Source organism: Gammaproteobacteria bacterium, assembly GCA_029881255.1.
Classification (GTDB): Bacteria; Pseudomonadota; Gammaproteobacteria; order S012-40; family S012-40; genus JAOUMY01.
In genome coordinates this window covers 1-111351 of record JAOUMY010000014.1, presented here as the reverse complement: position 1 = coordinate 111351, position 111351 = coordinate 1, and the positions used below count along the sequence as shown (strand labels likewise).

103 protein-coding genes and 1 pseudogene are annotated in these 111351 nt (G+C 48.4%); 31 read left to right on the top strand and 73 right to left on the bottom strand.

Annotated elements, in window-relative coordinates; genetic code table 11:
• Positions 1-113: transposase (locus OEZ43_19640; protein ID MDH5547797.1), on the top strand; the 113-nt coding region annotated here is incomplete at its 5' end.
• A 14-nt stretch (positions 114-127) separates the two neighbouring features.
• Positions 128-274, top strand: a pseudogene (locus OEZ43_19635) (IS256 family transposase).
• Between the two features lie 526 nt (positions 275-800).
• On the opposite strand, the gene OEZ43_19630 reads toward OEZ43_19635, so the two are convergent.
• From OEZ43_19630 to OEZ43_19610, 5 genes are all read right to left on the bottom strand, one after another.
• Entirely contained in the window at positions 801-2426 is a 1626-nt protein-coding gene (locus tag OEZ43_19630; GenBank protein MDH5547796.1) for a GPI inositol-deacylase, read from the bottom strand.
• 425 nt (positions 2427-2851) lie between these two features.
• Positions 2852-3565, bottom strand: a complete 714-nt coding sequence (locus OEZ43_19625; protein ID MDH5547795.1) for a hypothetical protein — start codon at positions 3563-3565, stop codon at positions 2852-2854.
• 917 nt (positions 3566-4482) lie between these two features.
• Positions 4483-4863 (bottom strand): hypothetical protein, encoded by a 381-nt coding sequence (locus OEZ43_19620; GenBank protein ID MDH5547794.1) that lies wholly within the window; start codon positions 4861-4863, stop codon positions 4483-4485.
• A 249-nt stretch (positions 4864-5112) separates the two neighbouring features.
• Positions 5113-5436: a hypothetical protein gene (locus tag OEZ43_19615; protein MDH5547793.1), complete on the bottom strand. Its 324-nt coding sequence runs from the start codon at positions 5434-5436 to the stop codon at positions 5113-5115.
• A 90-nt stretch (positions 5437-5526) separates the two neighbouring features.
• Complete coding sequence (locus OEZ43_19610) at positions 5527-5910, bottom strand: hypothetical protein (protein MDH5547792.1); 384 nt, start codon at positions 5908-5910, stop codon at positions 5527-5529.
• Positions 5911-6373: 463 nt separating this feature from the next.
• Here OEZ43_19610 and OEZ43_19605 point away from each other — a divergent pair, with 463 nt between their 5' ends.
• Positions 6374-7372 (top strand): integron integrase, encoded by a 999-nt coding sequence (locus tag OEZ43_19605; GenBank protein ID MDH5547791.1) that lies wholly within the window; start codon positions 6374-6376, stop codon positions 7370-7372.
• A 593-nt stretch (positions 7373-7965) separates the two neighbouring features.
• On the opposite strand, the gene OEZ43_19600 is transcribed toward OEZ43_19605, so the two are convergent.
• Both OEZ43_19600 and OEZ43_19595 read right to left on the bottom strand, forming a co-directional pair.
• Complete coding sequence (locus tag OEZ43_19600; GenBank protein ID MDH5547790.1) at positions 7966-9240, bottom strand: type II toxin-antitoxin system HipA family toxin; 1275 nt, start codon at positions 9238-9240, stop codon at positions 7966-7968.
• Positions 9233-9739 carry a hypothetical protein gene (locus tag OEZ43_19595; GenBank protein ID MDH5547789.1) on the bottom strand — a complete coding sequence of 169 codons (507 nt, stop codon included), beginning with the start codon at positions 9737-9739 and terminating at the stop codon, positions 9233-9235. The genes OEZ43_19600 and OEZ43_19595 overlap by 8 nt, the downstream gene beginning before the upstream one ends.
• Before the next feature lie 277 nt (positions 9740-10016).
• Between OEZ43_19595 and OEZ43_19590 the strand changes: the two genes are divergently transcribed.
• Together OEZ43_19590 and OEZ43_19585 are read left to right on the top strand one after the other, a co-directional pair.
• Positions 10017-10487 carry a cytochrome c gene (locus tag OEZ43_19590; GenBank protein ID MDH5547788.1) on the top strand — a complete coding sequence of 157 codons (471 nt, stop codon included), beginning with the start codon at positions 10017-10019 and terminating at the stop codon, positions 10485-10487.
• A gap of 15 nt (positions 10488-10502) precedes the next feature.
• Positions 10503-11096 (top strand): cytochrome b/b6 domain-containing protein, encoded by a 594-nt coding sequence (locus OEZ43_19585; GenBank protein ID MDH5547787.1) that lies wholly within the window; start codon positions 10503-10505, stop codon positions 11094-11096.
• Positions 11097-11273: 177 nt separating this feature from the next.
• On the opposite strand, the gene OEZ43_19580 is transcribed toward OEZ43_19585, so the two are convergent.
• Genes OEZ43_19580 through OEZ43_19570 form a run of 3 tightly spaced genes read right to left on the bottom strand, consistent with a single transcriptional unit; the run spans position 11274 to position 13415 of the window.
• Positions 11274-11618, bottom strand: coding sequence for an RnfH family protein (locus tag OEZ43_19580; protein ID MDH5547786.1), 345 nt, complete (start codon positions 11616-11618; stop codon positions 11274-11276).
• Entirely contained in the window at positions 11605-12042 is a 438-nt protein-coding gene (locus OEZ43_19575; GenBank protein ID MDH5547785.1) for a type II toxin-antitoxin system RatA family toxin, read from the bottom strand. Before OEZ43_19575 ends, OEZ43_19580 begins: the two co-directional genes overlap by 14 nt.
• 2 nt (positions 12043-12044) lie before the next feature.
• Entirely contained in the window at positions 12045-13415 is a 1371-nt protein-coding gene (locus OEZ43_19570; GenBank protein MDH5547784.1) for a sodium-dependent transporter, read from the bottom strand.
• 122 nt (positions 13416-13537) lie between these two features.
• Here OEZ43_19570 and smpB point away from each other — a divergent pair, with 122 nt between their 5' ends.
• The 4 genes from smpB to OEZ43_19550 all read left to right on the top strand — a co-directional run bounded on the left by smpB (position 13538) and on the right by OEZ43_19550 (position 15214).
• Entirely contained in the window at positions 13538-14017 is a 480-nt protein-coding gene (gene smpB / locus OEZ43_19565; protein ID MDH5547783.1) for an SsrA-binding protein SmpB, read from the top strand.
• A gap of 104 nt (positions 14018-14121) precedes the next feature.
• Positions 14122-14577, top strand: a complete 456-nt coding sequence (locus OEZ43_19560; GenBank protein ID MDH5547782.1) for a hypothetical protein — start codon at positions 14122-14124, stop codon at positions 14575-14577.
• Positions 14574-14888, top strand: a complete 315-nt coding sequence (locus OEZ43_19555; protein ID MDH5547781.1) for a hypothetical protein — start codon at positions 14574-14576, stop codon at positions 14886-14888. The genes OEZ43_19560 and OEZ43_19555 overlap by 4 nt, the downstream gene beginning before the upstream one ends.
• Complete coding sequence (locus OEZ43_19550; GenBank protein ID MDH5547780.1) at positions 14885-15214, top strand: hypothetical protein; 330 nt, start codon at positions 14885-14887, stop codon at positions 15212-15214. The genes OEZ43_19555 and OEZ43_19550 overlap by 4 nt, the downstream gene beginning before the upstream one ends.
• 126 nt (positions 15215-15340) lie before the next feature.
• Here OEZ43_19550 and rluB read toward each other — a convergent pair whose 3' ends face one another.
• The 11 genes from rluB to OEZ43_19495 all read right to left on the bottom strand — a co-directional run bounded on the left by rluB (position 15341) and on the right by OEZ43_19495 (position 24098).
• On the bottom strand, positions 15341-16141 hold the full coding sequence (gene rluB / locus OEZ43_19545) for a 23S rRNA pseudouridine(2605) synthase RluB (protein MDH5547779.1): 801 nt from the start codon (positions 16139-16141) through the stop codon (positions 15341-15343).
• Positions 16138-17070 carry an SMC-Scp complex subunit ScpB gene (gene scpB / locus OEZ43_19540; GenBank protein ID MDH5547778.1) on the bottom strand — a complete coding sequence of 311 codons (933 nt, stop codon included), beginning with the start codon at positions 17068-17070 and terminating at the stop codon, positions 16138-16140. Before scpB ends, rluB begins: the two co-directional genes overlap by 4 nt.
• Entirely contained in the window at positions 17071-17874 is an 804-nt protein-coding gene (locus tag OEZ43_19535) for a segregation/condensation protein A (protein ID MDH5547777.1), read from the bottom strand. It lies immediately after the preceding gene.
• A 24-nt stretch (positions 17875-17898) separates the two neighbouring features.
• Positions 17899-19116 (bottom strand): tryptophan--tRNA ligase, encoded by a 1218-nt coding sequence (locus OEZ43_19530; protein MDH5547776.1) that lies wholly within the window; start codon positions 19114-19116, stop codon positions 17899-17901.
• A 9-nt stretch (positions 19117-19125) separates the two neighbouring features.
• The gene (locus tag OEZ43_19525) at positions 19126-19782 is read right to left on the bottom strand and encodes a site-2 protease family protein (protein MDH5547775.1); all 657 of its coding nucleotides are present in this window, start codon (positions 19780-19782) and stop codon (positions 19126-19128) included.
• A gap of 21 nt (positions 19783-19803) precedes the next feature.
• On the bottom strand, positions 19804-20427 hold the full coding sequence (locus OEZ43_19520) for an L-threonylcarbamoyladenylate synthase (GenBank protein MDH5547774.1): 624 nt from the start codon (positions 20425-20427) through the stop codon (positions 19804-19806).
• A gap of 24 nt (positions 20428-20451) precedes the next feature.
• Positions 20452-21315 carry a PHP domain-containing protein gene (locus OEZ43_19515; protein MDH5547773.1) on the bottom strand — a complete coding sequence of 288 codons (864 nt, stop codon included), beginning with the start codon at positions 21313-21315 and terminating at the stop codon, positions 20452-20454.
• Between the two features lie 18 nt (positions 21316-21333).
• On the bottom strand, positions 21334-21720 hold the full coding sequence (gene acpS, locus OEZ43_19510; protein ID MDH5547772.1) for a holo-ACP synthase: 387 nt from the start codon (positions 21718-21720) through the stop codon (positions 21334-21336).
• Complete coding sequence (gene pdxJ / locus OEZ43_19505) at positions 21717-22454, bottom strand: pyridoxine 5'-phosphate synthase (GenBank protein ID MDH5547771.1); 738 nt, start codon at positions 22452-22454, stop codon at positions 21717-21719. The genes acpS and pdxJ overlap by 4 nt, the downstream gene beginning before the upstream one ends.
• Positions 22455-22538: 84 nt before the next feature.
• Complete coding sequence (locus OEZ43_19500; GenBank protein MDH5547770.1) at positions 22539-23066, bottom strand: glycine cleavage system protein R; 528 nt, start codon at positions 23064-23066, stop codon at positions 22539-22541.
• An 87-nt stretch (positions 23067-23153) separates the two neighbouring features.
• Positions 23154-24098 (bottom strand): chemotaxis protein, encoded by a 945-nt coding sequence (locus tag OEZ43_19495; protein MDH5547769.1) that lies wholly within the window; start codon positions 24096-24098, stop codon positions 23154-23156.
• Between the two features lie 225 nt (positions 24099-24323).
• On the opposite strand from OEZ43_19495, the gene mtgA reads away from it, so the two are divergent.
• Positions 24324-25088, top strand: a complete 765-nt coding sequence (mtgA, locus tag OEZ43_19490) for a monofunctional biosynthetic peptidoglycan transglycosylase (protein ID MDH5547768.1) — start codon at positions 24324-24326, stop codon at positions 25086-25088.
• Positions 25089-25095: 7 nt separating this feature from the next.
• Here the strand turns inward: mtgA and OEZ43_19485 are convergent, their stop codons facing one another.
• The 7 genes from OEZ43_19485 to guaB form a co-directional block, all read right to left on the bottom strand.
• The gene (locus OEZ43_19485) at positions 25096-26052 is read right to left on the bottom strand and encodes an MBL fold metallo-hydrolase (GenBank protein ID MDH5547767.1); all 957 of its coding nucleotides are present in this window, start codon (positions 26050-26052) and stop codon (positions 25096-25098) included.
• 201 nt (positions 26053-26253) lie between these two features.
• Complete coding sequence (locus tag OEZ43_19480) at positions 26254-26562, bottom strand: hypothetical protein (protein MDH5547766.1); 309 nt, start codon at positions 26560-26562, stop codon at positions 26254-26256.
• A gap of 46 nt (positions 26563-26608) precedes the next feature.
• On the bottom strand, positions 26609-27244 hold the full coding sequence (locus OEZ43_19475; GenBank protein ID MDH5547765.1) for a DUF480 domain-containing protein: 636 nt from the start codon (positions 27242-27244) through the stop codon (positions 26609-26611).
• A gap of 111 nt (positions 27245-27355) precedes the next feature.
• Positions 27356-27835: a tRNA adenosine(34) deaminase TadA gene (gene tadA / locus OEZ43_19470; GenBank protein ID MDH5547764.1), complete on the bottom strand. Its 480-nt coding sequence runs from the start codon at positions 27833-27835 to the stop codon at positions 27356-27358.
• Between the two features lie 9 nt (positions 27836-27844).
• Entirely contained in the window at positions 27845-29422 is a 1578-nt protein-coding gene (guaA, locus tag OEZ43_19465; GenBank protein MDH5547763.1) for a glutamine-hydrolyzing GMP synthase, read from the bottom strand.
• A 152-nt stretch (positions 29423-29574) separates the two neighbouring features.
• A complete protein-coding gene (locus tag OEZ43_19460; protein MDH5547762.1) occupies positions 29575-30156 on the bottom strand; it encodes a TIGR00645 family protein in 582 nt (193 codons plus the stop codon).
• A gap of 21 nt (positions 30157-30177) precedes the next feature.
• Positions 30178-31650 carry an IMP dehydrogenase gene (gene guaB / locus OEZ43_19455; GenBank protein ID MDH5547761.1) on the bottom strand — a complete coding sequence of 491 codons (1473 nt, stop codon included), beginning with the start codon at positions 31648-31650 and terminating at the stop codon, positions 30178-30180.
• A 167-nt stretch (positions 31651-31817) separates the two neighbouring features.
• On the opposite strand from guaB, the gene OEZ43_19450 reads away from it, so the two are divergent.
• From OEZ43_19450 to OEZ43_19435, 4 genes are all read left to right on the top strand, one after another.
• On the top strand, positions 31818-32111 hold the full coding sequence (locus OEZ43_19450) for a SoxXA-binding protein (protein MDH5547760.1): 294 nt from the start codon (positions 31818-31820) through the stop codon (positions 32109-32111).
• 65 nt (positions 32112-32176) lie between these two features.
• Positions 32177-33526 carry an exodeoxyribonuclease VII large subunit gene (gene xseA / locus OEZ43_19445; GenBank protein MDH5547759.1) on the top strand — a complete coding sequence of 450 codons (1350 nt, stop codon included), beginning with the start codon at positions 32177-32179 and terminating at the stop codon, positions 33524-33526.
• On the top strand, positions 33519-34334 hold the full coding sequence (locus OEZ43_19440; GenBank protein ID MDH5547758.1) for a peptidoglycan DD-metalloendopeptidase family protein: 816 nt from the start codon (positions 33519-33521) through the stop codon (positions 34332-34334). The genes xseA and OEZ43_19440 overlap by 8 nt, the downstream gene beginning before the upstream one ends.
• 19 nt (positions 34335-34353) lie before the next feature.
• A complete protein-coding gene (locus OEZ43_19435) occupies positions 34354-34674 on the top strand; it encodes a hypothetical protein (GenBank protein ID MDH5547757.1) in 321 nt (106 codons plus the stop codon).
• Here OEZ43_19435 and OEZ43_19430 read toward each other — a convergent pair.
• Positions 34654-35307 carry an HAD-IB family hydrolase gene (locus OEZ43_19430; protein ID MDH5547756.1) on the bottom strand — a complete coding sequence of 218 codons (654 nt, stop codon included), beginning with the start codon at positions 35305-35307 and terminating at the stop codon, positions 34654-34656. The genes OEZ43_19435 and OEZ43_19430 overlap by 21 nt on opposite strands.
• 161 nt (positions 35308-35468) lie before the next feature.
• Between OEZ43_19430 and OEZ43_19425 the strand changes: the two genes are divergently transcribed.
• A complete protein-coding gene (locus OEZ43_19425) occupies positions 35469-35972 on the top strand; it encodes an RNA pyrophosphohydrolase (protein ID MDH5547755.1) in 504 nt (167 codons plus the stop codon).
• A gap of 84 nt (positions 35973-36056) precedes the next feature.
• Positions 36057-38327, top strand: a complete 2271-nt coding sequence (gene ptsP / locus OEZ43_19420; protein ID MDH5547754.1) for a phosphoenolpyruvate--protein phosphotransferase — start codon at positions 36057-36059, stop codon at positions 38325-38327.
• Between the two features lie 4 nt (positions 38328-38331).
• On the opposite strand, the gene OEZ43_19415 is transcribed toward ptsP, so the two are convergent.
• Entirely contained in the window at positions 38332-39522 is a 1191-nt protein-coding gene (locus OEZ43_19415) for a PAS domain-containing sensor histidine kinase (protein ID MDH5547753.1), read from the bottom strand.
• 407 nt (positions 39523-39929) lie between these two features.
• On the opposite strand from OEZ43_19415, the gene fabA reads away from it, so the two are divergent.
• The 3 genes from fabA to recJ are packed head-to-tail and all read left to right on the top strand — an operon-like array spanning position 39930 to position 43503.
• On the top strand, positions 39930-40454 hold the full coding sequence (gene fabA, locus OEZ43_19410) for a 3-hydroxyacyl-[acyl-carrier-protein] dehydratase FabA (protein ID MDH5547752.1): 525 nt from the start codon (positions 39930-39932) through the stop codon (positions 40452-40454).
• A complete protein-coding gene (fabB, locus tag OEZ43_19405; GenBank protein MDH5547751.1) occupies positions 40454-41665 on the top strand; it encodes a beta-ketoacyl-ACP synthase I in 1212 nt (403 codons plus the stop codon). The genes fabA and fabB overlap by 1 nt, the downstream gene beginning before the upstream one ends.
• 59 nt (positions 41666-41724) lie before the next feature.
• Positions 41725-43503, top strand: a complete 1779-nt coding sequence (gene recJ / locus OEZ43_19400) for a single-stranded-DNA-specific exonuclease RecJ (protein ID MDH5547750.1) — start codon at positions 41725-41727, stop codon at positions 43501-43503.
• On the opposite strand, the gene OEZ43_19395 is transcribed toward recJ, so the two are convergent.
• The 4 genes from OEZ43_19395 to dusA all read right to left on the bottom strand — a co-directional run bounded on the left by OEZ43_19395 (position 43496) and on the right by dusA (position 47289).
• Positions 43496-44215, bottom strand: coding sequence for a hypothetical protein (locus tag OEZ43_19395; protein MDH5547749.1), 720 nt, complete (start codon positions 44213-44215; stop codon positions 43496-43498). The two genes, recJ and OEZ43_19395, sit on opposite strands and share 8 nt — an antisense overlap.
• Before the next feature lie 14 nt (positions 44216-44229).
• The gene (locus tag OEZ43_19390; protein ID MDH5547748.1) at positions 44230-45033 is read right to left on the bottom strand and encodes a ferritin-like domain-containing protein; all 804 of its coding nucleotides are present in this window, start codon (positions 45031-45033) and stop codon (positions 44230-44232) included.
• A 75-nt stretch (positions 45034-45108) separates the two neighbouring features.
• The gene (locus OEZ43_19385; GenBank protein MDH5547747.1) at positions 45109-45936 is read right to left on the bottom strand and encodes a M15 family metallopeptidase; all 828 of its coding nucleotides are present in this window, start codon (positions 45934-45936) and stop codon (positions 45109-45111) included.
• A 384-nt stretch (positions 45937-46320) separates the two neighbouring features.
• Entirely contained in the window at positions 46321-47289 is a 969-nt protein-coding gene (gene dusA / locus OEZ43_19380) for a tRNA dihydrouridine(20/20a) synthase DusA (protein ID MDH5547746.1), read from the bottom strand.
• A gap of 280 nt (positions 47290-47569) precedes the next feature.
• On the opposite strand from dusA, the gene OEZ43_19375 reads away from it, so the two are divergent.
• The gene (locus OEZ43_19375; GenBank protein ID MDH5547745.1) at positions 47570-48931 is read left to right on the top strand and encodes a hypothetical protein; all 1362 of its coding nucleotides are present in this window, start codon (positions 47570-47572) and stop codon (positions 48929-48931) included.
• Here OEZ43_19375 and recO read toward each other — a convergent pair whose 3' ends face one another.
• From recO to gyrA, 24 genes are all read right to left on the bottom strand, one after another.
• A complete protein-coding gene (gene recO, locus OEZ43_19370; protein MDH5547744.1) occupies positions 48932-49675 on the bottom strand; it encodes a DNA repair protein RecO in 744 nt (247 codons plus the stop codon).
• Entirely contained in the window at positions 49665-50558 is an 894-nt protein-coding gene (era, locus tag OEZ43_19365) for a GTPase Era (protein MDH5547743.1), read from the bottom strand. Before era ends, recO begins: the two co-directional genes overlap by 11 nt.
• Positions 50555-51208 (bottom strand): ribonuclease III, encoded by a 654-nt coding sequence (gene rnc, locus OEZ43_19360; protein MDH5547742.1) that lies wholly within the window; start codon positions 51206-51208, stop codon positions 50555-50557. Before rnc ends, era begins: the two co-directional genes overlap by 4 nt.
• A gap of 48 nt (positions 51209-51256) precedes the next feature.
• Positions 51257-52075: a signal peptidase I gene (gene lepB / locus OEZ43_19355; protein ID MDH5547741.1), complete on the bottom strand. Its 819-nt coding sequence runs from the start codon at positions 52073-52075 to the stop codon at positions 51257-51259.
• Positions 52076-52086: 11 nt separating this feature from the next.
• Positions 52087-53892, bottom strand: a complete 1806-nt coding sequence (lepA, locus tag OEZ43_19350; protein MDH5547740.1) for a translation elongation factor 4 — start codon at positions 53890-53892, stop codon at positions 52087-52089.
• Positions 53893-54043: 151 nt separating this feature from the next.
• The gene (locus tag OEZ43_19345; protein ID MDH5547739.1) at positions 54044-55501 is read right to left on the bottom strand and encodes a mannose-1-phosphate guanylyltransferase/mannose-6-phosphate isomerase; all 1458 of its coding nucleotides are present in this window, start codon (positions 55499-55501) and stop codon (positions 54044-54046) included.
• 13 nt (positions 55502-55514) lie between these two features.
• Positions 55515-56468 (bottom strand): Wzz/FepE/Etk N-terminal domain-containing protein, encoded by a 954-nt coding sequence (locus OEZ43_19340; protein ID MDH5547738.1) that lies wholly within the window; start codon positions 56466-56468, stop codon positions 55515-55517.
• Between the two features lie 12 nt (positions 56469-56480).
• Positions 56481-59288 (bottom strand): SLBB domain-containing protein, encoded by a 2808-nt coding sequence (locus OEZ43_19335; protein MDH5547737.1) that lies wholly within the window; start codon positions 59286-59288, stop codon positions 56481-56483.
• 18 nt (positions 59289-59306) lie between these two features.
• Positions 59307-60692, bottom strand: a complete 1386-nt coding sequence (locus tag OEZ43_19330; GenBank protein MDH5547736.1) for a hypothetical protein — start codon at positions 60690-60692, stop codon at positions 59307-59309.
• 245 nt (positions 60693-60937) lie between these two features.
• Entirely contained in the window at positions 60938-61204 is a 267-nt protein-coding gene (locus OEZ43_19325) for a ComEA family DNA-binding protein (GenBank protein MDH5547735.1), read from the bottom strand.
• Positions 61205-61280: 76 nt separating this feature from the next.
• A complete protein-coding gene (gene pyrF / locus OEZ43_19320; GenBank protein MDH5547734.1) occupies positions 61281-61973 on the bottom strand; it encodes an orotidine-5'-phosphate decarboxylase in 693 nt (230 codons plus the stop codon).
• Between the two features lie 9 nt (positions 61974-61982).
• Entirely contained in the window at positions 61983-63131 is a 1149-nt protein-coding gene (gene lapB / locus OEZ43_19315; protein MDH5547733.1) for a lipopolysaccharide assembly protein LapB, read from the bottom strand.
• 5 nt (positions 63132-63136) lie between these two features.
• Positions 63137-63427 (bottom strand): LapA family protein, encoded by a 291-nt coding sequence (locus OEZ43_19310; protein MDH5547732.1) that lies wholly within the window; start codon positions 63425-63427, stop codon positions 63137-63139.
• Between the two features lie 85 nt (positions 63428-63512).
• Positions 63513-63797 (bottom strand): integration host factor subunit beta, encoded by a 285-nt coding sequence (locus OEZ43_19305; protein MDH5547731.1) that lies wholly within the window; start codon positions 63795-63797, stop codon positions 63513-63515.
• A gap of 200 nt (positions 63798-63997) precedes the next feature.
• A complete protein-coding gene (rpsA, locus tag OEZ43_19300; GenBank protein ID MDH5547730.1) occupies positions 63998-65668 on the bottom strand; it encodes a 30S ribosomal protein S1 in 1671 nt (556 codons plus the stop codon).
• A 119-nt stretch (positions 65669-65787) separates the two neighbouring features.
• On the bottom strand, positions 65788-66483 hold the full coding sequence (gene cmk / locus OEZ43_19295) for a (d)CMP kinase (GenBank protein ID MDH5547729.1): 696 nt from the start codon (positions 66481-66483) through the stop codon (positions 65788-65790).
• Positions 66480-67802, bottom strand: coding sequence for a 3-phosphoshikimate 1-carboxyvinyltransferase (gene aroA, locus OEZ43_19290; GenBank protein ID MDH5547728.1), 1323 nt, complete (start codon positions 67800-67802; stop codon positions 66480-66482). The genes cmk and aroA overlap by 4 nt, the downstream gene beginning before the upstream one ends.
• 2 nt (positions 67803-67804) lie before the next feature.
• Positions 67805-68200 carry a glutaredoxin gene (locus tag OEZ43_19285; GenBank protein ID MDH5547727.1) on the bottom strand — a complete coding sequence of 132 codons (396 nt, stop codon included), beginning with the start codon at positions 68198-68200 and terminating at the stop codon, positions 67805-67807.
• Between the two features lie 12 nt (positions 68201-68212).
• Positions 68213-69082, bottom strand: coding sequence for a prephenate dehydrogenase/arogenate dehydrogenase family protein (locus OEZ43_19280; GenBank protein ID MDH5547726.1), 870 nt, complete (start codon positions 69080-69082; stop codon positions 68213-68215).
• Positions 69082-70191 carry a histidinol-phosphate transaminase gene (hisC, locus tag OEZ43_19275; GenBank protein MDH5547725.1) on the bottom strand — a complete coding sequence of 370 codons (1110 nt, stop codon included), beginning with the start codon at positions 70189-70191 and terminating at the stop codon, positions 69082-69084. The genes OEZ43_19280 and hisC overlap by 1 nt, the downstream gene beginning before the upstream one ends.
• A gap of 2 nt (positions 70192-70193) precedes the next feature.
• Positions 70194-71282: a prephenate dehydratase gene (gene pheA, locus OEZ43_19270; GenBank protein MDH5547724.1), complete on the bottom strand. Its 1089-nt coding sequence runs from the start codon at positions 71280-71282 to the stop codon at positions 70194-70196.
• A 5-nt stretch (positions 71283-71287) separates the two neighbouring features.
• The gene (locus OEZ43_19265) at positions 71288-72454 is read right to left on the bottom strand and encodes a phosphoglycerate dehydrogenase (GenBank protein ID MDH5547723.1); all 1167 of its coding nucleotides are present in this window, start codon (positions 72452-72454) and stop codon (positions 71288-71290) included.
• A 28-nt stretch (positions 72455-72482) separates the two neighbouring features.
• Positions 72483-73565, bottom strand: coding sequence for a 3-phosphoserine/phosphohydroxythreonine transaminase (gene serC / locus OEZ43_19260; protein ID MDH5547722.1), 1083 nt, complete (start codon positions 73563-73565; stop codon positions 72483-72485).
• 34 nt (positions 73566-73599) lie between these two features.
• Positions 73600-76146, bottom strand: a complete 2547-nt coding sequence (gyrA, locus tag OEZ43_19255) for a DNA gyrase subunit A (GenBank protein ID MDH5547721.1) — start codon at positions 76144-76146, stop codon at positions 73600-73602.
• Between the two features lie 349 nt (positions 76147-76495).
• Here gyrA and OEZ43_19250 point away from each other — a divergent pair, with 349 nt between their 5' ends.
• Positions 76496-77653 (top strand): flagellar hook protein FlgE, encoded by a 1158-nt coding sequence (locus OEZ43_19250; protein MDH5547720.1) that lies wholly within the window; start codon positions 76496-76498, stop codon positions 77651-77653.
• Positions 77654-77665: 12 nt separating this feature from the next.
• Here the strand turns inward: OEZ43_19250 and OEZ43_19245 are convergent, their stop codons facing one another.
• Both OEZ43_19245 and mtnA read right to left on the bottom strand, forming a co-directional pair.
• A complete protein-coding gene (locus OEZ43_19245; GenBank protein ID MDH5547719.1) occupies positions 77666-80746 on the bottom strand; it encodes a transporter substrate-binding protein in 3081 nt (1026 codons plus the stop codon).
• Positions 80747-81225: 479 nt separating this feature from the next.
• Complete coding sequence (gene mtnA, locus OEZ43_19240) at positions 81226-82281, bottom strand: S-methyl-5-thioribose-1-phosphate isomerase (protein MDH5547718.1); 1056 nt, start codon at positions 82279-82281, stop codon at positions 81226-81228.
• A gap of 106 nt (positions 82282-82387) precedes the next feature.
• On the opposite strand from mtnA, the gene OEZ43_19235 reads away from it, so the two are divergent.
• The 5 genes from OEZ43_19235 to hpnD all read left to right on the top strand — a co-directional run bounded on the left by OEZ43_19235 (position 82388) and on the right by hpnD (position 87815).
• A complete protein-coding gene (locus OEZ43_19235; GenBank protein MDH5547717.1) occupies positions 82388-83719 on the top strand; it encodes a TRZ/ATZ family hydrolase in 1332 nt (443 codons plus the stop codon).
• On the top strand, positions 83712-84425 hold the full coding sequence (ubiG, locus tag OEZ43_19230; GenBank protein ID MDH5547716.1) for a bifunctional 2-polyprenyl-6-hydroxyphenol methylase/3-demethylubiquinol 3-O-methyltransferase UbiG: 714 nt from the start codon (positions 83712-83714) through the stop codon (positions 84423-84425). The genes OEZ43_19235 and ubiG overlap by 8 nt, the downstream gene beginning before the upstream one ends.
• 2 nt (positions 84426-84427) lie before the next feature.
• Positions 84428-85090: a phosphoglycolate phosphatase gene (gene gph / locus OEZ43_19225; GenBank protein ID MDH5547715.1), complete on the top strand. Its 663-nt coding sequence runs from the start codon at positions 84428-84430 to the stop codon at positions 85088-85090.
• A 505-nt stretch (positions 85091-85595) separates the two neighbouring features.
• A complete protein-coding gene (gene rmuC, locus OEZ43_19220) occupies positions 85596-86870 on the top strand; it encodes a DNA recombination protein RmuC (protein ID MDH5547714.1) in 1275 nt (424 codons plus the stop codon).
• A 72-nt stretch (positions 86871-86942) separates the two neighbouring features.
• Positions 86943-87815 carry a presqualene diphosphate synthase HpnD gene (gene hpnD, locus OEZ43_19215; protein MDH5547713.1) on the top strand — a complete coding sequence of 291 codons (873 nt, stop codon included), beginning with the start codon at positions 86943-86945 and terminating at the stop codon, positions 87813-87815.
• Here the strand turns inward: hpnD and OEZ43_19210 are convergent, their stop codons facing one another.
• Positions 87816-88583 carry a response regulator gene (locus OEZ43_19210; protein MDH5547712.1) on the bottom strand — a complete coding sequence of 256 codons (768 nt, stop codon included), beginning with the start codon at positions 88581-88583 and terminating at the stop codon, positions 87816-87818.
• Positions 88584-88867: 284 nt separating this feature from the next.
• On the opposite strand from OEZ43_19210, the gene OEZ43_19205 reads away from it, so the two are divergent.
• Positions 88868-89632, top strand: coding sequence for a response regulator (locus OEZ43_19205; GenBank protein ID MDH5547711.1), 765 nt, complete (start codon positions 88868-88870; stop codon positions 89630-89632).
• Between the two features lie 136 nt (positions 89633-89768).
• On the opposite strand, the gene ispF is transcribed toward OEZ43_19205, so the two are convergent.
• From ispF to OEZ43_19160, 9 genes are all read right to left on the bottom strand, one after another.
• Entirely contained in the window at positions 89769-90257 is a 489-nt protein-coding gene (gene ispF, locus OEZ43_19200) for a 2-C-methyl-D-erythritol 2,4-cyclodiphosphate synthase (protein ID MDH5547710.1), read from the bottom strand.
• A 3-nt stretch (positions 90258-90260) separates the two neighbouring features.
• Positions 90261-90956, bottom strand: coding sequence for a 2-C-methyl-D-erythritol 4-phosphate cytidylyltransferase (ispD, locus tag OEZ43_19195; GenBank protein MDH5547709.1), 696 nt, complete (start codon positions 90954-90956; stop codon positions 90261-90263).
• Complete coding sequence (ftsB, locus tag OEZ43_19190) at positions 90953-91240, bottom strand: cell division protein FtsB (GenBank protein MDH5547708.1); 288 nt, start codon at positions 91238-91240, stop codon at positions 90953-90955. Before ftsB ends, ispD begins: the two co-directional genes overlap by 4 nt.
• 157 nt (positions 91241-91397) lie before the next feature.
• The gene (gene eno, locus OEZ43_19185; protein ID MDH5547707.1) at positions 91398-92681 is read right to left on the bottom strand and encodes a phosphopyruvate hydratase; all 1284 of its coding nucleotides are present in this window, start codon (positions 92679-92681) and stop codon (positions 91398-91400) included.
• 107 nt (positions 92682-92788) lie between these two features.
• Entirely contained in the window at positions 92789-93628 is an 840-nt protein-coding gene (gene kdsA, locus OEZ43_19180) for a 3-deoxy-8-phosphooctulonate synthase (protein MDH5547706.1), read from the bottom strand.
• A gap of 365 nt (positions 93629-93993) precedes the next feature.
• On the bottom strand, positions 93994-95622 hold the full coding sequence (locus tag OEZ43_19175; GenBank protein MDH5547705.1) for a CTP synthase: 1629 nt from the start codon (positions 95620-95622) through the stop codon (positions 93994-93996).
• Positions 95623-95738: 116 nt separating this feature from the next.
• Positions 95739-97112: a tRNA lysidine(34) synthetase TilS gene (gene tilS / locus OEZ43_19170; GenBank protein MDH5547704.1), complete on the bottom strand. Its 1374-nt coding sequence runs from the start codon at positions 97110-97112 to the stop codon at positions 95739-95741.
• A 10-nt stretch (positions 97113-97122) separates the two neighbouring features.
• Positions 97123-98079 carry an acetyl-CoA carboxylase carboxyl transferase subunit alpha gene (gene accA / locus OEZ43_19165; protein MDH5547703.1) on the bottom strand — a complete coding sequence of 319 codons (957 nt, stop codon included), beginning with the start codon at positions 98077-98079 and terminating at the stop codon, positions 97123-97125.
• Complete coding sequence (locus tag OEZ43_19160; protein MDH5547702.1) at positions 98076-98348, bottom strand: hypothetical protein; 273 nt, start codon at positions 98346-98348, stop codon at positions 98076-98078. The genes accA and OEZ43_19160 overlap by 4 nt, the downstream gene beginning before the upstream one ends.
• 164 nt (positions 98349-98512) lie before the next feature.
• Here OEZ43_19160 and OEZ43_19155 point away from each other — a divergent pair, with 164 nt between their 5' ends.
• Both OEZ43_19155 and OEZ43_19150 read left to right on the top strand, forming a co-directional pair.
• Positions 98513-100045 carry a hypothetical protein gene (locus OEZ43_19155; GenBank protein ID MDH5547701.1) on the top strand — a complete coding sequence of 511 codons (1533 nt, stop codon included), beginning with the start codon at positions 98513-98515 and terminating at the stop codon, positions 100043-100045.
• A gap of 55 nt (positions 100046-100100) precedes the next feature.
• Positions 100101-101510, top strand: coding sequence for a hypothetical protein (locus OEZ43_19150; GenBank protein MDH5547700.1), 1410 nt, complete (start codon positions 100101-100103; stop codon positions 101508-101510).
• A 69-nt stretch (positions 101511-101579) separates the two neighbouring features.
• Here OEZ43_19150 and dnaE read toward each other — a convergent pair whose 3' ends face one another.
• The 3 genes from dnaE to OEZ43_19135 all read right to left on the bottom strand — a co-directional run bounded on the left by dnaE (position 101580) and on the right by OEZ43_19135 (position 110331).
• On the bottom strand, positions 101580-105050 hold the full coding sequence (gene dnaE, locus OEZ43_19145; protein ID MDH5547699.1) for a DNA polymerase III subunit alpha: 3471 nt from the start codon (positions 105048-105050) through the stop codon (positions 101580-101582).
• Between the two features lie 264 nt (positions 105051-105314).
• Complete coding sequence (locus tag OEZ43_19140) at positions 105315-109703, bottom strand: Ig-like domain-containing protein (protein MDH5547698.1); 4389 nt, start codon at positions 109701-109703, stop codon at positions 105315-105317.
• Between the two features lie 499 nt (positions 109704-110202).
• Positions 110203-110331, bottom strand: a complete 129-nt coding sequence (locus OEZ43_19135; protein MDH5547697.1) for a PHP domain-containing protein — start codon at positions 110329-110331, stop codon at positions 110203-110205.
• A 234-nt stretch (positions 110332-110565) separates the two neighbouring features.
• Here OEZ43_19135 and OEZ43_19130 point away from each other — a divergent pair, with 234 nt between their 5' ends.
• Both OEZ43_19130 and OEZ43_19125 read left to right on the top strand, forming a co-directional pair.
• Positions 110566-110766, top strand: a complete 201-nt coding sequence (locus OEZ43_19130; protein ID MDH5547696.1) for a hypothetical protein — start codon at positions 110566-110568, stop codon at positions 110764-110766.
• A gap of 292 nt (positions 110767-111058) precedes the next feature.
• Positions 111059-111349, top strand: a complete 291-nt coding sequence (locus OEZ43_19125) for a nucleotidyltransferase family protein (GenBank protein MDH5547695.1) — start codon at positions 111059-111061, stop codon at positions 111347-111349.
• Positions 111350-111351: the final 2 nt, after the last annotated feature.

The window sequence follows — 111351 nt, the reverse complement described above, 5'->3', positions numbered from 1 at the left end:
GGGCCTGGATGTTGGAATACAACGAGGAACGCGATCACGATTCTCTTCAAGGAATGACACCTGTTGAGGTGTTGAAAAAATACGAACTCTCTACTTTAGGACTGTCAACCTAATGGGGAAGCTTACGGTTGGAGCCTTTCCTGACGGACAATCAGCTTTGATGTTGTGCGCGGCCAGACTCCGTCATATCGCGGGAACCAATTGGGGCAACAAAAAGTACCTCAACATGGATTTGTTAAAGGAGTTAAAGATCGAGCAACGACTCGTCGGTTAATTGTGCTGCCAAATGAAAAAGCGAAAGATTCTTTACACTACCATTTTTCATGCGTGTACGACTCTACAAAACTCAATAAATCACCTTGCTGGATTTCATCAAACATCATAAACTTAATCTCCCATTTTTTACGGCTGTGGCATAGATGACGAACTGTGTGATTCAACATTTTTTTATCTATAATAGACGCTAGCTACGCCGGAAAGCTTTAACTAAATTGTATCATTATACTTTTCGACTACTTTCCTTTTAGGAAGGCACAATTCATCTATAATTTATCCACTATGGTTGATCCAGTCTGCTCTTCTATACTTTCTAATTTTCCCTCTGGACATTATAAGTGGCAACTTTGAGCCTTTTAAAAATACAACATCTGTAACCGTCCAGCAATCTACCCTAGCCAGCAGGTTTCCATTTGTTACGACCTATATATTAAACGGCTTCCCCAATCAATTTATAACTTTTTGGGTGTCACATATATTCAAAAAAGCTCTCTTATGAACAGTAATATTTTCCAAATCCAGATCTAAAACAAAAAAGACCAATTTATAATATTTCGAATCCAACTATTGTCAGAAGTAACTGGGCCAATTAATTCACCGTAATAGACAGTCGCATAGTCAATCGCAAATTCTTTCGCACTAAATTCGCCTTCTATTATTCCGAATGCATCAAAATCAATATATATAAGTTCTGATTTATTTACCGCGAGACCACCGCGCAAACCCCAATAACGAGCACTTGCTTCAATACCGCGTTTTGATATACCGGCAGAAACAGCTACTTGAAGGATAGGGTTTCCGGGAACACCTACTGTTTCTGCGGCGTAAAGTTGATCTCTTTTAATTATGTAGTGAGCTTGATATAAAGAATTCAACCCTCCATATGCAACCTCAACTCCATCGCTCCCAAACTCTACATCTGCATAGTATACGCTAAAACCATCTATTGTAAATTCTCCGCTTGCAAAGCATTGAGAGCCATAACATCCAATATCTGTAAACAAATCGTAGTTGCGCTCATGACGAATATCTAGATAAGACATTCCAAGCGTTCCGTCTGGAGTATACAGAGATACTTCTTTTGAATTCAATATTCTCTCCAACGCGGGTTTCGCACCATTACTACTATCGCCCAACCATGCCCCATGAATTGTTTCGTGCGTGGCGCTAGACATAACAGTCGTCTTGTAGCCCGGAATATCTCTATCACTGGCTTGTGCTCCCAAATCAAAAGTAATTCCCCCGTATGTAACAAGTCGATTACCATCGTATATGACCTCCCCATAAATCTCCGTTGTAGAGTATGTAGGTAAATAGGCAGGATATACATCTCCAAGAGCGAGCGCAGCAGTTGGGTCTAACAAATAGGTATACATTTTGTTAATTTTTGGATTATCTATAATGTATTTAGTCAAACGATGCGTGATGATCCCTCCTCTACTGTGGCCAACGATTACGACATCCCACTTGTACTTTCTCATACTTAGAAAACGGTTTATTTTCTCCGCCAAAGCTTCGACTTGAAGCCGCATTGACTTAATCGTATCCCAACGAACAAAGAAATGCTTGTACTGCGCATCATCATTTGCACTGTAGTAATCCAGCAACAGACCATTGAATGTGTCTTGCCAGGAACTAAATCTTCCTCCATTTATACTGTAGTTTGCTTCTACTAGATCAAAAACATTTACGGGCGTTACCACTTCTTCCGGAATTGGTTGAAATCCCGGTATAGATATAAATAGAGTAGGTCGCTTTGTGTACGTAAAATCATCAGATAATTCGAATTCATCTAATGGCGTTTCTACAAGAGATGCAAATTCATCATCCCCCCATACTGTAGTACCTACATCATTTACGGCAACATACTTCTCGGTATGAAATGGCACTGGAATGCTGATACCATCCAGCATCACAAAAGTATATTTTGGTTTTGAATATTTAATTTCCCAAGTACCCTTTCCAACATCTGTTGAATATGGCTGCTCATCTATAACTGTTTTTTGCAAAGTAATTTTTTTGTCATAATCAACTCCAACCGCTGCATATAGCACTTGACTTAGAAATGCATATAGCACTAAACCAGCTATAAACAAAGTGCTCCATCTATACGTATTGTAAACGTTTCTCACATTCCCTTCCTCTTTCATAGCCAACTATCTCGCTTGCCCAAACAGGTGTCCAACAAAACATGTGACATATATTCATAATTATTTGGTGTAGTTACAAAACAATTCTAAATTTAGTTAGATTATTGATAATTTAATATTTATCGTATAACGAAAATTCTTAAACCGAATAGGCGGCACTCCAAGCATTTGTTATTGCTAATCACTTTAGCTAAACACTTCTGATCATGATTCCTTGTTTGCTACACGCAGCTGGTGGCCAATCAGTCGCATCTTAATTTTTTATATCTAATCCGGACCAGCCAGGATCGGACTCTATTGTTATACCCTTTCCCTTTATTTGAAAATCCTGTGCAGACGGGCTACCCAACATACTTCCACCGAGAGAAAGCCATACTACTAGAATTTGTCTTGAAACCTTCATACATACTTTACCAGCTATATAACTATAATTCTTGAGCTGCTTCAGCAGCTCTCCAAGTAATTGTTAGATTTTTCGGTTCTAATTTCGCTCTGGTACGGAATACGTAGCCGATAATAAGAGCCAACAAAAACAACAGAATGACAGGTGGTTCACTCACTTCCGCTCGATCCTGTATATAGAAATCACCACCGCTCAAGTTTAAATTGATTCGGTCGAAAGTAGCTGGTAGACCAGAATCACCTGCCACGCTTGCTCTATCTCTCAGATTGTTTAGTTCGAAGGTAAAACCAACCAAGCTAAAAAAATCATCTGTGACGTTTATCTCGTTCGAGAAAGTCGAAGATGCACCAATGGCACCTCCACTAGAGCTACTAGTGCCAGACAATTCATCAAATAAATTGTCACCCAACGGATCATGCCATCGAAACACCACATCATACATAATGTTTAGTTGAACTACTGGATCCGCCCAAATAGTAAGCGACGCGTATTCGAAGCTAAGCCCGAGATCACTCCATACGAGTTCTTCATCTCCAAGAAAGTTTACGTTGACATGGACACTATCACCATCTTGAAACGTGGTAGTGGGATCAATATTTATCCCGTAACGCCAAGAATCGCCACTAATTTGATTGGTAGATAGATCGATGTCTATATCGTAGTTTATTAAAACTGCAAATGAAGAACTTGGAAGCATGAATCCAAGGAATAATAGACCCCAGATTATTTTATTCATTATTTTCACGTCCCCTTTTTTTAACGATCAGCTTGAGCCGCGTAGCGGCACTCCAAGCAATTGTTAAATATTTTAATTAAATTCAACATACCCAATCCGGCAATCACCAGATGGAGACTCCAAATTCGTATATATTCGCAAACTGGTTCCTGTGGCCTTCGCTGAAAGCAAGCCAGCCACTATCGCGCTATAGTTTGGATCAGTAGAGTGTAAAAACGCCCAAGTACGAGTTCCGCACAATATTTTAGAGTTTTTTAGCGTAACTCTCGCGCTATAAGTCTCGAAATTTTGCATATGTACCTTGTTTATATATCCGGATACATCGCCATCCCACGCAAAAATACTGACCGGGAACACAGCAAATACCATCGCTACTAAAGTACGTTTCACAACCTGTCACTCCAAAATATTTAACGATAATTCTTGAGCTGCGTTAGCAGCTCTCCAAGTAATTGTTATACGAATATTCACTAATACACATACAAATATGTCGCATCTAAATAGCCATTTGCATTTGTGCAACCGCCCAGGAACTTAACCTTCCTATTTGCTAAATGGGCAGATAAAACCAAAGAGATAAATCTATCTGTTTGTTCTGCGTTACCTCTTAGTTGAACGAATTGAGTGTTATTGCACACACCCCACCCTGTATTTTTTACAGCAAAGTAACTTCCCCATGTTGCATTAAATTGTATTCGATCAATTTCTGTTTGGAGCGACTCTTCAGCGTACGTCGCGAAGGGGAGAAACAACATCAAACCGAAAAGCAGCTTCCTAAATTCCATAATTCAAAACCCTGTTGCTATAACGATAATTCTTGAGCTGCTTCAGCAGCTCTCCAAGTAATTGTTATACATTCTCAGCATACAGCTCAAACTATCACATCATTAAACAGTTTTTTCTAATTCACAGTCCAGCTACTGCGAATTTGCGTTTGACGGGATAACAACGTAGGCAAGCTTGTTATATCCGTATGCGTCTTCACCAACAACTCTAAAATCCACTTTATCGCCTTTAGAATAAGCCATATATAGAGAAGAAAGCAGTGCTTTGTCGCCAGCGTCAAAGTAAAGATAATAGTTCGATTTTGTGCTCAAACCCAACTTCGCTGAACTACCTGCGGCAACACAAGTAGCTTTGTCCAATATTACATATTGAGTTCCCTCGCCGCTATTAATATAGAACCCGTGAATATTGGAAGAAACTGTTGTCACATTCGCTATTGCATCCAGACAACCTGCGAATGCGCTTCCCTGTATGGAAAATAGGATAAGTATCGCAAAACCTAGTTTTTTCATATATTTCTGTGAACCCCGCGTACCTACTTGATATAACGATTTACTTGAGCCGCATCAGCGGCTCTCCAAGTTATTGTTATGCATCACACAATAAATATTAAAGACACTCTGTTCGCAGCGATAAACAGAGGTACAAACAATCGATTTCATTTTTTCCTACTTCGCACTACTTTTAAGTCCGAATATTCACATTGAAACGTCGAAAGCAGAAACGCCTCGATTCATGTTACTGAGACCTAAATCGTTTAACTAGTTATCCTTTAGATAAACGTACTTGATATATGTCTGTCCGTCATCGCTAGCTATATGCACCTTTGAGCCAGATGCTTTAGCTGTAAGCAACGTGGAATAGACAGTTTTCGCAAAGTCCGACATGGTTCCATCGGAGTTTAGACTCAAATAGTAAACTTTCTTTACTCCATCTTTTTCTATTTCAGCTTCGATCTTATATTCGCCTACTCTATTAACGCCAACCCAGTTTACATTTGCTCCTTGCATTGCTTCCAGAGCGAATACGCCTTGAGTGAATAGCGACAGAGCAAGTGCAAAAGGAACAATTCGGTTTATTTTCACTTAAGCTTCCTACTTTTGTTTAGAGCCATAACGATTGGCTTGAGCCGCCTTCAGCGGTTCTCCAAGCAATTGTTAGACTGAATTAGCTAATTACGGCTTTGCAACAATCCCCACAATGCTGCAATGCCACCAACCACCCGAAGTTGTCGTATCGTAAAGAATCTGACCCTTCATACTCTTTGTAGTTGACATTGTGAGAATAAGACTATAGAGCTCTTTAAAATTTCTATCATCTGTGTCTGTTCCCTTCACAAGCCTACCGCCTTTATCGGCACTACAACCTGGCATTGCTCCTTCGTTAAATTCAATATAAAGCCCGTTTCCTGGTTGATAATAAATAAGCGAAGGAACTAGTGGAGATTTTTCCGGACCAGTTTGATAGGAGAATACCAACGTAGGAAAAAACACCAATACAACAGGAATAACGAATTTCATTCTATTTTTAATATTCACCTTACTCACCAGTTCTAACATTTAAATCTACCGTTCCTGCGGCATAACTAAGCCGACGGAGCCCCTAATAAGTTCTTTAGAAGAAGAAAGTTGTTGTAAACCAACGGAGTGGAGAAACGAAAAAACAAGAATTGAACGCTTGATGCGGGTATAAGTATATCGGCCAGCAAAATGCGCTTCCGAAAAAAGACATGACAATACTAATGACAACAAGTCCATTTGTATGCTGCCTCGATGCGGACGACGAGTTGAAAAAACGTCCTAGCTGTTTTTCGTTTTCTTTTCCATGTGTAGCAGCACCTTCCTTATTTTATTTGGTGGAATAATTCTAACCACTACGGAACTTTTGTGTCAAACAACAATTCACATTTATTTTTACGCCTCCTACTAATGTACTAGCGCTACCGCCATACAAATGACACTTGCACGCCGTTGGATAATCGAATACTGTATGTATGCACAGCTTTTAATTGAGAGTATAAAAATGAGTAATAATAAACAACGTATTCTTGCGGCGATTGAGCCTTTACGTGTCGCGATAAAGACCAAGCATTATAGTCCGAAGACGGAGAAGGCCTATACGTTTTGGTTGAAGAGTTTCTTCTTTTTCTACGAGGCGCGTGATCCGTCTTCTTTGCAAGAGGACGATGTTGGTGCTTTTTTGTCCTATCTCGCCGTGCGCAAACATGTCTCCCCCGCTACACAGAATCAGGCATTGAATGCCATCGTATTTTATTTTCGCTACGTGCGTAAGACACCGTTAAAAAGTATTATTCAATTTACCTATGCCAAGCCGTCGCAACGTGTTCCGGTGGTGTTTAGTCGCAGAGAGGTGCGGGTGTTTCTTGAACAGTTGCGTGGGATTACCTGGGTGGTGTGTCAGATACTCTACGGTAGCGGTTTACGTTTGAGCGAATGCCTGAGTCTGCGAATCAAGGATATCGATCTGGATCGCCGTGAAATTCTAGTGCGTGACGGCAAGGGAAGAAAAGATAGACGCACGGTATTACCGGAATGTGTAGTCGTACAGTTAGAGAAGGTGATTCAACGTGCCAAGCATTTACATGAAATGGATTTACTCGATGGATTTGGCGAGGTACAACTACCTTATGCGCTGGCGCGCAAGTATCCCGGCGCGGTCAAGGAGTTTGCCTGGCAATTTGTCTTCGCGTCACCGCAACGTGCCGTCGACCCACAAACAGGGCGCGAGTGGCGTTCGCATATCTCGCCTGACAGTATTCAACGACGTTTCAAGGAGGGAATCAAAAAGGCCGGCATCACCAAAAAGGCCACACCCCATGTATTACGCCACAGCTTCGCCACCCACTTACTCGAAGACAACTACGACATCCGCACCGTGCAAACCCTGCTCGGGCACAAGGATGTCTCGACAACGATGATTTATACGCATGTGCTGAATAAGGGTGGTCAAGCGGTACGGAGTCCGGCGGATGTGGGGGCGGCAGTGCAGAACGCCGTATAAGGCAGAGTGAGGGAAGAGACACTAGTCGTTTGACTAGGTATGGCGCGAGCCGAGGAGTTGACGAGCATTAGGTGGGCTTTAAATTGTCGATTCATTCCTCAAGGCGTAAACTGTGGAAGTCGGAGAAGCGAGGCGACTTTGACGATTCTAAGTCAGCTTTTGAACAATACAGGGTCGTACACAAGCTAGAACCTAAAAGAGAATTACTGGTAGTCCACAGTTCACGTAGTGATATCCGTATGGAAGAACATCGACTAGTAGGAATTCGTGCAAAAATGGAGTCGAACTCCGTTTTTTCACGTTTCGAACGAGGGAACTCATTTCTATCTGCTTTTATAGACATTTTTAGCTTGAATATAGATAAAAACGCATCCGAAATGTCGTAGATGTTAGTACTTCGAGCACTTTATCTGCCACCAGACTGAGAAGTTTTAGTGAATGTCGATTAGGTTTCTGTAAGCCTTGTTCCCATTTTTGTGCCGTGGATTCGCTGGTGTTTAGGTAGGCAACGATGGCACCTTGGCTCGTTATGTTTTTTGTTCATACGCATTTGATCTATACGGCACTAATGTGTTTAATCAATGAAATTGTTGTCACGATTTTTTAAACGCTTTTACCAACAATCTTTGATTCTTATGCAACACCTCTCCCACTTGTTGAAAGGCAGGAAATTCTCCATGTTTCTCTTCAAATCGTTGCCGGGCCCGTTCAAAGGCATCGACTATCCCCGCTGACAATTCCTTAATGGCTGTGTCAAACAATTTAAATGAGGTGTCACACTCGTCCGCGAGTCTTTCCCAATGAGTACGCGTTATTTTATGTATATTTGTTTCACCGCCAATGGACAAAGCCAGTTCATGGTTTATAACATGAGGTGGCCACGCGTGAATAGCGATGATGTCATAGAAAGGGCTTAAGCGCGTTGTATTGTCATGGCCGTATAAGAATGAAAGATTTTTTGCGTGCGCATCAGCATTGCCGACAAGACAATTAAAAATCTGCCACCGGATGAGTCTCGGAATATCTTTCAGTGGTTGCGTTGAGTGTTCGCGTACCAAGTGTAAACATTCCGCAAAGGTAAGACCGCCCTCTTGCTCGTATTTATTCGCGCTTGAACGTCCGCTAGCCTGGCAGAAGTCTTCCTGGTGTAACCGCACCAGACCATCACTCGTTGCAGCTCTATCGTACCGTGCACTGAGCGTGAAAGACTCATCTGCGTAGCTGAAATAATCAATTTTGCAGACATCGAGTTCTAACTCCTCGGCAGTCCACATTGTGATGGTTTCATAGGCGGGAACATTATTAATATCGCGCACGCTATATTTCAGGATGTGTGTTGATATAGCGTTATCCAAAGGGATATAAAATCTTCCTTCTGCATATTTTACCGGTGTTTTATCCTGGGCGCCTGCTAATGAAAGTCTCGGTGGATTATCACCCGGCGCGACAACGGCCGAAGGATTGCGTTGAGTTAATAGTTTTGCCAGGTCGTCATCGTTTAGTTCTCGATATTGATTCGGCGTTTCTTGCGGTGCGTTTGCCAAAATCGATAGCGCGCCAGCACACTCGCCGCCAATGGCACGGAGTAGATCAAAATCATTCTCATAGCTAATTTTTTTCTCTCGGCAGATTCGTCTACGACTATCGGCTTCAGGTAAAAGATTGGCAAAGTAGTTGTGCGCAACACGATTGTTGCTTCCAGGCTCGTAGGCTCTCGATGTTAGAGGCAAGGTCTTTGAAACAGGAAATCGAACTGGGTTTTCTAGCCATTCATGCGAATATTGAAAGCCCATTTCATTGCGCTCATCACGCCACAAATAGCCTACATGATGACTATTGGTCCAAACATTGAGTGTGTCGTCATACATCTAGAAGATCTGCCTTGCTGAGTCGGTAATTTTTAGGGGCTATCGCTACTTCCAGGCCATAGTTTTTTAGTGCTGTAAGCGCTTTTCCGATTTGGCTATTTTTTCCATTTTCAAAATCCGACAAAAAGCGCAGACTCAGGCCTGATATCTCCTTAACCGTATCGAGTGTTGCTTCTTGAGATTTGCGATGCTGGCGTGCTAACGCGCCTATGTCTTTGGTATTGCTAAATGCGCCATAAGGATCTTGTACAGAAAGCGCATTTCTCGGATAGATATGCAAGTTCAGACCGAGTAGCTTGATATAGTTTAACGTCTTATCGAAGAAGGCCGTTTCTTTACCCCGCTCAAGCTCGGAGATGAAACGCTCCCCTAAATCCCCAAAGCCACTCGCAGTATGAATTGTTGCAGCTTGCTTGCGGCGATAGTCGCGAAGATAGCTGCCTAGCTCAACTGGGCTGTGAATATGCCGTACATTGCCTATTTTTTCAGCTGGTGTCATATATTCCCGATATGGATATTCACATCAAAAGTGGCTCTATCAAGCCAATATATTACCGATATGGAAACTGTAGTTGAAATCGTCGATATAGTACAGGAAATATTCCCGATATGGATATTCTAGAATCAAAGCGTCGCTGATACTCCGATTCGCGGCTATGTAAGGTGCTCGACGATGCCTGGAACAATAACAAGAACTTATCTTACTCCAGGGAATAAACTCGACTCACCAAACGTTAACCACGTGGAACTATGTAACCATTGAAGGAGAAAAAACGATGAGATTAGTGACCACCGGCATTTTGTTGGCCGCCATGTTTTCTGTTGCCATGCCTACGTTTGCGGCGAAAGATCCGAAGAAAGGGGCGATCAAGGCGCGCCAGGGTGAAATGCAATTGCGGGCTTTTAATGCCGGCCCTTTGTTTGCCATGGCCAAGGGCGATATGCCATACGACGCTAAAAAGGCGCAGATGTTGGCGGATAATCTCAAATTGATGTTGGGGTTAAAAAATGGCGCGGCGTGGATGGAAGGTACGTCAAACAAGGACTATCCCGATGACACCACTGCGCTACCAAAGATCTGGGAAACCTGGCCGAAGATCGCCGACTATGGCAAAGACTACGGCAAGGCGGTCAATGAGCTGGCTTCAGTCGCTGGTAACGGCCAGTCTGAATTAGGTAAAGCGGTAAAGGGTCTGGGCAAGGCCTGCAAGTCATGTCACGATGAGTTTCGCAAGAAGGACGAGTAAACGCGGAGTTTATTCTTGAGCGAATTAAAGCGCGAAAAGATCTGGGACCCGGTGACCCGTGTGTGGCACTGGGTTCTTGTCTTGTGCGTCGGCGTGAGTTGGGGCTTCGGCAAGTTCATGTCGTTTGATAATGTGACCTGGCATTTCTATCTGGGTTACACCATTCTCGGGCTGTTGGCGTTTCGTGTGGCATGGGGGTTTATTGGACCGCAGCCGATCCGTCTTCTTACACTATGGCCGAGACCAGCAGCCATAATCACATACCTCAGGACCTTCCCCCATCCTGTCCCCAGTGGGACGCGTGGACACAGTCCGTTGGGCTCACTTTGGATACTCGCGATATTGTTTCTGCTCATCGCACAAGGCTTTACCGGCTTGTTCATCGACGCCGACGATTTTTTCGAGGAAGGACCGCTGTATGGCAGCGTGTCAGAAAGTACCGCCAAGCTATTTAATCTTTGGCATTACTATATGTCGAATGTGATCCTTGGAATGGTGGTCTTACACGTTTCCGTCATTATTTTCTATTTCGTTTGGAAAAGAGAAAATCTTGTCAAACCGATGGTGAGCGGTTGGAAATGGGTGCGTCTGAAAAAACAAAAGCCGTAGTTATTTTACATTTTATCCTGGCGCATTTTCATTCCCGACGTGGAAATTCCGGGCACCATTAATGTAACTACACTAGCAATATTCCCGATACGGAAATCTGCGCTTAAAACAGGTGACAATTGATTGGAGCAATCCCGATCTGAGCATTTACAGAAATCGCCTCATCAGGACGTGCAACTAACTCCCCTTCTCCTCCTCACTCAAATCACCCCCACCCTTCTTCATCCGTTTCCCTTCTGCCGCACGCTTACGTCTAACTTCTTTCGGGTCAGCAATAAGCGGACGATAGATTTCTACACGATCGTGTTCGCGCAGTTCGGTGTCTTGTTTGACGATTTTGCCAAAGATGCCGAGTTTGTTGTCACCATCAAGATTGATATCGGGAAATTTTTCGAGCAGGCCAGACAAGTTGATGCATTGTATTGCGGTTGTACCGGGTTCGACCTGCAATTCCATCAATACCTGTTTTTCCGGCAAGGCATAGGCGACTTCGACTTTTATTTTGTTGCTATCGTTTGCCATATAATTCCTGTGCGCGTTTGACGAAAGCCTCGACCAGACTGTTACAGATTTGTCCGAAAATAGGGCCTACTGTTTTGTCGAGTATTTTGTTACTGAATTCAAATTCGATATTCAGACTCACCTTGCATGCCTTGTCATTGAGTTGTTCAAAATTCCACAGGCCCTGCAATTTCTTAAACGGGCCTTCCACCAATTCCATTTCGATGCGTTTGCCTTTTTCATTCGCGTTACGCGTGGTGAAAGATTTGTGCAGACCGGCCTTGGCGATTTCGATACTGGCGGTGACACTTTCCTCGACGCGCTCTATTACGTTTGTCGATTTACACCAGGGTAAGAAGCCGGGGTAACTGACAATGTCATCGACCAGGTCGAACATTTGTTCTGCACGGAATGGAACTAAGGCGCTACGTGTTATTGTTTGCATAATTAAAACTTGATAAAACCGATTGCTGACAGAAACACAATGACGACGGCGACCGGTGTGATGAAACGGACTACCGTGCGCCACCATTGATAATGCGTTCCATTGCGTAAATTTAATTCATCCTTGGACATAATTGCCGGTAACATCCAACCGGCGAACACCGCAATAGCGAGACCGCCGAGCGGCAACATGATATTGGACGTTAAGTAATCCAGGATATCAAAAAAGGTTTTGCCAGGAACAAGGTGTACATCGCTCCAGTGATTGAATGACAACACGCTCAACAGGCCCAATGCCCAGGCAATACCACCAGTGACGACACAGGCTTTAATGCGTGACATGTTTTTGTTTTCCACCAGCCATGTCGCGGCGGGTTCGATCAAGGATATCGACGAACTCCACGCGGCGAAGGCGAGTAAAACAAAAAACAAACTTGCAAACAAAACCCCGCCTGGCATTTGCCCAAAGGCAATAGGCAGGGTCACAAAAATCAATCCCGGCCCGGCACCTGGTTCTAATCCGTTAGAAAACACGATCGGAAAAATCGCCAGACCTGCAAGTAGTGCGACCGCCGTATCCGCTGCCGCAATGATTACGCTCGAGCGCGCAATTGACGCATTAGAAGGCAGATAAGCGCCATAAATCATGATCGCGCCCATGCCCAGACTCAAGGTAAAAAACGCATGGCCCATCGCGACTAAGACGCTGTTCGCCGTCAGTTTGCTGAAATCCGGCTCAAACAGGAAACTCACCGCGCGCGCGAATTCCCCCATGCTCATGGCATATCCCACCATCACCAATAACAGGATAAACAAGGCCGGCATGAGAAAACGCACCGCGCTTTCGAGGCCACGCTCTACGCCACGCGCGACCACGATCATGGTCATCAACATAAACACGGTATGCCACGCGAGCAATTCCCACGGGGAAGCGAGCAAGGCGTCGAAGATACCACCGACGGCAACGGCCTCGGCGCCAACAAATGCGCCGTCAGCACTCTTGAAGATATACGATAAGGCCCAACCGGCAATAACACTGTAATACGACAAAATCAGGAATCCGGCGACCATGCCAGACCAGCCAATTATCTGCCACAATCCGTGGGCATTGGCCTCGGTCGTCAGATGGCGCATGGAATTGATCGGTGTGCTGCGCCCGCGTCGCCCGAGCATGATCTCGGCCATCATGATCGGCACGCCGATAATCGCGATACACAACAGGTATACCAGCACAAACGCCCCACCGCCGTTCTCGCCGGTGATGTATGGAAACTTCCAGATATTCCCCAAACCGACAGCAGATCCGGTCGCCGCCAGGATGAATGCCCAGCGCCCTGACCATTCGCCATGTATGGACTTCCTCTGGTCAGCCATATGCATCCCTTTTGCAGTCAATTTAGGCGCATTTTCGGCCAAAACAGCTTGTAACTCAAGCCGCAAGGTATTACTCAGGATACCTACCTGTTTTTGAGAGATATCGTTATACTTACGCCCCTATGTCAAAAGCGAACAAAAAGTCCAAATCCTCTTCCAGCACGATAGTCGTCAATAAAAAGTCACGTCACGATTTTTTTATTGAGGAGACCATCGAAGCGGGCATCGCCCTGGAAGGCTGGGAAGTAAAGAGTCTACGCGCCGGTCGTGTACAGTTGCGCGACAGCTATGTCTTCGTAAAAAACAATGAAGTGTGGCTGACCAACGCCTTAATCACGCCTTTGCCGACGGCCTCCACCCACATCAAGCCAGACCAGAATCGTCTTAAAAAGTTGTTGCTCAATCGACATGAGATCGACCAGCTTATCGGGGCCGTTGATCGTAAGGGATATACGATCGTAGCTCTCGACCTGCACTGGTCCAAAGGGAACGTCAAAGTGAATATCGGCCTGGCCAAGGGCAAGCAGGCCCACGATAAACGCGCGACAGAAAAAGACCGGGACTGGCAGCGAGAGAAGCAGCGTATTCTTCGCGGGCGTTAATCCTGGCAAATTGCTTGGGTATGAAGTATTGTAAAAAACTTTCTTTGAACACCGCTTTTGTTTAGGTGTAAAGTAAAAACAGATCTTGCAAAAGGAATTGTGCAGTGAAAAAAAGAATATTACTCATACATTCACGTTTTCTTATCCTGTTTATCGTAACCCAGCTCCTGTCTGCATGCGCCATCGCCCACCATGTGCAAATAGGCGACATAGACAACCGTCACCCCGATCAACGATTTGAAATCACCGTGAATGAATACGGTGCCAATATTCGTGAGGCTGCACATGTTGCGCAGTCACTTGGTCGACATAACCAAATGGCAAAAGAATTCGAATCTATTGCAAATATAGTTGCTCTGTTTCAGATGGGGCCTACCACCGGCAAACGTGTATATAACGATGTCTATGCCAAAGACATACTAGAGCGCATTTTACTTGCCTGCCCCAGTGGCGACGTTACCGGCTTAACAGCGGTACGGGCATCGCGCTATTTTTCATTTGCCAGTGGAGAATTTGTACAGATAATTGGTTATTGCCGAGATAAAGGCCAGGAATTATGAATAAGAAGTTAATTATCTATTTAGGGATGCTACTAATCGTTATATTGCTCTCCAGTGCGTGCGCAACGCTCAATAGCGTATCCTTAACGCAAATACCAGCGGATCGCAGCAACTTTATAACAGCTTCTGCTCAGCGTTATATCGTACTTGCCCTCAACTTCGATAATAAATATGTGGAGTTCGTCGAAAAACGTCTACGCGATAAATGTCCGGGCGGCGAGATTAAGGGCATACTCACCAAGGACGAAACATTCTTCTTCTTTCTTTTCCAGCTAAAACGCGTGACTGCAAGCGGATACTGTATTAAATGAAACGATTTATCTTCGCATGTCTGATTTTGATTTTTACTAGCGCTTGTACGCACAGCTTACATTTGGTGCATGTCGGTGGAGTCGAGCCGTTTAAGACCAATGCCGGTGAGTATATTTCAGCGACCAGTGAACAGTTTGTTTTTATGGGTCTGGTTGGTGATACATTGTATGTGGAAAGAGCATATGAACAATTTATCGCTCAATGTAAAGGTGGTGAGATTACCGGCGTTACCACTCGCTATTCGACGAGTCATGGCTTCTATTCGTGGACAAATAGAATCTTTCTGCAGGGACGATGCTCCAGAGAAAACACCAGAAAAATCTAAATCAAAACTCTCTACGGATAAACTGTGGTAGGCAAATCTGTTGGACAGTGGTGTTTATAGCCTGCGACAAACCCACAATTTACTGAGAAAAATAGCGCGTCGCGCTCAACCACTAGAGCACCTAAATCATTTTGCCGTGTTTGGAGTAGGTTTCTTTTTTTGCACCAGCTTACGCAATTCACGCAAATCGGTTTCTTCCACATTACACCACTTGCCCGGTTTGAGCGTTCGCGGCAAGGTTATATTGCCGTAGCGTACGCGCATTAAACGGCTGACCTGGATGCCCTGGCTTTCCCACAGTCGACGCACTTCGCGATTACGGCCTTCTTTCAGGACGACATGGTACCAATGGTTTGCGCCGCTGCCACCGGCATCGATAATATCATCGAAGTTGGCTTTGCCATCTTCTAACATCACACCATTACGCAGACTTTCGAGTTGTTCCGCCGACACTTCGCCGAGTACGCGTACGGCATATTCACGTTCTACTTCGTTACTCGGATGCATGAGTTTGTTGGCGAGTTCACCATCGGTTGTCAGCAGTAACAGGCCCGCGGTATTGATATCCAGCCTGCCGACGGTTACCCAACGACCATTGTGTAAGCGCGGCAGGTTATCGAATATGGTTTTGCGTCCTTCCGGATCCTTACGTGTACAAAGTTCACCGAGCGGTTTGTGATACATAATCGTACGCGTATCTTTGCGCGCAAAACGGCGTATGTTAATGAGCTTGCCGTTGATCTTGACCTTGTCGCCATTGTTATAGCGATCACCGAGCTTGGCAGGTTTGCCATTGAGCTCGATACGACCTTCTTCGATCATTTTTTCCAGTTCACGCCGCGAACCATGACCGTTATTGGCGAGAACTTTCTGTAAACGTTCGCCGCTGACTTCGTCGTCTTTCGGACTCGATTTTTTATTTCTCACGAAGATTCGGCCTCAGAAGCTTTATGCTTCTCATCCTCTGATGCGTCGTCTTCGGTGTCTACTTCTTCCAATTGCGCATCGGCATGCGCCACGCGCTCAAGAATATCGGCAACTTCTGTGAACTCATGAACCGCTGCTTCCATTTCCGCTTCGAATTCGCTCGACATGTCCTCGGTCACATGCATGAGATGTTCGAGTTCGTTTGCCTCTTCGACAATTTCCTCGATCTCCACATGTTCGTCAATTACCTCAACTTCCTCTTCCCTGGCTACACCTGCGCGCTCACCCATAATCTCGGCGGCCAGATCGGCGATAGATAGTATACTCTCTTCCTCGTCGACGGCCTCGCTTGTGACTTCTTCCACCATTTCACCTGCCTCGGCAAAGGCAATATCCAACTCATCAAGGTTACGTATCTCGGCCAGTGGCGGAAGCTCTTCAAGACTCTTGAGATCGAAGTAATCAAGAAACTCTTTCGTTGTCGCATACAGCGCAGGCTTACCCGGTACATCACGATGACCGACCACGCGTATCCACTCTCTTTCCTGCAGCGACTTAACAATATTTGTGCTGACACTCACGCCGCGGATGTCTTCGATCTCGCTACGTGTGATCGGTTGACGATAGGCAATCAAGGCAAGTGTTTCTAAAGTCGCACGCGAATACTTCGGCGGTTTTTCTTCCCACATCCGCGCCAGCCATTGCGTAGTCATCGGCACGGCTTGAAAGCGAAAACCGGACGCGACTTCACTCAAGGTGATGCCTCTGTCCTGATAGTCTTCCTGCAGGCGTTCGATCACGGCACGTATGGCCTCTTTGCCTGGCATTTCTTCTTCATCAAACAGTTTTTGGATCTGCTCGATCTTGATGGGTCCGGACGCTGCGAAGATGGCGGCTTCAACAATATGTTTCAGGTCTTGGGGAGTCATTTAAATCGCCTTTACATGTATGGGTCCATAGGGCTCATTCTGTACCAGTTCAATCAGAGAGCCTTTAATCAATTCGAGTACAGCAAGAAACGTCACCACCACGCCTCTCCTGCCTTCTTTCGCATCGAATAACGCAACGAAATCGGTAAACGTATCCGAGTTGAGCTGGCTCAACACCTGTCCCATGCGCTCGCGCACAGACAGGGCTTCCCGTTGAATATGATGATGGGTAAACAACTCGGCGCGTTTCATGACGTCATTCAAGGCTGCCATCATTTCACGCAAATCGACTTCCGGTTGTTTACGGACTATCGCTCTGTCGACAAAAACCGGTTCGGTGACAAAATAGTCGCGACCCAATTGCGGCAATTCGTCGATGTCTTGCGCCGCCTTTTTAAAGCGTTCGTATTCTTGCAATCGACGCACGAGGTCGGCTCGCGGATCGTCTTCTTCCGATTCCTCTACCTGACGCGGCAACAACATGCGTGATTTGATTTCCGCCAGCATCGCCGCCATCACCAGATATTCCGCAGCCAGTTCCAGGTGCAAGTTTTTCATCAGCTCGACATATTCCATGTATTGCTTGGTGATCTCTGCAATCGGAATATTCAAGATATCGAGGTTTTGTTTTTTGATGAGATACAACAACAGGTCGAGCGGACCTTCGAATGTCTCGAGTATGACTTCAAGTGCATCTGGTGGTATGAACAAATCCAGAGGTAATTTTGTAACCGGCACGCCATTGACGAGCGCATAAGTCACTTCTTCCTCTACAGAGGGTTCGACGAGTGTTAAATCGTTCAAAGGAACAGACCTCGGTTGTTGTGCTTAACGATAGTTCAATCCCATACACTGACGCACTTCTTCGATGGTATCCCGCGCCACATCTCTCGCCTTTTCGCAACCCTCGGCGATAATGCTGCGTACGAGTTTGGGATCTCCCATATATTCCTTCGCACGTTCATGTATAGGTTTTTGTTCCTGCAACACCGCATCGATAATGTGTTGCTTGCACTCGATGCAACCGATACCGGCAGTGGTACAGCCCTCTTTCACCCACTCCCTGAGATCTTGAGACGAATACAACAAATGAAACTGCCAGACCGGGCAATTCTGTGGATCACCTGGATCTGTGCGTCTGACCCTGGCCGGATCCGTCGGCATGGTCTTGAGTTTCTTTTCCACCGATTCTGCGTCTTCACGCAATGCGACGGTGTTGCCGTAGGATTTGGACATTTTTTGTCCATCCAGGCCCGGCACCTTGGATTGTGCCGTCAATAGCGGCTGCGGTTCCGGGAGGATGATCTTACCACTGCCTTCCAGATATCCAAACAATCGCTCACGATCACCGATGGAAAGATTGTGCTGATTCTCGAGCAGTGCGCGTCCTGTTTCAAGCGCATCGACATCACCTTGTTCCTGATAACGTTTGCGCTGAGATTCATACAATTTCGCATTCTTGCGCCCCATTTTCACAATGGCAGCCTGGGCCTTTTCCTCGAAGTCAGGCTCACGACCATATAAATGGTTAAAACGTCGCGCCACTTCCCGCGTTAATTCCACGTGCGAAACCTGGTCTTCTCCGACCGGCACCATGCCCGCCTTATACATCAGGATGTCGGCACTCTGTAATAAGGGATAGCCTAAAAACCCATAGGTTGCCAGGTCTTTTTCCTTGAGCTTTTCCTGCTGATCTTTATAGGTAGGAACCCGTTCCAGCCAGCCCAGCGGGGTCATCATCGACAACAATAAATGCAATTCCGCGTGCTCCGGTACGCGTGACTGGATAAACACAGTCGCCGAGTTCGGATTGACACCAGCGGCCAGCCAATCGATGACCATATCCCACACACTTTCCTCGATGACCTGCGGGTTTTCGTAGTGTGTTGTCAGCGCATGCCAGTCGGCGACGAAGAAAAAACATTCGTATTCATGCTGCAAGGTAATCCAGTTCTTGAGTACGCCGTAATAATGACCGAGATGGAGTTTCCCGGTGGGACGCATTCCCGAAAGGATACGTTGGTGGTGACTGGGTACAGGGGTCAATTTTTCCTCCTAAAGAGACGCGATAGCATACATGAAATTCTGCATCAGGTTTACCGGCGTCGCGAGAATAGTACTCAAGAGACCGCTTGCCAATAAAACCATGACGATGATAATGCCATAGGGTTCGATTCGACTCAGTTTCCAGGCCCAGGGCCCAGGCAACAAGGAACTCAACACCCGCCCACCGTCGAGCGGTGGAATTGGCAAAAGGTTTAAAACCATGAGTACGACGTTAATGACGATACCCGCCTGACCCATAAGTAATAGTGGATAGGCAAGAGAGGCACTGTGATTACCACCAAGCGCAATCGCCAGCTTAATCATCAATGCCCAGAATATACCCATTAACAGATTGGCACCCGGACCAGCTGCGGCCACCAGGGCAACATCGCGGCGTTTGTTGCGCAGGTTTTCCCAGGTCACGGGAACCGGTTTGGCCCAGCCGAACAGGAATCCACCCAGGGCAAGTAAAACACCGGGTACTAACAAGGTACCTATCGGATCGATGTGCTTAATGGGATTGAGCGTCAGACGGCCCATCATTTTGGCGGTCGGATCACCGCATATCTTGGCCACCCAGCCGTGGGCGACTTCGTGCACGGTGATAGCGAACAACACCGGCAGCGCCCAGACAGCAAGCGATTGTATTAAACTGAGATTTCCCATTATTTTTGTCGGTTGGGACGATTAGGTAATGATACCAGAGACATCACCCTTACCCTGGCGCAAAACCTCAGGCACACCGTCAAGCAGACTCACGACGGTTGTGGCTTCCAGGCCGCAATTACCACCATCAATGATCAAATCAACCTGGTTCCCAAGCGTGTCGCGCATGTCGTAGGGATCACTCATGGGAAATTCCTCACCAGGTAGTGACAAGGTAGTGCTCATGATTGGCTCCCCAAGGGAATCAAGCAGACTCCTGACAATCGCATTGTCCGGAATACGCACCCCAATAGTTTTACGCTTGGGATTTAGCAAGCGTCGAGGAACTTCGCCCGTCGCAGGTAATATAAATGTATACGGTCCAGGGGTGATATTTTTAATCATACGAAAAGCAACGTTATCCAGGCGCGCATACACACCGACCTCTGCCAGATCACGACACACAAGCGTGAAGTCGTGTTGCGAGTTCACGCCGCGGATACGACGTATTCTATCTACCGCGCCTTTGTCTCCGAGGTGACAGCCCAGGGCGTAACAGGAATCGGTGGGGTAAATCACCACCCCGCCAGAGCGAATGATCGCCACCGCCTGGGCAATCAAGCGTTGCTGAGGATTCTCTGGATGTATCTGAAAAAACTGGCTCATGCACTACCCCAATGTTCACGACGTTTAGTCAAAACGCCAGGTATTCCATATCGGCTCACATCCTGCCGGTAAATCCAGATACTGGCCCAACTCGATTCTCGGATTACCGGGTGTATGAAAGTCTGATCCCACAGATGACAACAAGGCATTTTGTCCAGCGATCTCGGCGATTTTGCGCCGTTCATGCATGGCATGACTGCTGGTTGCCACTTCGATACCACCGCCACCAAAATGCCTGAATTCGTCGATCAAGGCTTTTAGTTTTGTATTCGTCATCTTATAGCGCACCGGGTGGGCGATAACGGCCTGCCCGCCCGCATCGGTAATCCAGCCGACCGCGTTTTCCAGCTCGGTCCACTCACCGCTGACATAGGCTTTGCCCTTGCGCCCTAACCACTTTTTGAAAGCGGCCTGCATATCCCGCGCAGCGCCACATTCGACGAGAAAACGGGCAAAATGCGTGCGTGTTGCCGCCTCTGTACCCGCCATGACGCTGACGGTGTTGAGTGCGTCCGGGATTCCAGCCTTTTCCAGCTTGGCCGCCATCTTTCTTGCGCGTTCCGCGCGCTGTTCACGCAACCCTGCCAGGCCATTTTGCAGGGAAGGATTGGCTGCATCTATCCCAAGCCCGACAACATGTATGGTACGTGCCGACCATGTCACCGAGATCTCGACGCCGTTTATCAAGCGCACACCGTGTTGCTGCGCCGCTGCCGTTGCCTCGGCCAGGCCTTCGGTGCTGTCATGATCCGTCAGCGCCAATACATCAACGCCCTGCTCGGCGGCACGCGCTATCAATTCTGCTGGTCGCAGTGTACCGTCGGAATACGTACTGTGCGTGTGTAAATCGTAAACCGGCAATTTGTCTTCCTCAGATGTTACTGCCAACGGGAAGACAGTTTCCCGCTATACCCTGGCGCTAGTCAGCACCACATAGGCGACGGCATAGTGTCGTTCATCGCTCAGGCTGATGTGCGCCTCGCCAACGCCCAACTTTGCTACCAGATCTTGTGCAGCCCCATGAAAAACCAGTTGAGGCTTACCCAGATCATCATTGACCACTTCGATGTGTTGCAGTGACAGCCCGTCCCGAAATCCCGTGCCTAGCGCCTTGGCAGTAGCCTCTTTGGCGGCAAACCGCTTGGCGAGAAATCCCTGCGGGTTACTGTGTTCGAGATAAGTGGCATACTCACCTGCAGACAAAATGCGTCTGGCGAATCTCTCGCCATGCCGTTCGAGGCCGTCTTTTATTCGTTCAATTTCGACAATATCGGTGCCGATGCCGTGTATCACCTGATTCGTGCCTCACGCATCAGGGTTTTCATTTCGCGAACAGCAGTCTGAAAGCCAACAAATATCGAGCGCGCGACAATGGCGTGACCAATATTCAGTTCGCGCACAGCCGGGATACAAGCAATCTCCTGCACGTTGTGGTAATGCAAACCGTGGCCAGCATTAACATACAAGCCAATACTGTCACCGTATTCTATCGCCGAGGCAATTCTTGCGAGATCCTGCGCTGCTGCCTGCGGCGTTCCAGCATCGGCAAACCGCCCGGTGTGGATTTCGATGACCGGTGCGCCAACGTCTTTCGATGCATCGATCTGACGTGGATCAGCGTCGATAAACATGGATACTCGACTGCCAACAGCAGCCAAACGCTCACAGGCCTCACGCATTTTGGGTAATTGCCCGGCCACGTCCAGTCCACCTTCCGTAGTCAGTTCTTCGCGTCGTTCGGGGACAAGACAGACCTCTTCCGGTCGAATCTTCTCGGCAAAGGCAATCATGTCATCGGTAACTGCCATTTCCAGATTCATCCGCGTTTGCAGGATGTCTTTGAGCATCACGACGTCCCGCTCCTGAATATGACGGCGATCTTCGCGTAGATGCAAAGTGATCGCATCCGCGCCCGCCTGCTCTGCTTCTATAGCAGCCTGAATCGGGTCCGGATATCGTGTCCCCCTTGCCTGACGCAAGGTAGCGACATGGTCGATATTGACCCCTAACAGGATGGCGTGGTTCATGGTCCCGGGTTTCCGTGTGTCGTGAAAGGCGCCGATACTACCATAGTTTTTCCTATTTACCCACGCGCCTTCCGCCTATGAAAATCAGCGTTGCGCCTCGATTTGACCGTCGAGGTTTAGGCTGTCGCAAAAGTCGAGAAATTCGCGTTTAAATTTTCCCACGCTAAGCACAGCGGGCACGCTGATTTGTATATTCACGGCGAACATCGGCGTGCCCGTATGGGCAGCCGCATAGGAGTGGGTTTCCAGCTCTTGTATATTGATATCCCGCGAAGAAAGAAAATCCGTTATGTCGTGCACGATGCCAGGATGATCCATCGATACCACTTCCACCTGGTAATTCAGTGATGCAGCGTCAACTGTACGCGGTCTGGTGCGTTTGGTGTGTATGACAAGACCGAGTTCGTCGCCCCATTTCTGGCTGTGTTGTTCGATTGCGTCTGCGGCGCTCTCAACGCCTTGCACCAGCATGACAATTGTGAACTCTCCACCGAGAACTGCCATTCTGCTTTCAGCGATATTTCCGCCGCAATCGAGGATGCGTTTGGAGAGACCTTTGACTATCCCGCTGCGATCTTCGCCCAATGCAGAAATAACAACATAATGCGACATGGAGAAACTCCCTTATTTAATGGAAGCTCTATTTTGGTAAGAGGAGGAGATTAATTCAAGAAGAAATAGCTGGAAATGTAATTGTGTTCAATCCGGAATCAAGGGCTTTAATGCCGCTGTCAATTCTTTCGGGCTAAACTTGGCAACATAGATATCGGCACCGACGCTCTTACCCATATGCACATTGGCATCGGCGGATAAAGAGGAGTGCATGATGACGGGAATGCCATTGAAGCGCACGTCATTTTTGATTTTTCGCGTTAAGACATAGCCATCCATCTCGGGCATTTCCACGTCGGTGATAATCGCCTGCAGTAACTTATATGTCGGCATGTGTGTGGACTGCGCTCTTTCGGCTATTTCTTCGAGTTTTTCCCAGGCTTCCATACCGTTGCGCGCTGCAACATATTTCACGCCCAGCTGATCCAGCGTCTTTTCGATTTGCTTACGCGCCATAGATGAGTCGTCGGCATAAAGCACATGGACTTCTTTTTCCAGTTCATCCAGTTCCTGGAACTCGTCGATATCATTACCGGCAGCGGCTGTCTCCGCAAGGATACGCTCTACGTCAAGTATCATCACGATACGCTTGTCTTCCAGTTCGGTAACCGCCGTTATTAATCCACCCATTCTGCTAGCCAGCATCGAAGGAGGAACCTTGATGTCATTCCATTCCATGCGCAAAATGTGTTCGACTGAGCTAACGAGCAATCCCTGCGTCTGTTTGTTGTATTCGGTGACGATCAGGATTTTGGGCTCTTCCACTGCGTCCATATTGCAGAACTTGGCCACGTCCAGTACCGGCACCATGGTGCCACGCAGACTGACTAAACCCATTACCGCTGGAGGCATATCCGGTGCCTGAGTAATCTTAGGGGTATGCATGACTTCCCTGACTTTGAATACATTGATGCCGAAGACCTCTTGAACACCGGTCTTACGATCCGTACCCAGGCTAAATAACAATACCTCCAGGCGATTCGCCCCAGCCAGCTTGGTTCTTTCGTCCACTGACTTGATAAAGTTATCCATTCTGCGTGATTCCTCTATGTCTGGTATACGTAAGCACTTGTTTTACGCCCTATATCTGGCTTTACGCCGTTCCCCTTATGATTTTTTCGACCGATTCAAAGCTTTTCTTTACCTTTTGTTGAAGAAAATGAATTTATTACATTGGTTTACGTTACAACCGATCGTGCTGGAAATTCGGGTTTAGGACTCAGGTTTGCTTGTCGAAACAGGTACGGAGAATGTCCTATGGCTAAAAAACGACCTACAAAGCAATCCTGGCAACGAATACGGCAACATTGGCAGAAATTCGTCGCCATGTTTCCGCGTATCGCGCAAGCGATACGCTGGGGCGTGCGTATATTCCTGGTCGTTATTTTGTTGGACATCGGATACCTGATCGGCATTTGGCCTGAGTGGAAGTGGTATGTTTCGGGAGACATACCAAAATCCCGATTCATACACGCGTATGAGCGCGAGTCCTCGCAAAACCCAAACTTACCGCGGCTGCGTTGGCGACCAGTAGGTTTCGACCATATTCCAACCTCTATGCTCCAGGCAGTACTTGCTGCCGAAGATTCGCGGTTTTTTGAGCATAGCGGAATCGACACAGAGGCCTTTCGCAAGGCCATGGAATATAACTGGCAACGCAAAGCGTTCGTCTATGGCGCGAGCACGATTTCGCAACAAACGGTGAAGAATCTTTTTCTCACCGGTTCACGCAACCCTTTTAGAAAGGTGCACGAGTTGTTACTGACGTTTTCGATGGAAAACAATCTGAAGAAAAAACGCATACTGGAGATCTATCTTAACGTAGCGGAATTCGGCACTGGTTTGTATGGTATCGACGCGGCTTCTCGGTTCTATTTTGGCGTACCGGCCTCAATGATGTCACAGATCCAGGCCGTAGAACTTGCCGCCACACTGCCGGCTCCTACGCGCCACAACCCGCGCAAGCGAACGGCGTTTTTTATGAAGCAGCGTGCAAAAATCAAAGGCAATCTTGGCCTGTAACGATGCCTTACTTGCTAAGCGATTTTGCCTCACTGGCAAGAAACACGCGATAGGCGTTACCTCGGTTGGCACGTTCAAACGCCGGGAGTTTATGGAAGCGACGCCAGTCCACCGCGCTATAAGCATCTTCAAAAGACATCAAATCGTCTACCGCTGCGTTCATGGAATCACGTAATAGAATCAGATACGAGCGCGTGAGATCTGCGCCTTGTTCCAGGGAAGTAAAAACACCACCATGTCCGGGAACGATTTGTTTTGCGGGTATCTTGGCCAGGTAATCAATTTTCGCAATCCAGTTTTCGATCTCGTTACCACCCACGAAAGGAATCCGGCCAGTAAAAATCAGATCGCCGCTGAGCAGCACGTCGTCCTGTTTAATGTACAAGGCCAGATCACTATCCGAATGCGCTGAACCAAACTGAATCACATCCATCGTGAGGTCATCGAGTTTGAATTCCTGATCGCCTTCCAATAGCTGATCGGGTTTTACCACACGGGTGTCTTTGTTTATCCAGGGTGAAAGCGATTTGCGGCGCTCATTCAAACGCGCATCCGAAAATTCGGAATTGTAATATCGTTCGGCGCCCTTTGGCGCGTAGATGGTTGCACCCTGCTCCTTCAACACCTGCAAACCATAAATATGGTCTGCATGATAATGACTGATAAAAACAGTGGTTATGGGTTTGGCTGTTAGCTGTCGAATCTGTTCGACGAGCTTTGCGGCCAGGGAAGGAGAACCCAGGGCATCAAACACCAACACACTGTTGGTGGAAATGACAACTGCCGCATTAGAGATAAAGCCCTTATTGTCCGTCGCGATACCGGCTTTGCCTTGAACGTAATAAACATGTTCAGACACTTTTTCCAACGTCATTTGGACATCGATTGCTGGATATACCGTAGCAGCCATCCCCAGACACGGTGAGGCGATGAAAAGAATAAAGGCGAATAGTTGGCGTTTCATGTCAAATTCAATCCGGCAACTCATACAGCGACCCAATCAACGAGACATACTGGACACAAGTATCCTCGGACTAAGTTGGCTAGCGAGTTAGAACAGGGCAACAACAAATGAAAAATCACAATTTACGCCGAGTAATTGAGCATTTTGTATTTTGTTGAGCCCTACTCGCGCACTACATGACTTCAGCAGTGGATACCTGGTTTATTTTGCCGACCAGCTGCCTACGTAGTCGGTCATATCTTCCTGTTTGATGCGCCCCGCGACAAACAGACTGTTCATTTCATCTTGGGTAATTTGATGAGGCTTGCCGCTGGCATCGTGATATTGCCAACACCCTTCAATACACAAGGTCAATAAGGTCACGATAATATCATCGAAACGAATGGCATTGTCTTTGGCGAGGCGGATGAAATCGTCCAGTTTCAAACCACGCCCTAAATGCTGTTGTTCTTCTTTGATCAGGCCTTCAAGGGCGATGTCCCATTTAGGAATATCGATATCGTTACTCATGGTTTCCTGACCTCCGTTAGAAATTAGCGTTAATTGTACAGGCTTTTTATTCTTGCTCAAGCGCCGCCAGACGATCCTCTAACTCAGCCAGTCGTTGTTCCAATGCAAACACGCGCTCTTCAAGATTCATTTCGTGGTCAACACTGGCGTAGGTATTTTTCGATGGCGCGATTTTGTCTCCACTAAACAAATGCGCATAACGACTTTCTCTGCGTCCGGGTTCACGTTCCATGCGCATCACGAAAGGGCCGTCATCGCGACGTATTAACTGGTTGAGCACTTGTTCTACCTGGCTGACGTCGCTAAACGTACACAGGCGATTGGTACGGCTGCGCAATTCACCGGGGGTCTGTGGGCCTCGCAAAAACATAACGGTTAATATACCCAACTCCTGATCGGAGAGACGCAATTCGCCGAATTCGGAATTGGCAAAGCGATGTTTGTATTTTATGACGCGACTGCCCCGTCCGCTCTCCTCGAGGACAAGTCGTCTGGCAATCAAACCATCGAGGATTTGTTGTACCTGTGTTTCGCTAAAATTGACGACGGGTTCGCGATTGCTTTTTTGATTGCAGGCGGTGGTTAAACCATTCAGGGACATGGGGTAGACGTCGGGGGTGGTCTTTTCTTTTTCGATGAGCACTCCGATGACACGGGCTTCTTCGAAACTAAGTGTTTCCATAGGCGGTATCCTGAACGCAATTCGGGCGACTATGATGTAAGAATTTGCGCCCGTTGTCCACGGCGTAAACACCATACCCCTATGATCTTTTGAGATCACATGGCGAAGAGTTCAATTAGAGGGAGAGGATGAATTCCTGCGTACCCGAAAAAAGTCACGCAATAACGACGCGCATTCGGCTTCCAAAACGCCAGATTGAACCTCCATACGGTGATTCAGTTTTTCGTTTGAGGCGATTTGAAACACCGAACCTGCCGCGCCTGTCCGCGGATCAGAAGCACCATACACAAGACGCCCGATACGCGCGTGGACCATCGCACCGGCACACATGGGGCAGGGCTCCAGGCTCACATACAGCGTACTCTCCGCCGGTAAGCGATAATTCTGTATCTGTTGCGCTGCCGAGCGCAGGGCGATAACTTCCGCATGCGCGGTGGGATCATTGAGCGAGATCGATTGGTTCCATCCCTCACCCAGGACCTGATCGTTGGCGACGATGACGGCGCCTACCGGCACTTCACCCTGTTGCTCTGCCCGGCTCGCCAGCTCTAAGGCATATTGCATCCATTTCTGGTCAAGGTCAGCAGACATCGCGACAAATCATTCCCACTCAATCGTCGCCGGCGGTTTACCGGAAATATCATACACCACGCGCGAGATACCCTTGATCTCATTAATAATACGACGCGAACAGTGGTCCAGAAAATCATATGGCAGACGCGCCCAGATCGCCGTCATGAAATCGATGGTTTCGACTGCACGCAAGGCGATTACATAATCGTAACAGCGACCATCACCCATGACGCCAACCGATTTTACTGGCAGAAACACCGCAAAGGCTTGCGAGGTCTTGTCATACAAGTCGTGTTTACGAAGTTCTTCGATAAAGATGTGGTCAGCTAGACGTAATAGATCCGCATATTCCTTTTTAACTTCACCGAGTATGCGCACACCTAAACCTGGGCCAGGAAAGGGATGACGGTAAACCATGTCGTATGGCAAACCGAGTTCAACGCCGAGTTTACGCACCTCGTCTTTAAACAATTCACGCAACGGCTCGACCAGTTTCAGATTCATGTGCTCAGGCAGTCCACCCACGTTGTGGTGTGACTTGATGACGTGTGCTTTGCCGGTCTTGGATCCAGCAGATTCGATGACATCGGGATATATCGTGCCTTGTGCTAGCCACTTGGCATTCGAAAGTTTGTTTGCCTCTTCGTCGAAGATTTCCACGAACAGATTACCGATGATCTTGCGCTTTTTCTCCGGGTCTTCCTCGCCTTTTAATGCGGAAAGAAAACGATCTTCTGCGTCGACACGGATGACTTTGACACCCATGTGCTTGGCGAAGGTGTTCATGACTTGATCACCTTCCTGATACCGAAGTAGACCGTTGTCGACGAATACGCAGGTCAGCTTATCGCCAATAGCACGATGCAATAGCGCAGCAACAACAGATGAATCCACACCACCCGACAGACCGAGTATCACTTCATCGTCACCGACTGACTTGCGCACGTTTTCGATGCTATCGTCGATAATATTGTCTGCCGTCCATAACGTTTCACACGCGCAGATGCCGACAACGAAACGTTCCAGTATGCGACCGCCCTGACGGGTATGTGTAACTTCGGGATGGAACTGAACTGCGTAGTAATCACGTGACTCATCGGCCATAGCGGCAATCGGTGCACTCTCGGTACTGGCCATGAGTTTGAAACCGTCGGGCAACTGGGTAACCTTGTCGCCATGACTCATCCACACATCGAGCATGCCATAGCCTTCCTCGGTGGTGTGGTCTTCAATGTCTTTTAATAGCTTGGTGTGACCGCGCGCGCGTACCTGCGCGTAGCCAAATTCACGTTCATCCGAGGCTTCAACTTTTCCGCCGAGTTGTGCGGCCATGGTCTGCATGCCATAACAAATCCCGAGCACCGGCACGCCGCTATCGAATACCGCTTGCGGTGCCTTGGGTGCAAAATCGCCGTGTACTGATTCAGGGCCACCGGAAAGGATAATCCCTTTTGCACCGAAAGATGCGACATCGGCGTCATCTACGTCGTAGGGATAGATTTCGCAATACACACCGATTTCGCGGACACGACGTGCGATCAACTGGGTATATTGAGAACCGAAGTCCAGGATCAAAATTTTGTGGGCATGAATATCAGCGTGCATAAACTTCACTCTTAGAAAAAAACTGCTATCTCGCCCGTCACGTGGAGTAGGCGACAAGGCCTATGAAACCGTAGGCGACAGGGATGTATTCACAGCGAGTTTCATAGGCCTTGTCGCCTACTCCACGTGACACACCACTGCACTATATTCTGTTAATGCTTTTCCTTTTCACCCGAGTTGTGATCATGATTGAGTATAGACTCGGCTTCACATTCCAACTTTTTCGTTGTCGCTGCAACCTTTTCCATATAGGTAAACAACAAGCCTGAAACGACAAAGGTCAAATGAATACCGACTAACCACCCGACATACTCATAGTTATCCTGTTTTTCCATAAGCATAAATGCTTTAAGCAGTTCGATTCCAGAAATGGCGACGATAGAACCGAATAGCTTAATCTTCAGTTCCGAGAAATCGACCTTGCCCATCCATTTCGGCCTGTCTTCATGACCGGCAGTGTCGATTTTCGACACAAAAATTTCGTAACCGCTAAACACGATAATCAATAATAGGTTCGATACCAGAGTTAGATCGACTAACACCAGAATCTTTAAAATAACGGTACGAAAATCCGCTTCGAGTAATTGCGGAATGAACGTGATGAATTCCTGGAAAAACTTGACCAGAAGCATACCGATGGTGACGACCAGCACGCCATAAAAAGGCGCCAGTATCCAGCGACTTCTGAACAGAAGATCCTCGAGAACCCGCTCCAGACTACCTGCTTTTTTCAAGACCGAATTCTCCAGATTATTTTAGTCGACGCGATAGTTAGGCGCTTCCTTGGTAATCGCGACGTCATGCACATGGCTTTCACGCATACCGGCATTGCTGACACGAACAAATTGCGGTTTGGTGCGCATCTCATCGATAGTCGCGCAACCAGTATAACCCATCGATGCTCGAATACCGCCCATCAATTGAAGAACAATGGCTGACATGCTGCCTTTGTAAGGTACGCGCCCTTCGATGCCTTCGGGAACCAGTTTTTCAACGCCCTGGTTACTGTCCTGAAAGTAGCGATCGCTGGAGCCCTGAGCCTGCGCCATCGCTCCTAGAGAACCCATGCCACGATAAGATTTATATGAACGCCCCTGATAGAGTTCGACTTCGCCTGGTGCCTCTTCCGTACCGGCCAACATGCTACCTACCATCACTGAATACGCGCCGGCAACCAAGGCCTTGGCAAGGTCACCGGAAAAACGCACACCGCCATCGGCAATGAGTGGAATACCCGTACCGTGCAAAGCTGCTGCGACATTCGCTACCGCTGAAATTTGTGGTACACCAACGCCAGTCACAATACGCGTCGTACAGATGGAGCCAGGACCAATACCGACTTTTACCGCGTCAGCACCTGCATCGGCCAAAGCCTTGGCCGCCGCCGCTGTGGCAATATTGCCACCTATCACCTGCAATTGAGGGAAATTCTTCTTCGTCCAGGCAACGCGATCAAGTACGCCCTGAGAATGACCATGCGCCGTGTCTACTACAACGACATCGACACCAGCCTCGACAAGAGCGGCGATACGTTCCTCAGTCCCAGCACCGGTTCCAACCGCAGCGCCAACACGTAAACGACCCTGATCATCTTTACATGCATTGGGAAAGTCGGAGGATTTCTGGATATCTTTGACCGTAATCATGCCACTCAGTTGAAAACTGCGATTTACCACCAGTACCTTTTCAATTCGATGTTTGTGTAGCAGCCCGAGTACTTCGTCTGTTGATGCCCCTTGTTGGACCGTGACCAGCCTGTCTTTGGGCGTCATGATGCTCGACACCGGATTGACCATATTGGTTTCAAAGCGTAAATCACGACTGGTGACGATACCGACCAGATTATTGCCCTGATCAACGACCGGCACGCCGGAAATATTATGAACACGTGTAATGTCTATCACTTCCTGGATACTGGTATCGGGAGTTACCGTAATCGGTTCTTTGATTACCCCGCTCTCATATTTTTTTACCATGCGCACCTGTGCGGCCTGTTGTTCCCCAGTCATATTCTTGTGGATGATGCCAATGCCACCTTCCTGTGCCATGGCTATTGCCAGTCTCGCTTCAGTGACGGTATCCATCGCTGCAGAGACCAGTGGGATATTCAGCTCGATTTCGCGAGTTAACCGGGTCTTTAAATTGACTTCCTTGGGCAGGACTGTCGAATGAGCCGGAATCAGTAAAACATCGTCGAATGTAAGGGCTTCTTGCTCGATACGCAGCATGAGGAGGATCTCTGGTTAAAAAATAAGCGCGGGATTATACCGTTTGACCTGACTGCGGTAAACCGGTAGCCTATGGGAATTTAGTACTATCGTATTAAACAATAAAGACAATTTGATAATTTATAAGTAATTCCAATTAGATTAATAATCGCTAGCAGGAGTGGACTATGAAGAAACTATCGTTGTTGTTTGCTGTTTTATTGGCTACAGGATGTGCTATCACCGGTGGTGGACCGGAATTCGATGCGCTGGAAGCAGACGCTGCAGCCGCCGTAAAGGCTGCAAAGAAGTCGGGGCATGAATGGCGTGATAGCGACAAATTCCTGAAGAAAGCTGCGCAAGCAAAGGAAGATGGCGATTACGCACAAGCAACAAAATTGCTGAAGAAGGCAAAATCTGAAGGTGAACTTGGCCAAAAGCAGGCTGCCGACCAGCAAAACGCCGGACCTTGGTTGTTCTAAACCAATACGGTATCTAATTTAAAAACGCCGCCATCTGGGCGGCGTTTTCATTTCCAGTGAGTGATATGCAAAGCGACACATCCCAGAACCGCACTATATATTCCGTCTCAGATCTGAACAGAGATGTAAGATCCATGCTGGCCAAGGCCTTCCCACTCATGTGGATACAGGGTGAAATCTCCAACCTTGCCATCCCAAGTTCGGGGCATTGGTATTTCACGCTCAAGGACGATAAGGCGCAGGTGCGCGCAGCGATGTTCAAACCGCGCAATCGCCACTTGAGTTTGCGCCCCCAGAACGGAATGGAAGTGATGGTTCGTGCGCAGGTAAGTCTGTATGAGCCGCGTGGGGACTACCAACTCATCGTCGAAGATATGGAAGAAGCCGGCGCCGGTGCGCTACAGCGGGAATTCGAACGTCTCAAAGCACGTCTACAGGCGGAAGGTTTATTTGAGCTTTCTGCAAAACAAGCACTACCCGCTCATCCACAGACAATAGGTGTCATCACTTCGCCCACTGGCGCAGCGATACGCGATATCTTGAGCGTACTACAACGTAGAGCCCCACATGTGTCCGTCGTTATCTATCCGGTCCCGGTACAGGGCGAAGGTGCCGCGCAAAAAATTGCCAGCATGCTAGCCAAGGCAAATAGTCGCGGAGAATGTGACGTCTTAATACTGACACGTGGCGGCGGTTCCTTGGAAGATTTGTGGCCATTTAACGAGGAGATCGTCGCACGCGCCGTATACTCGTCGGCGATTCCTGTTATCAGTGGCGTTGGGCACGAGATCGATTTCACGATTGCCGACTTTGTCGCCGACCAGCGCGCACCGACGCCATCTGCCGCTGCAGAACTTGCTGTTCCAGAGCAACAAGCATTACGTCAACTTGTCGAGCAGTTGGATAGAAGAAACCGAATGCTGACCCATAACCGAATTGGGCAGCTGACGAAGGAACTCAAGTGGCTTAGCGCCCGATTGAAACATCCATCACAAACGCTGGAAGAAAAGGCGCAAAAAACCGACGAACTGGAGCTTCGCCTGGCCCAGGCCTTACAACGTAGTCTCAAACAAAAGGGCTTGATCGTACTATCCAGGCAGGCGCAATTGCAGCAGCACAACCCACGCGCGCAGTTCATGCGCCATAGCCAGCGATTTGAGACCTCAGCAGAACAGCTGCGCCGCACAATGAAACAGATCTTGCATAACCAGCACACGGCTCTCGGTAAATTGGCGCATAGTCTCGATACCATCAGCCCATTGGCCACGCTACAACGGGGTTATGCCATCATTACCCGCGACGATAACCAGCAACTCGTACAACATATTGACACCGCGCCGACCGGAACGCGGATAAAAGCGCGCCTGGGCCACGGAACTCTCATTGCAAAAGTGGAGGAAACGCAACTTGAATAGAATTGTATTGGCTCTGTCCCTACTCCTGACGCTTCAACCTGTATTTGCCCGTCTCCCCCAATCCAGCCCAGTCCCCGGTGGCATCGCCATCATCACCTTGCCGAACAACGCGGCCTCCAGCCCACGAGCCTATTACGAAGAAAAACCGGTGATGGTGTTGAAATCGCAAAACCAGTGGTACGCCATCGTCGGCATCCCTCTGACCGCCGAGCCAGGAGAGCATACGCTCCGTATCGAGACTGGGGGGTTAAAGGCCCAGGCCAACTTCCGGGTTGCAGCCAAGAAATACAAGGAGCAACACCTCACCGTTAAGAACAAACGAATGGTCAATCCAAACGCCCAAGACCTTGAACGCATTGAGAAAGAACGTTCCTTCATCAACGAGGCGTTAAAGTTCTGGCGCGACACTGACGATGTAGAAACAGGTTTGACACTGCCTGTGCAAGGCCGCATTAGCAGCCCGTTTGGCCTGCGCCGATTCTTCAATAAACAAGCGCGCAAGCCGCACAGTGGTCTGGATATCGCTGCGCCGAAAGGCACACCGATTAAAGCACCCGCCAAGGGAACAGTGATTGAAACCGGCAATTACTTTTTTAATGGGAATACCGTTTTTATCGATCATGGCCAGGGATTGGTCACGATGTACTGCCACATGGACAATATCAAAGTCACCAAAGGCCAGCAGTTAAAAACGGGAGAGATAATTGGCAGCGTCGGAATGACTGGCCGTGTTACTGGTCCCCATTTGCACTGGGGGGTCAGCCTCAATGATGCCCGAGTCGATCCGAATCTGCTGTTGGTGAAATAGTTCTTTCGCGAGAATAGCTATGCGTCAAATAGTATCGAAATTCTTCAATGGCATAAAAACCCATCATGGCGACGAAAACCGCCTTGGTCAAAACGGCAATATCATCCGCAGCACGGGCGTTATGGTTTATCACATCGAACGCAGAGGTTACTTTAGCATCGAGGCGGAAGACGGCACCCAGTATTATCCGTTCAACAGTAAGAAGTTTCCCAAGCTACTAAAGGATCGATTGCGTGTCAGATTCACGCTGGAATTCCTTCCTGGCGTTTCCAATTACTATCGCAATGGCAAAACAGTTCGCATTATCAATATGGAACCACTACCGCAAACTGATCGATAGCCAGTTCCGCGTTTTTGCCTGCTCGAGTAAAATGTCATCGGCATCGACTACGACAGGATGATCGACCAATTCGAGCAAGGGCAAATCGTTATGAGAATCGCTGTAGAACCAGGTTTCTCCTTTTGTTTGCGCTTGTTTCTCCTGCCACTGGCGTAAGCGCGTCACCTTGCCCGCCTGGTAACAAGGCGTTCCAAATACGCTGCCGGTATATTTACCATCGACAAATTCTGGTTCGGTAGCGAGCAATTCATCTACCCCAAGTCGTTGTGCGATGGGCTCGGTAACAAAGCGATTGGTAGCCGTAATTATCAATAAATAGTGCCCCTGTTCCCGATGCCGTGACAGAAGCTCAAAGGACTTCGGCAGAAGTAGCAATTCAATCTTGTCGCGCATAAACTCTTCGCGCAGTTCGAGCATTTTTTCTAGGGGGTTGTCCGCCAATGGCCGGAGACTGAATTGAAGAAAGGCCATGATGTCCAGATTTCCCTGCTTATAGGCCTCATAGTATTTGTCGTTCTGCTGTCGATAATAGTCGGCGTTGACCACGCCCTTTTGGATGAGAAATTCGCCCCATAGGTGATCACTATCACCGCCAATGAGCGTGTTATCCAGGTCAAATATTGCGAGACTCACTTTTCACCTCTCAAATGTGCGGTTAAATTCAACAGCCCCCTATAGGAGGCTGAATTCTAACGACAAAACAATACACACTCCAGTCATAGAAAATTTGATGTCTAACATATATTTATGGAAGAATGTCTAACCATGTTTTTTTTGCAGCCGGAATTGACTGAATGATCGATGAAGAGGGCTATCGACAGAATGTAGGCATCGTACTGTGTAACAAACACAGTCAGGTCCTATGGGCCCGGCGTATCGGCCAGGACGCATGGCAATTCCCTCAGGGGGGTATATTGTCGGAAGAATCTCCTGAACAAGCATTGTTTAGAGAGTTATGGGAAGAAATCGGATTGGCGCAAACACATGTGGAAATTTTAGCCTCGACACCTGACTGGCTGCGCTATCGCCTGCCCCGACATTTAATTCGACATGGCAGTAAGCCGCTATGTATAGGACAAAAGCAGATCTGGTTTTTGCTGCGTCTCATAGGCGACGAAACCCATATCAGTCTTGACCAGACCAACAACCCGGAATTTGATGATTGGCGCTGGGTTGACTTCTGGCACCCTTTAAACGAGGTCGTGTCGTTTAAAAGAGATGTTTACGAATCGGCCTTGAGCGAGTTCGCGCCACTATTGGGGCAACACAGGCATCCGCACTCGGCAAAAAATCGCTAGTACAACAATAACCGCTACAAACGTACTGGAAAATCAGAAACGAACGCAATACGCATTGTTTAAACAACCACGTGGGTTATTGATGTGCTGGAAACACTCAGACGAATTGTCCAGGAAGTTAGTGCTGCCGAAGATCTGAATCAGGCGTTAAACACCATTGTTTTGCGCGTCAAACAGGTCATGAATTCGGACGTCTGTTCGGTATACCTCACAGACCACATAACCCAAACCAATATTCTCATGGCCACCGACGGTCTTAATCCCGATTCCGTGTTTCGTGTCAGGCTGAAGCTGACTGAGGGCTTGATTGGTCTGGTGACCCGTCGCGCAGAACCGATTAATCTCGACAATGCGCCAATTCACCCTGATTATAAGTTTCTACAGAATACCGGCGAAGAACACTATCACGGTTTTTGCGGTGTTCCCGTTATTCATCATCGCCAGGTTTTGGGCGTGCTGGTTGTACAGCGCCGTGAACAAAGACAACTGGAAGAAGACGAACTCACGCTATTGGTCACCATGGCTGCCCAACTTGCCGGCGCCATCGCTCACGCTCAAGCCCTCGGCAGCCTCGACGATATGGGCAAGCCCATACAAAATAGCGACAAACCTTTTCGCGGCCTACCTGGCGCGCCTGGCGTAGGCATTGGTACGGTGGTGGTGGTTTATCCACCTGCCGATCTGGCAGCGGTACCGAATCGTTTTACCGATAATGTTGAGGAGGAGGTACGTGTTTTTCGACAGGCCGTTACCACTACCCTAAACGATATTGAACAGCTTAAAAAACGTATCAGCAAACTGCCGTCGGAAAACAGCGCGCTGATCGATGCCTATACAATGATACTGAAGAGTAACAGTCTACTTGGCGTCACCATACAACGTATACGCAAAAATAAAGTCATGGCCTCTACCGCATTGCGTGACACGGTGCATGAACAGGTTCACGCCTTTGATGCTATGGAAGACGCCTATCTCAGGCAACGGTCAGACGATATTCGCGATCTCGGCAATCGCATCCTGGTTCACATCCAGTCCAAAGCCTCAGGCAACCGAACCTATCCTGAGAAAACGATTTTAGTTAGCGAGGAACTGACTGCCTCTGCGGTTATGGAAGTTCCGCCAGAGCGTCTGGCGGGAGTTGTTTCAACCAAAGGATCAGGTTCCTCTCATGCGGCAATTCTGGCGCGTGCGCTTGGTGTTCCGGCTGTTATGGGCGCCAAGGATTTACCCTGCGCGAAGCTGGAAGCGGAGCAAGCCATCGTCGACGGCTATCAGGGATTGGTCTATCGTTCGCCGTCTTCCAATATCATCGACGAATATAAACGGCTAATCCTGGAAGAACAGGAGTTATCCGATGAGTTGCGTGACCTGAAGGATAAGCCCGCTGAAACCCTGGACAGCATCCGCATCCCACTGTATGTCAACTCCGGACTATTATCTGATATCACTTCCGTTGCCGAGCTGGCGGTGGAAGGAATCGGACTCTATCGCACCGAATTTCCTTTCATGATACGTGACCGCTTTCCTGGAGAAGATGAACAAACCGGTATTTACCGGCAAGTACTGGAACAGTTTTCTCCTCGTCCGGTAACGTTGCGTACCCTCGACATTGGTGGTGACAAAAGCCTGTCCTATTTTCCAATAAAAGAAGACAACCCGTTTCTTGGTTGGCGTGGCATACGGATCAGTCTTGATCGGCCAGATATTTTTCTTACGCAGATACGCGCGATGTTAAGAGCAAGCGAGGGCCTGGACAATCTGCATATTCTGTTGCCGATGATTTCGAGCGTAACCGAGGTCGACGAGGCATTGAAATACATTCATCGCGCCCGTACTGAACTTCTGGAGGCAGGACATCGGGACATCAAACCACCCAAAATTGGCGCCATGATAGAAGTCCCTTCAGCGGTATATCAAGCTGACGTTATAGCCAAGCGAGTCGATTATCTCTCTATCGGCACCAATGACCTGGTACAGTATTTACTCGCGGTAGATCGCAATAATTCCAATGTCGCCGACCTTTTCGACTGTTTACACCCGGCGGTTATCCAGGCGGTACAGCACGTCGTTCAATACGCAAATAAAAATCGAGTACATGTTACCGTTTGCGGGGAAATGGCAGGTGATCCGGCTGCGGCTATCCTGCTTGTCGGAATGGGCCTGGACTGCCTAAGTATGAGTATCGTCGCGATCCCAAGAATTAAATGGGTCATCCGCAACATTTCTTTCAAACAGGCGAATGCCTTGCTTAACGATGCCCTGCAAATGAATAGCGCCAGAGATATACGCAATATGCTTACTGAAGAAATCGTGAATATGGGTCTGGGCGGCCTGATTAGACCAGGCAAACTTTAAAAGCTTACATGCTGGCGTTTTCTTCGCCGGTAACGAGCAAGTTTTCATTGCGTCGTTCTACTGACACTATGGGCAACTCAAAATAAAATCGTGTACCAACACCTTCTTGAGAATCAAAACTCAAAAATCCATTGTGCGCCTTGATGATGGCAACTGAAATAGGCAATCCCAAGCCGGTACCGATGATCTGACTATCGTTGTCGATACTGCGACTAAAGGGTTGAAAAATGCTCTCACGCATACTTTCAGGAATGCCTTTTCCCTCATCGGTGATATTCACTCGTATGCGTTCGCCTACCAATTGTGTATTCACATGAACGATAGAACCACGAGGCGAATATTTGATCGCATTGGACAATAGATTGTTTAACACTTGAAGCATACGTTCGGCCTCTGCGCGAACGATGACGGATGACATCGATTCAACATAGGCAATCGTGATATCAAACTGTTTGGCATAAGGGAGTATCGCGGCGATCGATTCACGAATGACAAGTGACAAGTCGGTGTCTTTGAGATTAAGCGTCACATCTTTGTGACGAAACCGTTCCAAGTCCAGAATATCGTTGATCAAATACATCAAACGATCTGAGTTCTTACGCGCCATTTCAATTAAAAACTTAGTCTTTTCGGGCAACTTGTCCAAGTCACGGCTATCCAAAAGACCTAAAGAACCTTTTATCGAAGTTAACGGTGTTCGCAATTCATGACTTACCGTGGAAATTAATTGGTGTTGCAATTTCTCTATGCGTTTTTTCTCGGTAATGTCCTGCATAATCGCTACGAAAAACTGATCATCATCGTCGCCCTGCATTTTTTGCAGAAAAACTTCGAATGCACGCGTACCCCCATTTTTTTCCCTCAAAAGGGTATCGAAATAAAGAAACTCATCGTTGTCGGCCAGCAGTTTTTTAAATTGATTGCGCAGGGTTAACAGGACGCCATCAACCTCCAAAATATCCACGGTATGCCCAATGATATCTGGACGTTCAAACCCGAGTTCCCTCAAGCAAAAAGCATTACAAAAGGTAATCCGTCCGGTTGAAACAGACACAATAAATGCAGAGGATTTGAGTTGATCGAGTGTACGCACAAATAAAGAGGTCAAAGAAATACTGCGATCTTCTTCCTTTCTATGTGTATTGCGATAAATCAGAAATAGCAGCAATGTCGTCGCAACGATAGTTGTAGCCATGAGTACGACATTCCACATGAATAGCTCTCAGTGTAATTTACTGTTAAATAAACTATAAATGTTAAATTACCAAATACAATACTTGGTGAATTAATATGCTCAATTGATACATTTTGTAACAATGTTGACACTTAAATTGATCGAAATTTTTATTCCAATGCAAAAAAACGTATTCGATGTTTCCGGACGATGTAAACATTCCCGCAAATTTCCAACACACGAAAATGTAGAAACGCGTTTTTACTTTTCAAATGTGGGATACAACAAATCCCTACGGTTTAACAAGGAATTGAACCCCTCAAATTTCGCTGAAACAATATCCCCCATTAGTACTATTTGTGTTATGGTATGCGGGGCCGCGAAAACCGTCGCGTCAGAAGTAACAAACGATTGAGATATAAGCATTTATGACCCAACAAAGTAGCTTTACACGAGAGGAACTCATCTCCTGCGGACATAGCCAGTTGTTCGGCCCTGGCAATGCTCAACTTCCACTTCCACCGATGTTGATGTTTGACCGCATCACGCACATCTCCAAAGAAGGAGGTAGATATGGCAAGGGACAAATCGTTGCCGAACTTGATATAAGTCCTGACCTGTGGTTTTTTGAGTGCCATTTTGAGGGGGATCCAGTAATGCCTGGCTGTTTAGGTCTGGACGCCATGTGGCAATTGGTCGGTTTCTATCTGGGCTGGATGGGTGGACCTGGTAAAGGTCGTGCATTGGGATCTGGTGAAGTCAAGTTTACAGGTCAAGTTACCCCTGAAAACAAAATGATCACATACCGAATCGACCTGAAACGCGTTATTATGCGCAAGCTGTTCATGGGCATCGCAGATGCCAGCATGGAAGTCGACGGGCAGGAAATCTATGCTGCCAATAACCTACGTGTCGGCTTGTTTACCAACAATATGAATACTGAGGTGTTATAGTGAGACGGGTTGTTGTTACCGGATTAGGTATTGTTTCCAGTATTGGGAATAACAAGCAGGAGGTTGAAAAATCCCTGCGTGAAGGAAAATCCGGAATCGTCTTTAGTCAAGAGTATGCAGACCTGGGATTTCGCTCCCATGTCCATGGAGCAATCAATATCGATGTCGACGCCCTCATCGACCGCAAAGCAAGACGCTTCATGGGGGATGCTGCGGCGTTCAGTTATATCGCCATGCAACAGGCGATTGAAGACGCCGGCCTCGATGAAAGCCTGGTCTCAAATCCGCGCGCTGGCCTGATCACCGGGTCAGGCGGCGCATCGAATGAAAATCTGATTATTGCCGCCGACACGCTACGCGAAAAAGGACTGAAACGAATTGGTCCTTACATGGTACCTCGTACTATGGGAAGTACAACGTCGGCATGTCTAGCAACCAGCTACAAGATTAAAGGCCTTAGCTACTCCATTAGTTCCGCATGCGCCACGAGTGCTCACTGCGTTGGCAATGCAATGGAACTGATACAGCTTGGTAAACAGGACATCGTGTTTGCCGGCGGCGGTGAGGAAGTACATTGGTCGATGACCATGTTGTTCGACGCAATGGGTGCCCTATCCTCGAAATATAACGCCACGCCAGGAACAGCCTCACGTCCTTATGATGCAACAAGAGATGGTTTTGTCATTTCCGGCGGTGGTGGCATCCTGGTCCTGGAAGAATACGAACATGCAGTAAAACGTGGTGCGAAGATCTACGCCGAAATCACCGGCTATGGCGCGACATCCGATGGTTATGACATGGTTGCCCCATCCGGTGAAGGCGCTATGCGCTGTATGCAAATGGCGCTGGCAACGACATCAAATAAAATTGACTATATCAATGCCCATGGAACCAGTACGCCAGTTGGTGATACCAAAGAACTGGAAGCCATACGTGAGGTTTTCGGTAGCGAAGTTCCTTACATCACTTCAACCAAATCGTTGACCGGCCATGCCTTGGGCGGCGCAGGTGTAAATGAAGCCATTTATTCTCTCATCATGATGGAGAACAATTTCATTGCAGCATCTGCCAACATCGGGCAGTTGGACCCAGCAGCGGAAGACATGCCTGTCGTTCGCGAATACATGACCGATGTCAAACTGAACAATATTCTTTCAAACAGTTTTGGTTTTGGCGGCACCAACGCCAGTCTCATTTTTTCACGCATCTGATTGCATGAACCAAGGATAAACGGGCTCCCCGCTTGGGGCGCCTGTGTACGGGTCACTAGATGATACGAAAACGCATCCTGCGCTATCGTGCTGGAACGGAAAAGCTCGTCAACACCGATCAGGTTCATCCCCTCTTGGCGCGCATTTATCGCAATCGAAAGATTGTATCGGTCGACGAACTCGATAAATCTCTGCAACAACTTGCGCCCTATTCCTTGCTCAAGGGGATAGATACTGCCTGTGATCTACTTGAACACTCGCTGCTTCAGGCACAACGCATTGTCATCATCGGTGACTTTGATGCCGATGGCGCAACCAGCACAGCAGTTGCCGTACGTGCATTAAGAATGATGGGAGCGCAGGAAGTAGAATTTCTTGTTCCAAATCGTTTTGCATTTGGTTACGGTCTCTCACCGGAAATTGTTGATGAGGCGGCTAAGCTCGATCCAACGCTTATCGTCACTGTGGACAATGGCATTGCCAATATTGATGGCGTGAATCGAGCAAGACAACTCGGCATAAAAGTCCTGATAACAGATCACCACCTGGCCGGCGATGAACTACCCGACGCTGATGCTATCGTCAACCCAAACCAGCCGGGTGATGAGTTTCCCGCAAAAGGAACTGCAGGTGTCGGAGTTATCTTTTATGTCATGCTCGCACTACGCGCCCGCCTACGAAACACTGGCTGGTTCGCAAGCTTAGGTATCGAAGAGCCTAATCTTGCACAATTACTGGACATTGTTGCCCTGGGAACTGTTGCCGACGTTGTACCACTGGAAAAGAACAATCGTATATTGGTTGCTCAAGGCTTGAAGCGCATTCGCGCCGGTATGGTTTGCCCCGGCATACGCGCGTTATTGGAAGTTAGTGGGCGCCGTATCGAAAACGTCGTCAGCAGCGATTTTGGTTTTGCCATTGGGCCACGATTAAATGCTGCTGGCAGGCTCGATGACATGAGTATCGGCATTCAATGTCTTTTATCTGACGATTTTCACACTGCTCGGCTTTTTGCAGAACAGTTGCACCAGTTAAACAACGAACGCAAACAGATCGAATCAGCAATGCAGGAACAGGCTCTGGAAATTCTGGAATCACTACGCCTTTCGGCGAACGACGAAATTCCCAAAGGCATCACCCTGTTTAATCCGGAATGGCACCAAGGCGTTATTGGCATTCTCGCGTCGCGCATTAAAGATCGTTATCACCGACCAACGATCGTTTTTGCTCAAGATAATCCAGCTGACGTGAAAGGGTCTGCACGTTCAATTCCGGGTATACACATACGAGACATTCTTGACCGCATCTCGAAACGTCACCCTGGCCTATTGAAAAAATTTGGCGGGCATGCAATGGCGGCAGGGCTTAGTCTTTCACTTGAAAACCTTGATCAATTCTCAAGTGCCTTTGATGAAGAAATCTCAGGCATTAGTGAGAATGAGGAAATCGAAGGAACGATACATTCAGATGGAGAACTTGAACAGGATAGTTTTTCGATTGATATCGCACAAATGCTACGTTCGGCAGAGCCCTGGGGACAAAGTTTTCCCGAACCGCTATTCGATGGCTATTTCATCATTTTGGAGCAACGAGTCGTAGGCGAAAAACACCTAAAGTTGCGGCTACGCCCGCTTGACTCTACTCACGCGCTGGACGCCATTGCTTTTGGCGTCATTGACGCTAGTGCAGATTATGTCCCATTTGAAGCCGGCAATCAGATTCATATCGCTTATCGCCTCGACGTAAACGAATTTCGCGGCCGCCAATCTTTGCAACTAATGATAGAACATATTCAGCAAGCAGACGACGTTAGAATTGAAGTATGTAATGTCAATTAAAACCAAATTTTCGATAGCGATCAGGGATAGAAAATAAATGATTGGGCATTACGATACCTGCACGGTATTGGGTAAGAAAACGCTGATAACCTTTATCGTTCCACTCACGTATAGGAAATCCAAATTTCAAGGTATAAGCAGGCTCGACAATATTTAGCGCCGCGTGACAAACATCCTCACCTGCCTGAAACTCCATCCCTTGCATTTGTTCACTTGCTAACACAATTCTGTAGGCTTTCAACACCTCAAGCGCTTCGGGCAAGAATCCATCTACTGCTATAACTGACATGCAATCCTGATCGTTTATTGTTATCCGATGATGAATTGATTTTTGCGTGCCTTTGTTATCAACCACAACATTACTCGGCTCACTTTTTACACGCCACTCCAGTTTTGGATTCTGTGTTTCAGATAAGGCCTGGTCACCAAAACGAAATGCGGTTTCATCTTCATGAACAATGGAAAAAATCTTGTTTTGTTTTACATCAAACAATAAAAAATCGTCTTCTTCTTTCCCGCTGTCGATGCGTAGATAATTCGCGGTTATCAACATACGAACCTCGCCCGACGGCTCTCCTGGTCGATGCTCGTCGAAGACTAAAACCCAGCCGCTTTCGGTGTCTGTTTGTACATTTTCTTGCGCCTTATTGTGGGCACAGGATGTCCATACCAGTACGATTGTCAACATCACAACAACACGTTTCAGTATCATTTCTTCCTTTTCCTTCAAATGCAGGAGTAGAGATAGTCAATTTCTGCCTGCGTAAAACCCGCTTGCTTGCGTCCTTGAACATTTATCGGCGCACGAATTTTTTCTTGGGCAAACCGTTCAATCAGTTCCTCGAAAGTTTGCTGTGCGTCCAATCCACGTGTTTCGCACAAAACATTAAACCAGCGCGTACCTATTTCCACATGCCCAATCTCGTCGCGGTAAATAATATCTAATATGTCCGCTAATCTGTCTCGTTTATGATGACGTAATTTGTCGATCATGCCCGGTGTTACATCCAGGCCACGAGCTTCGAGCACTCGGGGAACCAACGCCATGCGTTGCATAACGTCATCGGCGGTGAGTATCGCCATTTGCCAAAGCCCGCTATGGGCTTCAAAGTCGCCATAGTCGTAACCGAGTGACACCAGATATTCACGAAGTAGCGAAAAATGATAGGCCTCTTCTGCCGCCACTCGGGCCCAGTCACGATAGAAGTCTTTCGGCATATCGGTGAATCGGCAAACCGCATCCCAGGCGAGATTTACGGCGTTAAATTCAATATGTGCCAGTGCATGCACGAAGGCGGGATGGTTTTGATCGCTGGTCATGGATCGCTTAGGAACCTGGAAAGTTTCCACAAGATCTGGTTTGAGTGGTCGCCCAGCCTCCAAAGGGACTGGATGGCGATTAGCACAGTCAAAACTCACTTGATCTTCGGAAATCGCTTGCCAGGCGTGTTGAGTCAATCGTATTTTTTCATCGACGGTGTCCGATACCAGACAGGAATTAGCCAGGTTAAAAATTGATACGACTGCCATGGGAACACAACCAGAATGCGCCAAATGGCGCATTATAGCGTGTGAGTAAAGGAGAGAAAATCGCTTATCTTGGTATTAAACGACCTTGATATGCCAAGGTTCATAACGCACACCAAATGGGTTGCGCTCGTGATAACGGATGCGAATAAAGCCCAACTCTTCAAGTCGCTTGAACTCGTCAGTATGAGCAAAATCCTCGGTAAAATTACGATATCCATATCCTTTTTTACCAACATCGAAATCGCCAATACCATGGAATGAGTGTCCCGGCGGCGCCAGTGATCGGGATGCCATAGACAGGTTCCCTTTGGACTCATAGGCTTTATCTAAAAACAGCAAGGTCTGTTTTACGATACAACGCACGCCGGAAGTCAACGTAATATTGGTACCAACCATTTTCTTGATCTGGTTATACAGTTTCAGGGACTTCCCGCGATAGATAAAGTGGCCAGTTCGCGGAATCTTGATTAAATCCCTGTTTTGAATTCGTTCAGTAAATTTGAGCGATACTTTCTCGCCGAGAAAGCCGTATTCTTTGGCGTTGGTGTAAAACAAGGATTCCAGAAAATTCTGTTCTTCTGCCGTGAATTCACCGATTCGTGGAACTAACTTCGCGTAATAGAACGCGCTATCTACGCTTAATAGTGAAAAGTTTGCATAGCCTACATAGGATTGTAGTCTTTTCAGTCGGGCAACCACGCTCTTAAGAAGCTCGAACTTTTTCCCGGTTAGGATGATGTCGTCGGCAAAGTGATGATTAAAATTCTCAATCTTACTCAGATAGTCGCGCACCTGTTCCGGGTTTGCGTCGCTCATATCGGCCAGGATAATACCCGATGACGTCGCTGTCGCAGCGCTCGCCGTTCCAATTACACAAGATTTGATAAATGCTCGCCTATCCACGCTTCTGATTTCCGTATTTTAACTTGTTCGGAAGCCTCATCTTTTGCCCAAAAACTTTATTCAACAAAAGACTTCAAATAACGCCACCGCCACATTTTTTCAAATAATTCCGATCTTTACCATATGATTCTGCGCACTGCGCGTGCTCCACTCAAGGTCAAAGTGCAGCAAAAGCCTGGCCAATAAAACCTCAGGTTCGGCAACAATCTTATGTTTCTATTCAGGTATACCCTCTAACTATCTGGTTTATTTCTTTTAAACCTGACCTACTGGCAATACCCTCTATGCTGTATATCGCTCGTTTCGAGGAATTTCTTTACTTCCATACACAGGATCAGCCAAAACTGAGACGCTTTCCTCAGCTTTTCCTACCCGTGCACCGGATCAGTCTGATTCGATAAAGGAAAGAGCAGTTTCAAGAACGGAAACATTAGCCTGTTTCTTATAGGCATTTTCACTTATATAGCGTCTCCAGGCACGCGCACCTGCGACCCCTTGAAACAAACCCAACAAGTGTCTGGAAATGGCATTCAATGGAATACCAAGATCCAACTGTCGCTGCAGATAGGGATAGAAAGAATGTAGGATTTCGGAACGACTAGGAACAGCGGTGTTTACTCCATAAAGTTGCTGATCGACCTCTGCCAAAAGATATGGATTGTGGTATGCCGCCCGACCTAACATCACACCATCTGTCTTCTCCAGATGATGCTTTACCTGCGTAAGATCGGTAATGCCACCGTTGATAATGATCTCCAGATCCTTTCGTTCCTGCTTCAACCGATAAACATCCTCATAGCGCAGCGGTGGAATTTCCCGATTTTCTTTGGGACTCAAGCCCTGCAACCAGGCCTTACGTGCATGGACGATAAATACCTGACAGCCTCCTTCGGCGACTATATCAACAAAATGTCGCATATCGTCATAGCTATCCATGTCATCTATGCCGATCCGGCACTTCACAGTCACCGGGACGCTCACGGCTTTCTTCATGGCATGGACACATTCAGCAACCAAGGACGGATGTGCCATGAGACTTGCTCCAAACTGCCCGGATTTCACCCGGTCACTGGGACAACCGACGTTGAGATTCACCTCGTCATAGCCATAATCTTCGGAAATCCGGGCACATTGCGCCAATTCTGTTGGATCCGAGCCGCCTAATTGTATGGCGATAGGGTGTTCTTCCTTGTTATATCCCAGCAAATAGTCTCGATCGCCATTGAGTATGGCTCTGGTGGTCAGCATCTCGGTATATAACAATGCCTTGCTCGATAATAGGCGCAGAAAATAACGTTCATGACGATCGGTATATTCCATCATCGGGGCAACACAAAAGCGCCTGGAAATCATCGCCTCTTCCTCGATACATAATTAGGCATAAAAAACACAACTATCTGTATTTAATAGATATATAGAATGCTCATCTTAGAATAAGATTCACTCGCTAGTCTCCTCGAAAGGAAAGTGTCGCGTTGAACCACTATGGGTGATGCACTATACTTGACAAAAAAAGTAATTAAAACCAATCCGTTCGTGGGGCGGCTTCAGTGATGATGATTGATTCTCTCTAGAGTTTCTTCCAAACGGCACGTCTTCCGCATAACTAGAAGTGGGGTTGGGAAGGTGACACATGGCGAAGACAGCTAAAAACAATCGCCGGTCAAATCGCGTACGCTGGCGCAAGCCGTACAGTGTTCGTTTTTTTACGCCCCTCGTTTTACTCCTGACGGTAATTTTCCCTACACTCTCCATTCCGGCACCACCTGTTCCATTCGATGGCTGGAGTAATCGCCGAGGTGTAATTACTGCCCCCTGTCCTCGCGGCTACAGCTGTATTACCAATGTCTCGGACACCGGTATTCTGCAACGCTATCTGACAGATCAACGAACAGGTCGCCGTTTTATACAATTGATCGTGTCCGACGGCGTTCTCCGCACAGATGGAGAAATGATACTCGAGAATTTTGTCGAGATGTCATCCGCGCCTGGTAACGTCGACGGTACCGCGCTAAAACAAATCATCACCCAGCGTGGTGAATACAATATGGACTACTCCATCGTACTCAACACTGGCTGGGCGGATGACCCAAACACGCCAACAGTGGATCTTAGTCAGACAATCACTGATACCACGCCCGAGGGCGTTGGTTTCGATTACACCTTCGACTATACCGCTCATCTAGGGCCAAACGACGCTGTCACCGGTTATTTCTTTGGTATTCGGCAGTCCGTCACCAACTCAGGTCGTTTGAACGGGAGTAACGGGGGTGGACAGGACATACACACATTTGTATTGCGCCGCGCATCTGGAAGCTTTGTCCGTTCAGGTTCGGCCAGTCTTCCTGCAGCGGCAGGTGGTATGGGTGGTGCGGTTGGCGGCGGTGCAGGTGGTGGTGCCGGCGGGGGCATGATGGCAGCGGCATCAAACACAACAGGGGGTACATCCAATACCATCGCACCGCGAGGGAATACGGGGTCCACTCTGGTGAGAGTCAATGGCACCAGTACGGGCGCAGGCGATCCTCCATGCGGCTCAGATCCGCCTACAAACATTAGACCGGGGGAACCACCTCGCTGTAGAGCAGACCCCGCGCCGACTAACCCCGGCTCACAAGGCACAGGAACTGGTGCTGGCGCAGCGGCTCCCGGCGGTACACTCACGGTTCCGCCACGGGGAAGTGGCACCATTCCCGTACCACCTCAACCACCTGGTGCAGGTGGAGGTATTCCCATGGGTATGGGTGGAGGAGGCCCCGCGGGTGGTTCTGTTTCATGGACTGCAGGGAACGAAGTTCAGGTCATTTGGATTGGTCAGGTTTGTCCGGGCTGTGTTGCCGCAGCGATGGGTGGCATGGGTGGCGCAAATGGCTCGTTTTCGTATCAGGCCTATGAAAACCTTTCAACCGGTGCCACAGCTGCCACGCGTACGATTTTTGGTTCTGCGCCGTTTACCTGGACGGACCCACCGTTTGGACCACAGCCGGGCTTATAATTAGGCTTCGGTTTCAACCGTCTGTTGTCGTTTCATCGAAAGATAAAGCTCCCGACTTTTCAGTGGTCGATCCCCTATCAGAGGCTTTAAGGCCAGACGTGTAATTCGTTTCGCAGCCGCGAGGGTCGCGGGATCATCGAAATCGTCACGTGCAAAGGCAAGTAAATGCCGTCCGCAAAAGCTTTCGTTTAAACCCGTTGACTGTAGTTTGGCGCGTACCGGCCCATGTTCAGGTAAATAATAGTAATAGGCGTCGTTTTCTATCTCACTTCCGGTATTTGCTTCGCTCAACAAATTTAATTCATAGCCCAGAGCTTCAAGCATAGATTTTTCAAAAACACGCAGGGCAACTTCGAGATTGTCATGAGTGCGCAAAACCTGAAGCAATTGAGTATATGCGTGGTAGAGAGATTCACAAGGATCTAACGTCGGCAAAACCCTTAAGATCAGCTCATTGACATATAAGGCTCCGACGAGTGCAGTGGAGGATAAGACATGGTGGTGAACCGGTTCCACACCGGTCAAGGTCTTCAATTCACCTTTACCCAGCCAAGATGCTTCGACTTGAAAAAAGGTTTGTAACAATCCACGTTGTTTAGATTTGGCGCTGCGTATACCTTTCGCGACAACTGCAACACGACCATAATCACGTGTCAGTAAATCTACGATGGCGCTGGTGTCCCGATAGGGTCTGAGATGTAATACAAAGGATGGTTGCAGGTCGACTCGATGATCAGTCGTCATCGTTATAGCCCAGACTACGCAAGGCCCTGACATCATCGGACCATCCACTTTTCACTCTGACCCAAGTCTCGAGAAAAACTTTAGCTCCAAATAGCTTTTGCATATCCTCTCTGGCAAGCGTGCCGATTTCTTTTAGCTTTTCGCCTTTCTTACCAATGACAATGCGTTTCTGGCTATCTTTCTCAACCCAAATCAGCGCAGCGATATGCAATCCACCCTGCTCTTCAGTAAATTTTTCGATTTCAACCGTGAGCGAGTAAGGTAACTCCTGCCCAAGTTGACGCATGAGTTTTTCGCGGATCAATTCTGCTGCCAGAAAACGTTCACTCTTATCGGTAATCTGGTCCTCGGGGAAATAGCCTGGTCCTTCAGGAAGAAACGTTTCGATGGTTTTTTCCAACTCATCAACGCCCTTACCCGTTTTAGCTGAAACAGGAACGATGTGCGCGTACGCAAAAGATTCGGCGCTTTTTGCAATGAAAGGCAGCAGTTTTTCCTTGTCCTTAATTTTATCCGCTTTATTGATGACAAGTATTACAGGCGCCGTTTGGCGCTTGATTTGCTGCAAAGCCAGTTCATCTTCATCAGTAAAACGCGTTCCTTCCAGCACCAGCACAACTACATCGACATCAACTAGACTACGCGTCGCCGTGCGATTCATTATACGATTCATCTCCTTGCCGCCTTGTCGATGAATTCCAGGCGTATCTAGATAAATCGTCTGAATGTGGTCGTGAGTTTTTATGCCCAATATGCGATGACGGGTCGTTTGCGCACGACGCGAAGTAATACTAATCTTTTGTCCAAGTATTCGATTGAGCAAGGTAGACTTGCCTACATTCGGACGACCGACGATTGCCACAAATCCACAGTGTGTTATCAACTATCTTTTACCTCTAGTTGTTCCAAGGCCAGTTTTGCAGCTGCCTGTTCTGCTTTTCGACGCGTTCGACCTTCTCCAGTGGCACACTTTTGCAACTCTGGTATCCGGCACTCGACCTTGAACAACTGATTGTGCTGAGCTCCGTCAACAGATAACACAATATATTCCGGCAAAGATTTTTTTTCCGACTGCAAATATTCCTGCAAACGGCTTTTAGGGTCTTTGAGATTGACGTTGGGATCGGCTAGCGCGATGCGCGCTTGATAAAGCCTGAGAATTAATTTTTGACTAGCATGAAAACCGCCGTCTAAAAGAACAGCACCGAAAATTGCCTCTATGCCGTCCGCTAGAATCGATCCCCTGCGGAAACCTCCACTCTTGAGTTCGCCTGAGCCCAGGCGCAAATATTCACCAAGGTCTAGCGTACGCGCTACATCAGCCAGTGTTGCTTCCCGAACCAGATTAGCACGTAAGCGACTGAGTTCGCCTTCTGTTGCTGTGGGGAATCGTTCAAACAATGCCTGTGCAATTACGAAATTGAGTACGCTATCGCCAAGAAACTCGAGACGCTCGTTGTGTCGACTGCCGGCACTACGATGCGTTAGCGCACGAACTAAGTGTGCCTCGTCCTCGAATTCATATTCCAGCATGCCAACGAGTTTTCGGTAATCGAGATTCAAACCAGCCTCTCTCTGAACTTATTCAATAGAATTACCGATTCGCGACCACTCTATGCCGCCTTCGTCAAAATTCCAGTTCATCCAGATCATGAATGCCCGACCGACCAGATTTTCTTCTGGAACAGTACCCCAAAAGCGACTGTCATTACTGTTATCGCGGTTATCGCCCATTACGAAATAGTGGCCTTCAGGTACCAATACTGAACCATTAAAAACCGGCTTACCACTCTCGTGCATAATGGTATGCGAAACACCATCAAGAGTTTCGTTCAGCACCGCCAATCCAGGGATAGGTAAACCAGAATTTCCGATGAACGGTCCCATATCTTTGTGTTCGATGCGTTGACCGTTTACGTACAATACCTTGTTACGATATTCGACGCGGTCACCCGGTAAACCGATAACGCGTTTGATGTAATCGACGCTCGGGTCTTTTGGAAAACGAAATACCACAACGTCGCCACGCTGAGGTAAGCCCGTATCGAGAAATTTAGTATTTATCACTGGCAATCTGACGCCATAACTAAACTTGTTCACCAGAATAAAATCACCCACGCGCAAGGTAGGTATCATGGAACCGGACGGAATACGAAAAGGCTCTACCAGAAATGAACGTAGGAGCAACACAATCAAAATAACGGGAAAGAATGACTTTGAATACTCGACCAGTAGAGACTCTTTGGCCGCCTGTTCCAATTCCTCTTCGCTCGCCGAAGATGCTTCCAATCTGGCTACTTCGACTGCACGCTTTGGCGCCCAGTGATAGATGTCTATCAACCAGACAATACCGGTGATAACAACTGCAATCAGCATTAAGCTCGCAAAATCAAAGTTCACTATTGAATCCCCTATTTGTCCTTACCAACTTGCAATACTGCCAGGAATGCCTCTTGAGGAATTTCTACAGAGCCAACCTGTTTCATGCGCTTCTTTCCTTCTTTCTGCTTTTCCAAAAGCTTGCGCTTACGCGTGGCGTCACCACCGTAACACTTGGCTGTAACATTCTTACGTAATGCCTTTACAGTTGAACGAGCAATAATATGTGAACCGATTGCTGCCTGTATCGCCACCTCAAACATCTGGCGAGGAATAATCTCGCGCATTTTTTCAACCAATTCACGTCCGCGATAAAAAGCCTGTTCACGATGTGTAATCAAAGACAATGCGTCTACCTTGTCTCCGTTGATAAGGATATCCAAGCGCACGAGATCAGCCGCCTGAAAACGTAGAAAGTGATAGTCGAGTGATGCATATCCGCGACTGACCGACTTGAGACGGTCAAAAAAATCGAGCACGACTTCACTCAGGGGTAACTCATAATCCAGCGTCACCTGATTGCCCAAATACTGCAGCTTTTTTTGTACGCCTCGTTTTTCTATACATAGATTAATGACATTACCGACATAATCTTTTGGCATCAGTATGCTGGCGTTGATAATTGGTTCACGCAGCTCATTTATCTTATTCGGTTCAGGAAGATCGGCGGGTTTGTCGATCTGTATCGTTTCCCCACCCTTGAGTTCAATTTCGTAGATAACCGTCGGCGCAGTTGTCACCAGCTCCAGATCATATTCGCGTTCGAGTCGTTCCTGGATAATCTCCATGTGCAAAGTACCGAGAAAACCGCATCGAAAGCCCAGACCCAGGGCCGTTGAATTTTCTGGTTCATAAAACAAAGCCGCGTCATTGAGACGCAACTTGGACAGCGCATCGCGTAGATCTTCATAATGCTCGGCAGTGACCGGAAACAATCCGGCGAACACGCGCGGTTGTATCGGCTTAAATCCTGGTAGAGGCTTATCAGCGGGCTTATCTGCATAGGTTAACGTATCGCCAACAGGCGCGCCGTCAACCTCTTTGATTCCGGCAATGACATATCCGACCTCGCCCGCTCGCAGTATCCCTGTTTCGGTTCGCTTAGGCGAAAAAATCCCAATTGAATCTACTGGGTGCACGCGTCCTGTGGACATCACTTTCAGTTTTTTCTTAACCTCCAAGGTGCCGTTCATCACGCGCACCAATGATACTACCCCAAGGTAATTGTCAAACCAGGAGTCGATAATCAGCGCTTGTAAGGGCGCGTCTCTGTCACCAGACGGTGCCGGGATACGCTGAACCAATTGCTCAAGCAAATCGTTGATGCCGATGCCGGTTTTGGCGCTGACTTTGACCGCGTCACTGGCCCCAATGCCGATGATTTCTTCGACTTCATGAACCACCCGCTCCGGATCTGCGGCGGGTAAATCTATTTTGTTCAGAACAGGCAAAACTTCCAGGCCTTGTTCAATTGCCGTATAGCAGTTTGCTACGCTCTGCGCCTCTACCCCTTGTGAAGCATCGACGACCAGGAGCGCACCTTCGCAGGCAGCAAGCGAGCGAGATACTTCATAGGAAAAATCCACATGCCCCGGAGTGTCAATAAAGTTAAGTTGGTAGGTATTGCCGTCCTTGGAGGTATATTCCAGCGTCACGCTCTGGGCCTTGATGGTAATACCTCGTTCCCGTTCCAGATCCATGGAGTCGAGTACTTGTGAGTCCATCTCCCGCTGTGTAAGGCCGCCACAAACCTCGATAAAGCGATCCGCCAGGGTCGATTTACCATGATCAATATGTGCAATAATGGAAAAATTGCGAATTTTTGCTAGATCTGCCACGTGGTACCGCTACTGATAATGTGTTTGCAACAGGCCCCTGAGGGGGTGGATTTTTGGAAGGCCAAGCATACAACAAAGCGTCGATGCCGTCATTAGGGGATTCCAGCCCGGAAACACAATGGGCTCTTTCAAATCAATCGCTTACAAAGAACTACTGCTTGCGACCGTACTGATCCTCAAATCGAACGATATCGTCTTCTCCAAGATAACTGCCCGACTGCACCTCGATGATCTCCAATGGGATAGTCCCGGGGTTTTCCAAACGGTGGGTGACACCTATTGGGATATAGGTAGATTGATTTTCTGAGAGCAGTGTAACCTCATCACCTCTGGTCACGCGCGCGGTGCCTTTGACCACTATCCAGTGCTCCGCGCGGTGGTGATGCATCTGTAAAGACAAGGCAGCGCCTGGTTTGACCACGATGCGTTTGACCTGGAAACGTTCGCCTACATCAATGCCTTGATAACTTCCCCAGGGACGAAATACATTGCGATGAATATCGGCCTCAGTACGCTTGCGCTCTTTGATCTGGTTGACGATATTCTTCACGTTTTGCGCGTTGTTCATATCGGCAACTAATACTGCGTCGGCAGTTTCTACCACTATCATGTTTTTCAGGCCGACGGTCGTCACCAGGCGGTGATCTGCCAGCACCATGCTGTTTTCGGTACTGTCGGCAATAACATCACCTTTGAAAACATTTCCTGATGCCTGTTTATCACTCACATCCCATAGACTATCCCAGGCGCCGATATCAGACCAACCTGCGTCTAGTGCTACCACCGCACCCTTGAATTGATGGGCCGAATCCGTTGCGAGCTTTTCCATGACGGCGTAGTCGATCGAGTCGCTGGGCGAATCACAAAACGCGCTCTTGTTTAGGCGCACAAAATCCATATCGGACTGGGCATTGTCAACAGCGGCCTGGCAGTTTCGGGCAATATCGGGATTGAACTGAGCGATGGCTTGTTGCCATATTGAGGCCTTCATCAGAAACATGCCGCTGTTCCAGTAAAAATTGCCACTATCGAGATATTGCTTTGCCGTATCTAGGTCTGGTTTTTCGACGAAACGTTTGATCGGATAATGCGGATCACCATCCACTCCTTCGCCACGTTCAATATAGCCGTAACCCGTTTCCGGGCGTGTGGCAACTATGCCAAATGTCACAAGCTGATCTTGTATTGCGAGCTCTGCTGCACGACACACCGCCTCATGAAAACGTTGCACATTGGGAATAATATGGTCAGCAGGCATGACTAACATCAAAGCGTCATCCTGCTTGAGTATGATTTGCGCGGCAGCCGTTAATGCCGGCGCGGTGTTTCGACCTGCAGGTTCCAGGACGATTTTCGCTCCGGCGATGCCGATATCCTGAAGTTGCTGTGCGATCAAAAAACGATGTTCTTCATTGCTGACAAACAGCGCCTTAGACGGATCAGCTTTTATCTTGCTCCCACACTGTAGTCCCTTAACACGGTTGATCGTGTTTTGCAGGAGCGTAAACTCATTGGTCAGCGCTAGCAATTGCTTGGGAAACATCTGGCGCGACATGGGCCACAAACGTGTACCAGAACCGCCACAAAGAATTACGGGTATCAACTGCATATTATTTTGCTCTCTACTTGGCTTCCGCTGCCTGTTCTTTTTGATTACGAATAAAGGAAATAAAGAATGCGAGGAAAACGCCCAGCATCACCCCAACCATACCACCAAGCACTACCATGAGTTTGCGCTTGGGTTTGACACGTTCTTCAGGGACTACGGCGGGATCTATGACCTTAAAGGCAAACTCATCACGAACATTGGCCAGCATACGATTCTTGGACTGGGCCTCAATCAATTGAAACAAGGCCTGACGCATCTCGACTACGCTAGTCTCGCGTAATTGATTTTCAAGATAACGAATGCTCTTTTCGGCTTCGTCTATGGCCCTCTTCTTACGGTTTTCGTTGAGTTTTACAATGAGTTTGTTGGCCCACTGTGCTGCCAGCTCAGGGTCTTTCCATTCAATGGCTACGGTAGTCATACCAGTCTTGGCGTCATTGCTAACGGTTCTGACTTTGTCAAAAACTTTATAGGCATCCCAATCGGTCGGAACGTCCTCTTCGTTTTCCACTTTCCATTTTTTTGCCTGTTCGTCCCACGCATCTTCGAATAGCACTGGCATCAATTTATTTTCGTGGATGAACTCCAACGTAAACTGACGCGAACCCAATATCGCAATGGCCTCTTCACTCTTGCCACCGCCACCGCCTATGTTCACACCGGCGAGTGCAGCGAGGCCTCCAAACTGTCCGGCGAGACCAGAAATACCGCCGCCAGATTCTTCATCTGCCGGCGCGATAGTGACCTCTGCCTGATAAATTTCAGTCGCGACTAACGCTGCAACAATTGCAATCACTGTCGTGAAAAAACTAATGCCCACAATTAGCCACTTAAACTGCATTAACACGCGCCAATAGTCGAGAAGATTGATTTCGTCTTCGTCGTTATCAATAGGCGCCTGAACATAGTACACCGGCTGCATGTTTAGCTTGCCCTGTTCTCCGGCATGTTTTTGCTGTTCACTCATATAAAATGCCTGCTAGTCGAGTATGCCGAGCGTTTTCCACGCTGCCAGTGAGGTCGATAAGTTATACAAAATCTGCGACACACTAGACCAAAGTTTAAGATTGTTCAGTTTATCTGCATCCACCGGTACAACGACAGTGTCGCCGGGTTTGACGTCCGCCGATGGCAAGAACCAATTCTGCTTTGCTAGTTCAACGCCGCCGTTTGCACGTATAACATAGGAATTGGAATAATCTGCGCGGTTAGTCATACCGCCACTCATATTGATATAGTCGATGGGGTCCAGACCTTTACGAAAAAGGTGCGAAGTCGGATGATAGACTTGGCCTATAACACTGACCTCCTGCATGCGTGGAGGAATCGTCAGTGTATCGCCGCCACGTAAAACGATATCGTCGCTGGTGCTGATATCTCCCAAGTCCATGCCGCGTTTTATTCGCGGTAAATCAATAACCAGACGCCCTACGGCGCGCGACTTCTTGAGCTTGTCGAGCACTTGCTGGGCCATTTGGACACTTTCCGTTTCAATCGTATTGTCGCGCTTTTGCTGCTCGGTGATTAGCCCGATTTCCGATTCCAGTGACATCGCCAACTCGTCCAATCGTTTTTGTTCGCGCTGGCGCAATTCTTCGCGGGTAAATACCGCGCCTTCCGCGTATGCGAAAAGTGTTAGTCCACCCACACGTTTCAGCAAGTCACTTAGTGTCTCACCGCGCTGTATCGCATAAGTTCCCGGAAATTTTACCTCGCCACGTATCTCGACTTTGTCCTGCTCAGTCCACAGCGGAATTTCTTTGATATTCAGCAGATCAAACGGCTGCATCAGCAGGTCGGCTTTCTCGTCTCCCGCCAATATTGCATTCAAATCCACTCTGACATGATGAATCCGCCGCGTTTCACCATCCGGCGTATTATAGCGTGTCAATTCCGCTTCCAGCGTGTAAGCGGATTCATTCAGTCGACCACCCGCGCGTATCAAATCGCTTATCCGCATTCCCGCTTCCAATGGATATTCACCTGGACCTCTTACCTGCCCATTGATGCGTACCACCTGACTAGGTTCATTTGACTCCGATTGCCGTTGCAATTGCTGTATAACCGGTGCCAATTGCAAAGTACGTTTTTCGCTTAAATCCAATACCAGAATTTCATCGCGAGGCTGCAATGCGACGTTGTGTTTTCCTTCCGGTGATTTCAATGCTAAACGCATATTGAACGAGATCACATCGAACTCGTCGAAGTATGGCGGTTGATGACGTTTGATAATGACGTAGTCCGAATCTGCATTGGGCTTCAATATGTCTATCGACGAAACAATATCGCTAACCCTGATTCCTTTACGCCACTGAAAAACGTCTTCGTGAAATACCTGTCCTAGCAGCGAAATCCCATTATTACGTTCATCTGCAATGCGTCGGACAACCAGAACGTCTGCATTCTTCAGCTTAAAATCGTGATTCCTATCCACGAGGTTGACATCGAATATGCTGCGAACACTACCGTCGTTGAGACGCTCCAAGCGAAGCGACTTGCGATCTGCGCTGGTTAATAAACCTCCGGCCATATCGACTAGATCATCGACAGTTTCACCTGATCGAATTTCATATATTGCCGGGCGACGAATCTCGCCAGATATTGAAACAGTGGCATCAACAGGCGGCACATGGATGACGTCACCTGGTTGCAATCTGACATCTTTGCGCGAATCGCCCTGTAGCAGAAGATCGTACAAATCCAACTCAGTTACTTTCTTGCCATTTCGTTTCAGACTGATTTGGCGCAATGAACCTATTTCCGAAATACCTTCGGCCTTTAACAAGGCATGGGTAATCGATGCAGCGCCGCTGACCAAATAAGATCCCGGCTTTTCCACCTCGCCGAGTACGAATACACGAAAAGAACGTAGCTCGGCCAAGGTAATATAGGCGCTGACACCGATAAACTGTTTGTCGATACGTTTCTTCAAATCATCTTTGAGTTGATCGAACTCCAAGCCAGCAACCGGTATTACACCAACGCCGGGAAAACTTAAGGAACCATCTCGTGAAACCTGGAGCGTATATTCGAAATTGTCCTTGCCGTATAGCTGAATAAAAACAACGTCACCCGGCCCCATCACATAATCTTTCGGGACTGGGATATCAATTTCCGGCATCAACTCGTTTTGAGTGACGGTTTCATCGTCCGGCTTTCTGAATAGCTCATAGCCGAAAGGTTTCAAGGCCTCCTGACCGATGGGTTCAAGTGGAAGCAGTGTTATTTCGATCTGAAAACGCTGGAGTAAAGGTTCAAGATTCAGACGTGAGCTGGCTTCTTCTTCGGTAAGTCCCGCCAAGGCAATACGCCCCACGCCGGGCATATCCAGCACACCATATTTATCCAGCTTATACAGCATGCGATCAGATTCCGGTTCATACTGGACGGAGGCCTTTTTCTTTACCTCTGCCTGCATGGTTTCCAGCAAGGCCTGAAGGTCTGATTCTTCGCGTTGTTTAAAATTAACCAGCAGCGTATCACCGGGCTTTACACGCAGCGCTTCGTCGACAGCTGGGTCCGTAGCACTAGTCTTATTTGTACTACTCTGGGCTTGTTTTTTATCAACGGCGGCACCTTTCTTAGTCAAAGACGCGCCGCCTTGAGAGACGCCGAATCCGCCACCCAAGGCATTCAATAACTGCTGCCTGTCCCCTTCCGAAAGCGATTGCAACATGCCAAGCTGCGCAGCCGTTATCGCCAGACTAGCCTGCGAAACCAATATTAAAAAAAGAAACAGACCGAAACTCGCGGCCAATCGTGTGGAAGGAAAAAATGTATGCCTCAAAAAATACCTCACTCCCGGTTATTTCTTTCCATGGGGAACAGAAAATTCATAACCTATTGCTAAATCCATAATCGCGGCATCCAATGCCCCGCTATAGGCATGGATATATCCCGCGCTGAGTTCTACACTCCAGGTCTGTTTAATGCGATATCCCAAGCCGAGCATCGGTTGCACTATCATCCCGCCACCCACTGCGATCCCGCCGCCCCCGGCTGCACCGACGAGCAATTCTGCCGAGGTATAGATCGCCGGTGTAAGTGACAAACGCAACCCGCTGCCAACCAAACCTACGGCGTAGCCACCAGCACCACCATCGTATGCCGCCAATGCCTGCCCAGACACAAACCATGACTCTGTGGCGAATGCATCAATTTTCAGATGAACCTGGTCTACGGGGACCGGCGCCAAACCACTGTCTTTACGCCCATTGCCATACCAGTACCGGGCATAGCGCTGCATACCTGCGCGAAGTCTAAAATCGGCCCATTGTAACTGATTTGCTTCGAAATTCTTAGCGGATTTGTTGTTGCTGGGACGCAGCACATCATAGTCGTATGCCAACGCCCCGGTTAGCGCCCATGCGCGAAACTCCCCATCGACGGCAACTATTCGCCCCGCTTCCAGAATGAATTGCCATTGCGAGGACAAGGCGGTTACACCAGCAAGATTGAATCTTGCCAACATGCCGCCCCCGGTATGCACATCTCCACCTCCCGCCGCGCCAAGCTGCAATCCAGTCAGAAATGAAACGGTTTTCAAAAGTGGCCACTCATAGGCACTGCCAATAAAAACCTGCGCAAAGCCGTCGACGCCGCCACCCCAGGCGCCGCCGGTTTCGAAATCGCCCCACCATCGCCCACTCATCGCCTCGCGCCAACGCACACCGACTACGTCCATGCGACTATCTAAGGGTAAGCCGTCCCGGCCTGGCGTGCCACGGTCGGGAAAGTAGGCGTTAATTTGCAGTGCAAACAGCCGGCGATGGCGATTTAGATTTATACCTTCGAGAATTCCCACCGACTGTCGCTGCATACCCGGATAAATAAATGCAGAGAATGATCGCTGGACATGTATCGTTGCCTGATCGCTACGAATCTTGCCATTGGGGAAACGCACGATACTGTACCCAATACCAAGACTCAGATATTTACCCAAATTTAAGCCAAAATCGAGGTGCGGCCTGAACATAAGCCCACCCCCTTGTGGAGCCGCTCCGCCACCGCCACCACCGACAAAGAAACCACTGTCGAAATAGATATGCTCCGTTAGAGGAAAATGCAGCGTTGACTCAAACCCACCAGTAAAAAATCCGCCACGCTCGCCATATACCGCACCATACACGCCCAGGCCAAATCGAAAATTGGGGTGAATACTGACTAGATAATTCCCACCCAGCAATCCCATTCTTTCCTGTTGCGGTAGAAGCAGATGGTCGTACGAAAAAGAATATCTACCATCTATTTGGGTAACAAGAGATTCAGAAGCGTCTTGAGCTGCATAACAGCCAAAGGCGTAGAAAAATAAAAAAAGAGTAGGTAAGAAAAAAGGTTTTTGAATTATCATCCCAGCTACACAATTGTCAGAAAGCAAAAAAGCGCCGTGTGGCGCTTTTTTGCTGAATTGTATAGCTATTTATTTCAATATGCCAACTACTTGTCCGAAGCAAATCGGATTTTCTCCTTGTTGACCTCCAATGTTTTCAGACCAATGCCCTTGACCTTAGCCAGATCCTGAATATCGAAAAACGGTCCGTTATTCTCGCGGTATTGCACAATTGCCGCCGCCTTGCTGGGGCCAACCCCTTTCAGCGTCTTGGCTATGGCATCCGCATTGGCCGTGTTGATATCTATCTGCGACGAAAATGCGACGCCTGAGAACATCAACATCAAGGTCAGTAGTAAAGTCCGAATTTTCATGGTTAATCCCTCCATTTTTATTATTAGTAAATATCAAAGTGAGGTTAAATCTTAGTCTCGATAACTTAGACTAAAATTAACATTCATTAATTTCCAGCAGGACTTTCTCCAGGGCCTGCTGGGGATTATCCGCGCGGGTAATTGGTCTACCGATGACCAGATGACTGGCACCATCCTTTAAGGCTTGCGCCGGGGTAACTATGCGCTTCTGATCATCACTACCTGCCCAGGCAGGTCGAATACCTGGGGTTACTTTCAGAAAATCGTCACCGCATGTCTCACGCAACAGGCTGGCCTCGCGTGCCGAACAAACCACGCCATGCATACCAGACTGTTTCGCGAGTGTCGCGAGACGAGAAACCTGCTCGTCAACGGATTGAGCGATTCCAACTTGCGCTAAATCCTGTGCATCCATACTCGTCAACACAGTTACCGCGATCAGTTGTGTCTTACTTCCAGCCACTGCATTTGCTGCTTCACGCATCATTTTCTCGCCGCCGAGCGCATGAACATTCAGCATCCATACGCCTATATCTGCAGCAACTGCACAGGCTCTAGCAACCGTTGCCGGTATGTCGTGAAACTTAAGATCTAGGAAGATATCAAAGCCAAGGCTTTGAAGCTGTCTTACCACATCAGGTCCGGCCAGAGTAAATAATTCTTTTCCAACTTTCAGACGACATTGTTGCGGATTCATTCGTCTCGCGAAAGAAAGCGCCTCACCAGAACTAGCGAAATCCAAGGCTACTATAATTTTCGAATCGTGCATTTTTTTCACTTAAATAGGTATTACACTTTGCCATTCGCGACAGCTCGGACATTGCCAGTGCAGCGACTTTCCACTAAATCCACAAAGTTCACAGCGATAGCTCCCAAGATGCTCGGTTACTTTATCTAATAACCTCACCACACGGGAAATTATCTGCGCGTTATCACCCTGCGCTTGCTGCCCTATCAAATTCAAGTATCGACTAACCCCGGCCAGACTTATGCCCTCGTCAAGATCAACAAGGCCGTCAGTAGACAATGGCGTCCCAGCTGTTTTCGATTTACGTAATATATCGGCGTGAGTTAGGCGCTTTACGACCTGCAACAAATTATTGCCCGATTTGTGATACCCATCTTGCAACTCTAATTGTTGGTAGCAATCCGCTAATGGCAAAACAATTTCAGAAACGAAACGATCATCCTGACGCGGAATCTTCAACAGTATCTCCACCGCTTTGCCATGATCATTACGGATTGCCGCCGCTCGTGCCAATATTAAATTTGCCCTGACATTTTGACGATTAGTACCTAGGGCATATTTCACGCATCGTTTCACCCCATCCCAGTCCTTGGCTTGAAATGCTTTTTCGGCCAACTCGCAATAATAGTGCGCAAGAGGAATCCGCAGATCAATCTTTGATTTTTTCTGCAACTGCAATCCGACGCTTAACGCCGCGTCCCAATCTCGCTCAAGCTCATAAAGATCCCGCAACAACTCCAACGCTTCTCTATTGAGATGTCGGTCGTGACGAAACTCATTCAAGACTTGCTCAGCGCGATCCAACAATCCGGCTTTTAAATAGTCTTTTCCTAATTCCAATCTGATTTGTGCACGCAAATCGACGTTCAGGTTCGGGCGCGCGAGTAAGTTTTGGTGCAATCGTATAGAACGCTCTACGTCGCCCTGTTGGCGAAACAGGTGACCCAGGGCCAGATGTAATTCAACCGTTTCGCTATTGACTTCCAGCATTTCAATAAAAACATTGAGCGCCTTGTCCGGCTGATCATTTAGTAGAAAGTTAACACCACGATAGTATTGAATGTTGTCGATTGACGAAGATGCGGAATTATTTGCCGACTTGTTAACCGCATGTCGTTGACAGGCTAACCAACCTGATAGAGCTGCGACGGGTAAGAGTAACCAAAACAGGCTCTCCATGAACGTTACGGTTCCTTAACTGGAATAGAACGAAGGTTATTGATTTCTTTTTCATTCACCTTGGCAAGCTTTCGTAAGCGTGCAATCTCAAGTCTCAAGCCAAAAAGTGGGCGCATCATTGCAACGGAGCCCAAAAACGCACCGAAAATCAGGGCACTTATCACCAAAAACGAAAGCGGCAGATTCAATTCGCCGACGTAGTAGTTCAATTGCACAGAATGTGCGTTGATAACAGCAAAACTCAATGCCAATAACAAAACGGCGAAAAGAAAAAGAAGCGTGACGACTTTGTTCATTAGCCTATACCCGCGTTAAACATTTTGGAATCAAACAGCGCGAAACACGGTAATACTAACAAACTTGCTGATATGTGAGTATTTCTTATTTAGTTTCAGTCACGCGTTCGCGCAACTCCTTGCCCGGCTTGAAGTGAGGAACATATTTTCCCGCCAGTGGCACGGGTTCGCCCGTCTTCGGATTTCGTCCCATCCTGGGTGGACGGAAATGCAGTGAAAAACTGCCAAATCCTCTGATTTCAATTCTGTCTCCAGTAGCGAGTGCCTGAGTCATCTGTTCCAGAATTGTCTTTACAGCGAGTTCAACATCCCTGAACGCCAGCTGTGATTGTTTCTTTGCCAGAGCTTCCATCAGCTCTGACTTGGTCATGGTCGTTTCTTGTGCGCTTCCACTATCCATAAACAAGCCACCATCTATTCCGAGTTAAGATTTGTGCCAAACCCTGATTGAGACCCCCAAAAGAATCATCAATCTAATCATACAGTTAGCTTTTAAAAAAAAGCAAGCAAAAAAAAGCGTGTGAGAAAACTCACACGCTTTTTTAGCACAAATCAAGCCAGGATAAGGTGTTAGCTCTTACTTTCCATCTGCTCTTTCAGCAAATCACCCAAAGTGGTTGTTGCTGGGGCGCTGGACTTGTAATCACTGATAGCTTCCGCTTCTTCATGCATGTCTTTCGCCTTGATCGACAGGCTGATAACGCGATTCTTGCGGTCTACACCGATGAATTTCGCTTCAACTTCCTGACCAATAGACAATGCATTGCGTGCGTCTTCGATACGCTCGCGGGAAATTTCAGATGCTCTCAACTGACCCTCAACACCGTCACCCAAGTCGATAGTGGCACCTTTGGCGTCAACATCAGACACCTTACCAGTGATGATGCTGCCCTTAGGATGTGCCGCCATGAAATTGGCGAAAGGATCTTGCTCAAGCTGTTTGATACCTAAAGAGATACGCTCACGTTCCGCGTCGACAACCAGGATGGTAGTTTCAACTTCATCACCCTTCTTATAGCGACGCAAGGCATCTTCTTCTGATTCGTTCCAGGAGATATCAGACGCGTGGACCAGACCATCGATACCACCGTCCAGACCAATGAAGATACCGAAATCAGTAATTGATTTGATCTTGCCAGCGATGCGATCACCCTTGTTGTGCTTGGAAGCAAAATCTTCCCAAGGATTGGCCTGACACTGCTTGATACCAAGAGAAATACGACGACGCTCTTCATCGATGTCGAGTACAACAACTTCAACTTCATCACCCAGCTGTACGACTTTGCTTGGGTGGATATTCTTGTTCGTCCAATCCATTTCAGAAACGTGAACCAGACCTTCAACACCGTCTTCGATTTCAACGAAACAGCCGTAATCAGCGATATTGGTAACCTTACCAGTAAGACGCTTGTCAACCGGGTAACGGCGAGCGATATCCGCCCAAGGATCTTCACCCAGCTGCTTCATGCCTAAGGAAACGCGGTTGCGATCACGATCAAACTTCAGTACGCGTACATCGATTTCATCGCCAACCTTGACGATTTCACCTGGATGCTTAACGCGCTTCCACGCCATGTCAGTGATGTGCAACAGACCGTCAACACCGCCCAGATCAACGAAAGCACCGTAGTCAGTAAGATTCTTAACGATACCCTTGACCACCTGGCCTTCCTGCAGATTCTTGAGCAACTCATCGCGCTCAACACTGCTTTCTGATTCAACCACTGCGCGACGTGATACCACGACGTTGTTACGACGGCGGTCGATCTTGATAACTTTGAATTCGAGTTCTTTGCCTTCCAGATAAGAAGGATCACGTACTGGGCGTACATCTACCAGTGAACCTGGGAGGAACGCGCGTACGTCGGAGATTTCAACAGTAAAACCACCTTTAACCTTGTCGGTGATAATACCTTTGACTGTTTCGTTCGCTTCGCTGGCCTTCTCAAGCATAATCCATGTCTGGGCACGCTTGGCCTTTTCGCGGGAGAGACGCGTCTCACCAAAGCCGTCTTCCAGAGAATCCAGAGCCACGTCGACTTCGTCACCGATCGTAACTTCCAGTTCTCCTCTTTCATTGAAGAACTGCTCTATGGGAATAACGCCTTCGGACTTTAATCCGGCGTTGACGATTACGAAATCGCCTTCGATGCTAACAACCTGACCGCTAATTATAGAGCCAGGAGCCATTTTATCGTTGGTAATACTTTGCGCGAAAAGTTCAGCGAAACTTTCAGTCATTTGATGTTCAACCTATAAACTCTCAACGAGAGTTCGTGTGTTTAAGTGAAAAATACAAATAAGTATAGCAACCTCTTCCCCATAATTCGGAGGAGGCTCCACCACTTATTCAACCTAAGTTAAAGATTAAAGCGCGATTTGACTAGATCCCGGATACGTTCCTCGACTTCGATTACCCCCATTTCGGTAGTATCGACGACGACAGCATCATCCGCTGGAACCAGAGGTGAGGCGCTACGGTTCATATCCCGCTCGTCCCGTGCCTTGATATCGGCCAAAATCTGCGCAAGGTTAGCACCGAGCCCCTTGTTTTTCAACTGCTTCGCCCGTCTTTTGGCCCTTTCTTCGGCACTTGCAGTGAGGTATATCTTTAGCTCAGCATCGGGAAAGACGGTGGTACCCATGTCTCTTCCATCACAGACCAGGCCTGGAGAAATACGGAAATCCCGTTGCCGCTGCAGTAGCGCAGCCCTAACCTTTTGTAATACCGCCACTTTCGAAGCAGCAGCCCCTGCGGCCTCTGTACGCAACTCCGCTCCAACATCCTCATCTTCTAAATAAGTATAGTGGAGGATCTCCTCGCCTACGCGCTTCACGGCAAATTGGGCATCTAGCTCCCGGGCAATCTTTTCCAGAGCCTCTTCGTTATCTAATGACACGTCATGCTTGCTGGCAGCTAAACCAACCAGTCGATAAAGTGCGCCACTATCGAGAAACTCCCAACCTAGCTCATTGGCCAGACGCGCGCCGATGGTGCCTTTTCCAGAACCGCCGGGCCCATCGATGGTGATTACAGGTACGGCTTCCTCTGTCACAAGGAATTCACCTTCAAACTCAAACCTGCCCCATTTACAATTTCGACGAAATTTGGAAATGATGTCGCCACATTTGCACAATTATCAATTACGATCTCTCCAGAAGCTCGCAAAGCGGCCATTGCAAAAGACATCGCAATACGGTGGTCACCATGACTGTCAACTCTGCCGCCATTCAATTGACCGCCATTGATGATCATGCCGTCTGGCGTGGCTTGGGCATCGACACCAAGAGCGATAAGTCCATCGGCCATAACCTGAATACGATCACTTTCCTTAACACGCAACTCTTCCGCACCTGTCAGGACTGTCTTGCCTTCGGCGCAGGCAGCCGCAACAAATAAGGCTGGAAACTCATCAATAGCCAGCGGTACCAGATGTTCAGGAATTTCGATACCATTGAGCTTCGCCGAGCGCACTACGATGTCGGCAACCGGTTCGCCGCCGGCCATACGCTCATTTTCCAGCGTCAGATCAGCACCCATGAGCTTGAGAATGTCAATGACACCAGTGCGCGTCGGGTTAATACCGACATGGGTCAATCGTATTTCTGAATTAGCGGCGATACTTGCGCCCACAAGGAAAAACGCGGTTGAAGAGATATCGGCGGGTACTTCAATAGTCGTGGCTTTCAGCCGTCCGCCACCCTGGACACTGACGTGATTACCTTTCACCTCTACGTTGTATCCAAAAGCGCGCAACATTCGTTCAGTATGATCGCGAGTCACACCGGGTTCTGTTACTGATGTTTCACCCTGTGCATAAAGTCCCGCAAGCAATAAACAGGATTTCACCTGCGCACTCGCCATAGGCATATCGTAATGGATGCCTTTTAAGGTCTGACCACCGTGGACATGTAAAGGAGCACAACCTTTGTCAGTAGTATCAATTTTCGCGCCCATCGTCGCCAACGGGTCAGTTACGCGACGCATGGGTCGACCAGACAAACTGCTATCGCCGACTAATGTGGAATCAAATTTCTGACCCGCAAGTAGACCAGCCATTAAGCGCATCGATGTTCCTGAGTTTCCTAAATCCAACGGCTTATTAGACGGTCTCAAACCGTCGATACCGACACCATGTATGGTGACGCGACCTTTGTCTGGCCCTTGTATTTTCACACCCATGTCACGAAAAGCACGCAAGGTGGCGAGACTATCTTCGCCTTCGAGAAAACCACTGACTTCGGTAACGCCGTCGGCCAGAGAACCGAGCATAATACTGCGATGAGAAATCGATTTGTCACCAGCGACACGAATATCGCCATTTAATGCGCCGCCAGAGGAAACGCGGTACTGAATATTTTTACTTGATGACATATTTAACCAGCCGATGAGCCTTGCACGGCTTCTGTAGAACCAAACCTACTTTGCAAAAACTGCTTGATGTCACTGGATTCGTACATCCACTCCACTTTGTCTGGTCCATGCTCAATACGCAGACAGGGTACCTGGTACTTTCCACCATAGGCGATCAACTCAGCTTTCGCCGCCGCATCACGACGCACATCGCGCGTGCGAATATTTAGACTCTGCTTTTTCATTGCATGTCGAACCATCACACAAAATGGACAGGTATGTAATTGATATAGCGTCATGCCTTGCGTTGCTTCATCCAGCACACGCTGAGCCTCATGGCTGCGCCCTACGCCTCTCGGCGCCATTATCCATTCAATTACAAGAATAATTCGCCCTAATATCCAACGAATCAGTTTCACTTGGCCTCCTGTTTAAACCACCACATTAGTGTCTCTTAATTGTTTTGCGCGCTGCAGTATTGTCTTTACTGCCTCACCGTTTTTACTTCGAATAGCGTCTTCCAGAGTATCCAGTTCTTTTCGGAACAGGTGCAATACATGAATTATGGCGTCACTATTATGCAAACAAATGTCCCGCCACATCTCCGGATCACTGGATGCGATCCGCGTAAAATCACGAAAACCACCTGCTGCAAAGCGAAAAATCTCTTTACGCTCCTGCATACGCCCAAGGGTATCGACCAGGGCAAAGGCCAGTACATGAGGGATATGACTGGTCGCTGCAAGCACCTCATCATGGTGATGGGCATCCATCATCGCAACTTCAGCACCGACACCTTCCCATAATTTGCGAAGCTTGTCGATGGCCCAGGGAGCGCTTTGTGGAACGGGCGTCAATATGGTGCAACGATGCTCAAACAATTCAGCAAACGATGCCTTTACGCCACTTTTTTCCGTGCCTGCAATTGGATGACCTGGGACAAAACCCTCTGGCAATTCGTCCCACACCTGCGCTGCATCGTCTACCACGCTTTGCTTTGAACTACCTACATCAGTAATCAACGCATCTTTGCGCACATGTGGTTTGATCATTAAAAACAGGTCACGCATTGCCCCAACGGGGGCAGCCAATACAATTAGATCCGATTTTTCCACTGCCTGTGCAATGTCAGACTCAAAAGAATCGATTACACCGAGTTCTACCGCCAATCGCAGTTGTTCGATGTCTCGACCATAACCGACTATTTCAGCACACAACTCCTTGGCACGTGCTGCGCGCGCCAAAGATCCGCCAATCAGGCCTACACCAATGACGGTCATGCGCTCAAAAAGCGCTGGCATCAGCCCAGCACCTCTTTCAACGCGTTCACGAAGCGTCCGTTTTCCTGCGGCGCACCTATGGTCACTCGTATAAAATTCTGCATGTCGTAATTGCTGACAGGTCGTACAATCACGCCTTTTTGCAACAGTGCTTCGAACACTTCAATATCAGAACGTCCGACATCCACACATACGAAATTTCCCACCGACGGGATATAGTTCAAACCCATTTTTTTAAATGTGGCGCAAACCGATTTCATACCTTCGGCATTTGTTGAGATAGATTTTTTTAAATGGGATTCGTCTTTAAGGGCAATCGTCGCTGCTTCCATCGCCAGACTGTTTACATTAAAGGGGGGGCGCACGCGGTTTAGCAAATTGGCGAGGTCTGGATGACATGCGCCATAACCAACACGAAACCCGGCCAGACCAAACGCTTTGGAAAAAGTCCGTGTTACCATGAGATTAGGGTAACGGTCCAGCCAATCCATCGCGGTGTCATAGCTTGATTCGCTGACGTACTCAAAATAGGCCTCATCGATGACCACCACCACCTCAGCGGGCACGTTATTGAGAAACGATTCGATATCACTCGCTGCCAACCACGTACCAGTTGGGTTATTGGGATTGGCAATGAAAACAACTTTGGTTTTCTTCGTAATCGCATTCGACATGGCATTAAGATCATGTCCCCAATCCTTGGCTGGGGTAACTACGGCCTTTCCCGCGACCATTTGCGTCAAGATTGGATACATTGCGAAAGAATATTGGGAAAAAACGACTTCATCACCAGGATTAACCAATGCACGAACGACAAATTCGATTGCATCGCTAGAGCCATTTCCCAACACAATCTGTGCTGCATCCAGGCCATACTTCTTTCCCAGCGCATTCTTCAATTTAAAACCATTGCCGTCGGGATAGCGGGAGGCATCTTTTAATAAACTCTGTACCGCGTGTATAACCGCAGGACTTGGTCCGAGTGGGTTTTCATTAGAAGCCAACTTGACCGCATCACGGATTCCGTATTCACGCTCCAGTTCTTCAAGCGGTTTACCCGGTTGATAGGGTTTCAGTCCTTTTACGCCAGGCGTCGCCATGGCCAAAAAACGATTTTCGATGTCTGACATAGTTAGAACACTACCTGAGGGTAAGAACCTAAAATCTTGATCATGGATGTGGCCTTGCGCAAATCTTCAAGCGCGGCCTGAATCTTGGGGTCCTCGCAGTGACCCTCAATATCAACAAAAAAAACATAGTCCCAAATACCGCGTTTTGAAGGACGCGATTCAATACGTGTCATATTGATGCCATGTTTTTTCATTGGTTGCAAAACGGAGTATAACGAACCCGGCTTGTTGCCTGCAGATAGCATCAAAGAAGTTTTATCCCGTCCGCTAGGCCGGGTTTCCTGCTTTCCAATCACCAAAAACCGCGTGGTGTTTTGCGGCTCGTCTTCTATATTCCTGGCCAATATTGATAGTTGATAGAGTTCGGCAGCCGTGTCGCCCGCTATCGCTGCCGTGCCACTTTCTTTTGCCGCCAGCTCTGCCGCTCTGCCATTGCTACTGACAACGCGATGTTCGATACCCGCCATATTGGCATTCAACCATTCACGGCATTGTGCAAACGATTGTTGATGGGAATAAATAACATTGATATCACGAATTTCTGATACACGGCTCAACAACTGATGATGGATACGCAACTCGACTTCGCCACAAATTTTCAACGGCGAACGTACAAACATATCTAGCGTATGATTAACCATACCCTCTGTTGAGTTTTCTATCGGCACCACGCCATAGTTGGCGGCTCCAGACTCTACATCGCGAAAAACTTCGTCAATCGCTGTCGCCGGTCGCGTCTTTACTGCATGTCCAAAATGCTTTACTGCGGCTGTGTGAGTATAAGTCCCTTCAGGCCCCAGATAACTAATTTCGAGCACTTTTTCGAGGGCGAGACAGGCAGAGATAATTTCACGAAACAGACGTGCCATGGTGTTATCTTCCAGGACACCTGCATTACGCTCCTTAATCCGCCCTAGTATCTGGGCTTCGCGTTCAGGGCGATAGAACACGTCACTACCGCTTTCTTCCTTGATTTTTGCTACTTCTTTAGCCTGTAACGCACGCTCAGTGATCAAGCCCTGTATTTGTTCATCGATCGCGTCGATGCGCGTGCGTATGTCATTGAGCTTTTCTTCTTCTGAGCGAGACATAAAGACTAGCCAAGCACTCTCACATTAAGCACACCCTCAATGGAAGACAAAGAAGCCACTACATCATCACTCGGCTTCTGATTCACATCCAATAAGGTATAAGCGATATCACCACGGGATTTGTTCAACAAATCGTTGATGTTGATTCCCGCATTGGCCAGACAAGTGGTGATCTGGCCCACCATATTAGGCACGTTTCGATTGGCCAGCGTCAGGCGTACACCCTCACTGCGCGGCATCACAACTTCCGGGAAGTTAACGGAATTAACAATGTTTCCGTTTTCGAGATAGTCTTTGATCTGATCGGCAACCATTACAGCGCAATTGTCTTCCGCTTCTTCTGTCGATGCACCCAAGTGTGGAAGATTGATCACATTAGGCACGTTTTTGGTCAGGTTACAGGGAAAGTCAGTAACATAGGCCTTAATTTTTCCACGACCCAAGGCGTCAATGACGGCCTGGTCATCTATGATTCCACCACGGGCAAAATTCAGTATGGTGACACCATCGCGCATTAACTTAATACGATCCGCGTTAATCAGATTTTTCGTCGCGTCTACCAATGGAACATGAAAAGTGACAAAGTCCACGCGAGACAATAAATCGTCTACGCTACTCGCCTTTTCCACATTGGCAGACAACTGCCATGCGCCTTCAACAGTGATACCTGGATCAAAACCGATAACATCCATACCAAGCGCAATGCCAGCATTGGCAACCTGGCGACCGATAGCGCCGAGTCCGATAACACCTAGCGTCTTTCCAGCCAGTTCAAAACCTGCATATTCTTTCTTACCTTGCTCCACCAGCTTGTTCAGTGTGGCATCATCACCTTCCAAACGAAGTGTGTAATCCCAGGCGCGGCAGATATTACGTGCTGCCAATAACATTCCCGCAATGACCAATTCCTTTACGGCGTTGGCATTTGCACCTGGAGCATTGAAGACAGGAATACCCTTGCCACTCATTTTTTCGACAGGAATATTGTTGACGCCTGCACCAGCACGACCGACACACTTCAGTGTCGACGGAATATCCATGTCATGCATTTTGAAAGAGCGCAACATAATGGCATCGGGGTGTTGAATTTCAGAGGCCACTTCATAATGACTACGTGGCAAACGCTCCAGCCCCTTTACCGAAATATTATTGAGTGTTAACACTTTGTACATATTCGTCACTCCCCTCTGATTCTGTTTTCTAGCCGTGACGCTTTTCGAAATCCGCCATAAAACCCACCAGCGCATCAACGCCTGACTCAGGCATCGCGTTATAGATACTGGCGCGCATACCGCCTACAGAACGATGGCCTTTAAGCGTTACCAAACCAGCCGCTTTTGCTTCCGACAAGAAAGTTGCATCGAGTTCAGCATCGGCCAGTGTGAACGGTACGTTCATACAGGAACGATAACGCTTTTCAACGGGATTAGCATAAAAATCACTACCATCAATGGCCGCATACAGACGCGCTGCTTTGCGGTCGTTAACCGCAGCCATGGCACTCAATCCACCATTGCGCTTCAACCACTGGAAGACCAGACCTGCAATATACCAGCTATAAGTTGGCGGAGTGTTATACATGGATTCATTTTCCGCGTGAATTTTGTAATCCATCATAACCGGCATGTTCGGCATGGCATTGCCTATCAAATCGTCGCGAACGATGGCTATGGTCAATCCTGCTGGTCCGATATTCTTTTGTGCACCGGCGTAGATAACGCCAAATTTTGAGACATCGATAGGGCGAGACAATATATTGGATGACATGTCCACGACTAAGGGTACATCGCCTGTCTGTGGAACGAAGTCGAACTCAACGCCTTCGATGGTTTCATTTGGCGTGTAGTGCAGATATGCCGCATCTTTGTTCAGTTTCCAGCTGTTGAAATCAGGAACCGTTGAAAATTTCTGTTCCAGACTGCTGGCGACTGTGTTGACTTCGCAGTAACGCTTGGCTTCAGAAATGGCTTTCTTTCCCCAACTGCCCGTGAGTACATAATCAGCAGATTTTTTGCCATTGAGCAAATTGATCGGCACCATGGAAAACTGGGTGCTAGCGCCACCTTGCAGAAACAAGACTTTGTAGTTTGACGGTATAGCCATCAATTCACGCAGATCAGCTTCCGCTTGAGCAGCAATCGCCATAAATTCTTTACCGCGGTGGCTCATCTCCATAACAGACATGCCACTGCCCTGCCAATCGCCTAACTCTTCCCTTGCCTGCTGCAAAACTTCTTCTGGCAGTATTGCCGGACCCGCGCTGAAATTGAATACTCTGCTCACTTCTCTTACTCCAAAAATTGAATTCTTTTCCCTACTATTCTTCCGCGTCTTCTTCATCCAGTTCACAAATGCTGTCGACGCCAACTAGCAATTCCTCACCAGAGAGGTTTATCAGGCGTACACCTTGTGCATTACGACCCATAGCCGAAATTTCGGCGATACGAGTACGCACCAATGTTCCGCCATCAGAAATCAACATAATTTCATCGTCTTCATTAACCAAAACAGCGCTAACGACTTCACCATTTCGCTCACTGGTTTGTATTGCAATAACGCCTTGTCCACCGCGTCCATGCGTCGGAAAATCACTGATTGGCGTACGCTTACCGTACCCGTGTTCGGTCGCCGTCAACACCATGCCTTCGCTGGCAATTATCAGGGAAATAACGCGCTGACCTTCACCAAGTTTCATGCCGCGAACACCGGCCGCCGTTCTACCCATTGGACGCACTGTTGACTCGTTAAACCGGATTGCCTTACCCGCGTTTGATATCAGCATAACGTCGCTTTCACCGTCGGTAATATCCACACCGACGAGTACGCTGTCTTCATGCAATTCGATTGCGATGATGCCGGACGCACGAGGACGAGAAAATTCGAGTAATGGGGTCTTTTTCACGGTACCGTTTGAGGTCGCCATGAAAATAAAATCCCCTTCACCATATTCGCGTATCGGCAACACAGCGTTGATACGTTCGCCCTCTTCCAAAGGCAAAAGATTCACTATCGGACGTCCTCTGGAGGTACGACTGGATACGGGTAATTCGTAAACTTTCTTCCAATACAAACGACCTCGACTGGAGAAACATAGCAATGTGTCGTGGGCATTGGCGATGAATAATTTATCGATGAAATCTTCATCTTTCGTCGCTGCCGCCGCTTTGCCACGGCCACCACGGCGTTGCGCCGAGTAAATACTCAAAGGTTGCGCTTTGACATAACCGGCATGCGACAGTGTCACCACCATGGCCTCGTCTTCGATGAGATCTTCGATCTGTAAATCCTGCTGCGAAGAGATAATCTCGGTACGACGTTCGTCACCGTATTGCTCACGAATATATTCGAGTTCTTCACGGATGACCTGCATCAGGCGCTCAGGATTGCTCAAAATTTCCAGCAAATCTTCGATACGTTGCAGTAGTTCTTTGTACTCGCTGAGGATCTTGTCTTTTTCCAGACCGGTCAGGCGATTTAGACGCATATCGAGTATGGCTTGCGCCTGCGCATCGGAAAGTCGATAACCGGCATCGGTCAATCCAAACTGTTCACCCAACTCTTCAGGACGCGACAATTGTGCTCCAGCACGCCCCAACATTTCCGTCACTGCGCCTGGCTCCCAGGGGTTCTCCATCAAGGCAATCTTGGCCTCGGCAGGAGTTGGCGAGGCCTTTATCCGCGCAATAATCGGATCAATATTCGATAGCGCAACAGCCAAACCTTCGAGGATATGCGCCCGATCCCGCGCCTTACGCAGATCAAAAATTGTACGCCGCGTAACCACTTCACGACGATGGCGAATAAACGCCTCGAGCATGGCCTTGATGTTCAATAATTTCGGCTGACCATCTACTAGCGCGACCATATTGATGCCGAAGACATTCTGCATCTGGGTGTGTTGATAGAGGTTGTTCAACATCACATCCGAGTTCTCGCCACGACGCAGCTCGATAATCATGCGCATGCCGTCTTTATCCGACTCGTCACGCAGCTCGGTAATACCTTCAATTTTCTTTTCTTTAACCAGCTCGGCTATCTTTTCCAACAAGCGTGCTTTGTTAACCTGATAAGGCAACTCGGTCACGACAATGGTTTGCTTGCCGTTGTTTTCATCGGTTTCGATATGGGTGCGCGCACGTACATAAATGCGCCCTTTGCCCGTGGTATAGGCCTCATAAATTCCGCGCGCACCATTGATGATGCCAGCCGTCGGAAAATCAGGCCCAGGAATAAGTTTGAAAATTGCCTGCAAGTCGATTTGAGGATTTTCAATCAACGCGTGTATTGCGTTGATCACTTCTCGCAGATTGTGTGGAGGTATATTGGTCGCGATACCTACCGCGATACCCGATGATCCGTTAATCAATAAATTCGGGACTTTCGAGGGCAAGACCGTCGGTTCACGCTCGGATTCGTCGTAGTTAGGCACAAAATCGACGGTTTCCTTTTCCAGATCAGCCAGCAACTCATGGGCAATCTTGGCCTTACGCACCTCGGTATAACGCATGGCTGCGGGTGAGTCACCGTCGACGGAACCGAAGTTCCCCTGACCATCAACCAGCACATAGCGCATCGAAAATGGCTGTGCCATACGCACAATCGCGTCGTATACCGCGGAATCACCGTGGGGGTGATATTTACCGATAACGTCACCGACCACACGGGCAGATTTTTTATAGGGTTTGTTCCAGTCGTTCCCCAACTCGCTCATCGCGAACAGGACACGTCGGTGCACAGGTTTGAGACCATCTCTGACGTCTGGGAGCGCACGACCTACAATTACGCTCATTGCGTAGTCCATATAGGACTGGCGCATTTCGTCTTCGATACTGATGGGGAGAACTTCTCTGGCGAATGTATCCATCTATAAAATCAATAACATTTCCGTGATTAGCGTGAATAAAAATCCCCTGGACGGGGATCGATTCAAAAGCCACGGGATTGTAGCACAAAAGCGCATCGCGACTGCATTTTTTTGGTTACTTTTCCAAGCCTTATCTGGTCAATTCATGGCCATCTCACGGATTCCTTCCCCTCAGATTTTATGGAATTTCTTTTCACCGAGAATTACCTCCGGAAGCGCCTGATTTTGCTACCTTCTTAAGACCGTGTACGGTTCACATTTCGAGTAAAAAATCGCGTCAAAAGCCTCTTAAATCCTGAAGATAGGCCGATATACGACATAGAGAAGTTATATTCCGAGGTTAGTGAACATGATTTCCCGGATAGCCAGTACCGGACTCAATGCGGCCTACAAGCGCTTGAGTACCACGGCCAACAATATCGCCAACAGTCAAACGACAGGCTTTAAGCAGGCTCGGGCGGAGTACACGACCGTTCCGAATAGCCAGGGCGTCAAAGTATCCGGAATTCGTAATTCCACGTCTAACGGCGTGATACAAAACACCTCGATAGGTACAGATCTCGCTATTAGCGGAAATGGTTATTTTCAGGTCAGCCGCGATGGCAAACAAAGTTTTACCCGTGCTGGTGCCTTTTCCGCTGACCGCGAGGGCTATCTGACTAACAGCCAGGGCCAACGCTTGATGGGCTTTACGCCACAAAGTGCGGGCACGCCGGTGGCGCTGAACGTGAACACCGGCGCACATCAGCCTCAAGCGACAGGCAATATCAATCTCAATCTGAATATCGATGCGACAGGGTCAGTGCCAAGCGGTGCTTTCGATTCAACGGATCCTGCGACGTTTAACAACCAGACATCGACAACCGCGTATGACAGTCTTGGTAGCCAGCATCAGGTAGACTTTTTCTTCCGTAAGACTGCGACACCTAATCAGGTGGAGATGTTTACCCAGGTCGACGGCAATCCTGTCGGCGGTGCGCAGACACTGACGTTTGATACCTCAGGCAATCTGACTTCACCGAGCGGTGGCGTTTCCTTGCCGGGCTATACGCCAAGTAATGGCGCGGCCACAATGAATTTGAACGTGAATGCCGATGATGTCACCCAGACCGGTTCTCCTTTTGCGGTAAATGGTATCAGCCAGGATGGTAACCAGGTTGCTGAGCTTTCCAACCTGAGCGTCGACGGTGAAGGTAATGTCGTCGCAGAGTATGCAGACGGTTCAACAGTGACGGTTGGACGTTTAGCAGTTGCGGGTTTCTCTAACCCTCAGGGCTTGAGCCAGGAGGGCGATGGTTTATTCTCGGCGTCAGCGAGTTCTGGCGATCCTATCTATAACAGCTCGACCACGGGCTCTATTCAATCAGGGGCTCTTGAGGGCTCTAACGTCAATCTTGAAGAACAGGCAGTCAATCTGATCTCTACTGAGCAGCATGCCAAGGCTATGATGAAGATGATTCAGGCTGAGGATGACATGCTTGGGACTTTGTTCAAGGATAAAGCCTAACCTATAATCTCCCTAGGCAACACTACGGTTGGAATACGCGACGCTCTCTGACTTTGGCAACCAAAGTTCAACCGTTGTTCCCTCGCCTTCTTTACTCTGAATAGATATGCCGCCACCGTGCTGTTCCATAATCTGCTTCACTGCTGACATCCCAAGCCCAACACCAAAACCCTTTGTTGAAAACAGTGGCTCGAAAACCTTCTCCAAAATACTCTCCGGTATACCACAGCCATTGTCAGCGATAGAAATCGAAACCTTCTCTTCTAAATTATTGGTACTAATTCTTAATTGTCGGTTTTCCATATGACCTGCTTCCTTTGTTTCGTCAAGTAGAGCATGACAGGCATTTTCTACCACGTTGATAACAGCACGGCGCAATCGATTACTATCAACACTCACTTCCAAGCCTTGCAAGCAAGGTTCGACAGACACAGAGATCTTTGCGGGGATGACCATTTCATTTACTATCTCCTTTAGCCACGCATCAATGTTTGTTGATTGCCGGTCGAGATCAGTGATACGAGTAAAATCGAGCAACTCATCAATGATGTGGTCACATCGCGCTACATTTCTATCGATACGTTGCAGTGCTACGGTCGCACGTTCATCATCGACATCAAAAAATCGCTTTTTTAAATAATACAATGCTGGCCTGATTGCGCCTAATGGGTTTCGCAGTTCATGAGAAACTGTCGCTGTTAACTGTCCCAGCGTAGCGAGCCTTTCGCTACGTACTAATTCATCCTGAGCTTCATGTAACGCCCTAGTCCTTTCCTTCACCATTTCTTCCAAATGATCACGGTGTTTGGCTAGTTCTGCCTGTGCCAGTTTACGGATATTGATATCTTGGACCGTTCCGATAACTTCTTTTACGTTTCCCTGCATGTCCGTAACAACGTCACCTACAGTGTGTACCCACTTTATTTGCTGTTCTTTTCCATAGATGCGATATTCAATATCCCAACCCTTACCCGTTTCCAACGCTGTTGGCAAAAGTACCGCGACTTTCCCTCGATCATCCGGGTGTACCGAATCAAAGAAATGGTCGAGTACCGAAACATTTCGGTCAATACCAAACAATTCATACAAAGTCTCTGAACCACTGACTTCGTTCAGCTCTGGGTCATAACGCCAGTGTCCGAGTTGTGCGATCTGTTGAGCCTTCTCAAGCATTGCTTCGCTTCGAATCAGGGCATTTTCCGTTTCCTTTCTTTCTGTTACATCATCCGCCATAAGCAGCAAGAATAGTTTTTCTTGCATATCAAAAGGAACAATACGAAAATCGAAAAATACTGAATTTCCAAAAGTAGTCGTTACGTTTGCCTCCATGTGTTCGCGCTGGTTATTTGCCAGTGCCCTCTTTACCAAACTGAGCAAACCACTTTCTTTCCACGACTGCACCGTATTATAGTTTTGCGCCAGTACATCCTCGTGACTAGCGCCAACCATACGGGCTATTGCATCATTCGCCGCGACGCACTGACCGCTTTCATCATAAATTGCGATACCAATGGGTGACTCTCCAATGATTTTTTCATTAAGCATCGACGCCTCGCGAAGATCGGCCTCTGCCGTCTTTTTATCGTCAATATCTCGATGAACGGCCATCCACACTTCTCCATATACCGGATGAGTGAACGCACTCACACTCGAGGCACACCAAAACAAATTGCCATCACTACGGGCATTTCTAATATCGCCATGCCATTCTCCCTTGCGTTCCAGTGCGTGAATGATTTCACCGTATATCGAATAACTATCATCACCAAACGGGTCGTTAAACTTTGCCAAATGCAGACCTAGCATTCCACCCTTTTTGTATCCAAACATGCGTTCCGCACCCGCATTTGCATGTATCACGCAACGGTCTTGTGCATCAAATAGTAAGACTGCTTCAGACAACTGCCCTAACATCCGAGCTTGTAATCGGATTTCCTCCTCTAGTGTAATGTCCTGGGTGATACGCTGATGGTTATAGCGTTCAGGAAGTACCGGATCGATAGCACCGAATTTCTCAATAATCTGGAACACACCATCTCGATCACAACGTGAAAGATAAGTATTCACCTTCGCATGGTGATGCTCCGAATTCATGTGTATAAGCCCCTGAGGCGATTCTACAACGCCCCGGCGCAAGGCTTCGACAAGCGCCTCAGATTCGAGCGATCCCGCCTCATTTGCGGCCTTTGCGAATGCCTTCACACAGGCATAAGTCCCTTCGCCGAAATTTGTCAGTATGCCGTTGCCATATGGCCATATACCATCAATGTCTGAAAGTTTGCTCAGTCGCGTTAAGTAATTCTTATTTTCTGGCGTATCGATAGTCATGAAATAGGTATTGCTGGAATAAAACCCCTCGCGCACCTCCGGTGCCAGTTGGCTGGCCATCATTTCGTCATAGTGACCCATAACCACTGCCATCTTTTCTTTTAAGCCACGCTCCGTAAACCGCGTAAGCAGCAAAACTTGATCTGCTCCGGCAAAGTAGGGCACAAACACGTCTGGCGCCTCTTTCTCCACATCGTCTAGCAAGCGTTCTATGGTGTCCTTGCTGACCCCAATCGGGCAATACTCCTCTCCAACCACCGTCCCGCCAGCTATGGCCAGTATTTTTTTCGCCGCATGTATCGAGCCCCGCGGCCATTCATAATTATTTCCCGCGAAAAACATACGAGGACCATATGTATTTTTCATGTAGGGGATCATGTGATCGATTTGTTGATTGGGTAATGCGGCATAGTGGAAGAAATAGCGGCTCAAGATACTGCCTTCATAGAAGGAAAAATTCAGATAGGGAATTTTGTGTGGCTCGGCAACGCGGTAAGCAACGGAGATTCTTGAATTCGAAAGCAGATTGCCGATGATGGCAACGCATTTGTGTTCAACCACCAACTTCTCAGCGGCAAGCACAGCACTATCAGGCAAACTCCCGTCATCTTCGATAATGAGTTCAAGCGGAAGGCCAAGCACACCCCCGTTTTCGTTGATCTCCTGACATGCCACCTGGCCGGCATGGCTAATATCACTACCATAGATACCCACTAACCCACTCAATGGTGGCATCAACCCCAGTTTTACTGTCTTTTCTGCCATTCGGTATCCTTATATCGCGGGAGTAAATTTTAGCGTCGTCCGGTTTAGACTATAACGAACTAAAACCATCAGTTATTAGATTTAGCGGGAATTCTTTTTCTTTTGTTTACAACTGGGGAAACAAGTTCGTTTGCAATGCAAAACCATTTAAAGAATGTGGTAAGCGGTGAACTATTGAAATTTAAGGAAAGAAAATCGAGCGCTTCTTACTCAAAGCGAATAGAGGCTTACTTTAGCGGAACGTCTTATACTTTAGAGCGAAACCCAGTTCAGAAATCTATTCTGCAAAAAGCGGTACGGCTGAAGTTCGTGCCATGCAAAAAAACCATGAAGTATTGACGTAAAAAAACGAACGAACAATGTTATCGGCAAGTGGATGCGAATTCTCCTAGATAACCAACGTCGTCACAGATATCAAAACGCAAGTTAAAAAACATTAGCTCAACGATCAAGTTCAGCAAAATAGAAAAAAACCGAAACTAATCCCCAACAGACATCATCTTCGCCATTTTCTCCGGCGTCGGATTCTCAACGAGCCCCTTCTCCGTCACGATGACATCGATTAACTCCGCAGGTGTCACATCAAAAGCAGGATTCCATGCAGTAGCCCCATCCGGCGCAATACGCTGACCATTCAGACACAGAACCTCCATCTCAGAACGCTCCTCGATGGGGATATCATCGCCACTGGCAATATCCATATCCACCGTTGTCGACGGTGCCACCACCATAAACTTCACACCATGATGACGCGCATTCACCGCAAGACTATAGGTACCGATTTTGTTCGCCACATCACCATTCGCCGCAATGCGATCCGAACCAACCACCACCCACTGTACCTTACCCTGCTTCATCAAGTGTGCCGCCGCACCTTCGGAAATCAACGTGACCGGAATATCATCCTGCACCAACTCCCACGCCGTTAGCCGCGCACCCTGCAACCAAGGACGAGTCTCATCGGCAAAAACGTGTTTCAAATGACCACGACGCCAGGCACTGCGAATCACACCGAGTGCGGTGCCGTAACCACCGGTTGCGAGAGAGCCCGTATTGCAATGGGTTAACACGCCAGTCGCATCTAACATCTTGGCCGAGCCCATCTCACCCATCTTACGATTGGCGGTGATATCTTCATTGTGAATACGACGGGCGGCTTCGAGTAAAGTCACAATAGGCTTGTCTGGATTGCCGGCAATGACTGTGCGCATGGCATCGATAGCCCAGAACAGATTTACCGCTGTCGGACGTGAGGCAGCAAGCACACTCAAATCCTCTTCGATATCCTTACGCCAGGTCTGCGGCGAGACTTCAAATCGATGAGTTGCTGCCAACACCACCGCATAGGCAGCCGTTACGCCGATTGCGGGCGCACCACGTACCACCATATCGCGGATCGCGTCAGCGGTGTCTTTGGCATTGGTATAGGTGTTGTAAACGTATTCGTGAGGCAAGAGGCGCTGATCGAGTAATTTGAGCTTGTTGTCCTCCCAAACCACGGCCCGTATCGTATCGTACTGCTGCTCACCCGCCATATGCATCCCCTCGCTTGAATTGGTGGCTATGATACGGAAAAATCCGGCATACGCCTATGCTTACGTTATACTTGGCCAGCTTATGGAATCCGGAGCAAAACCGCCTATGCAAAAAGTTGAAACCATACTCCACGCCCGCTGGGTCATCCCCGTCGAGCCTGCCCACACCGTGCTGGAAAATCATGCCCTGGTCATCGACGAGGGAAAAATCGTCGCCATTTTGCCTTCCTCCCAGGCCAACGAACAATACAGCGCAAAACACCTGCAAAAACTCGATGATCATATCCTCATACCCGGACTGATCAACACCCACACCCATGCGAGTATGTCACTGATGCGCGGTATCGCCGATGACTTGCCGCTGATGGAATGGTTGCAGAATCACATCTGGCCGGCCGAGGCCAAGTGGGTCAGCGAGGAGTTTGTCTTCGAGGGCACCCAACTGGCCATCGCCGAATCCATCAAAAGCGGTGTCACCTGTTTCAACGAAATGTACTTCTTCCCCGATGCCGCCGCCCGCGCCGCAGAGCAAGCCGGGTTTCGTGCGACGGTTGGTTTAATCGTTATCGACTTTCCCACGGTATGGGCCGCCAATGCCGATGAGTATCTGTCCAAGGCACTAGACGTCCACGACAAATACCGCCACAGCGAATTTATACGCACCGCATTCGCACCCCATGCACCGTATACCGTGTCCGATGAACCGCTGAAACGCATCGCCACCCTGGCGGAAGAACTGGACATGCCTATCCATATACACGTGCATGAAACCGCATTTGAAGTCATGGAAAGCGAGAAAAATCTGGGCAAACGCCCGCTGGAACGTTTGGCAGAGTTGAACCTGTGTAGCCCACGCTTATTAGCCGTACACATGACCCAGCTCACTGAAGACGAAATCGCCCGTTGTGCGGCGGATGGTGTTCACGTCATACACTGCCCGGAATCGAATATGAAACTCGCCAGCGGCATTTGTCCGGTGCCAGCCCTACTCAAAGCGGGTGTAAATGTGGCCTTAGGTACCGACGGTTCGTCCAGCAATAATGACCTCGACATGATCGGCGAGATGCGCAGTGCCGCCCTACTGGCAAAGGTCGGAAGTATGGACGCCTCCGCCCTGTCCGCGGAACAGGCGCTGCAATTGGCCACGATTAATGGCGCACGGGCCCTCGGTATAGACGACATCACCGGGTCTCTCAAGGTGGGTAAGGCCGCGGATGTGGTCGCCGTCGATCTCAGCGATATCGGCACCCAGCCGGTATATCACCCGATCTCGCAACTGGTATACTCTGCCACACGCCACAACGTCAGCGATGTGTGGATAAATGGCCACCAGGTCCTGAAAGACCGCACATTGTTGCATATGGACGAAGACGCCATACGCCGTCGCGCTCAAAGCTGGGCAGAGAAGATTTACAGCACGGATATCCATGATGACTGAAACTACGCAAGCCAATATCGACCCACAGGAAATCGCTAAATTTGACACCATCGCCTATCGCTGGTGGGACCCGGAAAGCGAATTCAAGCCGCTGCACGAGATCAACCCACTAAGATTGGGTTACATCACAAAAAACGCCAACATCAAGGGCATGAAAGTCCTCGACGTTGGTTGCGGCGGCGGCATCCTGAGTGAATCCATGGCCAAGGCCGGAGCACAAGTGACCGGCATCGATATGGGCGTAGGTCCGATCGAAGTCGCCAAGTTGCATTTATACGAGAGCAATCTCGAAATCGAATATATCCAAATCCCTGTCGAGCAATTGGCCGAGGAACGTGCAGGTCAATACGATGTGGTCACGTGCATGGAAATGCTGGAACATGTGCCCGATCCAGGCTCAATTATTGATGCATGTGCAAAACTGGTTAAGCCCGGCGGGGATGTATTTTTCTCGACACTGAATCGCAACCCGAAATCGTATCTGTATTCCATCATCGGCGCGGAATATGTGTTGAAGATGTTACCCAAGGGCACACACGATTACCGCAAGTTTATTAAACCCTCGGAACTGAATCACTGGATGCGTGACGCCGGTTTGTTGCTGAAGAGTCTGCGCGGCATGGAATACAATCCTTTGACCAAACATTACAGTCTGAGTAAAAACATCGACGTCAATTATCTCTGCCACAGTATCCGCGAGGACTAATTGTGGCCAATACCCGCGCCGTTTTGTTCGACCTCGATGGCACATTCGCCGATACCGCACCGGATCTTGCGGATGCATTGAATGCAACCCTAACTGCGCGAGGTAAACCTGCGCTACCCTTTGATGCGATACGCCCCGTGGTGTCCCATGGTGGTAAGGCAATGATCAAACTCGCCTTCAATCTCGATCCGGAAGATGGTTTATACGAAGAGATTCGTCAGCAGTTTCTCGATATTTATTTGGAAAATATCGCAGTCAAGACATCCTTGTTTCCCGGCATCGAAACCTTGATCGATCAGCTGGAAGATTCTGGCATCGCCTGGGGAATCGTTACTAACAAACCATCCTGGTTAACTGATCCGTTGATGCAAGCTCTAAAATTGTTTGACCGCGCGGGATGCATCGTCAGTGGCGATACCGCGAGCAAGGCCAAACCGCACCCGGAACCGATGTACTACGCATGCGAAAAAATTAATGTGCGCCCAGAACAATGCATTTATGTCGGCGATGCCGAACGTGATATTGAAGCGGGACGCGTTGCGGGCATGAAAACGATTGCGGCCTTGTTTGGTTATTTGCTTGAAGACGATAATCCCGATCAATGGGGCGCCGATGCGATGATCGATCATGCGAGTGAAATTTGGGCGTTTGTTGAGAAGTGGTAAGGTTTTGTTGTTCTGACTAGTGTGCTTGCTGAGAGATGGTGCGGGCTTACAAGGGGGAGAACGTTTACAAAACTCGCTGTGAATACTTCCCTGTACGCTCGACGGCGGGTCTGCCCGCCATGGACGGCGGGCATGTGAATGGATTGCCGGGAGCAATCCACACCTTGCCGTCGACGGTTTTGTAAACGTTCTCCCCCTTGTAAGCCCTATAGCTCAGTGGTCATCCGAATTGAAACTGTGCTCCTAACAAATTGTTTACTACGGTGAGTAACGAATCGATTACAAGCTTTTGAACTAAATTAGCGTTTTTTACCAATGCCACTACAATCTCTGAATTCAACTACAATGCTAGCAGTCGTGGAGGCGGTGTTCCTCACGAAACCGTCGGCCGCATGGACGCGGCCGTCGAGCGTACAGGGATGTATTCACAGCGAGTTTCGTGAGGAACACCGCCTCCACGACTGCGAATCGAAGCCACAATTACATAAACAACCAGGAATCTAGTATGACAACTAGTAACATCGTCATCAGCCTCTTAATCTTCGCGATAGCCCTAGCCTTAGGCTATCTAATCGCCACACTCCGTGCTCAAAAACAGTTACGTGAGTTACAAGATAAAAATCTCGCATTACAAACCCAGGTAGACCAGGAACACCGCCTCTACGAACAAAAACAACAAGCGCTGGACGAAAGCAAAAAACACTTTGCCGAGACATTCACCTCGCTCTCCCGTGATGCACTGAACAAAAACAACGAAGCCTTTTTACAACTCGCACAGGAAAAACTTAAACAATTCCAGGTCGAGGCCAAAGGCTCACTCGAGATGAAAGAAAAGGCCATCGAAAATCTGGTCAAGCCGATCAAAGAAGCACTAGAGAAAACCGAAAAGCAAGTACGCCAAATCGAAAACGAGCGCAAAGAAGCCTATGGTGCGCTAAACAAACACCTCGAAAGCCTCGCCGAAACACAGAACAAACTACAAAGCGAAACCCGCAACCTCGTTGCCGCGCTCAAACGCCCCGAAGTACGTGGCCAATGGGGAGAGATGACACTCAAACGCCTGGCCGAACTGGCAGGAATGGTTGAACATTGTGACTTCGACGAACAAACCACCATCAACACCGAGGATGGACGCCTGCGCCCGGACATGGTGATACGCCTGCCCGGTGGGCGCGACATCGTCGTCGATATCAAAACCCCGCTTGATGCCTACATCGCCGCCGTCGAAGCCGATAACGATGAAACTCGACAACAACAACTCACGCGCCACGCGCGCCACGTTCGTGATCGTGTAAAAGAACTTGCGAGCAAGGCCTACTGGCAACAGTTCAAAAACGCCCCCGACTTCGTGGTGCTATTCATCCCCGGTGACCAATTCCTCAGCGCCGCTCTGGATATTGATCGCCAGCTACTTGAAGACGCCATGAAAAACAAGGTCATACTCTCCACACCAACAAGTCTGGTCGCCTTACTACGCGCCATCGCCTACGGCTGGCGCCAGGAAAGTCTGGCAGAAAACGCCGAAGAGATCCGCGCCCTCGGCGACGAGTTATATACACGCATGGCCACCTTCGCCGAACACCTCGGAAAACTGGGACGGTCCCTGGAACAAGGAGTCGGTCACTATAACCAGGCGATAGGATCATTCAACACCCGCGTAATGCCCGGGGCACGCAAATTCAGCGAGTTAGGGGTACAAGGTAAGAAGGAAATTCCAGATCTGGAGCCGGTGGAAAAAGCTGCCAGAGCACTGGAAATAGAGACAACCACCGAAACCTGAGTATGAGGCGCCTCTTTACACTAACCCGGCCCCTCAGTACACTGCCTGCTTGAGCGAAAAGGCCCACGAACCGTGACTCCCGAAGAATACTGTCAAAACAAAGCTGCGCAGAGCGGCTCCAGTTTTTACTACAGTTTTCGTTTCCTGCCACAACCACGGCGGGACGCGATCATCGCGCTTTATGCCTATTGCCGTGAAGTCGATGACGTCGTCGATGAATGTTCTAATATCGACATCGCCAAAACCAAACTCAGTTGGTGGCGCGATGAAGTGGAAAAACTGTATTCCGGTAATCCTACTCACCCTGTAACAAAAGCCCTGGCGCCACACCTGGACCGTTTTAGCCTCAATAAAGAATATTTCCTCGAAATTCTTGATGGCATGGAGATGGACCTGGAATACGATGTCTATCCGACGATCAAGGAATTGTCCTTGTATTGTTATCGCGTCGCCAGTGCCGTTGGGCTGCTGTCCATCGAGATCTTCGGCTATGAAGACAGAAACACCCGCAAATACGCCTATGAACTAGGCATGGCCTTACAACTGACCAATATCATTCGCGACGTACGTGAAGATGCCATACGTGGAAGAGTATATTTGCCACAAGAAGATCTGACGCAGTTTGGGGTTGATATGGATGAATTGGTAAAAGGACAACATTCACAGAAGATTGTTGATCTTTTACGCTTCGAAGCGGAACGCGCCAGAGAACACTATGAAAACGCCTTTCGTCTATTACCCGAAGTGGATCGCTATAACCAGCGTAGTGGATTGATCATGGGTGAAATCTATCTGGCCTTGCTCAATGAAATCGAACACGATGGTTTTCGCGTGCTGGAACATCGCGTCAAACTGACGCCACTACGTAAACTATGGCTGGCATGGAATAGCGCGCGTAGGGAAAAGCAAAGACACAAACGCTATCAAAGACAAAAAGCGGCTTGATTATTTTCCGCGCAGCTTGCGGTAGTTCACCAGACTCTCTTCCAGTTTTCTTATACTCACCGGTTTTACCAGAAAACCATCTGAGTGCAGCTCAATTGATTTTTTCACATTCTCGATGCTGCTTTCAGCGCTAACCATAATGACGTATTGATGTGGCCACTGACGTTTTATTTTCTGCAAAACGTCAAAACCATTTGCCTGCGGCATTTGAATATCGAGATAAACAATATCCGGCAAGGTATCTTCCATAGCGATAAAAAATTGCGGAATGGAAGAAAACTTTCTTACTGAACCACCCATTTTTGTTAAACGGACTTCCAGCATCTCTAGCGCTAGCGGTTCGTCGTCGACCACATAGCAGTTCACCTTAGATGGTGGCTTGTTTTGTTTGGTCTTTACAAAATCGTTTATTACCTCTTGAACCTTTTTACTCGAAAACGGCTTAAGGATATAGTCGTCTGCTCCAGCCTTAAGCGCGGCAGAGACGGTTTCGGCTGAGTTCTCACCCGAGATGATAACAACGCCAATTGCTGGATATTGCTTTTTCAATTCGGGCAATGCATCAAGACCCGAAGGACCGGGCATATTGATATCGAGAAAAACGAGATCAACGACCTTATCGCCAATTACTTGATGCAGATTAATCGCGGAATCCGTTTCCCCGACGACATTGGCGCCGAGCTGGCGTAAATGACTTTTGAGCAGATTGCGAAACTCACTACTATCATCCACAACGAGCGCATTGATCTTTTTCTGTTGGGAATCCATATCACCCGAGTTCTTGCTAGTTTAATAACATTACCTACATCGGCCTAAAACGAAATCTTGTGAGACCATACCTTAGGCACTGAACTTACCAACTGGTCCTATGGTTTTATTGTCAAATCCGTGGCTTACAACGCACAAAAAAATGAGATAAAAGCTGATGTCGATCAAACTGTGATTGAGGTCACATAAAAAACGATAAATTGCCCAGTTTTTTCGACGTTAAACAACCTAGTACCTAGGTGCTAGTTTTGTTTCAAATCTTTTCAACAATACGCAGGTTTAAAATGACAACAAATTCACAAAAAGTCGCCCTAATCATCGACCACAATCAGGGGGCGCGAAAGGCCCTGATGTCTGTCTTGCGCCAGGCCCAACAGTGTGGTGAAACTATCCAAGCCGGTACGACCAATGAAGCGATAAATGCTGCGAATAACAAGAAAGTCATCGACTTGATCTTCTGTGACGCGACCCTGCAGGACAAAGATTGTTTTGAATTGATCCAGGATTTGAAAAACATCTCTTCATGCAAAAAAGCCCACATCGTGTTGATGTCCAGCCACTCTACTACAGACTTGCTGACCAGGGCTGCTAGCTTAGGTATCAAGAACTTCGTGAAAAAGCCATTCACATCACGCACGCTTCTGCTAGCACTCAAGCGCACCGTTGGAAAAAGTGAAGCTCGCTCAGCGGCGCGTCACTCACCTTTCGACGTGTTAAAAGCTACGGCTTCTCTTAATGGCATTACAGTGCAAAGCACTTTGCAGAATTTTTCGCTGGGTGGGTGTTTAATTAACTGCTCACCTACGGCCGTCGCCAATTGGCGCGTATACGATCACCCCTATTTCTCATTTGAAATAAACAAGAAGATCATCAGAATTAAAACTGAGATCGTCCGCATTGAACGTCCACCGGAAAAAGAATCAAGAACAGTAAATATCGCCCTGGAATTTACTAACCTCGGCACGGAAGAACGCGCATTGATTTCCGCGTTTCTGACCACGTTTAACAAGAAAGAACCGATAGAATCTCAGGTTAAAAAGACGGCTTAATCCAGATTACTTTTACCGAATTGTCGCCCTGGTATACTCAGGGCATCCAAAGATTTACAGCGATATGAGTTGGGTGAAAGCCTAAGTAGTTTGCGCAGTTTTTCAACTATGCCATTGGTTAATATCTATCGCTAAATTACTCGGAAGATGCCCGACTCTCCTGTAACAAGACCACAGCCTCGGCGGCGATTCCCTCTTCTCTTCCGGTGAAACCCAGTTTTTCAGTTGTTGTGGCTTTCACGTTCACCGCATCCCTGGACACGCCTAAATCTTCGCAGATATTGTCACGCATCTGTTGTATAAACGACGCCAGCTTAGGTCGTTGGGCGATGATCGTGCAATCAAGATTCGACACGACGAAGGACTTTTCTCGCAACAAATTCACCACATGACGTAACAGTATACGGCTGTCGATGTTTTCGTATTCCGATGCCGTATCCGGAAAGTGTTGCCCTATATCACCCATGGCCGCTGCACCAAGCAGCGCATCGCAAATCGCATGTAATAACACATCGGCATCGGAGTGCCCGGCAAGACCACGATCGTGCGCAATCTCCACACCGCCCAAAATTAATTTGCGATTCTCAGCGAATGCATGGACGTCGTAACCATGTCCTATGCGCATATACTAACTCTCCTGTTGCTGAAGAAACATTTCCGCCAGCATCAAATCCTGCGGACGCGTAATCTTGATATTGTCTGGATGACCTTCCACCATAAGCGGTCGTCCACCGACATGTTCAATTGCTGAGGCCTCATCGGTCACCAAATACAAATCTTCCAGCGACTGACGTATCGCATCGTATAACTCACGCACGCGAAACATCTGTGGTGTTAGTGCTCGCCATAAACCATCACGACTCACCGTCTTCTGTACGACATCGCTGTTGTCACAAAATTTAATCGTATCCGACACTGGCAAGCCAAGTAATCCGCCTTGCTGCGCATCAACAACGCGATTAATCAATTTCGTCACATCTTCCTGACGCACGCACGGCCTGGCGGCATCGTGTACCAGGGCCCAGGCGTTTTCAAAATCTTGCTCCATCAAAAACGTCAAACCATTCAACACGGAGTGACATCGTTCGTCGCCACCATCGACGACATGTAAAGGTTTTTCAATACTGATCGCTAAATCCGGCCAATAGCCATCGCCGGGTGAAATCGCCACCACCACGCCGGTAACAGAAGGATGCGCCGCCATTCGTTCAATGGTGTGTTGCAGCACGGTTTTTTGATGGAGTTGCAAATATTGCTTAGGTCTGTCTGCCTGCATGCGTTTGCCTACGCCAGCGGCAGGAATAACGGCCCAGATGTGATTCATTCGTCCTTCTTGTCTTCTTCAATGATGTGATAAAACGTCTCGCCTTTTTTAATCATGCCCAATTCCGATCGGGCACGTTCTTCAATGGCGTCTTTACCACGTTTGAGATCTAACACTTCCGCTTCCAGTGTTTTGTTGCGCTGTATCAGTTTTGCGTTTTCGGTCTTTTGTTCCTGAACCTGCTCACGCAAGGTCCAGGACTGGGGCAAACTCGACTCACCAAACCACAAGGCATATTGGAGGGCCAGAAACAGGAATACGAGTATCGCCAGCAGAATTTTCATGCCGGACAGTATATCGCCACTCGTTTCATGCGGCCACACACGGCTTGGTGCTGACTGTCTCATTGTCCCCTTGCCTATCGGTATAAAACGGCATTCCCCAAAACCAAACAGGCTGCAAGAATGCAGCCTGTTTGTTGTTTTTATTGCTGATCAACGACTACTTCAAATTGTAGAACGCTGCACGTCCCGCGTACTTCGCCTTTCGACCCAATTCCTCTTCGATGCGTAACAATTGGTTGTACTTGGCCAGACGGTCAGAACGCGACAGTGAACCGGTCTTGATCTGACCAGCAGAAGTCGCCACCGCCAAATCGGCAATCGTGGTGTCTTCGGTTTCGCCGGAACGGTGAGAGATAACCGCCGTATAATTGGCCTTCTTCGCCATCTCAATCGCCGCCAAGGTCTCAGACAAGGTACCAATCTGGTTAACCTTAATCAGAATTGAATTACCGATCTTCTTGTCGATACCTTCCTTCAAGATAGACGTATTGGTCACGAATAAATCGTCACCCACCAACTGTACGCGTTTACCCAAGCGTTCGCTCAACAGCTTCCAACCTTCCCAATCGTCCTCGGCCTGGCCGTCTTCGATCGTGATAATCGGATACTTGTTGACCCAGCCTTCGAGATAATCCACGAACTCGGCGCTTGTCAGTGAACGACCTTCAGAGGACAACTCGTACTTACCGTTCTTATAGAACTCAGAACTGGCCACGTCGATACCAAGCAAAATATCTTCACCAGCCTTGTAACCAGCCTTCTCGATACTCTCCAGAATCACCTGGATAGCCTCTTCGTTAGAAGATAAATCCGGCGCAAAACCGCCCTCATCACCAACTGCGGTATTCAAACCGCGCGCATGCAAAACCTTCTTCAAGGCATGGAAAACTTCCGCACCGTAACGCAGTGCCTCAGAAAAACTCGGCGCGCCAATAGGCAGAATCATGAATTCCTGCACGTCCACACTATTATCCGCGTGGGCACCACCGTTGATGATATTCATCATCGGCACAGGCAAAAGCGACTCATCATCGGTTGCCAAATAGCGATACAAAGGACGCTTAGCATCGGCACTCGCTGCCTGAGCCACCGCCAGAGAAACCGCCAACAAGGCATTCGCACCGAGACGACTTTTATTCGGCGTACCGTCGAGATCAATCATGATTTGGTCGATCAACTGCTGCTGATTCGCATCCTGACCAACAAGCGCATCCTTGATCGCGCCGTTGACATTAGCCACTGCCTTTTTGACACCCTTGCCGCCATAGCGCTTGGGATCATCATCGCGTAGCTCCACCGCCTCACGGGCACCGGTGGACGCACCGGATGGCACCGCTGCGCGGCCCATCACACCATTATCCAAATACACATCCGCTTCGACAGTGGGGTTACCACGTGAATCGATAATCTCGCGGGCTTTAACATCAGAAATTTTAGACATCATAACTCCAGTAAAAAAGACATCGGCCCGCCACTAACACCCCAACAAAGGGGCCAAATCATCTTTCGGACCGTTTTTGTGATTTCAATCGTTTGTTGCGGGGCGCATTATCTTAAAAATTGCGCCTCAGGGAAAGGCCTTGCCTTAACTGCGTGATCAATTTCTCTTAAAGCGGCCAATAAATCCGCCATCATGCCCAAAGGCCAGGCATTTGGCCCATCACTCAAGGCTTTTTCCGGCTCCGGATGGGTCTCCATAAACAACCCCGACACCCCAGCCGCCACCGCCGCCCGCGCCAACACCGGTACAAACTCCCGCTGACCACCAGACTTCGTCCCCTGACCACCCGGTTGTTGTACCGAATGGGTCGCATCAAACACCACCGGACACGCCGTCTCCCGCATCACCGCCAGGCCGCGCATATCCGAAATCAGGGTGTTATAGCCAAAGGAAACACCACGTTCGCACACCATCAATTGGTCATTGCCCGTCGCCCGCGCCTTCTCCACCACATTCTTCATATCCCAAGGCGCCATAAACTGGCCCTTCTTGATATTCACCGGCTTCCCGGTACGCGCCACGTTCTGAATAAAATTCGTCTGCCGACACAAAAATGCGGGGGTCTGTAACACATCGACAACCGATGCCACCTCATCCAGCGGCGTATCCTCATGCACATCGGTCAACACCGACACACCGAGCTGCTTTTTCACCTCAGAGAGTATGCGCAAACCTTCTTCCATGCCTGGCCCACGGTAACTGCTCACTGAAGAACGATTGGCCTTATCGAAAGAGGACTTATAGATAAAGGGAATATCAAGCGCCGCGCACATCTCTTTCAACTGACCGGCAGTATCCATGGCCAACTGTTCACTCTCAATTACACACGGACCCGCAATAAGAAATATGGGTTGATCCAAACCAACATTGAAACCACAAAGGTTCATATTTATTGAAAACTCCAGCTAAAAAGATCAAAGACGCGATGGAAGCAAAACATCCACGCAAATAAAAAGAATAAAGACACTATGCAAGGCAATAATCTCGCCGACCGCCCCACAATAAAATAAAAGCCTGTGTTTGGCGCACAACAACGCGAAAGTCAATTCATGGGGAAAGGCTTTACAAAACCGTCGGCGCCATGGTGAGGATTGCTCCCGGCAATCCTTTCACATTTCCGCCGTCCATGGCGGGCAGACCGGCCGTCGAGCGTACAGGGAAGTATTCACAGCGAGTTTTGTAAAGCCTTTCCCCCTGAATTGACTGACCACCAACCCAAAAGCCAAACATAAACTTTACACAACACCGAACATCAACCCTTAAGATGATGCTCAAGCCCGGCAGCAACAAACGCCGTAAACAATCGATGTCCATCCCGCGGAGTAGACGTAAACTCCGGATGAAACTGACACGCCACAAACCACGGATGCGAAGGAATCTCCACCACCTCAACCAGACGACCATCCATCGAAAAACCAGAAAAACGCATCCCCGCGCCTTCCAACTGCTCGCGATAACCGTTGTTAAACTCATAACGATGGCGATGACGCTCCTCAACCACCTCATCACCATAGGCCGCGCGCACCTTGCTACCTTCCACCAAGCGACACTTCTGCGCCCCCAGGCGCATCGTACCGCCGAGATCAGAATCACTCGAACGACGTTGCACATCACCCTCACCCGTCGTCCACTCTGTAATCAAACCGATAACTGGATGCGGCGACTTCGGATCAAACTCGGTACTATTGGCTTCACCGAGATTCGCCTGATGACGGGCAAACTCCACCACAGCCATCTGCATACCCAAACAAATTCCCAAATACGGAATCTTGTTCAATCGTGCGTAGTGAATCGTATCAATCTTGCCCTCGACACCACGCTCACCAAAACCACCAGGCACCAGAATCGCATCTGCATCCTGCAAACACGCCGTGCCGTTACGCTCGACCTGCTCCGAATCGATATACGCGATACGCACCTTGATCTGGTTTTGAATACCCGCGTGGATCAACGCTTCGGAAAGTGACTTATAGGCATCGGTCAATTCAATATATTTACCGACCATGGCGACCACGATCTCATCCTTGGGATGCTCCATGATCTCGATCACGCGCTGCCATTCACTCAGATCTGCAGCTGGCGCATCCATATGAAAACTATCGATGACGATTTGGTCCAGGCCCTGGTCGTGCAGCGCCTGAGGCACCTTATAGATATTGTCTACATCATAGGCGGCAATAACCGCCTTCTCACGGACATTGGTGAACAAGGCAATCTTCTTACGCTCGCCCTCGGTAATCTCCTGCTCGGAGCGACACACCAGGATATCCGGCTGAATACCGATGCTGCGCAATTCTTTCACCGAGTGCTGGGTAGGCTTGGTCTTTAACTCGCCGGCGGTGCTGATATATGGCAACAAGGTCAGATGCATATACAACACCCGATCACGCCCGAGCTCCACGCCAATCTGACGAATCGCCTCCAGGAATGGCAGGGACTCGATATCACCCACCGTACCGCCGATTTCCACCAGCGACACCTCGGCCCCTTGCGACCCATCGATCACACAGCGCTTGATCTCATCGGTGATGTGCGGAATCACCTGTACCGTCGCACCGAGATAATCGCCGCGACGCTCCTTCTGGATAACGCGCTCGTATATACGACCAGTGGTGTAATTATTTTTACGCCCCATGGTGGCACGCACAAAACGCTCATAGTGGCCAAGATCGAGATCGGTCTCGGCACCATCGTGGGTCACATAGACCTCACCGTGCTGAAACGGACTCATAGTGCCAGGATCAACGTTGATGTACGGATCCAGCTTGATCATCGTGACCTTGAGGCCACGCGCTTCAAGAATCGCAGCCAAAGATGCTGAGGCGATGCCTTTGCCCAAAGAGGACACTACACCGCCAGTTACAAAAATATATCGTGTCATGTAAAACCGGCTTTGTGATGGAGGGGTTACAGCTATAGGACGGTGTTAGAAGTTATCAAAACTGACCAAAATTAACAATCGAAAGATAGACAAATCATGGATCTGGTTAGCGTTTATTACGTCTCAGAATTGGACTCAGTCACAACAAACTGCACGCCGGGTTCGCCGTCACCAGCTACACAAGCCGCAGCCAGCCAGTATCCGACTACTGCCAATAGTTGCTTACCCTGCCACAAAAGCGGAATTCGATCCCGCTCCCAGGGCGGCACACCGGCCCGTTGAAATAACTTGTGCAAGGTGCGTGTATGAGAATCACCCTGTGGCTGGATCTGTTCCCCACCTTCGCGGAAACTCACCCGCAGCGGAGCAGACAAAACAAACTCCCGCGCCAGTCCCCGACCAGAAGCAGGCTGCGCTACCAGGTAACGACCATCGCCCAAATTCAACGGCCGCGCGAGATCCCAGGACTGGTCCAACGTTTGTGGAGTACTCAATGGCCTGGCAAGAAACAGGCGCTGCTGGTAACGTCGCGCCTCCGCGCCCGGCCATTGCAACAGCGGCTGCGCATCCTCCCGTGCAGCGAGTACGGTATTGTCGATACCCTGCAGATGAACTAATGCCGGAAGTGGCAGATCCTTTAACCGGCACCAGCGACGCAACACATTATGTCGACGTTCTATCGGCAGGGTGAGCAAGGCAGGAATATATAAACCGGTAGTTTCGAATGGCGGAACAGATTTATTTTCCGTATTGCTCACCAGCACAGTGTTCAAATCCTGCATCGCCATCAATTCAATCAATTGATCCGCCTCGCCGCACAATGCCGCGCTGCGCGACAGCGATTTGCTCAAGCCCGGCCAACGCTGGCGCAATTGCGGAATCAATGACTGGCGCAAAAAATTGCGGTCGAAATCGGTGCTGACATTACTCGGATCTTCGATCCAGCTGAGCGCATATTGCTCGGCAATAGCTAACAACTGGGCGCGAGAACAACCAAGCAAAGGGCGCAATTTAAAACCCTCGCCCAAAACAGATTCCTCAGCCATCCCCGACAACCCTCGTGGTCCCGCTCCACGTAGCAGTTGCAGCAACACTGTCTCCGCTTGATCTTCTTGATGATGGGCTAGCAAGACGGTATCTCCCGATGCCATCAATCCCCGAAGCGCTGTGTATCGGGCATCGCGCGCAGCCGCTTCAGGACTCTGCCCCTTCTCCGGCCGTGCGTCGACATGACATACGCTCAGGGGAATCGCGAGCCGATCGCAAAACACCTGACAATGAGTGACCCAGCTATCGGCTTCGGCTAATAGTCCGTGATGCACATGCACAGCCTTCAATGCCACGCCGGGGAAATGATCTGCAACTTGTTGCGCCAGATACAACAACACGGTGGAGTCCAGACCGCCACTATAGGCCACCCAAAACGCAGACGGCGCATGTTTCTCAACATGCGCCGTCAAACTCTGTAATAACTGTTGCTTGGGCTTCACCTGTGCAGGATTACTCCTTGAAATTACCGAAGCTCATTAATCGCTTGTAACGCTGATCCAGTAGACGATCAGTGGTAAGCTTGGTCAACTCGCCGAGTTGTTCCGTAAGAGCGACCTTGATCCGCGCCGCCATAATATCCACATCGCGATAAGCCGAGCCGAGTGGCTCTTTGACTATTACGTCGACCAGGCCGAGTTCTTTTAATCGCGCAGCGGTAATACCCAGGGCCTCGGCCGCATCATTGGCGCGGTCGGCGCTCTTCCATAGTATTGATGCGCAACCTTCAGGCGATATAACCGAATACGTTGCGTATTCCAACATCATCAGGCGATCACCCACACCAATAGCCAATGCGCCACCAGAACCGCCCTCACCAATAACCGTACAGATAATCGGTGTCTTGAGCTTGGACATCACGAACAGATTGCGCGCAATCGCCTCACTCTGGCCACGTTCTTCCGCGCCGACGCCGGGATAGGCACCCATGGTGTCGATAAAGGTAATCACTGGCATCTTGAAGCGCTCGGCCATCAACATCAGACGCATGGCCTTGCGATAGCCTTCAGGACGGGGCATACCAAAGTTGCGATAAATCTTTTCCTTGGTCTCCTTACCTCGTTGATGACCAATCACCACCACTGGTTTGTCATTCAATCGCGCAATGCCCCCTACGATAGCTGGGTCATCTGAATAGGCACGATCGCCATGCAATTCCTCGAATTCGCTAAAGACTTTATTGACGTAATCCAGGGTTTGCGGGCGCTGTGGGTGTCGTGACAACTTGGAAATCTGAAAGGCGTTGAGGCTTTTAAAAATCTGCTCTGTCAGTGCCTTGCTCTTGGATTCGAGACGGGTAATCTCATCGGAAATATTGATCTCGGAGTCATTGCCGACAAATCTCAACTCTTCGATCTTCGCCTCGAGTTCGGCGATGGGTTGTTCAAACTCTAGATAATTCGGATTCATGAATCGTTTAACTTTCCAAAAAATTTCAAATCATTATAACGTAATTGTCGCGTATGGTAAGCACGTGTTTCAACCCGCCAATATTTCAGCTCTCTCGCCGCTTCTTCAGCGGTCTTCTCCAGGCGCTTCATCAACTCGTCGGTCGGTGCAGTCGCGCCTGAAAAAAAAGTAAGTCCCACGCTAACGCCCTTAGCCAACAACGTCAGGTTATCGCCACACGTGATTTTCATGGTGCGCAATGCAACTGCCAGACCGACTGATGTCTGCACTGGACGCGCGCTGGGCGATTAAGTTGGGGGAGCGATTTATCTTCTCCCACTGCCTCTTTTCACAACCCTAATGAACCTGTTACTATTTTGCGGCAGTTGCAACCAAACCTAACAAACAACTGCAGATATACGTACTAACAAAATGATACATATAAGGATATAAAATGAGAAACCTCACAACGTACATTTCTATATTTTTCCTCGCCGCTTTCATTGCCGCATGTTTTCACGACTCGTTACCAGATGCCGGGGGACAAAGCAACCCGGACGATATAGCCAAAGTGGATGAATCAAAATTCGCAGCGAGCGCGGTAACAATCGACATGACTACCGCCGATGTGAAACTTGCTATCAAAAATAGTCTTAAAAAAGGCCTGAACGACGGCATTTACCGGATGAGTGAAGGAGCGACTTCTTCTTCCGGATCTATTTCTTTAGCGCTCAAATCGAGAAGCATTCAAAACAAACCTGCGTACAAGGCGCTGACTTCACCGCAGATGAAACGCTTTCTTGAAAACAGTGTAATGAGAAAGGTCACGGGCCGATACAACGAATTCAAAATGTTTCCTCGCGCAAGCGCCGACGATGAGTTGGAAGCAGCTATTGATCAGTTGTTCGATGACGTTTTAGATGCAGGGGTAAAAGATGGCAACACCGTCACCTACCGAATTCAGGAAAGCGTTTGTGATGACACCGATACAGCCGAAGATAAGGCGGACTGTCTGGAAGCTCGCGAACACCTGTCACTCGTAATCGTACTCAATTCCGAAAACGCCGGCATACTCAGCTTGAAGTATGACACGTTCGTACCACTGTCTGTGGGTTATAGCTCTGATGAATGGTTTGTTCAAATCAGCCTGACTGACATCGCTGCGACGGCCAAACAACTCGAAACCGATCTGGCTTTGACCGCCGAGGAAGTCGCCGACATCGATTTGCCGGATACTTTCAAAGGCGCGGTACGCATGTCCATGCAGGTCCCGGATGCCAATACCGTAAAAACTGCGTTCGGCATTATCGAGGCGATCGATATTGATGATACCGACAGTTACGGAACCAAAACTTTTCTGGATATCGCAGTCGCCGAGGTATTAAACGTCAGCGTGAACACCGCGACACGCGAACTCAGCGTCGGTACTGCCATGAATGCCTTTACATTATTATTGCATGAGGTCGGAGAGCAGAATTCGACTACAGACTATAAGTGGGGCTTCTCTGGTATTACCGGCACGGTTAGCGTTGATGTCGAAAACGAAGTCATCACAGTTAGTGACGCCGGATTGCGCGACAAACCACTCTATTGGGACATTGATAACCAGCACGCGTTTATCATTGAAATGGACACCACATCTTTTAAATGGGATGCCTCCACAAGCGATTTCTCTTTGACATTCACCAAGGGCTTTTCCTTTGATGCGAATTTCACAAATCTCAATGGCGAGTTCCAAGATGATTTCTTTTCTGATGCGAACAACCCCGAAGATACAACGCTAAAGATAGGTTTCGCAGTATCGGCACCAACGGGCACAGTCGTGGGTAGCTCAGACGACGATCGTGTACGTGTCGACGCCGGTGGCCCTGTTGTCGCGGCAGTGACCGGTCATAATGCTGGAAGCGTTACCATCAATGCTGGTCAGTGCCTCACTGAACAAGTTGATGAGTTTCCGATTAGCGAGACATGCGCGGCAGACTTTTAAACCCATATCGTAATAGAATCAGCCTCGGAATTCTCCGGGGCTGATTTCACTATACGTGCGCTACTTTGCATTTTGTTTTGGCGTTTATGCCGCTATTTTTAGCGATGCCTTTGCCGCGTCTGCCGTTCCCATTATTCCGGGAAGCCAGCTTTTATATCAGCCCTACCAAAATTATATTGCCTGTCGTACCGGGAGTACCGGGATCGATACATACTTCGGCACAGACACACCCTGTAACTCCCTCACTGCGTCTTACCAAAGCAGTTTGTTCGTCGAACAGGGAGACACACGTATTGGTTCATACGCCAGTTTAATTCAGGCGACTTCTTCCAGTTCCGCATGGGCGCTACACGGACAGTACGAGCGCCTGCAAAAAGAACAGGAATATTTCACATACATAGACAAAGTCGTCGGCGTAGATTTGCTGACGATGAGCCTGCAATATACAACGTACCCCAATCACGCCAGCCTGCTCTACGATGGTTTTGCTTACGCCAGCATTCAGCTAGACGGCTATTTCTCAGACCAGTTTGATGGCTACCTAAACCACCGTATCGCCGTGAAACCCCACCCGGTGCTCGACATAGCCTGGCATCGCGTCAACCCCCGACATGGCTACACACTTCATATTAGAAGCCTAAGTAACGCGGTTTCTGCTAACTTCACCGGGGAGGCAACCTACGACGCTGTAGAAACAAATATTCGATGGAAAAATACAGCTCGAATTTATTTTGCACGTAGTCTCGGTGAATTACGCAGTCAAACTCTGCGCACAGCGCTGGTGTTGCCCAGGAATTTTTCCTTGGCGTTATTCCTGTATCGACAACGATCTCCACACACGACCGATTTCACCAATCTCGGCGTAAGGCAGGGAAAGCTAAACCTGGGTTTTGATGAGTCAGAAACTCAATTTCAGATAAGCTGGTCCTACAAGCCACGCCTTCGGTTGTTCTACAACGGTCAGTGGAGCAAGTGGAATAGCAGCGTCGATGGTGAACTCAACGACTCACTACTACAGTCGGCATTCGACCCCTTAGCGCTGACACGACGAAAGTTTCGACTGGATGGCAATATTTCAACGCAACAACACGCCATTAAACTGCAATATCAAGGACGCGTTAACCTGAGCGCTGGTATTGCTTGGCTGAGCATTATGCCTATGGGCAAAACCGAAAACTGGTTGCCCGGTATTTTTCTATTGCCCGATACTGATTATTCAAAACAGCAGTTGGACGTAAGCAAAATCGATCTGGCCAATATTGACGCCCGCGTTTCCGCAACCTGGTCAAAGCTTGAAGTTTTCTGTCGCTATCAACAATACCTTCCTTTCCGCATCGTATACAACTCGAGGGAAAGCGACGCATTGAAAGATATCTTATCCGATAAAAAACGCCGATGGGCATGGAAGGATATCTTCCCCATCGAAGGCAGCGTATTTGAAACAGGTGTTAGTTACCGCTTTTAGCGTGCGGTTGCTTGCAGTGTTTCCAGAACTTGACTGGCGCTTAACGTTTGTTATTCGCTAAGGTATTTGTTAATACTCCAACTCCACCGCCTCTTCACCGGCGATCTTCTTGAGCCGCTTCATCAACTCGTCGGTCGGCGTAATCTTCCACGCCTGGCCAAAATGGTAAGTCCCGCGCGCGCCCATGATCGGCAGGTTAATACTCACCGGGCACTTGCCTTCCTTGAAGGGCGACAAGGCCTCGGACAACTGCCGGAAAAACTCGCTATTGTTATTGGCATAGTTCAACTTAATACGCAGGCGCTTGCTGTACTGCCCACGCGCCTGATCGATATCCATGATCTCCTTGGCGCTCATCTTGATGCCGCCGGAGTAGTGATCTACGCTCACCTCGCCGCTCACCACCAGCACCGCATCCTTGGTCATCAGGTGTCGGAACTGTTCGTACAGATCCGAGAACATCGCGATTTCCATGCGCGCCGATTTATCGTCCAGGGTCAGAAACGCCATGGTATCGCCGCGCTTGGTCTTCATGGTGCGTAATGCAACTGCCAGACCGGCTATGGTGACTTGCTGTTTACCTTCCGGCTTTAACGCTTTGATTGTGGTGGTAACAAATTTCTTGAGGTCGGACTGGTACTGGTCTAGCGGGTGGCCGGTAAGGAATAAGCCCAGGGTTTCACGTTCACCTTCGAGGCGTTTTTTGTCTTCCCACTCCTCGGTGTCGACAAAGTGTTGATCATCATTGTTCGCATCGGGCGCAACCTGGGCGATGCCGAATAAATCATTCTGACCGCTTTGGGCATCATTCTTATATTGTTCCGCCGATTGCAGCGCATTGGTCAGGGTGACGAACATACTGGCGCGGCTGGGGCCTAAACCGTCCATCGCACCGGAACGAATCAGCGTCTCGAGGGAACGGCGATTGACCTTTTTCAAATCCACGCGGCGACAGAAATCAAACAGATTTTGATACGGACCATTGGCCTGTCGCTCGGCAATAATCACCTCGATAGCCGACTCACCCACGCCCTTGATCGCGCCCAGACCGTAACGGATCTTGCCATCCATGGTCGCTTTGAACTTATAGACACAGGTGTTAACGCTAGGCGGCAGGATCTCCAGCTTCGACGCATAACAATCCTCGATGAAGTTGACCACCTTGTCGGTGTTATCCATATCCGAGGAGATAACCGCGGCCATAAACTCCGACGGGAAATGGGTCTTGAGCCAGGCGGTCTGATACGACACCAGGGCATAAGCAGCGGAGTGAGATTTATTGAAACCGTAACCGGCGAACTTCTCCATCAAGTCGAAGATGTAGGTCGCGGTGGCTTCTTCGATGTTGTTCTTGACCGCACCGGTAGTGAATATCTCACGTTGCTTGGCCATCTCTTCGGGCTTCTTTTTACCCATGGCGCGGCGAAGTAAATCCGCGCCGCCGAGACTATAACCGGCCAACACCTGCGCGATACGCTGTACCTGTTCCTGATACAGGATTACCCCATTGGTGGGTTTCAAAATCGGTTCGAGATCCGGGTGTGCGTACTCCATCGCTGCACGCCCGTGCTTACGATTGATATAGTCATCCACCATGCCCGACTGCAGCGGACCGGGACGGAACAGGGCCACGAGGGCGATGATGTCTTCGAAACTATCCGGTTGCAGACGCGCGATCAGGTCTTTCATACCGCGGGATTCAAGCTGGAACACGGCGGTGGTGTTGCAGTCCTTGAGTAGCTTGAAGGTCTTGGGATCATCTAATGGAATGGCGGCGATATCGACTTCGTCTTTGCCCTCGGTGCGGCAGCGCTCGTTGACCGCCTTGAGTGCCCAATCGATAATCGTCAGCGTGCGCAGACCGAGGAAGTCGAACTTGACCAGACCAACGGCCTCGACGTCGTCCTTGTCGAACTGAGTCACCAGACCCTGACCGCCCTCTTCACAGTATAGTGGCGCGAAATCGGTCAGCTCTGTCGGCGCGATGACCACACCCCCGGCGTGCTTGCCGGCATTGCGCGTCACACCCTCCAGACTCAGGGCCATGTCGAGCAGTTCTTTGACGTCCTCTTCCTGGTCGTAACGCTCCTTAAGCATAGGCTCTTGTTCCAGCGCCTTGGTCAGGGTCATGCCGACTTCGAACGGAATCAACTTGGCGATCTTGTCGACGAAACCATAGGGGTGACTCATGACACGCCCCACGTCACGCACCACCGCCTTGGCCGCCATCGAACCATAGGTGATGATTTGCGAGACCTTCTCGCGACCATAATGACGCGCCACATAGTCAATGACCTTGTCGCGGTTCTCCATGCAAAAGTCGACGTCGAAGTCGGGCATGGAGACACGCTCGGGATTCAAAAATCGTTCGAAGAGCAGGTCGTATTCCAGCGGATCGAGGTCGGTGATGGTCATGGAATAGGCCACCAGTGAACCGGCTCCAGAACCCCTGCCCGGCCCTACCGGGATGCCGTTTTCCTTGGCCCACTGGATGAAGTCGGCAACAATCAAAAAGTAACCGGGGAATCCCATCTGGATGATCACGTCGAGCTCCATCTCCAGCCGCTCGTCATAGGGCTTGCGGATCTCGACGAAGTCCGGCGCATGGCGATCAAACAGAAAATCCAGACGCTTCTCCAACCCCTTGCGACACTCATCACGGAAGAACTCGTCCATGGTCATGCCGTCAGGCACCGGGAAATCCGGCAGAAAATATTTGCCCAGCGTGATATCGACGCTACAACGCTTGGCGATCTCGACGGTGTTCTCTAAGGCCTCAGGCAGGTCGGCGAACAACTCGCACATCTCTTCCTGGGAGCGCAGGTATTGTTGATCGGAATATTTCTTGGGACGACGCGGGTCGTCGAGGGTGCGGCCATCATGGATGCACACCCGCACCTCATGGGCCTCGAAGTCTTCCTGGTGGATAAAGCACACCGCGTTGGTGGCGACCACTGGCGTATCGGTGTCGGCGGCCAGATCGACGGCGAGGTGCAAATACTCTTCCTCTTGGGGACGGCCGGTGCGATGTAATTCTAAATAGAAGCGATCAGGGAATAACTGCTGCCACTCGGCCAGACGTTGCCCGGCCTCGGCGCGATTGCCATTGATCAACAACTGACCGACATCGCCATACAGACCACCCGACAAAGCGATCAAACCCTTTGCGGACTCCGCCGTCAGCCACTCGCGTGCAAGGATGGCCATGCCCAGATGTTGGCCGTGTTGATAGGTCTTGGACACCAGCCGCGTGAGGTTCTTGTAACCCTCGTTGTTCTGACACAGCAACACAAGCGGAAAAGGTTTAGCGACCTCTTTCGGATTCTCGATCCACATGGTCACGCCGATAATCGGCTTAATCCCCGCCCCCTGCGCGGTCTTGTACAGCTTGACCATGCAGAACAGATTCGACTGATCGGTGACCGCCACCGCAGGCATATTCATCTCCGCCACCCGCTTGATCAGCGGCTTGACGCGCACAATGCCATCGACCATGGAGTATTCGGTGTGTAAATGCAGGTGGACAAACTTCGGCTGCATGGGGTCCTTCGACGTCTTGAATCTAAAGCTGTTTTTGTAAAAGTGGTTACTTTTTAGGCAGTTGCCGGGGCCGGTGAGGCTTGGGGTATGATACTGGATTTAAGGACGGTGAGAAACCTCCCTGAGTTTCTACACAATCTACATTCCGATTTTCGCGACAATACTCTGTCAATCTGTTTTTCCATCCAGCATAATTCTTTTAAATCAAAAAAGAATTTTGCGCGTCCATAGACAGGTTCTGCAAACCAAAGCTAACAAGATATTTCATCTCTGGCTTGTCGAATAATGCAACACAGTTGTTCCATTCATATGCTTAACTAAGAAAGTGCTTATGTCGTTCTCCGGTAAACAAATCGCGCCCATATCTGTGTTTATATTTTCTATATCAGTTTCTAGTGTTCCTAAAGCGCTAGATCCAATGCTTCCCGAAACCAAATCACTGCTCATACTTGGGCCTGTTGATGACTTATCTAGGTAAACGGTCAAGAACGTATCGTTGCCGAGCGCCGCTATTGCGAAAATAGACACATCTCCATGGTAAGTCCATCTGATATTGTCGTCTCTGTTAATACGACCCCGGTTTCCCGAGAATTTTATCCCAGACGCGAGGCGTTGTTTCCAAGCCAAGAAATATATTCCCCCACCGTCCACGACACGTAAATCTTCGGCATAGGCGAGAGTCCATTCGTAGTGCGTAGATGCCTCTGTGCCATCCCAACCAGAACCATTGTAATAACGGTAACGAATACCGCCATAGTCGCCGGCCATGTCGGAACTCCAAACCGCAAAGAACCCATCACTTCTTGGAAATGCCTTTATGTTGCCCAAATCACTCACTCTAGATATGTTATCTACAATGCTGACGGTCTTCGAAAACGTATCACCATCTATATGGACACTTTTCACATTTCTTGTGCTATATATTGGACTGCCGAACACTATGAGGTAATCGGTGCCATTGCTCGCCACATCGTACGTCCTTCCTGTATTCGAACTACCAACAGAATACTTTGTCGGCATTTCCCAATTATTCCCGTCGCGACTCTCTATGACAAAAAGATCGGTACCTATGCCAACAACTGCAACCAAACTAGTGCCATTTGTCGCTAATACTACTTCATTCAGAATTGTCGCCCCGTTTAACGTAAAATCTGCAACCTCTACAACGTTCGACCAAGACTCGTTCGCGGGACTATATCGAATTTCCTTGATTTTTTTACTCTCCCGCCAAACTAGAATGTATTCGTTGCCTTTAGTAACAATCGAAGGCTCCCCGCCTAGTTCAACTTTCGCAACAGGCACACCCCAGCCACTTGGAAGCTCCGTAGCTCCATTCAATCCACTTCCAGGAACTAAGGTACTAACAAAATAGATATCTTTTTGTACATCACGCTGTTTCCACACAGCCAAACCAGTACTACTACTAACAAGGACACTTGGTCGATTCAAGACCGATCCGCCTACGTTGTCTCTTAGCAAATTAGAGCTTGATCCAGCAGTCAATTGAGTTCGATTTGACACGGCATCTATCGATGCAGTCAATAGACGTCTTGATATCACGGTGTCGCTTAAATCATTGGACCAAATGACCTCAAAGCTATGGTTCTTTGCTCCAACCACACCTACTGGTAAAAATGCATTGTTATCGCGAGTTTCACTTACGAGCACATGCGGATCTGACCACCCACCCTCGGGTGAATATGCATATGTCCAAAGTTCATCTCGGATTGGTTGCACTCCACTTGGATAGACAGCCTTTTTGGTGTGAACTGCGTAAGTCGTAGCGCCTGCGGCGACCGAAGCTCCCCATTCGACTGGTACAGTTTCCGACCAAGTGCCTGAATTTACAGATACTGAGGCGGTTATTTCCGTAGAACCACTTCCTGCAACAAGTAAATAGCTATTACCATTGGTGTATAAACGCAACTTCTCTTCAGTCTCACTACTGGGTTGCGTGCTATGAACAATTCTTCCACCTATTACGCCACTAACGATTCTGGCGGTTTCAACATTAACTGTAGACCCAGACAAATCTGCTGGAGTTTCTTTGTAGACATACCCCAACATAAAATCGGCTCCGTTGCTCAACAAAGAAAAACTTTCGTTTCTTCCGCTTACATTCTTAGTAAGATCATCAATAACCGTAACCGGACTAGACCAGCCGCCAGGAAGTGATCGAAAAAACCTGAGACGATTAATACCAACGGAGTCTGCCTCTGTTGACTTTTGAACAATCGCGACAACGTGCTCAGTCGAATTCGAGGCTACTCTAACGCCAGCTACACTCTGTGATGGCGTACTATCACTAAAAACGGTTTCTATACTCCAAGATACTCCATCAAACCGAGCTAGATGTACATTGGTCAGATCTCCATTGTTTTCGTTTGCCGCGATTACAAAAGGCTCAGGATTAGCCGCATCTCCACCAGCTCGGATTCCATTGATAGTATCCAAATTGTTTATACCGCCCCATTCCCAACTCACCCAACCAGTGCTAGTTAACCTATGCGCCCATATTGAGTTGACTCCTTCGTTAGCTGAATAGGTAAGCGCCATGATATGACTTCCATTTGACAATATTTGCGCCAATGTCCCCTCAAATGTATTTTCCGAAACACCGCTTCCATTGTAGACGATGACTTTAGTTTTACCGATTCCTGTATTGAACGCCCAGACAAGATTGTTACCCGCAACCACGATATCTTGATATTGAGCATCCTCGATTGGAAAACTGTGTTTTGTTGTAGCGATTGTAGTAGGAATCGACCATTCAACTCCGTTGTAGAGGTAGAATTTTGTTGCCGTTCCCGCTCCGGAATCTATATGAGATATCGCTAAACCTTCGCCTGCAACATTGAATTTAACGTCAACTATGTGGGCAGTATCCCGAGTGTATGTGGATAATCGGCTAAACCCACTTGCAGTTCTAAATTGCCACCGTTCATCTTCCCCCATCGCCAGGCCTTCCTTGTCTCTTATATTTTCTCCATCCACAATAACTGTGTATACCTTGTTTTTTTCCAAGGTGGTTGTCGGTGTCAATATGACTAACTTTAAATCAGAGCTAAACTCCAGAGTGCTCGTAACACCTTCTATATAGAAATTGGCATCAATTATACTTGTCTCGTCCATAGCCTTGTTAAAACTTATTCTGACGCTTGTATCTGTAGGAACCAGCGGCTGTCCTGCTACCGGAACACGACTTATTATCTTTGGAGGAATTGCCTGTTTAGAACTAAAACTCCAGGAATATGGTTCTAGAATGTTACCGTCCATATCTCGAAGATTTTTAACAGTTGCAGTTATCGGCCTATCATGCGTGAGATAAATATCGGGTGCGAATATAATGCGATTTTCATTAGCGCTATACCTCACCGTACCGGTAACATTTGTACCAGTAAAATTTTCGTTAATCGAAATAGTATCTTGCCACGCAAACACAGGTTCAACCGGCTCTGAGATCGTGGCCCATATTTCTTGAACTACTCTTGTTCCACTATAGTTCTGATTAGGATATACCGACGTCACAATCGGAACTCCATTGTCCGCCATGGTCGTGAACTGCCAATCGCCACGAGAAATTTGTAGTTTATGACCGGCCAGATCAGTTACTTCAAGTATTACGCTATATAAACTGTTAAATTCTAGACGGTGGTATGACAAATTAAAGGATAATTCTTTATCTGCTGTTCCTGAAACAACCGTGTGCGGAATATATCCTAATTCCCAAACATCGTCGTTGCTTTCGTTAACTATAAAAATACGTTGTCCATAGTTGTTGGCCACGATAGGTTCATTAAACACAAGACTAAATAGAACATTTCGTTCAACATCTTTCGAATTATGCACTGGGGTCTGAGAAACAATCTGCGGAGCGAATTTGTCAGCAGCTTCCGCAGCGACTGTAGCTTCAGCTGCGACATTTCCCGACGTATCTATCGAAAATGCAGAAAAATAATATGTACCGGAGTTTAGTTTTCTCAGAACAGTGCTATCTCCCTTTCCATTGTAGACTTCAGACCCATCATCAATTGTCTTCGCGAAAGTATCGTTTCTAAAAACAATCACCACACGATCAAAATCGACGTCGGCGGGATTCTTCCAACTTAGCGACAATTCATAGTCTGCTGAAAGAATCACGCTAAACTGAGCTACTGATGCAGGAGGAGCTATATCGGACACACTAGCTTTTACCGATACGGACGCAGAGTAATTTAAATCCTCATCGTAGGTAAAAACGCTGTAATAGTAGTTTCCCGATGGCAAAGGACTCTCGGAATAGTTTTCAAGAGAACCGCGATACACTTCCTCACCGGAGTCTGGTGCCAACGGAAAACTTTCGTTAGAGCGAACCAACAAAACGCCTTGAAAATTGTCGTCTTCCGGATTTTTCCAACTTAAGGATATTTTATTCGGCGCATCTGTGTTCGCTTTGAGGTTTGAAACTGCTGATAACGGTAAAATATCCCTACTTGGGACCATTTGCTCCGTTGCATTTGGTTCAGTATTGGACGGATTGGGTACAGCCTGTTCCGATGTCAGCTCCTCGGATAACATGACCTCATCCGGTTGTTGTTTATCCTTTTCACTCGTACAACCTACTAATACGAGAAATAGTATAAGAACCAAAACAGCTGTAAGTTCTTTGGGCAATCTGAACATCTCAACCTCTAAAACTAATCAAGTACTTCTCCGCAGAATTCTCACAGATTCAAGTTGGTTAACTATTAAATTCAGGTTTAATTGATTCCCGTTTTATCCAACTCTTTGGCAACAAATGGTGAAACCGGATCAAATAACTTAGAAAAATTGACTAGATGGGCGGAACTGCCTCAATTTCTGACCGCCCCCGAGGATTTACATTCCGCGTTAATAACAAAAATGTCCTTTGAAAAAGTAGCGACCTTTCTAGCTGAAGAAGTTGACCTTGTCATTTATTCCGTATGCATTTGTTTTTATTTAGCTTTGATATATTTGTGCAAACTGATTTTACACTAATAGTTGAATACAACAAAAGTACCTAGCACTACCGAGATCAATTCGAACTGTGTTTCAAACTAGCTATCACATAATCAAATGAGCCATGTCTCACGTTATCCGGATTTTCATTATCTAGCTCCGCACACAGAAATACTTGCAATTTTAGACTCGATCACGATATCGAAATAAATAGATTCGACTGTCCCGCCTCCGTCGGCATATTCATCTCCGCCACCCGCTTAATCAGCGGCTTGACGCGCACAATGCCATCGACCATGGAGTATTCGGTGTGTAAATGCAGGTGGACAACAACGGCTGCATTGAGTCCTTGGCTGTTTGTGTGTTTAGTGGTTTTGGTAAAAGTGCTTAATTTTTAGGCAGTTACCGGGCCAGGTGAGGCTTGGGGTATGATACTGGATTTGGATGGATGGGGGAATGTGCATGACTCAATCTGAGTAGTTTTGCTAGAATTGGTCTGCCGACTTCACTGCTACGAGCCATTAAAAAGGTGTTTTAAAGGCCGATGAGTATATGAATGAGGAAAGAATACGACTTTTCAAAGGCTAAGCGGGGCACATTCTTCCACAAGGATGCAACAGTAATTCTCCCCATATATCTCGAAGCCGATATCACTGATTACCTCTCCGAGAAAGCCAAGGCCAAAGGCGTGGAGTTAAGCGACATTGTGAACGAATTACTACGCAAGGACATTGATCTGATCGAAGGTATGAAATAATTCTTTTCACACAACCAGCTGAGAAGACCTAACGACCAGAGCACCACCACGTGTCCCCCACCCGCCTGACGGGTTCGATTTCATATACCCCCTGTCGTGGATTCCTTTTATTTCAGTATATTCCGATAGTTACGCTATTACAGCACCACGAATCAAGGGCGAGAGGACTAGTGAAATCGTTTGCTAAAATCCACGGTGCCCAGGGGAAACAGGCAATATAGTACTCCATGTATGATTCTTGCAAAACAAGGGGTTATAATTATCCCATTGAAACCCAAAACCAATTATCGCCATGAATAGAGACCAGGTTCTCGCAATCCTTAGAAAGTTAAAACCCGAGCTGGTGAGCCGCTTTGGCATTACTCGTATGGCGCTGTTTGGATCTACTGCACGTAATGAAGCAAGGGCGGATAGTGATATAGACATTGTTGTTGCCTTCGATGGGCCGGCAACGTCCGAGCGTTACTTCGGTGTTCAATTTCTTCTTGAAGATAATCTCGGTAAATCGGTGGACTTGGTGACTGACAAAGCCTTACGTCGTGAATTGAAACCGTACATAGAAAAAGAGGCCATTAATGTCTAAGC

Bases quoted from the DNA above. Each gene is read 5' to 3' on its own strand.
- rmuC (MDH5547714.1), top strand. From the start codon at position 85,596: ATGACAACTAGTAACATCGTCATCAGCCTCTTAATCTTCGCGATAGCC.
- OEZ43_19245 (MDH5547719.1), bottom strand. From the start codon at position 80,746: ATGGCAGAAAAGACAGTAAAACTGGGGTTGATGCCACCATTGAGTGGG.
- OEZ43_19125 (MDH5547695.1), top strand. From the start codon at position 111,059: ATGAATAGAGACCAGGTTCTCGCAATCCTTAGAAAGTTAAAACCCGAG.
- guaB (MDH5547761.1), bottom strand. From the start codon at position 31,650: ATGCTGCGTATCGAGCAAGAAGCCCTTACATTCGACGATGTTTTACTG.
- xseA (MDH5547759.1), top strand. From the start codon at position 32,177: ATGCAAAGCGACACATCCCAGAACCGCACTATATATTCCGTCTCAGAT.
- OEZ43_19415 (MDH5547753.1), bottom strand. From the start codon at position 39,522: ATGGCTACAACTATCGTTGCGACGACATTGCTGCTATTTCTGATTTAT.
- OEZ43_19475 (MDH5547765.1), bottom strand. From the start codon at position 27,244: ATGGAAACACTTAGTTTCGAAGAAGCCCGTGTCATCGGAGTGCTCATC.
- OEZ43_19305 (MDH5547731.1), bottom strand. From the start codon at position 63,797: ATGACCAAGTCAGAGCTGATGGAAGCTCTGGCAAAGAAACAATCACAG.
- OEZ43_19550 (MDH5547780.1), top strand. From the start codon at position 14,885: ATGAAACGATTTATCTTCGCATGTCTGATTTTGATTTTTACTAGCGCT.
- OEZ43_19525 (MDH5547775.1), bottom strand. From the start codon at position 19,782: ATGGGAAATCTCAGTTTAATACAATCGCTTGCTGTCTGGGCGCTGCCG.
- OEZ43_19210 (MDH5547712.1), bottom strand. From the start codon at position 88,583: ATGGATTCCCAACAGAAAAAGATCAATGCGCTCGTTGTGGATGATAGT.
- OEZ43_19620 (MDH5547794.1), bottom strand. From the start codon at position 4,863: ATGAAAAAACTAGGTTTTGCGATACTTATCCTATTTTCCATACAGGGA.
- OEZ43_19395 (MDH5547749.1), bottom strand. From the start codon at position 44,215: ATGATACTGAAACGTGTTGTTGTGATGTTGACAATCGTACTGGTATGG.
- ispF (MDH5547710.1), bottom strand. From the start codon at position 90,257: ATGCGCATAGGACATGGTTACGACGTCCATGCATTCGCTGAGAATCGC.
- OEZ43_19280 (MDH5547726.1), bottom strand. From the start codon at position 69,082: ATGCCAGCGCTTTTTGAGCGCATGACCGTCATTGGTGTAGGCCTGATT.
- OEZ43_19600 (MDH5547790.1), bottom strand. From the start codon at position 9,240: ATGTATGACGACACACTCAATGTTTGGACCAATAGTCATCATGTAGGC.
- OEZ43_19130 (MDH5547696.1), top strand. From the start codon at position 110,566: ATGAGGAAAGAATACGACTTTTCAAAGGCTAAGCGGGGCACATTCTTC.
- pyrF (MDH5547734.1), bottom strand. From the start codon at position 61,973: ATGCACGATTCGAAAATTATAGTAGCCTTGGATTTCGCTAGTTCTGGT.
- OEZ43_19500 (MDH5547770.1), bottom strand. From the start codon at position 23,066: ATGTCGCATTATGTTGTTATTTCTGCATTGGGCGAAGATCGCAGCGGG.
- scpB (MDH5547778.1), bottom strand. From the start codon at position 17,070: ATGACTCCCCAAGACCTGAAACATATTGTTGAAGCCGCCATCTTCGCA.
- OEZ43_19425 (MDH5547755.1), top strand. From the start codon at position 35,469: ATGATCGATGAAGAGGGCTATCGACAGAATGTAGGCATCGTACTGTGT.
- smpB (MDH5547783.1), top strand. From the start codon at position 13,538: ATGTCAAAAGCGAACAAAAAGTCCAAATCCTCTTCCAGCACGATAGTC.
- OEZ43_19175 (MDH5547705.1), bottom strand. From the start codon at position 95,622: ATGACACGATATATTTTTGTAACTGGCGGTGTAGTGTCCTCTTTGGGC.
- OEZ43_19345 (MDH5547739.1), bottom strand. From the start codon at position 55,501: ATGCAGTTGATACCCGTAATTCTTTGTGGCGGTTCTGGTACACGTTTG.
- OEZ43_19340 (MDH5547738.1), bottom strand. From the start codon at position 56,468: ATGAGTGAACAGCAAAAACATGCCGGAGAACAGGGCAAGCTAAACATG.
- OEZ43_19480 (MDH5547766.1), bottom strand. From the start codon at position 26,562: ATGAGTAACGATATCGATATTCCTAAATGGGACATCGCCCTTGAAGGC.
- OEZ43_19435 (MDH5547757.1), top strand. From the start codon at position 34,354: ATGCGTCAAATAGTATCGAAATTCTTCAATGGCATAAAAACCCATCAT.
- OEZ43_19605 (MDH5547791.1), top strand. From the start codon at position 6,374: ATGAGTAATAATAAACAACGTATTCTTGCGGCGATTGAGCCTTTACGT.
- aroA (MDH5547728.1), bottom strand. From the start codon at position 67,802: ATGTCATCAAGTAAAAATATTCAGTACCGCGTTTCCTCTGGCGGCGCA.
- accA (MDH5547703.1), bottom strand. From the start codon at position 98,079: ATGAATCCGAATTATCTAGAGTTTGAACAACCCATCGCCGAACTCGAG.
- gyrA (MDH5547721.1), bottom strand. From the start codon at position 76,146: ATGGATACATTCGCCAGAGAAGTTCTCCCCATCAGTATCGAAGACGAA.
- OEZ43_19495 (MDH5547769.1), bottom strand. From the start codon at position 24,098: ATGGATAACTTTATCAAGTCAGTGGACGAAAGAACCAAGCTGGCTGGG.
- dnaE (MDH5547699.1), bottom strand. From the start codon at position 105,050: ATGCAGCCGAAGTTTGTCCACCTGCATTTACACACCGAATACTCCATG.
- ubiG (MDH5547716.1), top strand. From the start codon at position 83,712: ATGACTGAAACTACGCAAGCCAATATCGACCCACAGGAAATCGCTAAA.
- rpsA (MDH5547730.1), bottom strand. From the start codon at position 65,668: ATGACTGAAAGTTTCGCTGAACTTTTCGCGCAAAGTATTACCAACGAT.
- OEZ43_19205 (MDH5547711.1), top strand. From the start codon at position 88,868: ATGACAACAAATTCACAAAAAGTCGCCCTAATCATCGACCACAATCAG.
- mtgA (MDH5547768.1), top strand. From the start codon at position 24,324: ATGGCTAAAAAACGACCTACAAAGCAATCCTGGCAACGAATACGGCAA.
- rnc (MDH5547742.1), bottom strand. From the start codon at position 51,208: ATGCTGGAATATGAATTCGAGGACGAGGCACACTTAGTTCGTGCGCTA.
- ispD (MDH5547709.1), bottom strand. From the start codon at position 90,956: ATGAATCACATCTGGGCCGTTATTCCTGCCGCTGGCGTAGGCAAACGC.
- OEZ43_19330 (MDH5547736.1), bottom strand. From the start codon at position 60,692: ATGGGATTGCTGGGTGGGAATTATCTAGTCAGTATTCACCCCAATTTT.
- recJ (MDH5547750.1), top strand. From the start codon at position 41,725: ATGATACGAAAACGCATCCTGCGCTATCGTGCTGGAACGGAAAAGCTC.
- OEZ43_19155 (MDH5547701.1), top strand. From the start codon at position 98,513: ATGAGAAACCTCACAACGTACATTTCTATATTTTTCCTCGCCGCTTTC.
- OEZ43_19325 (MDH5547735.1), bottom strand. From the start codon at position 61,204: ATGAAAATTCGGACTTTACTACTGACCTTGATGTTGATGTTCTCAGGC.
- kdsA (MDH5547706.1), bottom strand. From the start codon at position 93,628: ATGAACCTTTGTGGTTTCAATGTTGGTTTGGATCAACCCATATTTCTT.
- OEZ43_19555 (MDH5547781.1), top strand. From the start codon at position 14,574: ATGAATAAGAAGTTAATTATCTATTTAGGGATGCTACTAATCGTTATA.
- OEZ43_19630 (MDH5547796.1), bottom strand. From the start codon at position 2,426: ATGAAAGAGGAAGGGAATGTGAGAAACGTTTACAATACGTATAGATGG.
- tadA (MDH5547764.1), bottom strand. From the start codon at position 27,835: ATGTCTGCTGACCTTGACCAGAAATGGATGCAATATGCCTTAGAGCTG.
- OEZ43_19580 (MDH5547786.1), bottom strand. From the start codon at position 11,618: ATGGCAAACGATAGCAACAAAATAAAAGTCGAAGTCGCCTATGCCTTG.
- OEZ43_19250 (MDH5547720.1), top strand. From the start codon at position 76,496: ATGATTTCCCGGATAGCCAGTACCGGACTCAATGCGGCCTACAAGCGC.
- OEZ43_19485 (MDH5547767.1), bottom strand. From the start codon at position 26,052: ATGAAACGCCAACTATTCGCCTTTATTCTTTTCATCGCCTCACCGTGT.
- fabA (MDH5547752.1), top strand. From the start codon at position 39,930: ATGACCCAACAAAGTAGCTTTACACGAGAGGAACTCATCTCCTGCGGA.
- OEZ43_19375 (MDH5547745.1), top strand. From the start codon at position 47,570: ATGGCGAAGACAGCTAAAAACAATCGCCGGTCAAATCGCGTACGCTGG.
- OEZ43_19610 (MDH5547792.1), bottom strand. From the start codon at position 5,910: ATGTTAGAACTGGTGAGTAAGGTGAATATTAAAAATAGAATGAAATTC.
- mtnA (MDH5547718.1), bottom strand. From the start codon at position 82,281: ATGGCGGGTGAGCAGCAGTACGATACGATACGGGCCGTGGTTTGGGAG.
- pdxJ (MDH5547771.1), bottom strand. From the start codon at position 22,454: ATGAACCACGCCATCCTGTTAGGGGTCAATATCGACCATGTCGCTACC.
- recO (MDH5547744.1), bottom strand. From the start codon at position 49,675: ATGACGACTGATCATCGAGTCGACCTGCAACCATCCTTTGTATTACAT.
- OEZ43_19265 (MDH5547723.1), bottom strand. From the start codon at position 72,454: ATGTACAAAGTGTTAACACTCAATAATATTTCGGTAAAGGGGCTGGAG.
- OEZ43_19390 (MDH5547748.1), bottom strand. From the start codon at position 45,033: ATGGCAGTCGTATCAATTTTTAACCTGGCTAATTCCTGTCTGGTATCG.
- OEZ43_19235 (MDH5547717.1), top strand. From the start codon at position 82,388: ATGCAAAAAGTTGAAACCATACTCCACGCCCGCTGGGTCATCCCCGTC.
- pheA (MDH5547724.1), bottom strand. From the start codon at position 71,282: ATGTCTCGCTCAGAAGAAGAAAAGCTCAATGACATACGCACGCGCATC.
- guaA (MDH5547763.1), bottom strand. From the start codon at position 29,422: ATGCACGCTGATATTCATGCCCACAAAATTTTGATCCTGGACTTCGGT.
- OEZ43_19595 (MDH5547789.1), bottom strand. From the start codon at position 9,739: ATGACACCAGCTGAAAAAATAGGCAATGTACGGCATATTCACAGCCCA.
- OEZ43_19450 (MDH5547760.1), top strand. From the start codon at position 31,818: ATGAAGAAACTATCGTTGTTGTTTGCTGTTTTATTGGCTACAGGATGT.
- hisC (MDH5547725.1), bottom strand. From the start codon at position 70,191: ATGTCAGACATCGAAAATCGTTTTTTGGCCATGGCGACGCCTGGCGTA.
- OEZ43_19520 (MDH5547774.1), bottom strand. From the start codon at position 20,427: ATGAGCCAGTTTTTTCAGATACATCCAGAGAATCCTCAGCAACGCTTG.
- ftsB (MDH5547708.1), bottom strand. From the start codon at position 91,240: ATGAAAATTCTGCTGGCGATACTCGTATTCCTGTTTCTGGCCCTCCAA.
- OEZ43_19310 (MDH5547732.1), bottom strand. From the start codon at position 63,427: ATGAACAAAGTCGTCACGCTTCTTTTTCTTTTCGCCGTTTTGTTATTG.
- dusA (MDH5547746.1), bottom strand. From the start codon at position 47,289: ATGATTTCCAGGCGCTTTTGTGTTGCCCCGATGATGGAATATACCGAT.
- lapB (MDH5547733.1), bottom strand. From the start codon at position 63,131: ATGGAGAGCCTGTTTTGGTTACTCTTACCCGTCGCAGCTCTATCAGGT.
- OEZ43_19570 (MDH5547784.1), bottom strand. From the start codon at position 13,415: ATGGCTGACCAGAGGAAGTCCATACATGGCGAATGGTCAGGGCGCTGG.
- OEZ43_19625 (MDH5547795.1), bottom strand. From the start codon at position 3,565: ATGAATAAAATAATCTGGGGTCTATTATTCCTTGGATTCATGCTTCCA.
- eno (MDH5547707.1), bottom strand. From the start codon at position 92,681: ATGTCTAAAATTTCTGATGTTAAAGCCCGCGAGATTATCGATTCACGT.
- OEZ43_19590 (MDH5547788.1), top strand. From the start codon at position 10,017: ATGAGATTAGTGACCACCGGCATTTTGTTGGCCGCCATGTTTTCTGTT.
- OEZ43_19575 (MDH5547785.1), bottom strand. From the start codon at position 12,042: ATGCAAACAATAACACGTAGCGCCTTAGTTCCATTCCGTGCAGAACAA.